The sequence below is a fragment of the Tsuneonella sp. HG222 genome, from assembly GCF_053819185.1.
Genome location: NZ_JBSOQZ010000002.1, coordinates 721,950 through 827,034 on the forward strand (window position 1 = coordinate 721,950; position 105,085 = coordinate 827,034).

Genomic DNA, 105,085 nt, shown 5'->3' on the forward strand with positions numbered 1-105,085 from the left:
AGCAGGGTGAATGGTGGGTGCAGGATCTCGCCGCCACTATCCCCGCCCGCCTGCTGGGCCCGGGGGAAGGGCGCCGCGTGCTCGACCTGTGCGCCGCGCCGGGCGGCAAGACGCTGCAACTGGCGGCGGCCGGCTGGCAGGTCACCGCGCTCGACGCCAGCGACAAGCGGCTCGACCGCCTGCGCCAAAATCTCGCCCGCACCGGCCTTGCCGCCGGGATCGTCGTGGCCGACGTGCTCGCCTGGGAACCGGAGGAGCCGTTCGACGCAATCCTGCTCGACGCGCCGTGCACCGCCACGGGCACCGCGCGCCGCCACCCCGACGTCGTCCACCGCATCGCGCCCGGGCAGATCGCCGAGATGGCCGAATTGCAGGCCGCCATGCTGGCACGCGCGGCGGGCTGGCTGAAGCCGGGCGGCACGCTGGTCTATGCCGTCTGCTCGCTCGAGCGCGAGGAAGGCGAGGGGCAGGTCGGCGAGGTCGCCCTCGAGCCGCTGCCGATCGGTGCGCAGGACCTGCCGGCGGGGCTCCTCCCGACCGCCGAAGGCTGGGTGCGGACCGATCCCGGGATGCTGGCCGATGTCGGCGGGCTCGACGGGTTCTTCATCGCCCGCTGGCGCAGGTAAATGAGCGGCCCCGACTACGACGCGATCGTGCTGGGCGCGGGCGCGGCGGGGATGATGTGCGCCGCCGAGGCGGGCAAGCGCGGCCGCCGGGTGCTGCTGATCGACAAGGCCGAGCGGCCGGGCAAGAAGATCCTCATCTCGGGCGGCGGGCGGTGCAACTTCACCAATATCCACTGCGTGCCCGAGCGTTTCCTGTCGGCCAATCCGCACTTCGCCAAGTCGGCGCTGAGCCGCTACACCCCGCGCGATTTCCTTGATCTGGTGGAGCGCCACGGCATCGCCTGGCACGAGAAAACCCTCGGCCAGCTGTTTTGCGACGGCTCGGCCAGCCAGATCGTCGACCTGCTGCTGGCCGAATGCGCGGCCGGGAATGTGGAGACGCTCTTCGGGGCATCGGTCGAGAGCGTCGAACGGAATGCTGAGCGCCTGGTTCTCACGTTGGGAGACAGCGTCGTGACCGCCTCCGCGCTTGTCGTCGCGACCGGCGGGCCGTCGATCCCCAAGATGGGTGCGACCGGCTATGCCTATGACCTTGCACGGCAATTCGGCCTCAAGGTGGTCGAGCCGCGCCCCGCGCTCGTGCCGTTGACGCTGGGCGGCGAGGACGTGCTCTTCCGCGAGCTCTCCGGCGTTGCCGCCCCCGTCGTAGCCCGCTGCGGTAAGGCGAAATTCGCCGAGGCGGCGCTCTTCACCCACCGCGGCCTTTCGGGTCCGGCAATCCTCCAGGTCTCGTCCTACTGGCGGCGCGGCGAGCCGGTCGAGATCGACTTCCTCCCCGGCACACCCGCAGACTGGCTCCTCGCGGAAAAGCGCGAAGGACCACGCGCGACCTTGCGCGGTCGGCTGCGCGAGAAGCTGCCCCAGCGCCTTGCCGACGCCCTTGCCGACCGCCTTTCGCTCGAGCGCCCGCTGGCCGATTGCAAGGACGCCGATCTGCGCCGTGCCGAGGAAGCGCTCGCCCGCTGGCGCTTTGATCCGAACGGGACCGAGGGGTTCGCCAAGGCCGAAGTCACGGTCGGCGGTGTAAGCACGGCCGAGCTGTCGTCGAAGACGATGGAGGCGAAGCGCGTGCCGGGCCTCTATTTCATCGGCGAGGCCGTGGACGTCACCGGCTGGCTCGGCGGCTACAATTTCCAGTGGGCCTAGGCCAGCGGCTGGGCGGCCGGGCAGGCGATCTGACCGCAAGCGCCTTGCGACCACCCGGAATGCGACGGGCAGAGGGCCAAAAACCGGAACAACTCCGCCGCTGGCCGGTTGAACCTGACCAGTACAAGTTTCGAAGGCCGAAATGTCCAGGATTTTGATCGTTGAAGATGAAATTCTCGTAGCGAGCGAGATGAGCTACATCCTGGAGGATGGCGGCCATCAATGCGTCGGGATCGCGCCCGACCTCGCGAGCGCCGAGACATTCTTCGACGAGAAGCTGGACCTCGCGCTCGTCGACCTCAACTTGCGCGACGGCCTGACCGGGCCGGAAATCGGCCGGCGGCTCTCGTCAGCCGGCGTGCCGGTGATCTTCGTGACCGCTAACCCGGCGCAGCTTCACCAGGGCGTGGCGGGGACGATCGGCGTCCTGACCAAGCCGACCGATGAAGCGACGTTGCTCGCGGCGGTCAATTTCGGGTTGGAACGAGCTTCTGGGCATGCAGCCGTTGCGCCACCGACCATGCGTCTGTTCGGCTGACGCTGCCCATCCGGCCGCAAAAGCGGACGGAAATCCTCCCATTTAGAAGAACCTAGCGCGCCAGATTGCGTATCGGCGCGCGTGCCACGGCGTGAAGTCCGCCGGGCTCCCATTCGCGCTGCAGTGTTCCGCCCAACTGCTGGACGATGCTCATCTGGGCAAGCTTGGTGCCGAACCCTTCTTGCACCGGCGGCCCGGCGATCGGTGGCCCGCCGGCCTCGCGCCAGGTCAGCACCGCCTCGTCATTGTCGCGCGCGATATCGAGCGTCACCGTGCCCACATCCGAAGAAAGCGACCCGTACTTCACCGCATTGGTGGCGAGTTCGTGAACCAGCAGGGCCAGCGGCGTCGCCCCGCGGTCGTCGATCCGCACATCGGTGCCTTCCACCGTGATGCGCCCTTCGGCCATGGCCGGATATGGGCTGAGAACATCGCGGCAGAGCGCGATCAGGCTCTCGGTTTCCACCTGCGGCCGCGACTGATCGGAATGGGGTCGCACCAGTTCGTGCGCTCGACCAAGGGCGGAAATGCGCATCTGGAGTTCGGAAGCGAATTCGCGATGGTCCGGCGCGCGCCGGGCCGAAAGACCGATCAGGCCGCCGATGACCGAGAAGATGTTCTTGATCCGATGGCTCAGTTCGCGCCCGAGGATCTCGTTTTGCTGGGCAATTTCCTTCTGCTTGTGAATGTCGGTACAGGTACCCATCCACCGCACGATGTTGCCGTCGCCGTCATGGACCGGCATCGCGCGGCCCAGCACCCAGCGGTAATCGCCGGACCGATGGCGCAGCCGGTACTCGATCTCGTAGGGCTCACCTGTCTCGAGACTTTTGCGCCAACTGGCCCAGGCACGTTCCTGGTCGTCGGGATGGAACATGCCGTTCCACGCCTCGCCGTCGGTCGAACCCTCGGGCACGCCCGTGTATTCGTACCAGCGCGAGTTGTAATAGTCGTGAAACCCGTCGGGCAAGGTCGACCAGACCATATGCGGGAAGGCGTCGGCCAGCGTGCGAAAGCGAAGATCGCTTTCGCGCAGCGCGTTGCGTGCGGAGGTCAGTTCGGCTTCGGCGCGATCGAGCCTGTCGGCGGGTGTGGGCAATCGAATTCCTTTACGTCGGCGCAACGGCTCAAGCCGCCAACGGTTGCAACGCGTGTCCGCTACAGGAGCGTTTCCTTACATATCATGATCTGGCCGGTCCATGTCGACAACCCGAGTGCCGCCTACGCCTGCTTCACCTTCGCGGCGAAGCTCTTGCGCAGCTTCAGCAGCTTGGGCGGAATGACGGCGAGGCAGTACGGATTGCGCTGTCCTTCCCCCTCCCAGTATTCCTGGTGGTAGTCTTCCGCCGGATACCATTCGCTCACCGGTTCGATGGTGGTGACCGCCTGCTCGCCCGGATGATCCGCGTTCCAACGCTCGATCGCGGCTTCGGCCTCGGCACGCTGATCGTCGGTCGGGAAGATCGCGCTGCGATACTGCGTGCCGATGTCGTTGCCCTGGCGGTTGAGCTGGGTCGGATCGTGAGTGCCCAGAAACACGTCGAAGATTTCGCCGAGGCCGATCGTCGCGGGATCGAAGGTCACGCGGATCGCTTCGGCATGGCCGGTCTGGCCGCCGCACACCTGCTTGTACGTCGGATCCGCCACGGTTCCGCCGATATAGCCGCTCTCGACCTCGCTCACGCCGATCACGTCGCGGAACACAGCCTCGGTGCACCAGAAGCAGCCACCGGCCACGATTGCCTGTTCGCTCATGAAATTCTCCTTCGCAGGGGAGATAGGAAGGCGCCTGCAACTTGTCATCGCCGGCAGCACGCGTAGTCTGGCGCAAAGGGAGAGATACGATGAGCCGACCGATATTTGCCGCCGCCTTGCTGGCGCTCGCCGCGCCATTCGCCACGGCGCCCGCTGCGGCCGACCCAGCGGCGCTGGCGCAATCGCTGGGACACGAGCGGCGGGCCGCCGATCGCGTGCGGGACGAGTGGCGTCACCCCGCCGAAACGCTGACGTTCTTTCAGGTCGATCTGGGCATGACCGTGGTCGACTACATGCCGGCCGACGGCTGGTACTCGCGGGTGCTGATCCCCTACCTTGGAGGGGCGGGCACCTATGTCGGCCTCAATCCCGACCTTCATCCGCGGCTGACCGGCTACTGGGACATGTATCGCAACGCGGCGGAGAAGATCCCCGCCGACGCGAAGGGCTGGGTCGGCTCCGACGGTGCGCGCGTGATTGGCGCCAACACCGATACCGTTCCGGCGGACCTCGAGGGCAAGGCCGACCGGGTTCTCATCTTCCGCGAAATCCACAACATGCGCCGGGCCGGCTGGCTGCACGATTCCATGGTCGCCTTCCGCAAGCTGCTGAAGCCCGACGGGATGGTCGGCGTGGTCCAGCACCGCGCCAGGGCCGACGCCCCGGCGGCGGAGACCCTGGGCGACAAGGGCTATCAGCGTGAAAAGGACGTGATCGCCCTGTTCGATGCCTATGGTTTCGATCTGGTCGCCAAGAGCGAGATCAACGCCAATCCCAAGGATCCGGCCGATTGGGAGGGCGGGGTCTGGTCTCTTCCGCCCGGCATGCGCGGCGCGACGACCGATGCCGAGAAGGCGCGGCGCTCGGCCATCGGGGAAAGCGACCGCATGACCCTGCTGTTCCGCAAGCGGCCCTGAACCGCTTGCGCCCATTTCCAATTGATGTGACAATGTATCATTAGGGTTGGAATGGAGTGAGTCGCATGAATTTGGCCCGATTTTCGCTCGTCACGGGGGCCGCCCTAGCGCTGGCCGCCTGCGGTGATGCGCCTTACGACCCGCGCGGGGTCGATCATGGGGAAACGCTGCTGTCGGTCAGCGCCACCGGTCAGGCCGAGAGCCGTCCCGACGAGGCGTTCTTCCAGGCTGGCGTCAATTCCTTCGCGGCCACCGCCCGCGCGGCGAGCGAGGCCAACACGCGCGACATCGCCAAGGTTGTCGCCGCCCTGCGTGCCGCGGGCATTCCCGAAGCGGACATCCAGACCCGCGCGGTCAGCGTGGGCAAGGTCGACTGGGGCCCGAACAAGGGCCAGTTCCAGGCGAGCAATGTCGTCGCCGTGACCGTCCGCAAGATCGACTCCGCCGGCCAGGCGGTCACGGCCGCCACCGAAGCCGGGGCCAACATCCTCTCCGGCCCGGACCTGCGCATGTCCGATCCAGAAAAGGCCGCCACCGAAGCATACGGCGCAGCTTATCGCGCGGCGAAGGCCCGGGCCGAAGCCTATGCCGGGGCTGCGGGGATGGAGATCTCGCGCGTGCTGACCATTCGCGATGGCGGGGGATCGCAGGGCAACCAGTATCTCCCCGGCGTTCCGGTCGCTCCGCCGCCGCCGCCCCCCATCGCGCAGCAGGCCAGCCCGGAAAGCGGCAGGATTATGCCCGGCCAGACGACCAGCATGGTTTCGGTTCAGGTGGACTTCGCGCTCGTCCCGAAATAATCGCCGGGCATGACCAAGCTCACCGTTGCCGCCCTCCAGCTTGCGCTCGGCTCGACCGACGAGCGTGACAACATTGCCGCCGTTTCTACCCTGGTGGAGGAAGCTGCGGGCAAGGGCGCGCAGGTGATCCTGCCGCCCGAGCTGTTCAGCGGGCCCTATTTCTGCGCGGTGGAGGACGATGCCCTATTCGCTCTCGCGCGGCCGACGGCAGAGCACCCCTCGGTCGTCGCGATGCGCGAACTGGCAGGCAAGCTCGGCGTGGCGATCCCGACCAGCTTCTTCGAGCGTGACGGACACCACTATTACAACACCTTCGCGATGATCGGTCCCGACGGCGAGATCATGGGGACCTATCGCAAGAGCCACATCCCCGACGGGCCGGGGTACGAGGAGAAGTTCTATTTCCGCCCGGGCAACGACGGGTTCAAGGTGTGGGACGTCTTCGGCGCGCGGATCGGCATCGGTATCTGCTGGGACCAGTGGTATCCCGAGACCGCCCGCTGCCTGGCCCTGCTGGGCGCGCAGGTGCTGTTCTATCCCACCGCCATCGGCAGCGAGCCGAAAGACGCGGAGATGGACACCAGCCGAATGTGGCGCCGCGCGATGATCGGCCATGCGGTGTCGAATTGCATGCCGGTGGTCGCCGCCAACCGCATCGGATACGAAAGACCGCGGGGTGCGCAGGGGCAGGCGTTCTACGGCCACAGCTTCATCTGCGACGAATGGGGTGATTACCTCGCGGAGTTCGGCTGCGACGAAAGCGGCGCGCTCGTCTCGACGCTCGACCTGGAGCAGGGCCGCAGGCACCGGGCCAGCTGGGGCTTCTTCCGCGATCGCCGGCCGCAGCTTTACGGGCGCATCGCGGAAGATATCTGACCGCGTGGCCGGCGCATGACCGACGATCCACGCCCGCTGCCCGCACAACCCCCGCGCTATCTGATCGCGCTGGGATCGAACCGGCGCCATGGCCGCTACGGCGCGCCGCGCAAGGTGCTCGATGCGGCCGTGGCGCGGCTCGAACAGGAAGGGGTCGATATTGTCCGGCAGGCGCCGACGCTGGAGAGCGAGCCGGTGGGTCCCTCGCTCCGCCGCTATGCCAACTCCGCCGCGCTGGTCGAAACGGACCTTGCGCCGCCCGACCTGCTCGCCCTGTGCAAGTGGCTCGAGCGCGAGTTCGGCCGGCGGACCGGCGGCCAGCGATGGCAGTCGCGGGTGCTGGATCTCGACCTCGTGCTGTGGAGCGGCGGCGCGTGGTCCTCGCCCGGCCTTACGATACCCCATCCCCTGTACCGCGAACGCGACTTCGTCCTCACACCGGCCGCCGCCATCGCCCCCGGGTGGCGCGATCCGCTGAGCGGGCTGACCGTCCGCCAGTTGCGCGCCCGCTTGACCGGTCCCCGGCCGCTGCCTAGGTGGCGCGGGTGGCGGGGCCCGTAGCTCAGTAGGTAGAGCAGCTGACTTTTAATCAGCGGGTCACAGGTTCGAATCCTGTCGGGCTCACCACGATTCCCTTCATTCGCGACGCGCCAGCGATCAGCCGTTGAAGTCCGCGATGTACAGCGGCCGCGCGTCCGGGGAGCGTGATGCGGCGATTACCAGGTCGACGCCCTCGACCGTGATGGCCAGGGTGCCCTGCTCGGTGATCTCGACCAGGCCCTTCGCCTTCAGGTACCAGGCATGGAAATCCATCTGCTCGTTGGTGCAGCCGACCATCTCCTCGAGCACGTAGGCCGGGATGCCAGGCTCCCCGGGCGACTGCCGGCGTTGCTTGTAAAGTTTCAGCAGGATGGCCGTATGGGCCGCGCCGTCCTCGATCGCGTCCGGATCCTTTATCTGGCCGTTGGCATGGGTTTCCGGAATCGCGGGATCGATGCCCATTTCCTGAAAGTACGACCGATCGTAATCCGAACGCGTCTCGGGATCGCGCAACACCCGGTACGCTTCCACCGTCTCGCTGAACCGGTCGACATCCGCTGTCGCGCTGGAATCCGGGTGATAGAGCTTGGCGAAGCGATGATAGGCGCCTTCCAGCTCGCGAGGGCTGCAGTCGAAGTTCACCTGCAGGCGTGCATAGTAGTCGACGAACGAAGACGCGCTGTTCATCGCGCGTGGCTAGAACGAAACGCGCGCCGAGGCTAGCTGCCGCTTACTTGCCAACTTGCCAGGTCAACTTGCGAAAGCGCCGCCGTTTCGGGCGAGAATGACCCGGGCCATCTTCACCTTGGGACCGATCTTGTCCGGATCGACCGTTACGAAAATCTTCCCCTCGCGTATCTGCATCTCGAAATACGAGACCTCGCGATTGTCCACATCGATATCGGTCAACATCTTGGCGATTGCGCTGCCGGTCGCGCCCAGTGCGCCGCCCACGCCCGCGATGGCCGAAAGCGCCTGGACCGCCACCGCGCCGCCGACCGCGATGGGGCCGATTCCGGGAATGGCCAGGAGCGTCATGCCGAAGATGGCACCGGCCAGTCCGCCGCCGAGCGTGGCCGAGGCGACGCTGAGTTTCGAGTGGCCGGCGGGATACTCGCCCATCGTGTCGACGAAGTGGCTCGCGCGCCACAGGATCGAGATCGCCTCGCGGTCGATGCCCTCGGCCACCAGTTCCTTGAAGGCGTGTTCGGCCAGTTCGGGGCTTGCGAACACCGCCGTCACGTGGCTGCGTTGCCGCTTCGAATGCAGCTCGAACGCATCGGCGAAATAGCGGGCGAACGCGTTCCGCTCGCTCTCCAGCGCGAACGTCACGCGCAGGCCGGCCCGGTCGTGCAGCTTCACGACGCTGGGCGTCGCGCTCGGCCGGTAGAGGGTGCGCAGCAGCATCGCGACGCTTTGCGGAAGCAGCTTCTGGTTGGTGCCGCGGTTGATCCAGGTCAGGGCAACCGGCTTGGGATGATCGCGGCGCAGGTAGTTGAGCGCGGCAAGCTCGCGGGCCTTGATGACGAAGGGGTGGCCGGCTTCGGGCGCGCACTTCTCCTCGCTCGCAAGATGCGCAGTTAACGTCTTCAGCCCCGACATACGTTTTTGTTAGCAACGGTTAAGTTCCACGTCGAATTACAAAAGCAGATGGTACGATTTCGGCACGAAGATTGATCTTCGGCCCATGCGGGTCGAAAGGGCCGGGCATCCCGCGCATCGCCGTGCCGGATTTGCGGCCCCTGTCCGCCCAATCTCCTTGCCTCGCCTCGCTCGCACGCATAGGCGAGGGAAACAAGTTTCAGAAGCAACGGAATTACTCATGCGCCAGATCGACCATTTCATCGCCGGGGACCAGACGGGCGGAACCGGTTCGGCAGGGGCCCGCACGCACAAGGTGTGGAATCCCTCGACCGGCGAGATCCAGGCGGAAGTGGCGCTGGGCGATGCCGCCTTGCTCGATCGCGCCGTGGCCACCGCAAGGGCGGTGCAACCCGCCTGGGCGGCGACCAATCCGCAGCGCCGGGCGCGGGTCATGTTCCGCTTCAAGCAGCTGATCGAGGACAACATGCAGGAGCTGGCCGAACTGCTCAGCTCCGAGCACGGAAAGGTCATCGACGATGCCAAGGGCGACGTGCAGCGCGGGCTGGAGGTGATCGAGTTCGCCTGCGGTATCCCGCAGGTTCTCAAGGGCGATTACACCAACGGCGCCGGGCCGGGCATCGATGTCTATTCGATGCGCCAGCCGCTCGGCATCGGCGCGGGCATCACGCCGTTCAACTTCCCGGCGATGATCCCGATGTGGATGTTCGGCATGGCGATCGCCGCGGGCAATGCCTTCATCCTCAAGCCCAGCGAGCGCGATCCCAGCGTGCCCGTGCGCCTGGCCGAGCTGTTCCTGGAGGCGGGCGCGCCCGAAGGCCTGCTGCAGGTCGTCCACGGCGACAAGGAGATGGTCGACGCCATCCTCGACCACCCTGACATCGCCGCGGTCAGCTTCGTCGGCTCGTCCGACATCGCGCACTACGTCTACAAGCGCGGTGTCGCGGCCGGGAAGCGCGTGCAGGCGATGGGCGGGGCCAAGAACCACGGCGTGGTCATGCCCGATGCCGATCTCGACATGGTCGTCAGCGATCTGGCCGGGGCGGCCTTCGGCTCCGCGGGCGAGCGGTGCATGGCGCTGCCGGTGGTGGTGCCGGTGGGCGAAGACACGGCCGAGCGTCTGCGCGAAAAGCTGATCCCGGCAATCAACGCCCTGCGCGTCGGGGTCTCGAACGATCCCGAGGCGCATTACGGCCCGGTCGTGACGCCCGAACACAAGGCGCGGGTCGAGCAGTGGATCGACACCGCCGAGCGCGAGGGCGGGGAGATCGTGATCGACGGCCGCGGCTTCAGCCTGCAGGGGCACGAGAAGGGCTTCTTCATCGGCCCGACGCTGATTGACCGGGTCACGCCCGACATGTCGAGCTACCAGGAAGAGATCTTCGGACCCGTGCTGCAGATCGTCCGCGCGAAGGATTTCGAGGAGGCGCTGCGCCTGCCCAGCGAGCACCAGTACGGCAACGGCGTCGCCATCTTCACCCGCAACGGCCACGCCGCGCGCGAGTTCGCCCACCGGGTCAACGTCGGCATGGTCGGGATCAACGTGCCGATCCCGGTGCCGGTCAGCTACCACAGCTTCGGCGGCTGGAAGCGCAGCGGGTTCGGCGATGTCGACCAGTACGGCATGGAAGGCCTGCGCTTCTGGACCAAGGCCAAGAAGGTGACCCAGCGCTGGCCCGACGGTGGCGGGGACGGGTCGAACGCCTTCGTCATCCCGACAATGGGGTGAGGGTACTCATCTAGTCGGTCGCGCCGTTCTCAGGCTGAGATCGCCGCCACCTCGGCCAGCACCCGCTCGGCCCATTCGGGGCGGCAGATCAGCAGGTCGGGCATCCAGGTGTCCGGCCGATTGTAGACCAGCGGGCTTCCGTCGATGCGGCTGGCATGCAGGCCATGCGCCAACGCCACGGCTGCGGGGGCGCAAGAATCCCATTCGTACTGGCCGCCGGAGTGGAGATAGATTTCCGCTTCGCCGCGCACGACCGCCATCGCCTTCGCGCCGGCACTGCCCATGGGCAGGAGTTCGCCGCCGATCCGTTCGGCCACCGCCACGGCCTCGGCCGCCGGGCGGGTGCGGCTGACGACGAGGCGGGGCGCCGCGTCGCCGGTCGCTGCCAAGGGCTGGGGCCGATCGGTCCGCAGGACGAGGTCGAGGCCCGGCAGCGCCACGGCGCCCACCAAGGGCGCTCCGTTTACCGCCAGCGCGACATGCACCGCCCAGTCGGTCCGTCCTTCGGAATATTCGCGGGTGCCGTCGACCGGGTCGACGATCCACACTCGCTCGCTGACGAGGCGGGCGGGACTGTCCTTCTCCTCTTCGGAAAGCAGGCCGTCGGCCGGCCGCAGGTCGCGCAGGGCGGAAACGAGGAAGGCGTTGGCTTCGAGGTCGCCGGCCCGGCCCAGGTCCTTGCCGTGATGCTGTCCGCTGGCCCGCACCTCCAGCAGGATGCGCCCCGCTTCGGCAGCAAGATGGGCGGCTAGCTCGGCATCGGTCATTGGGCGGGCGACCGGGCCTTGATGACCCTGCGCACGATATATTCCGCCGCCTCGGCGGGGGTCATCTCGACCGTGTTGACGGTGATGTCGGGCTTGTCGGGCGCCTCGTAGGGACTGTCGATACCCGTGAAGTTCTTCAGCTTGCCCTCGCGTGCCTTCTTGTAGAGGCCCTTCACGTCGCGTGCTTCGGCCACTTCCAGCGGGGTGTCGACGAAGATCTCGACGAACTCGCCCTCGGGCAGCATTTCGCGCACCATCTGCCGCTCGGCGCGGAACGGGCTGATGAACGCGGTGAGCACGATCAGGCCCGCGTCGGCCATCAGCTTGGCGACCTCGCCCACGCGGCGAATGTTCTCGATCCGGTCGGCCTCGGTAAAGCCCAGGTCCTTGTTAAGCCCGTGACGCACGTTGTCGCCGTCGAGCAGGAAGGTGTGGCGGTTCATCAGGTTGAGCCGCTGCTCGACTTCGTTGGCAATGGTCGACTTGCCCGATCCCGACAGGCCGGTGAACCACAGCACGAGCGGCGTCTGGTTCTTCAGCGCGGCGTGATCCTCGCGCCCGATGGTCGTCGCCTGCCAGTGCACGTTCTGCGCGCGGCGCAGGCTGAAATGCAGCATGCCGGCGCCGACCGTGCGGTTGGTGATCTTGTCGATCAGGATGAAGCCGCCCAGCGTGCGGTTGTCGGCATAGGGCTCGAACACGATCGGCCGGTCGGTGGTGATCTCGGCCACGCCGATGGAATTGAGGTGCAGCGTCTTGGCCGCGAGATGCTCCAGCGTGTTGACGTTGATCTCGTACTTCGGCTCGGCGACCGTGGCGGAGACGGTCTGGGTCGCCAGCTTCAACTGGTAGCCGCGCCCGGGCAACAGGGCCTCGTCGTCCATCCACACGATGGTTGCTTCGAACTGGTCGGAAACCTCGGGCGGGGCATCGGCCGCGGCGATGACGTTGCCGCGCGAACAGTCGATCTCGTCGGTCAGGGTCAGAGTGACCGACTGCCCGGCCTGGGCACCGGGCATGTCGCCGTCGAAGCTGGCGATGGTCGCCACCGTGCTGGTCTTGCCCGAGGGCAGGATGCGCACCGGATCGCCCGGCCTGACCGCGCCGGTCGCAATGAGGCCCGAAAAGCCGCGGAAGTCGAGGTTGGGCCGGTTGACCCACTGGACCGGCAGGCGAAACGGTTTCTCGGCGTCGACCGCGGAGCGGACCTCGACCGTCTCGAGATGGTCGACCAGCGAAGGGCCGTCGTACCAGGGGGTATTGTCCGACCGCCCGGTGATGTTGTCGCCCTTGAAGCCGCTGATCGGGATCGCGGTGAAACTCTCTATGCCGATGCTTTCGGCAAAGGCGCGATAGTCGGCCACAATGGCCTCGAACGTCGCCCGGTCGTAGTCGACCAGGTCCATTTTGTTGACCGCCAGCACCAGGTTGCGGATGCCCAGCAGGTGGCACAGGTAGCTGTGCCGCCGGGTCTGCACGAGAACGCCCTTGCGCGCATCGACCAGTATGACCGCCAGGTCCGCCGTGCTCGCGCCGGTCACCATGTTGCGGGTGTACTGCTCGTGCCCCGGGCAATCGGCGACGATGAACTTGCGTTTCTCGGTGTTGAAGAAGCGATAGGCGACATCGATCGTGATGCCCTGCTCGCGTTCGGCGGCCAGGCCGTCGACCAGCAGCGCGAAATCGATCTCCTGGCCCTGCGTGCCGACTTTCCTGGAATCCGCCTCGAGCGCCGAGAGCTGGTCCTCGAAGATCATCTTGGAATCGTAGAGCAAGCGGCCGATCAGGGTTGACTTGCCGTCGTCCACGCTGCCGCAGGTGATGAAACGCAGCAGCGTCTTGTGCTGGTGCCGGTCGAGATAGGCGTCGATGTCCTCGGCGATGAGGGCATCGGTTTCGTAGATCGCGTCGGCGGCGGGGCGGTCGGCCATCAGAAGTACCCCTCCTGCTTCTTCTTCTCCATCCCGGCGCCGCCGGCATCCTTGTCGATCACGCGGCCCTGGCGTTCGGAGGTGGTCGTCAGGAGCGTTTCCTGAACGACGTCGGACAGGGTCGCCGCCTCGCTCTCGACCGCGCCGGTCAGGGGGAAGCAGCCCAGCGTGCGGAAACGGATCGAGCGTTCGGTGATTTCCGGCCGCCGGCCGAGCACGCGTTCGAGCCGCTCGATATCGTCGGCCATCAGCAGTTGCCCGTCATGCACGAAGGTCGGCCGGACCTGTGCGAAGTAGAGCGGCACGATCTCGATCCCCTCGGCCATGATGTATTGCCAGATGTCGAGTTCGGTCCAGTTGCTGATCGGGAAGACGCGGATGCTCTCCCCCTTGTTCTTGCGCGCGTTGTAGAGGTTCCACAGCTCGGGCCGCTGGTTCTTGGGATCCCAGCCGTGGCTCGCGGTGCGGAACGAGAAGATGCGCTCCTTCGCGCGGCTCTTTTCCTCGTCGCGCCGGGCGCCGCCGAAGGCCGCATCGAAGCCGTAGTGGTCGAGCGCCTGCTTCAGCCCTTCGGTCTTCCACATGTCGGTGTGCAGCGGCCCGTGGACGAATGGATTGATCCCGCGCGCCTCGGCCTCCGGGTTGCGGTAGACGAGGAGCTCCATGCCGGCTGCCTGCGCCGCCTTTTCGCGCAGGGCGTACATGTCCTTGAACTTCCAGGTCGTGTCGACGTGAAGCAGCGGGAAGGGCGGCGGCGAGGGGTAGAACGCCTTGCGCGCGAGGTGCAGCATCACCGCGCTGTCCTTGCCGATCGAATAGAGCATGACCGGGCGTTCGGTCTCGGCCACCACCTCGCGCATGATGTGGATAGCCTCGGCCTCGAGGCGCTGGAGATGGGTCAGGGCAGTCATGGTCGGCGACAGGTAGGATCGACCCACCGCAGCGTCCACATGGAGAATGTTGGGCTTTTGAAACCCTAGATGGGCGCGACCAGCGTGGCCCGGCAGCCGACGTGCTCGGTATCGTATTGGATCTTGCTCTTCAGGCTGCCGGCCATCGCGGCGATCAGCTTCGAGCCGAGGCCGGTGCCCTTGGGCGGGCCATCGCCCAGGCCGCAGCCGTCGTCCTCGACCTCCAGCCGGAAGGTATCCTCGCCCTCGCGCATCAGCCGCACCCGGACTTCGCCGGTTTCGCCTTCGCGATAGGCGTACTTGCACGCGTTGGAGACCAGTTCGTTGACGATCACGCCCAGCGAAACCGCCTTGTCGGTCTTCAGCCGCAGGGCTTCGGCTTCCAGCATGATCGAGCGCGGGCTGACCGGGCTCGACCAGGTCTGCTGCAGTTCCTGCACGATGGCGCTGAGGTATTCGTCCATCGCCACGCTCTCGACGTCGTTCGAGGTGTAGAGCTTGCGGTGGACCGCGGCGATCGCCTGGATGCGGCGCTCGGTATCGGCCAGCGCGGTGCGCGCAGCCTCGTCGGGCAGCAGGCGCGACTGCATCGAGACCATCGCGGTGATCAGCTGCAGCGAGTTGGCAACGCGGTGATTGACCTCGCGCAGCAGGGCCTCCAGCCGCTCGTTGGCCGCTTCGGCATCTGCCAGGGCCTGGTCCTTCTCCAGTTCCAGCCGTACGCGCGCCAGGGCCTGCGACAGGCCCTGTTCCAGCAGGTCGACGAAGCCGTCGTCAGCCGATTTGACGACGTATTCGGAGGCGCCGGCCTTCATCGCCTCGACCGCGATGCGTGTCTCGTCGGAACCGGTCACGTAGATCACCGGAGGGCAATCGGGCAGCTTCTTGAGTTCGACGAGCGTCTCCAGGCCGCTCATCTCGGGCATGTAATGGTCGACCGCGATGATGTCGAAACCGCCGCCCCTGGCCTGTTCGATCCCCTCGCGCCCGGACTCCGCCCCGACGACGGTATGCCCCCGCCGCCCGAGCTTCTTCTCGACCAGCCGCCTCAGGCCGGGATCGTCGTCGATGTAGAGGATGCGACGCGGTTGTTTCATCAGGTGTCGGCGATCTCTGGGAGCTGGATGACCGACAAGAACAGCCCAAGCTGGCGGATCGCGTCGGCAAAGCTTTCGTAATTCACCGGCTTGGTGATGTAGACGTTGCAGCCAAGGTCGTAGCAGCGCTCGATCTCGGTCTTGTCGTCGGTCGTCGTCAGGACAACCACGGGCACCTTGTGCAGCCGGGGATCGCCCTTGATCTTCGACAGGATGTCCGTCCCGCTCATGTCGGGCAGGTTCAGGTCGAGCAGCACCAGCGCCGGGCCGTTCTGCGCAGGCCCTTCGGGATGATCGAACAGGTATTCCAGCGCCGAAGTCCCATCCAGGAAATGCTTCAGCTGGTTGGAAATTCCGGCACGCCGGATGTTCTTCTCGATCAGGCGTGCGTGCCCCTCGTCATCTTCGATCATGACGATCCGCACCGTCTGGGTCTCAGCCATCTACAGCCCCCTCGTCCACGTATTCGGTCGGTAATGTAACGGTGAAAACAGAACCTTCGCTGAATTGCGACCTGACTTCGACGGTTCCGCCCAAACGGTATGCCAGCGCCCGGACGTTGGCAAGGCCGATGCCTTCGCCGCGCTGGTCCTGCTCGCCCGACCGGCGGAACAGCTCGAAGATGCGCTCGTGATCGCCTTCCTTGATGCCGCGGCCGTTGTCCTCCACCTCGAAGATCGCCCTGTCGCCGTCCTGCCTGCCGCTGACGACGATCCGCCCGGGCACACCGGGACGAAGGTACTTGAGGGCGTTCTCGATCAGATTGGTGAAGATCTGCTCTACCGCGATCCGGTCGTGGCGGATTGCCGGAAGGGGCTGCAGGACTATTTCGGCGTCGCGGTCTTCGGCCAGTGTCGTCAGCGAGGCTGCAATTTCGTCGAGCAGGACGTTCATGTCGAGCTCGACCGGCGTGAGCACGCGGCGGCCCTGGCGCGAAAGGGCGAGGATTGCGTTGATCAGCCGGTCCATCTTCTGGGTGGAGGAGCGGATGAAACCGATTGCCTCGGGCAGGTCCTCGCGCACGGCGAACGCTGCGTCCTGCGAAACGAGGTCGGGCCGTTCCGCCTCCACCTTGTCGAGGAAAGTGGCCAGTTGCTTGTCCGCACCCTCCAGTTCGGAGGTGAACCCCATCACGTTGACCAGCGGTGCGCGCAGGTCGTGGCTCACGATGTAGGCGAAGCGCTGAATCTCCTCGTTGGCCCGGCGCAGGTCCGCGGTGCGATCCGCGACCAAACCCTCGAGACTGGCGTTCAGGCGGCTCAATTCGGCGCGGCTGACGAAGACCGCCCTCAACTGGCGGCGCAGCAGCCAGATCGTGCCCAGTGCGGTGAACAAAAGCGCAAAGCCGACCAGGCCGAGGAGAAGGCGAACGTAGTTCTGCGACCTGATGTCGGATTCCTGGCGATCGCGCAGCAGATCGTCCTCGGCCCGTTCGATGGCATCGGCGAGGGCGCGGATTTCGCGAATGCGCCGCAGGTCGGTTCCATCGAGCAGTTCCCGCGAGGCGAAGTCGGCGGCGTCGGACGAAACCAGCCGGTTGGAATCCTCGAGACTGGCGATTTCTTCGCGGATGAGCGGGCGCAGTCGTGCCATGCGCTGCTGCTGTTCGGCATTGTCGAGGATGAACTGGTCGATCCGGTCGAGATTGCCGAGCAGTTGCGCCTTCGATTCACGGTACACGCCGAGCCGTTCAGCTTGTCCGCTGATGATGTATCCGCGCGATGCCGCGATCGCCCGTTCCAGCGCGCCGCTCGTGTCCGAAATCAGGTCCTTCACCTCGTAGGTGTGCTGGACCATGGCGCCCGCCCGGTCGGTTGCGCGCAGCCCGTTGATTACGAAGACGAAGGCGATCAGCAGCAGGATGAAGCTGAACGACAGACCGGCAAGGCCGATCTGGTTGATCCGTGCTTCGGTGAAGATTTCGCCGCGCTTGGCTCGCTCTGAGGCGTTTGGCATCGCGCTGGGCTAGACGAAAGTGCGCGCTATGCAAGTGGGGCCCCGCCTGCCGCACGGGCAGGCGGGGCGACCGGCATCAGAAAATGCGCGCGGCCGTCTCGGCCGGGGCGTCGAGCAGGGCCTCGAGCTCGTCGTCGAGCTTGAGGATGGTCAGCGAGGCGCCCGCCATCTCGAGGCTGGTGCAGTATTCGCCGACGTAGTTGCGCACCACGGTGAAGCCGGCCTTCTCGGCCAGCGCATGGGCCTTGGCATACATCACGTAGAGTTCGGTGATTGGCGTGCCGCCGAGGCCGTTGACCATGATGGCCACGCGGTCGCCGCTCTTGAAGGGGACGTCCTCGGCCACGGCGTTGAACAGTTCCTCGGTGATCTCGTCGGCGCTCTTGATCTTCTCGCGGCGGCGGCCCGGCTCGCCGTGGATGCCCACGCCGACTTCCATCTCGTCGTCACCGATGTCGAAGATCGGCGTGCCCTTGGCGGGCGGGATGCAGCTGGTCAGCGCGACGCCCATGGTGCGCACGTTGTTGTTGACCTTGTCGGCGATCGCCTCGACCTCGTCCAGGCTCTTGCCCTGGTCGGCGGCGGCGCCACAGCACTTGATGACGAAGAAGTTGCCGGCCACGCCCCGGCGGCCGACGGTGTAGAGGCTGTCTTCCACGGCAACGTCGTCGTTGATCCAGAACTGGCGGACGTTGATCCCCTCGGCCTGGGCCATCTCGGTCGCCATGTCCCAGGCCATGCGGTCGCCCTGGTAATTGTTGACCAGCACCAGCACGCCGGCATCGGAATTGCAGGCCTTGATCGTCTCGTAGCAGGAATCGACCGCCGGGGCGGCGAACACCGCACCCTGGCAGGCGCCGGTCAGCATGCCGGGGCCGACCGCCATGACGTGCGCCGGTTCGTGGCCCGAGCCCGAACCCTGGACCACCGAGACCTTGGAATTGTCCGGCCCGCCCTTGCGGCAGATCATCTGGAATTCGGGCGTGTAGCTCAGCAGGTCGGGATTGGCATCGACGATGCCCTGCATGAATTCTGGCACGAACTGGGCCGGGTCGTTGACGAACTTCTTCATGGGTCGGGTCCTCTCCGTAAGGGTCTGAATTAGGCTGTTGCCTTGACGACTTCGGGCGCGGTCGGCGCAACGGCGACGCCGTTGGCCTTGGCCCAGTCGGTCAGGATTGTGGCGATGGCGACGATGCCCGGATCGGGCGTATTGGCGCTGCGCTCGCCCACCTGGCTGGCGCGGCCGCGATGGGCCACGAGGGTGCGCGTCTCGTCGACCGCGGCATCGGCCACGCGGGCCGCATCGCCCAGCGCGGCGGTGCTGTCACCGCTGGCGGAATGCTCGACCAGCTTCTCGTGCACCGGGATCAGCGCGTCGAGCAGCGTCTTGTCGCCGCGCTTGGCGCCGCCGCGGGCCTGGATCCCCTCGATCGCCGAGCCGAGCATGCCGGCCAGGTCCTCCACGGTGACCTCGGTCTTGCCGCGGGTCAGCATGGCGGCCTTCATGAAACCGGTGCCCCAGATCGGGCCCGAGCTGCCGCCGACGTGCTTGCTGACGAGCATCGAGATCTTGAGCAGCATCGCGCCGATGTCGGTCTTGGGGATGTCGTCCCATTCCTTCTCGATCTGGCGAAAGCCGGTCGCGAGCGAGGTGCCGAAGTCGCCGTCGCCCGCCAGCCCGTCGAGGTCGGCGAAATAGTGTTCGTTGCGCAGCACGGTGCTGCAGGTGGTGCGGATCGCATCCTCGACCTGGGACTGCGAGATGGCGGGCATTGTCGTTGTCTCCTTCAGGCCGGCGCGTGGGCGGCGGCCAGCTCGCCGAGATCGGCGAGCGTCACGTTGATGTTCGGCGCGTCGCCGAGTTCGGGCACCACGCGGTCCGCTTCGGCGAAGTCCTCGTCGATGGTGTAGGTACTGGTGGTGATCAGGCACGGCAGCCCGGCGCCCTTGGCGGCGAGCAGGCCGTTGCGGCTGTCCTCGACCACCACGATGCGGTTGGCCGGCAGGCCGAGCGATTGCTTGGCCAGCTCGTAGATGTCGGGCGCGGGCTTCTTCTTCGCCACCACGTCGCCGGCATGAACGAACTCGAACGCCGCTTTCCGCTCCGGCCCGAACAGGTCGAGCACGGCGTCGATGAACTTGGGGTTCGACGTGGTGCACACGCCCAGGCGAACGCCCGCGGCGATCGCTTCGTCGACCAGCCGCAGGACACCGGGGCGGACCGGCAGGTCGCCGACGATCTCGGACGTGATGCGGGTCTTTTCCTTGTGCAGCGCGGCGATCAGCTCGTCCCTGCCGCCATGCTCTGCGACCTTGTCCTCGGGCCAGCCGAACTCGTCGAAATAGGCCTTCATCCGCTCCTTGCCGCCGGCGGTGAGCAGCAGGCGGCCGTAAAGCGCGACGTCCCATTCGGCATCGATACCGAAGGCAGCGAACGCCTTGTTGAAGCCGACGCGGTGCGCATCGCGTTCGGTGTCGACAAGGACGCCGTCACAGTCGAAAACGACAGCTCCCGGGGTGACGAAATTCATCCGTGCGCCGCCATGTAGGCCGGGGCCTGGTCCTTGCCGCCGAACTTCTCGATGAAGCCGCCGAACATCGCCTTGCAGGCTTTGTACTGCGCGTCGATCAGCCGCAGCGGCTCGAAGTCCTTGGGATTATTCTTATGATAATCCACGAAACTTTCGACGAAGACGTGCTTCAGGTTGGTCGAGATGTTGACCTTGGCGCTGCCCCGAGCGATCGCCTTGCTGAAGGTCTCGTCGCTCAGCCCCGTCCCCCCGTGCAGCGCCATCGGCGTGCGGGTCAAGGCATTGATTTTCTCGATTCTTTCGAAGTCGACCTTGGGCTCGCCCTTGTAATATCCATGCGCCGTGCCGACCGCGCAGGCAAACGCCGACAGGTCGAGCGCCTCGCAGAAACGCCGCGCGTCCTCGGGATCGGTCAGGACCGAATCCTCTTCCGCCACGACCATGTCGTCCTCGACGCCCATGATCTGGCCGAGCTCGGCTTCCATGCCCACACCGTACTTCTCGGCGATGTCGCGCACGCGCTTCGACATCTCCAGATTCTCTTCGAACGGCAGTTCGGACGCGTCGATCATGATCGACGTCCAGCCTTCGCGGGCGCAGGCCTCGATCATCGCCAGGTCCTTGCAGTGGTCGAGATGGAGCACCACGGGAACCGCCGAATCCTCCGCCACGGTGCGCACCCACGAGACGATCTCGCGGTGGCTGTAGAACTGGATGGTCTTGGCGCTGGTCTGGCAGATCACCGGGGCGTTCAATTCCTCGGCCGCGGCGACCATCGCCTTGGTCGTGCCGTAGTCGACGAGGTTGAACGCGGCCACGGCGTAATGGTTGTCCATCGCGTGGCGCAGCAGCGGCTTCATATTCACGAGCGGCATCGGCCGAATTCTCCCTGTCGTCGCCCTCGGGCAGGCCGGGGCGATTCGCCTCTTCGGGCAGCCTAGAACAGCCGGCCCGAGGTGTCTTGCCCTTCGCATGCGCCGGTCGCGCGGTTCGGCGGGCCAAAAAAATGCCGCGGCCGCAAGGGCCACGGCATGCTGTGGTCCGCTCGCCGGACACCGGGCCCGGCGAGCGGAGTCACGATTACTGTGCGCGCTTCGCGGCGGCGGCGACCGCTTCGGTCGTCGGGTTGCCGAGCGAGAGCTCGCGGCCATCGGGGAAGCTGATTTCCGCGGCGCTGGCGCGGGTATCGCCGTCGCGGGCCTGGAAGGCCTGGACGATGATCTTCGTGCCGGCGGGCAGCGAGTTCCTGTTCCAGCCGCGGCGCAGCAGGGCCGACGGGGCGCCGCCTTCGACGCGCCACACCTTGCCGTTGCTCAGCTTGATGTGAATCCACGAGTGCGGGTTGACCCACTCGAACTTCACCACCGAACCTTCCAGCTTGATCGGCTTGTTACGGTCGAACTCGGCGGCGAACGAGTGGTGGGCAATGGCAGTGCCCGCCGCGCCAACCGCCAGCAGGGCGCCGAGAACGGCGTTCCGCATGGTCATGATACGCATTGCTAACTCCTTGTTTTCAAATTCAGTCCGGTCGTTACCGATCCCTCAGTCTTATTTCTCGATCCCGAGGCGCTTCTTCGCCTCGGCGTCCAGCGTGTCGTAGAGATCGCCGTAGAGGTACATCTCGGCGAAAGGCACGCACTTGAACTCCAGCAACTGGGCGTTCTTTTCCATCCGCCGGTACAGCGGCATCTTGATCGTCCAGGGCTTCGTGTAGATTTCCGGGTCCTCGAAGGTGACCGAGTAGTCCATGTGGTTCGGCCCCATCGGGGTGAACCGCTCGATAACCGTCGTGGTCGGAGCCACGAAGTTGCCCGCGCGGTCGAGCCAGGTCTCCCCGTTCTGCGACAGCGTGGTGACGACCAGGGTGTTGCCTTCCCAGCGACCGTAGGACGTCCCCATCCACGTATCGATTGGCGGAATCCCGATGTCTCCCATCTGAATGACCCGGTTCGCCGAGGCATATTCATAGGCCATCAGGATGTCGCCGCCGCCCTGGATGATCTGGAACGGGTAGCCCATGTAGGTCGCGCGCGGGATGCCCGGAAGGTAGCACGCCTTCTCAGGGTCGCGGCCGCTGGTGCGCTTCTCTTCGCGCATGGCGAGAGCGGCGGCGGTGTAGGGGATCGTGTTGCCTTCGACCACGCCGAGGCTGGCGGGGATCGCCGCCTGGGCGCCTATGGCGCGCTCCGCCTGGTAGCTCGGCTGGGTCTGCGCCGAATGCGGCTCGAGATTCCAGGCCGCCTCGTTAGCGGTCTGCCAGATGCCGTTTATATTCGGGTGGCCCGCGATCGTCGCCGGATTGGGCGCCTGCTGTGCAAGCGCGGGCGCGGCGATAAAACACGCGGCCGCGGCCGCCACTTTCAAGAATTTACCCATCCCAGTCTTTCCTCTCTCAAACCTGAGGGACACTATCAGCGAAGCGCGAAAGCGACAATGTTGCCGCCCGCGTTGATGGCTACGAATTGCTTGCCGCTCTTGCCGCGGTAACTCATCGGATTGGCGTTGGCATTGCCGCTCAGGGTCGCTTCCCACAGCTGCTTGCCGGTATCCTCGTCGAATGCGCGGAAGCGCTTGTCGTTGGTCGCCCCGACGAACACCAGGCCGCCCGCGGTCACGCTGGGCCCGGCGCTGCCGGAATTGCCGGCCAGCTGCTTGCCCTCGGGCAGGCCTTCCTGCAGCCCCAGCGGCACGGCCCACTTGATCTTGCCAGTGTTGGCGTCGACCGCGGTCAGCCGCGCCCACGGTCCCTTGTAGCACGGCACGGCCGGGCCCTGGGGCCGACCCTGTTCGTCGTACTTGCCCGAGATCGGGGCGACGAAGCTGTGAAACGGGCCCTTGCCGTTGATGTAGGCGCGGTCGTACTCGGGCGCGACGGCGGCATCGAAGCTGTAGGGCTTGTCGCCCTCGACCTTCTCGACCCAGCCGACCAGCGACCCGTCCTGCGTGTTGACGAAGACCGTTCCGGTCGTCGGATCGACCGCCGGGCCGCCCCAGTTGACCCCGCCGGTACCGCCGGGGAACTGGATCGTGGAGCGCGCGGGCGCGTCGGCCGCCTTGAACATGAACGGGGTGTAGGGCCCGGCATTGAAGAAGCCGCCGGCCTTCACCCAGATGTCGCGGCAGGCCTTGGCATGCTCCGGCGTCGTATCCTCGGGCGTGACCATGTCCTGATAGGTCATCGCCACCCGGCTCAGCGGCGGCGTGTTCACGGGGAAAGGCTGAGTTGGGTGGTAATACTCGCCGGGAACGTCGCCCGGGGGAACGGGCCGCTCTTCCACCGGCAGCACGGGCTCGCCGTCGTCAGCGTCGACGACGAAGAACAGGCTCGACTTGCCGACATTGGCAAGGACTTTGTGCGTCTTGCCATCCGGTCCGTTGACGCTGAACAGCGGCCCGGCGTGGCTCATGTCGATGTCCCACAGGTCGTGGTGCACCGTCTGGAAGTGCCACTTGTACTTGCCGGTCTTCAGGTCGACCGCGACGATCGAGTTGCCGAACAGGTTGCTGCCGGGGCGATCGCCGCCGTAGTAATTGTGCGCCGGGCCGGCGATCGGCAGGTAGGCCGTGCCGCTCGCTTCGTCGACGGTGGCGGCAAAGCCCCACATGTTGGTTCCGCCGCGATCCTTCCAGCCGTCGCCCCAGGTTTCGTTGTAGGGCTGGCCGGCGTCGGGCGTGGTGTCGAATTCCCACAGCTTCTTGCCGCTCAGCACGTCGAACGCGCGCGGATTGCCGGGATTGCCCTGCGGGCTTTCGAGCGAAGCGGCGCCGATGATCGCCACGTTTCCACTGATGGTCGGCACGCCGCCAAACGCGGTGCCGGTGTCGATCTCGCCGCCCTTGCCGAACCCTGCAACCTTGCGGCCGGTCCTGGCATCGAGCGCGATCATGCGGCTCCCCGCCATGAACAGGATGCGCGGCGCCTGGCCGCGCGCGCCCGGCCAGTAGCTGACCCCGCGCCCGGACACCCCGCCACCGCCGCCGCTGTTCGGCCCGGCGTCCGCGCGGCGCGGCTCTTCGTACGTCCACACTTCCGCACCGGTGTCGGCATTCAGCGCGATGACCCGGCTGCCGGCGGACACGAACATGGTTCCGTCGATCACCAGCGGTACGGCCGAGTTGAAACCCTTGAGCGGATAGGTCCACGCCTGCGCCAGCGTAGCGACGTTCGCCTTGTTGATATCGTCCAGCGGAGAATAGCGTGTCGCGGCAGGATCGCGGTGGATCGACTGCCAGTCGCCATCGGCGACCGGGGACTGTCCTCGTGCGGTCGAGAAGGCGGCAATCGCGGCGATTGCCACCATTCCCAGCCCTGCAGCCAAGCGCATCCTTCAGCCCCCTTAGCGAATCGGTACCTCGCACGCCGCATGGCGCGTCGAATTGACTTTGTCCCGTTTAGAGCGTCGTTTGGACTTTGACAACGCTTTGTGGCCTGCGCTACCGCGAAATCGCAACGGGGGAGGAAGATGCAAGCGCGACTCGCAAAGTTGGCGTTGGCCGCGGCGACATTTTGTTGCGCGCCCGCGTTTGCGCAGGACGATGCTTTCAACCCGCCGCGCACCGAATGGGGCGATCCTGACTTTACCGGGATGTGGCCGCTCGAAGTCGGGCAGACGACGATGCAGCGCAACGCCAAGTTCGGCGACCAGGCTTACCTGACCGATGCGGAATATGCCGCTGCCCTCGAAGCTGCCGCGCAGGCCAACAGCGGCGCCGATCGCGAGGAGCGGGCGGATACGCTGGGAGCCGGAAGCTGGTTCGAACGGGGGCGGGTGCTGCGGCAGACGTCGCTGATCATGGAGCCGGCGAACGGCCGCATCCCGCCGCTGACCGAAGAGGGCCGGCGCCGCGCCGACGCCTCCCGCTCGAGCTGGGACAACGACGTCTTCGAGACGATCCTCGACTTCAACTCGCTCGACCGGTGCATTACGCGCGGCCTGCCGGCCACGATGATCCCGTTTCCCTACAACAACGGCGTCGAGATCTTCCAGGCGCCCGGCTACGTGGTCTTCAACCACGAGATGATCCACGAAACGCGGGTCATCCCGGTGTTCCCGCGCGCGCAACTGCCGGAAACCATGCGCACCTGGCTGGGGGATTCGCGCGGCCATTGGCGGGGCGACACGCTGGTCGTCGAATCGACCAACTTCAACGGCGAGAGCCCGATGGTCATCGTCGGGCCGACCAACCAGAAGCTGATGACCAGCCCGGCGCTCAAAGTGACCGAGCATTTCACGATGACCGGCCCCGACACGATCCGTTACGAAGCGTGGATCGAGGACCCGGTCGTGCTGACCGCGCCCTTCAAGCTGGACTTCCCTTGGCAACGGGATGAAAGCTACGAGGGATTCGAATACGCCTGCCACGAAGGCAACACCCTCGTGCCGGCCTACATCAAGGCGACGAGCCCGCGTTTCGCGGCCGAGCGCGAAGGTGCGGTGGCCCGGCGCGAAGTGGAGCATTCCGACACGCCGAAACCCGTCACAAATTGACAAAGTCAAATAGCAGGTCCACTTCGGACCGGACATTCTAGCAAGGAGCGGTCAGTCCCATGGGCGACATGCTGTACAACTTCACCGAGTGGTTGCGCTCGACGAGCCTGACGGAGTTCTCGCTCTGGATCGCCGACACGTCGCTGAGCAATCTCATCGTCACCAATTTCTGGGCCATTCCGGTGATCCAGGTGTTCCACATCCTCGCGCTCGCCGGGGCGTTCGGCGCGGTGTTCATGATCACCCTCAGGGTGTTCGGCCTGGCCGGTATGAACCGCACGCTGGCCGAGACCGAGGCGCGCTACGTGCGCTGGATCTGGTGGGGCGGGCTCGTCATGCTGCTGTCGGGCATCGGCCTGATCATCGGCGAGCCGATCCGCGAGCTGATCAACCCGATCTTCTGGATCAAGATGGTCCTGGTCATCGTGGCCATCTTCGTCAGCCTGTCCTTCCACGGCCGGGTGATGAAGCGCCTCGCCACGGGCGGTGAAGTTACGGGCGGAATCAAGGCGGCGTCGCTCGCCATCGTCGTCCTGTGGTGTGCCATCATGTTTTGCGGTCGCTGGATCGCCTATGCGCCGGTTTAAGGAGCCTTCCGATGTCGCTGTATCCTGAACCGACCAACATCTGGGAATCGATCGAGTATTCGAGCCTCGGCACGACGATCGCCGAGTCGACCTGGATGTTCCCCACACTCGAGACCCTGCACGTGATCTTCCTGGTCGTCGTGCTCGGCACCATCCTGACCGTCGACCTGCGGATGCTCGGCTGGACGTCGAACAAGTTCGCCGTCACCGTCGCCGCCAAGGACACGCTGCCGTGGACCTGGGGCGCCTTCGCGGGCGCCGCCATTACCGGGCTGCTGCTGTTCAGCAGCAAGGCCACGAGCTACGTCATCAACCCCTACTTCCTGTGGAAGCTGGCGATGATCGCGCTGGCCGGGTTGAACATGATGTACTTCCACTTCTTCACCTGGCGCACGGTCGAGCATTGGGACCGCGATGCGACCATGCCCGCGGCGGTGAGGGTTTCGGCCGCGCTGTCGCTGATCTTCTGGATCGCGGTGGTCTTCTTCGGCCGGGCAATCGGCTTCACGCTGGGCATCTTCTACTAGAGGCGATGCCACCGCGCGAAAGTTGGAAGGGCCGGCAGCGATGCCGGCCCTTTCGCTATTCGGCTTCCGGCAGGGCGAAAACGTAGACCGAGGAACTGGTGACCGGCGGCAGCTGGGATTCGGGGATCAGATCCGGGATGCCGAAGCTGAGCGGATTGCCCACGCCCGTCACCATCGCCACGTACTGCCTGCCGTCGATCGCATAGGTGATGGCCGAGGCGTTGGGCACGCCGGTGACGCCCGTGCGCCACAACACCTTGCCCGTTGTCTGGTCGTAAGCGACGAACTGGCGGTCCATCCATCCGGTGAAGGCCAGCCCGCCGGCCGTGGTCAGCACGCCCATGTCCGGCGTCTGCCGGTGGCGCGTCTCCCACAGGACCTTGCCGCTTTCGAAGTCGATCGCCTGCAGCATGCCGAAATTGCCGTCGCTGTCGGGCGGCGGAGCGTAGACCGCGTTGACCCCGGTCGAAAGGAATCCCGCGCCCAGCGACGGGACGAGATCGGTGCAGGTATCGCGCGCGGCGACGAACAGCACGCGGCTCTCCGGGTTCCACGACGTCGGGTTCCAGTTGCGGCCGCCGCCGCCGTGCGGGCAGGTGTAGACCGGGCCCTTGTCCTTGCCGGGGATTTTCTCCGGCCGGACGTGCTTGTCGCCGGTGACCGGGTCGATCCGGTCGATATAGTCCTGGTACCCCTGATCGACCGTCTTGATGTACTTGCCGGTCTTCGCGTCGACCGCGTCGAACAGCCCGTTCTTGCCGCCGGTGATCACCACCCGGCGATCCTGCCCGCCGACCTTGATCGTCCCGACCGTGCGGTCGAACACCCAGTCGAGGTCGAACTGGTCGTTGCGGTTGTGCTGGTAATACCAGACCAGCTTCCCGGTGCGCGGCTCGAACGCCAGCGTGCTTTCGGTGAACAGCGCGTCGTTGTTCTCGCCCGGCTTGCGGTCGCGCAGCGGGCCGGTGTCGTAGGTATTGCCCACGCCCCACAGCGCCAGCTTGTTGACCGGGTCGTAGGAGCCGGAGGTCCAGACCGATCCGCCCTTGCGGACGTCGCCCGCCAGGCCGTTCCACGTCTCCCCGCCGACCTGGCCGGGCTTGGCGACGGTCTCGAAGGTCCACAGGTGCTTGCCGGTGTCGGCGTCGAAAGCGACGATGACGCCGCCCCCGGCGGCCTGCGTCGTCATGCCCTGCATGATCACCCCGTCGGCCACCATCGGGCCGCCGGGATTGCGCATTCCTTCCGCGGCGGGGATCGGGCTGTCCCACTCGACCTCACCGGTCCGCGCATCGAGCGCGAGCATGTGGTTGTCCGAAGTGGCGGTGATCAGTTTGTCATCCCACAGGGCGATGGTCTTCTTGGAATTGGCGACCGTCCCGGCAGGCAGCTTGCGCTCGTGCCGCCACAGCAGGCGCCCGTCCGCAGCGTCGAACGCGAAGACCACGTCGCCGAAGCCCAGCACGTAGAGGACGCCGTTGTGCACCAGCGGTTCGTTCATGTTGACGCCTGCCGGCAAGGCCTGCGCCCAGGCGATCGTCAGCCGCCCGACATTGCTGGTGTCGATCTGCTTGAGCGGCGAATATCCCAGGCCCAGGTGGCTGCGACGCCACGCCGGCCATTCCTCTGCCGGAGGGTCGGCCAGCAGCGCGGCCGTGACCGGCCGATAGGTCGCCAGCGGGTCGCGGATCGGCGGGCCGGGGGGCAGGGGATGGACCCGGGTCGACAGCCCGCCTACGCCGACCTCGCCGGGCGGCAGGCTGAGCGCGGCCAGCTTGGTGTCGTCGGCCTCCAGCGCCGCGCTCGGTCGCACACGGTTTTCCCGCATGATGAAGGCCAGGATCGCCGTGTACTCGGCATCCGACAGCGATCCGCCGTTGCCCGGCGGCATCTGCTCGTGGATGTATTTGTACAGATCGGCCGCGGTGGCGCTGCCCGCGCCCCATTTACCGAGGAACGCCGGACCGGCGAGGGCCCCGGCGATCGTTCCCTGTAACTGCTCGCCGTGGCAGGCGGCGCAATTCGACTGGTAAAGCGTGCGTCCGGTCTCGGCCTGCTGGGCGAAGGGCGTCAGGCCCTGGGCCAGGACCCCGCCGCCAAGCGCGGCAGGCCCGGCAACCGAGAGGAGGAGCGGCAGACGCCGCCCCCGATTAGACAGCGCCATTCCCGTTCCTCCCCTTCAAAGCGGTTTATTCGCCCTCGATACCCAGCGGTTTGGCCACGCGGGCGTTGTAGAGCGCCCGGTAGAGTTCGACCTGCGCGGGGGTCAGGAACGCGCCCTTGCCCGTGCCGTCGGCATTGAGGACCATCGTCTCGTTCGGCCCGAGTTCGCCCATCGCGGGCCATTTCGGCAGGCCGGGTCCGTTCGGATTTCCGGTGCGCGCGAAATTGACCCAGTACTGCGAAACGAGATCGGCGAACGCCTCCTCGCGCGCATTGCCCGCCATCTTGGCGACCGAGCTGCCGGCCGGATAGGTGCGCGGCGCGGCCAGGTTGTCGAACACATAGGGGATTTCCGCCGTGTGCCCGTCCTTCAGGTCCGGCCGGCCTTCGTCGTACGGTGGCTCGTGGGTGAACCAGTAGGTCCACGACTGCTTGCCGATGGCCGCCTGCTTGTCGGCGAACAGGCGCATGTGAAAGGCCAGCGTGTCGGAAAACGGCATCGATGACATGGCCTTGGCCTCGGCATCGGTCGTCGCCGGATAGGCCGCCTTGCCCAGGTCCGCCGCATCGCCCCAGCGCTGGGCCGCCCCGGCATTCCACGCCTCGAGCGTCACCGGCGGCCCGAAGCCCCCGGTGAACGAACCCTCGTCGCCGTTGGAGCCGGAAATGACGTCGACCTTGTTCTGCCGCCCGGCGGCGAAGGTCTTCGACAGGTCTTCGGTGATGATCCTGCCGTCCACGATCATGCCCTGGCCGCGCAGCTTGGCGTGGACTTCGGTTGCCGGAAGCTTGCGCAGTTCGGCGATGGAGGTGGTGTTGAATTCCTTCTGCGCCGCTTCGAGCGTGCGCTTTTCCATGGCCTCGCGGGTCGGCATCAGCCCGATGCCGAGGCCCATCCACGCGCCGGATTCGGCGATGGCCCGCTCGAACGTGCCGGCAGCGCCCGCCGCGCCCACCAGGCCGCCGTTCATCGCCGCTCCGGCGCTTTCGCCGAACAGCGTGATGTTGTTCGGATCGCCGCCGAATGCCGCGACGTTGGCCTTGAGCCAGCGGAATGCCTGGATCGCGTCGCTCAGGGCCTGGTTGCCCGATGCGCCGCCGTTCTCGGCGGTCAGTTCGGGGTGGCTCATGAAGCCGAGCGCGCCGACGCGGTAGTTGAGCGTGACCATGACCACGCCCTTGGCGGCCAGGTTGTCGCCTTCGCTGAATGGCGCGTTGCCGCCGCCTTCGTTGTAGGCGCCGCCATAGAGCCAGACCATGACCGGCAGCTTCTCGCCCGCCGCCCTGGCCGGGGTCCAGATGTTGAGGTTGAGGCAGTCCTCGCTCATCCCGGTGAAGTTTTCCGGAATGTCGGTCGCGCTATTGGGCGGGAACCGCTGCGGCGCAGGGTTCTGCACGCAAACTTGGCCGTAACGGGTGGCATCGCGCACGCCCGTCCACGTCGCGCTGGCCGGCTGGGCCGGCTTCCAGCGCAGGTCGCCCACGGGCGGCGCGGCAAAGGGAATGCCCTTGAACGCCACGACGCCCGGCTGCTTGCCCGGCGCGCCCTGCACGAGGCCCTGCTGGGTGCGAACCGGCGCGAGCATGGCCGTGCCCGCGACCGCGCTCGACACCGCCGCCCCGGCCTGGTCGACCTGGGCGGTGGTGCAAGCCGCGAGCGAGAGAAACAAAGGGGCGGCGAGGGCCAGAGCCCGCAGACGTCCGGCCCCCATCGTCAGCCCCCGGCTCCGTCTTCGGCGGCCGTCTCGCCCGCGCCTTCGCCGCCACGCTCGGTCGGATCGTGGGCGCCGATCAGGCTGGTGGTCAGCCCGCGCTGCGAGCGCGAGGAGTTGATGTAGTTGCGGACCTGCACGTTGCCTTCGTGGCAGGCGTATTCGAAGAAGCCGTATTCCTCGTCGCGGCTCCACGGCAGGCGCGCGGTCCACGGCTTGGTGAAGACCTCGGGATCGTTGTAGGTCACTTCGTAGACGATCGAATCCGGGCCGATCATCGTGATCCGCTCGGTCACCTTGGCCTTGTCGCTGGTGGGGATGGTGTTCCACGGCGGAACGCCCAGCGTCGCCATGTTGAGCGGGCTGGGACCGCGGCTGTAACCGTCGCCCGCCACACTGTCGCCGGCGATGATGTTGGTCGTCTCGACCACCAGCGTGTTCTTGTCTTCCCAGTAGCCGAGCGACTGGCCCATCCAGCTGCGGACGTTGGCCGGCCAGCGGGTCTTCTGCAGTTCGGCGAAGGCGGCCTTGTTGGCGACCACCGGGATGATCCGCGAATCGTGGATCATCTCGAGATCGAGCACCACGAAGCCCGGGCTCTGGTGAACGCGGATGCCGTTGTTGTAGCGGAAGGGGAACATCGACGCCGGGAAGCCGCGGGTGACGCAGCGGTCCCAAGTGTCGAAATCGGCCACCCAATCGTAATTGGTTTCAGGCGTCCAGCTCGACCGGCCGGTCTTGTACCTGGCCTCGGCGGCGGGGGTCAGGGCCGGGAGCTTGCCGTCCGGCGGATCGACCAGGAACGCGGTCTGGCTGCCCGAGACGTCGGATTCGACCCAGTGGCCCATGCCGATCTTGCCCTGGCGGTCTTCTTCCTCGTAGCGCTCCCTGGAGCCTTCGGCCTGCTTGGCGCGCTCGGCCAGTTCCTCGGCGGTCAGGTAGAAACGGTTACCATAGCGATCATTGCGCGCCATCGGGATCGAGGCGATGTTGTCGATCGGCCAGGTGCCGCTGATGTCCGGATCGCCCCACGCGGTCTTCTTGGGCGTGAAATCGTCGGGCACGGGCTGCAGCTTGGTCGGGTCGGCGATCGCCGTCTGCTGCGCGATCGCAGCGGTGCCGAGCGCGGTCGCGCCCAGCAGGGCCGCCGCGGCCATGATGCGGATGGAGGTCTTGCGGGTCATTGGGAACTCTCCCCTTGTTGCGCCCGGTCGTGGCGCGTCGTGTTGATGTAGTTGCGGATCTGTTCGTTGCCTTCGTGGCAGGCATACTCGAAAATGTCGAAATCGTCGTCGCGCACCCAGTCCAGGCGGCCCGACCACGGCGCGGTGAACACCACCGGGTCTTCCCAGGTGAAATCGTAGACGATCGAATCCGGCCCGGTCATCGTGAAACGCTCGACCATCTTCGCGCTGGGCGACAGCGGCGTGTCGTTCTGCGGCGGGGAGCCGGTCGTGCCGATGTTGGTGATGCTGGGGCCGGGCTTGAAGTTCGTGGTCTCGACGACCAGCGTGTTGCCGTCTTCCCAGCGCCCGCGGCTCTCGCCCATCCACATGTCGATCTGGCGCGGGATCGGGGCGCGTCCGTCGGTCGGGATGATGCGCGTCTCGTGGACCATCTCGAACTGGATGGCGACGATCCCGGGCGACTGGAAGACGCGGATGCCGTTGTTGTACATCACCGGAAACATCGAGGCCGGCAGGCCGCGGGTGATGCAGCGGTCCCAGCTGTCGAAGTCGGTCGTCCAATCCCACGCCTGGCCCTGCCGCCAGGTCGAGCGCATCGCGTCTGACATGCGCTTGCCCTCCGGCGTGAAGGCGGGGAGGCGGCCGTCGGCCGGGCTGGTGATCCAGCTGGTCCGGCGGTTGGCGGCCGCGACTTCGGCCCAGTGGCCGATGCCCATGGTGCCCGACTGGTCCTCGTTCTCGTAGCGCTTGGCGAGCTCGGCCACCTGGTCGGCGCGCTCGGCGAATTCCTCGTCGGTCAGGAACAGCCGGTCGCCGTACTTGGGATCGCGCATCAGCGGCGTGCGGCCGTTGAGATGGTCGATCGGCCAGCCGCCGCGAAAGTCCGGCTCGCCCCACTCGGTGCTCTTGGCCTTGTAGCCGTTCTGCGCCGAGGGAAGCTTCGTCAGGTCGGCCTGCGCCGCGGCGGGCGCCGCGAGCGAGAAGGCCAGCGCGGCCAGGAGGGCGGTGCGCACGCTCATTTCCCCGGCAGCGCGAACGCGACGTAGCGATTGGCGCCCGGCTTGGGCTGGCCCAGCCGCGGCGCGAACAGGCCGTCGCCGCCGATGGCGAAGACCACGTACTGACGCCCATCCTGTTCGTAGACGATGGGCACGCCCTCGCTCGCGGCGTCCATCTGGGCTTCCCACAGGACCTTGCCGGTCGCGGCGTCGCGCGCGCGGACCTTGCGGTCGGAGCTTGTGCCGATGAACACCAGGCCGCCGGCCGTCGCCACCGGGCCCCCGCGCGGCGCGGTGCTGCCGGTGTCGCGGATGCCCTTTTCGGCCAGCGCGGTGACCTCGCCGTTGGGCACCTGCCACATGATGTTGCCGCTGCTCATGTCGTAGGCGGTGATCGTCGACCAGGGCGGGTTGATCGCCGGCAGCCCGTTGGACTGCAGCATGAAGTCGACACCTTCCTTGTAGGGCATCACGTCGCCGCCGCTGTTGGGCATGGCTTCGAGCGCCTCGGGCCGGGTGTCGAGCGTCAGCTTGTTGAATACCGGCAGATGCTTGCTGGTGACGAAGAAGCGCTTCTTCACCGGGTCGACCGCCGAGCCGCCCCAGTTGGTCCCGCCGTTGTGCCCCGGCATGCCGATCGATCCGCGCAGGCTGGGCGGGGTGAACTCGCCTTCGTTGCGCGCGGTCTTCAGCAGCTCGCGCAGCTTGGCCTGGTCCTCGGCCGGGATGTGCGGATTGATCTCGCTCGCGTCGAACGTCAACCGCGCGAACGGCTTGGGCCAGGTTGGGATCGGCTGGGTCGGCCAGGCTTCCTCGCCCGGAACGTCGGACGCCGGCATCGGCTTTTCCTCGATCGGCCAGATCGGGGTGCCGTCGCGCCGGTCGAACACGAATACGTAGCCGTGCTTCACCGCCTGGATCAGGATCGGCACGTCCTTGCCGTCCTTGCGGATGGTCATCATCTTGGGCGCCTGCGGCAGGTCCAGGTCCCACAGGTCGTGATGGATCGTCTGGTAGTGCCACACCCGCTTGCCGGTCTCGGCATCGAGCGCGACTACCGAGTTGCCGAACAGGTTCTGGCCCTTGCGGTTGCCACCGTAGAAATCGTAGCGCGCGGTGCCGGTCGGGATGAAGACCAGGCCGAGCTCGGTGTCCACGGTCGATTCCGACCAGTTGTGCACGCCGCCCATCTGGTCCTGCTCGTGCTCGGGCCAGGTGTCGTAGCCGAACTGGCCCTTGCGCGGGACCATGTCGAACGTCCACTTCAGCGCCCCCGTGCGCACGTCATAGGCATGGGTGTTGGCGGGTGCACTGGCGAAGTCGTAGGCCCCGGCGGGCAACGACATGATGATCGTGTCCTTGTAGATCCGCCCGGGGTTGCTGGTCTGCAGCGGCCGCGGCGGCGTCTGGTCCGGATCGAGCCCGGTGCGGATGTCGACCTTGCCGTCGGTCCCGAAGCTGGCGATCGGTTCGCCGTTGTCGGCATTGACCGCGCGCAGCATCCCGTCGTTGAGGAACAGGAAGCGGCGGTCGCTGCCGTCGGCGCTTTCCCAGTAGTTCATGCCGCGGTCGCCGATGCGGCCTTCGTAGGTCTTGCTCCAGACCTCGCGCCCGGTCGCGGCGTCGAGCGCCACCAGCTTGTTGGCGCCCGAAATCAGGTACAGCCGGTCGCGGATTTTGATCGGGTTGAAATGGGGCGCGGCGTTGTTGCCGGTCTCGTAGGTCCAGGCGATCTCGAGCTGGGCGACGTTGCCGGTGTCGACCTGGGCGAGCGAGGAATACTGCGACGAGTCCGCACCGCCGAGATAGCTGTCCCACCCGGCGTAATCGAAGTTCGTGGCGGTGGCGCCCCTGGCCGAAGCGGCCGGCCCGGTGCCGGTGGTCGTGCAGGCCGAAGCCAGCAGCGCGGCAAGGCACACGGCGGCGAATCCGGCCCTGCGGCGCGGTACGTTGGTCTGAAAGGTCAAATTGGTCCCATCGGCAAGTGTCACAGGCATGTCTCCCGGCCGGGAGCCTAGCCGAATTCCGCCGCTTGCAACAAGGGCGGAATCATGCCGAAATTGACAATATCCGAAATTTTCGCGGCGTTGGCGGAAAGTTCAGCTTTCGTCCGCCGGGGCCGCGGGAGGGGCCAGTTCGCGTGGGAATTCGCCGGCCTGGGCGAAGACGGTCGAGGCCGTCATCGGACCGGCCGCGTCGAGCGTCACCGTGACATTGTCCATCGTGCGGTTCTGCCAGTACCAGCCGTGGATGCCGGTGAACTGGGCGGTGTAGATGCCGTTCTGCTCGGGGCCCTTGGTGACCGCGTAGCTCTCGGTCAGTTCGGTCCCGCCTTCGAACGGATGGGAATGCATGTCGTAGTCGACCGGGCCGGTGGCGGTCCAGGAGAAGCGCATCTTGTCGCCTTCCTTGAGCGTGTACTTGAACTCGCCGGACTCGAACGGCCCGAGCTCCAGCACGTAGCGATCGTCGGGCGCGGCGATCGGGCCGTCCAGCGCGGCCAGCACGCCCACGCGCTTCTCGCCGCGCAGCTGCTCCTCGTTCTTGCCCGGTTCGCTCAGCTTGGTCAGCCCCAGCGCCGTGCCCAGGCCGGTAGGATCCTTGCCGTATTCCGCCGGCATGACGAAGACGAGCACGACGGCCGCCGCGACGGCGAGGGCCGCCACGCCGCCGACGAGCAGCTTGCGGCTGGAGGTGCGCTTGGTTTCGAATTCGGTCATGACGATGCCCATTCTGACAATTGGTATGCGGTCAGGGCAATCCCGACCGCCAGCAAGGCGAGGTTGGCGATGCGTGCTCCGCGATCGAAGCCCGGAGACGTGCGCCAGATGTTGAGCAGGAACACGACTACCGTCAACACCAGCACCTGTCCGAACTCGACTCCGAGGTTGAAACCGATGAGATTCGTCAGCAATCCGTTGTCGGAAATCGACAGGTCCTGCAGCTTGGTCGCCAGCCCCAGGCCGTGGAACAGGCCGAAGATCAGCACCGCGATGCGCGCGTCGAAGCGCCACCCCGTCCGCCCGAACCAGCCGAGATTCTCGGCCGCCTTGTAGACCACCGACAGCCCGATGATCGCGTCGATCAGGTAAGGGTTGCCGCCGGTCCTGAGCAGCACGCCGCCCATCAGCGTCAGCGAGTGGCCGATTGTGAACATCGAGACGTAGACCACCACGTCGCGCAGGCGCCGCAGGTAGAAGACCACGCCGATCAGGAAGGCCACGTGATCGTAGCCGGTGACCATGTGCTTGGCGCCGAGGTAGAAGAACGGGAAGAACGCCGGCCCTTCCAGCCCCGCCACCTTGTTGCGGTCCGCTTCCGAAACGTCGTGCGCCAGCGCCGGGGCGGCGAGCACGACGAGCGCCGCCAGCCCGATCAGCGCCAGCGGCAGCAGGCGGCGAAGATCAGGCCGGGCTTGCTGCACCGGGTTCGCCATCGGCCGGGGGATAGGCCTGGTGGCAGGCCGAACAGACCGAATAGACCGTGCCGCCGACTTCGAAGACGGCGTCGGGATCCTTCGACACGGCAGCTTCGCGCGCTTTGCCCGCGACCTCGATCAGGCCGTCGGAAAATTCGATCCAGCCCTGGCCGCGGCCTTCGGCATAGCCCGGTTCCTTCAGAGTCTGCCCGTGCGCGGCCAGCTTGTCGGCGGCGGCGACGACCTTCTGCCACTCCTCGTCCGTCTCGGGGCGGATGTCGTGCTCCCCGGTTTCGTCGCTGATGAACTGGACGGCATTCCAGTAGGTTTCGGCGGTCTTCTGGACTTCGTTCGCCATGAAGGCCTTTACCGAAGGCTTGTCCGCCTCGCCGCCGCCGCAACCGGCCAGAAGCCCGGCCATTGCAAACAAAGTCAAAGTCGATCGGTTCATCCGCCCCACTCCCAATTCCCGTGCATGCATGCTGCACGCACCGTTCAACTGCGCTTCATGGCGGTCCGACTACACCGAGATTGACTTTCGCGGCAAGTCCAAGCATTGGGCCGCCCGAAACGGACAGAATCAACAAGTGAGGTTTCAGGTGAGCAAGATCCACTCCAAGGGCAAGGTCGTTTTCGCTGCTGTCGCGCTGGTCGGCGGGCTGGTTGCCGGAAGCGGCGTGATCGCCGCCGCGGCCAATGCGCAGGATGCCGCCAAGGTCGACCGTGCGGCCGCGCGCGAGCTGTTCGACAGTTATTCGTGCAGCGCCTGCCACGCGCTGTCCGATGCCGGTGCCGCCGGTGTCGTCGGCCCGAATCTCGACAATCCCGAACTGACCGTGGCCTTCGTCAAGGACCGGGTGACCAACGGGCAGGGCGCCATGCCGGGCTTCGGCGGGCAGATGTCCGAGGACGAGATCGGCCTGGTCGCAGCCTATATCGTCGAAGTGAACCACGACGCGGCGAAGTAACCCCGCGCTCCAACTCGAAATTTCCGAAGGGGTGGCCGCGAGGCCGCCCCTTTTTCGTGGGGCTCAGTTCGCGCCGCGGGCCGTGCGGCTGTTGGGGCCGACCTGCGCGTAGTAGTTGGTCACCCCGTCAGGATCGTTGAGCCAGACGGTGACGAGGTCGAACCCGGCCAGCCGGTTCAGAGGCGTTTCCACCGCGATGCCGCGCGCCTTGGCCTTGGCATCGGCCAGCGGGCTATCGCTCACCACGTACTGCATTCCCGCGCTGCCGTTGTCCGGGTGCGCGTTGTCGCCCAACTGGTAGAGGAAGACGCGCGTCTCCTTGTGGCGATAGGGGTGGAGCGTAGTGCCAAGGACCTTGTCCTCGACCGGCGGCAGTTCATCGAGCCCGACAAACTCGCGGTAGAATTCCTTGCTCTTGGCGAGGTCGGACACGTTGATGCCCACGCCCACGCCGTCGTCGGAATGGTCCTTCAGACCCGGGCGCGCCTGGATCACGATCTGGAAGCCGCCGGGATCGGCGACCAGCGCCTGCAGGGTCCCGTCTTCGCGCCGGACGAACTGCGGCTCGGCGAATCCCGCGTCGCGGAAGCGCTGGCGCACGACCCGCGCATCGGGATAGCCCAACATGAAAAAGCGGATGCCGGTCCCGCCGTAATAGCCGCCCTCCATGTCGTAGGTCCGATCGCCCTGCTGGCCGGGGCTGAGCTTGATCTGCCCGCTGCCGACCCCGGTCAGGATCATCTGCTGCGTGCTGGTCAGCTGAATCGGGCTCAGCGAGCGAAGCGCCAGCGCCTCGGTGTAGAACTTGACCATCTCGGCCGTCTTCTCGCGCGGGTAGCGGCGGAAGACATTCATCGAATCCTGCCGGAACGTGGCGCGGGTGGATTCGGCCAGCTGGGCGGCGGTCAGTTCGCCGGGCTTGTAGGCCAGGTCGCTCGCAACCTTCATCTCGGCGCCCTCCGGCGTGCGAATGGTGTTCTGCGCGAAGGCGGCGGGCGCGAACAGCACGCCCGCGAGGCCGAACAGCGAAATCATGCGCTTCATTGACAGGTCTCCCGACACCGATCCTACCGCGGAAGGGCGAAGGCGACCAGCGCCTCCGCGTTCTTCGGCTTGCCCGCCTCGGTCCGCGAAGCCGGGGCTAGGCTCGATCCCGAAGCCATGATGGCCACGTACTGGCGGCCGTCTTTCCCCATGTAAGTCATCGGGATGGTCAGCGCCCCGTAGTCGAGCTGCTGCTCCCACAGGATCTTGCCGCTGGCGGAATCGAAGGCGCGGAAGTAGCGGTCGCCGGTCGCGCCGATGAACACCAGTCCACCCGCCGTAGCGGTCGGCCCGCCGAAGCCGTTGTTGGCGCCGGTGTTCTGTTTTTCCTTGGGAAGTTCCTCGGTGATGCCCAGCCGCGTGGCCCACAGGATGTCGCCGCTGTTGGCGTCCACCGCCACCAGCCGCCCCCACGGCGGCTTGAAGCACGGCAGCGTGACCTTGCGCCCGTCGGGACCAGTAAAAGCGGCGTTGAAGCCTGAATAGGCGCCCGGCCCGATCAGGCTGCCGCGGTCGTACTTCTGGGTCGAGCCGGTGGTGCCGCGCCCGTAATCGCCCTTGGGATCGCGTTCCTCGATCCAGCCGATCGAGCCGCCTTCGCTGACGTTGATGTAGACGATGCCCTTCTTCGGGTCCGCCGCGCTCCCGCCCCAGACCGAGCCGCCGTTGTGCGGCATGTTGATCGAGGCGAACGGCTTGCCGTTGACCTCCTTCTTCATGAAGAACGGGGTGAAGCTTCCCGCGTTGTAGAAGTCCCCGCCGTAGCTATCGAGCAGGGCGCGGCAGGCGGCGACGTGTTCGGCGTTCGTGTCCTTCGCGGTGACGATGTCGGACTTGTCCCACGAGCCGCGGTTGAGCTGCTCCGGCTTCAACGGGTAGGGCTGGGTGGGCGAATACCATTCGCCCGGCACATCGGCGGCGGCGACCGGCTTCTCGACCACGCCGTGGATCGGCTCGCCGGTGCGGCGGTCGAGGATGTACATCAGGCCGGGCTTGCCCGTCTCGGCCAGGGCGGGGATGGTCTGGCCGTCCTTGACGACATCGAACAGCACCGGCGGGGCGGGCAGGTCCCAGTCCCACAGGTCGTGATGGATCGTCTGGAAGTGCCACTTGAGCCTGCCCGAATTGGCATCGAGCGCGACGAGCGAATTGCCGAACAGGTTGTCGCCGGGCCGCTCGCCGCCGTAGTAGTTGGGGCTCGGCCCGCCGATGGTCATGTAGATCGTGTCGGTGGCCGGGTCGGCCGTCGTGTACCAGACCCACATGTTGTTGCCCGAGCGGCCCTCGGTCCGCCCGTCGAGCCAGGTTTCGTGGCCGACCTCGCCTTCCTGCGGGACGGTGTGGAACTGCCACAGCTTCTTGCCGGTGCGCGCATCGTAGGCCCGGCTGTCACCCGACGGGCCGAACGAATCCTCCTGCACCGTCGCGCCCACGACCATCACGTTGCCGTAGATCGAGGGGGGGTACCCATAAGGCGCGCCGTCGATCGCGGACTGCCCGTTTTCGCCGTAGCTGGTGTCGATCTCGCCGGTGGCCGGCTTGAGCGCGACGAGCGCCGTGCCTGTCGAGTAGAACAGCCGCGGGCCGATCGACCCATCGCCGGGCCAGTAGCTGACGGCCCGGCGCACCAGACCGCCGACAACCTTGTGCCGCCAGATTTCCGCGCCGGTCGATCCGTCCAGCGCGACCACGGCGTTGCCGAGCGGCAGGTAGAGCACGCCGTCGATGGCGATCGGCACCGTCCCGCCCAGCAGGCCGGCCCCGCCGTCAGGCCGCAGCGTGAAGCTCCATGCCTGGTCCAGATCGTCGACGTTCTTCGTATTGATCTGGTCGAGCGGGGAAAACCGGGTCCCCTCCAGATCGCGCGCGTAGCGCGGCCAGTCGCCGGGCGAGGCAACGTTGTAGGGAGATTGGGCGAGCGCAGCTACCGGCAGGGCAACCGTCATGGCCAGCGTCAGACCCAAACGCCTCGTCATCGAACTCTCCCGTTTCCCGCTACAGCGCTAACCGCTCGCCCGACCCGGCGCAACATGCTTGCCTTGCTAAGGATTGCAATCGGGAGCGGATAGGCGCGATGCGCATTGATGGTCGTGAAGGAGAACGGGTTGCGGTGGAGCGCGGCGAGACTTTCACTGCCAGCAAACGGCGGCCGAAATGGGGAACTCTGACATTGATCGGGCTGGCGCATGTCGTTGCGCTGGTTGCCCTTGCGCGCGCTTTCGCGCCCGACTTCACCGCCGAACTTATCGACGATGCGACCTCGCTGGTGACCGTTACCGTCTACACTCCGCCGCCTCCCGAGGCGACGCCGCCCCCTCCGGAAGAGCCGGTGCCGGACGAAGGACGCTCGGGCGAGGAAGCCAGGCAGGCCACCCCCAAGGAGGTGTCCGCTCCGCCCGCTCCACCCGTCAATCCCAGTCCGGTCCCCAAGGCGGCCTCGACGGGCGACGCCAGCGCTTCGGGCGCCGCCGCGGCCGGCCAGGGCACCGGTGGGGGCGGGCCGGGAGACGGAACCGGTAGCGGCCGGGGCGGGCAGGGCGCGGGCAATGCGATCGTCACGCGCCCATCGGTGCGCTCGGGCAGCATCAACGTGACGCGCGACTTTCCCACGCCGGACGGCGGCTTCCAGGCGATCCGCGGCACCTCGGTCATCGTCCAGTTCATCGTCGGGGTGGACGGCAGGGCTTCGAACTGCTCGGTCTCGAGTCCCGGACCCGATCCCGAGATCAATGCGCGGGTCTGTCCGCTCGTGGTCGATAAGATCCGTTTCAATCCGGCTACCGATGCCAATGGCAATCCGGTCGCCGCACGCTATGGCTGGCGCCAGGATTTCTTTGCCGGTCGTTAGGAGCCCCATGACACTAATCCACCCCGTCATCCTGTGCGGCGGAAGCGGCACCCGCCTGTGGCCGCGCAGTCGAAAGACCAAGCCCAAGCCCTTCCTGCCGCTGGTGGGGGACGAAACCATGTTCGAAGGCACGCTGGACCGGTGCGGCGACCGCAACCAGTTTGCCCCGCCGATCATTGTCACCGGTGTCGCGCATCTCGACCACGTCGAGGAGCAGGCCCGCAAGTCGCCCGGGGCGACGGTCATCGTGGAGCCGATGGCCAAGAACACCGCCCCGGCAATCGCCCTTGCGGCAGCCCGCCTGCCCGAAGATGCGATCATGCTCGTCTGCCCTAGCGACCACCATATCGCCGACCCGGCGGCGTTCTGCGCCAGCGCCGGCGCCGCCGCCAAGCTGGCGGAGCAGGACTGGCTGGTCGCCTTCGGCATCGTTCCGACCGCGCCCGAGACGGGCTACGGCTACATCAAGCAGGGGGAGCCGCTCGAAGGCGGCTTCGCGGTGGAGCGCTTCGTCGAGAAACCCGACTTTGACCGGGCGCTGCAGTTCCTGGCCGACGGCGGGTACAACTGGAACGGGGGCATCTTTGCCTTCCGGGCCGGGCATTTCCTGGACGAGCTGGCGAAGTATCGGCCGGAGATGGCCGCTGCCGTGATGGATTCCGTACGCAACGGACGGCAGGACCACGGCCGGTTCCATCCCGAGCCGGAAGCGTTCGGCAGGATCGAAGGGGATTCGGTCGACTACGCGGTGATGGAAGCCACCGACCGGGCGGCCATGGTGCCCGCTTCGATGGGCTGGTCCGACATCGGCAGCTGGGCGGCGCTCCATTCGGCTGCTGAGATGGACGAGAACGGCAACTCCGTGCGGGGGCCGGCGGAGCTCGTCGACTGCACCGGGGTCTTCGTCGACAGCGACGGGCCCAGGGTGTCTGTGATCGGGCTGTCCGATGTCGCCATCGTAGTCGACGGCAACGAGGTGCTCGTCACGACGAAGGAAGGATCGCAGAAGGTCGGCAAGCTCGCCGGGGCGGCCAACCAGTAGCCGGTCAGGTGCCGGCCGCTGCGACCACCTTGTCGAGCACGGCGACGATGTCCTCGCGCGAGTAAGGCTTCTTGAGCACGCCATAGGGCGGGGTGATCGCCATCTGGCCCAGGGCATCGCCGTAGCCGGTGGCAAAGCAGAAGGGCACGCCGCGCTCGGTCAGCGCCTCTGCCACCCGTTCGCTCGTCTCCTCGCCCAGGTTGAAGTCCAGCAGCGCGAAATCGGGCAGGCCCTTGTCCAGTTCGGCCAGTGCGGCATCGGCACTTCCGGCGACCATGACCTTCCGCACGCCCGCCTGGGTGAGCGCTTCTTCGGTATCGAGCGCGATGATCATGCTGTCCTCGACAAGGAGGACTTTCTCGATCGCCGAGGGTGCATGCCGCCGCCCGGCAGTGGCTGTCTTTTCCATCGTTCCAGTCTCGTTTTCGGTGTCCACGACACGCTCCACAAATCGGCCGGGCAAGCAGAAATCCGCTTCGACCCCGCTCAGGCGATAGCGGACTTCCGCCTCGCCCCTCAGGTCGTGCGGGATCGATCGTTCGATGATCGTCGTCCCGAATCCGCGCCGGGTGGGCGCCTGGACCGGCGGCCCGCCGATCTCGCGCCATTCGAGCTTGTAATCGTTGTTGCTGTCGACCGAGGTCGTGATCTTCAACCGCCCGCGGCTGTCGCACAGCGACCCGTACTTGGCGGAATTGGTGATCATCTCGTGCAGCACGAGCGCCATGACGGTGTAGGCTTCGGGCACGATCATCGCGTCCGGACCCACGATTTCCACGCGGGTTTCCTTGCCGTTGAGATAGGCTTCCGCCTCCGCGCGGATCAGTTCGTGCAGCGAAGCGGCATTCCAGTGCTCGCGCGTGATGTTGTCGTGCGCCAGCGCCAGCGCGCGCACCCGGCCGCCAATGACCTCGGCGAAATCCTCGATATTCTTCGCATCCCGCTTGGACTGCCCGACCAGGCTGCGGATCAGCGTCAGGATGTTGCGCACCCGGTGATTCAGTTCGGCGATCAGCAGTTCCTGCTGCTGCTGTGCGCGGTTGCGCTCCTGCATCGCCTCGTCGGTCACGCGCAGGATGACTTCCAGCAGCGTGACCCGCAGGCCCTCGGCAATCGAGAGCTGCTCCTCGGTCCATTGCGCGCTCTGCCCCTGGACCGATTGCTGCCACGCCTCGAAGCTCTTGCGCGGAGTCAGACGGGCGCCATGGGGGCCGTATTCGACCGGCTTCTCGGGATTGCCGGCCCAGGTCACCACCTGCGGCAATTCCTTGCGCCATAGGACGACATAGTCGCGCGGGCGGCGCGAGACGGGGATGGCAAGCGCGCCGACCACCCTGTCGGCAAAGGCGGACGCCCTGGGAATGAGGGTGGCCAGCGCATCGCTTTGAATTACCTTGCTCGTCGAGGCGGTGTTCAACGCTGGGACGATTGCGCGGAACTCTTCCTCGTTGGGGGCGGCGCCGCGCTTCTGATAGACCCCTTCGATGAAGGCGCTCGACCCGTCGTGCGGGATCACGCCGGCGACGATCTCGTCGATTGTGCCCAGGTTCTCGATCAGCGAGCTGCCGCCGGCGAGGCGCGCCATCAGCCGGTTGTGCAGTTCGCGGCCCTTTTCGGCCAGCGAGCTACCGGCGTTGGCAATGGCGATTTCGAGCTGAAGGGAAAACAGCTGGCTGAAGAGCTCGGCGGCAGTGCGCAGCGAATAAGGCAGCACGCGCGGGCCGTAGTGATGGCAGGCGAACAGCCCCCACAGCTTGCCGCGAATGACGATGGAGATGGACAGTGATGCGCCCACACCCATGTTGCGAAGATATTCGATGTGGATCGGGCTGACCGCGCGAAGCACACTCATCGACAGGTCGAGGGGGGTGCCCTCGAGGTCGAATTCCGGCTCAATCGGCACCGGATCGGCATTGATGTCGCTAATGATGCGGAACAGGTTGCGCAGATAGAGCGCGCGGGCCTGTTGCGGAATGTCGCTTTGCGGATAGCGCAGGCCGAGGAACGCCTCGAGCTCGGACTCGCGCGCTTCGGCAACGACCTCGCCGGACTGGTCGGGGTGGAAGCGATAGACCATGACCCGGTCGAAGCCGAGCAGGCGCTTCATCTGCCGCGCCGCTTCGTGGCACAGGTCCTCGACCGTCAGGCATTCGCCCAGCTTGGCCATGATCGGCCGCAGAGTGCCGGTATGCTGCGGAATGGCGTCGCGATCGTGCCGCTCGATCTCCAGCACCGCCATGCGGCCCGACAGGTGCACCGCAAGATCGAACAGGCGATGGTCGCCGAACAGGTCCAGCCCGAAGACCCGCTCGACTTCGCCGGTTGTGCTGGCTGCGTCGAGCCGCTCGCGAATGATCTCGAAGGCTTCCGGGGCGAAGCGCGGGCCCAGCGGGCTGCCGATTTCGACCGGCTCCGCAATGCCGAGCATGTCCTCGACATTGACCGAGCGGTGCGCGACCATCCAGTCGGACGTTGCCGCGATCAGGCAGCCGAAGGGCTGGATCATGCCGAGCCGGTGGATGGGCTCGCGATCGCAATTCGACAGGTCGACGTCCTGGCCGCGCGACCAATTCATGCGGCAAGCTGCCGGTCGGCGTCCGAGACGGTGTCGATGAAGCGCTTGAAGACGGCGTTCGCGGCGTCGATCGCCGCTTGGGATTGCTGCTCGGTCACGTCTGCCTGTAGTCGCGGGAGGAATTGGTGCCAGTATTCGATCATCGTCCGGTCGGCGAGGAACGCGGTCGGGATGTGCACGTCCCTCCGGTTGAGACCAGCCAGCATCGCGCGGTTCCCGAGATGCGAGCCGGCAAGCGCCCAGGCCGCACCGATCGGGTCGGTACCGGGCGGCATCTCGAAACTTCCGGCGGCAACCGGCGTGGGCCAGCCAAGTGAAGAAAGATCTTCGGCGATGAGCGGCGTCATGGGCGGTGGGCTGTCGGCAGGATCGGCATGGCATGCGAGCCACGCCTCGATCGGCGCGCGGGCGAGGTACTGGATATTGAGGAACCGGGCGTAGGCCACGGGATCGGCGAAGTCGGCACCCGTGGCGGCGTCCAACTGGTCATGCAAACCAGATGTGGCGCCACGCAGAACACTTCGCAATGTGCGCGATTTCATCGACCCAACCAAACTGCCCCCGTACGCAAACCGGGCAGTCGCATCTGCGAAGGTCCAGTCGACGTAAAACCCGCGAGGGGATAAGGCGTTCCAATCGACGTCCACAATTTCTGCAATCCACGGGGAAGACGGCTTTTGATCGCCCAGACAATCCAGCTCGCACTCGCACCGGTGTTCATGCTGGTGGCGATCGGCAACATCATGAACATCCTTGCCCAGCGCCTCAGCCGAGTGGTCGACAGGTCGCGCCTGCTGCAGGAACGGCACGCGGGCACGCAAGGCGATGAGCACGACACGCTGGTCCGCGAAATCAGGCTGATCGACCGGCGCATCGCAATGATCAGCCAGGCGATCCTGCTGCTGGTGCTGGCCGGCATCGCCATCGGGGTGACGGTGGCGATCCTGTTCCTCGAGGAATTCGCGCCGGTCGACCTGCAGGGCATCGCCGCCGGATCGTTCATCGTCGCCGTCGCGCTGCTGATGGCGGCCCTGGTGCTGTTCCTGCGCGAGACGCGCACGGCCACCGCCGCGCTCAGGATCCCGAGCGATTACCTGGAGCTGGAGCGCAAGCTCTAGCTCTTCGGCGGGGCGAGCATCTTCTGCCCGCCCTGCTTGATCGCCCCTTCGACGATCGGTTCCAGGAACCCCAGGGCAGGAGGCAGCGCCATGGTGAAGACCACCTGGCCGTCCTCGATCGCGATGTCGCCGCGCAGTTCCTGGCCCATCACGCCGATCGTCAGGTCCAGCGTGTCCTCGTCGCGCCACGACGAATGCACGTCGGCCATGCCGCCCGGGACCTGATCGGCGATCTTGTGGCTGTTGTCGCGCAGGCGCTGGCGGACGGTTTCCTTGTCGAGCGAATGGGGGATTGCGACGCGCATTTTAGTTCTTCTCCGAAATGGGTTCGCCGTCGCCAAGGCCTTCCGACCCGTAGCGATAGCCGAGATAGCGGGTGCGGATGGCCAGATCGTCGAGCGCCCCATCGGCCAGTTGCCGGGTCACGCTGTCGATCTCCGTGCTGATCTTGCCGAGACTTTCGACGAGCTGATCGTCGGGCGTGGCGCCGGCGCGCTTTTCGCGCCGCAGGTTGGCGGGAATCCGGCGGTAGGCATCGACCATCTCGGGCAGATGCTCGCCCACCAGCTTGCGGGTCTGCTCGGCGGCGGGATGCGACTGATCGATGGTTTCGAGCTGCAGCCCCAGCGCGTCGAGCTGCGTGCCGATCTGGTCGACCAGCGTCACCGCCGGCGGGGGCAGGGCGGGGCGCTGATGTTCGAGCCACAGCTCGGTGCGCGCGACCATCTGCCGCACATCGCCCTTGTTGAGGTCGGCCCGCTGCGGGACCTTCATCCGCGGGAACTTGCCGAGGATGAAGCCGGCGGCGAGGAGCGCGGCGAAGGTCAGGACGATCCCGGTGAAGCCGATCCCGTCGATGATGATCCCGGCCGTCACGGCGAAGGCGAAGATCGCGGCCGCCGCGAAGGCGATGTTGCGCAGCTTGGTCTTGAGATGCCGCTTGCGCAGCCCGCGGCTGCCTTCGCCGATCGGCTGCAGCCGCCGGCCGCCCGCGCGCTGATGCGCCAGGCTGCGGCTGGCCGCGGCGACGATCTCGCGCGATTGGGCGGTGCTGTCGCCCATCAGCCCTCGAGGCTCAGGAGCTGCGACTGGCCGGCCAGCTGCGCCGCTTGCGCCTGGCCTTCGGCACGCGCGATGTAGCCCTTCGACTTCTCGACCTCCTGGCCCAGCGTCTCGACCGTTTGCTTCATGCTTTCGAGCGCACGGACCTTGAAACTGTCCACCTCGTCCATCGTGTCGTAGATGTTCTGGAAGGCGCGCTGCAGCGTCTCGATCGGGATGGTGCTGCTGGCCGCCTGTTCGTGAATGCGCCCGGTCTGGTCGCGCAGCAGGGTGCTGGTGCTGTCGATGATGTTCGCGGTCGTCTCGTTGAGCGAGGTGATCTGCTGCAGCACCAGCCGCTGGTTGGTCATCGCTTCGGCCACGGTCACCGCGGTGCGCAGCGCGCCCACGGTGGTGGTGCTGGCACGGTCGACGCCCTTCACCAGCTCCACGTTGTTCTTCTTCACCAGGTCGAGCGCAAGGTAACCCTGCACGCTGACGGCCATCTGGGTGTAGAGGTCCTGCGTCCGCTGGCGAACGTAGAACAGCGCGCTTTCGCGCAGCGCCTTCGCCTTGGCCGGATCGGTCGAATCGAGGTCGGCCGCCTTCTCTTCCAGCTTCTGGTCCAGCGTCTTGGCGATGTGGATCATCTGTTCTAGGTTGCCCATCGCCTCCCACAGCTTCTGCCGCTCGACGTCGATCGCGGCATTGTCCATCAGCAGTTCGTCCTTGCCGCTCGAAAGGTGGCCGAGGATCGACTGGATGTGGGTCTGCGCGCTCTGGTACTTGCGGAAATAGCCGGTCAGCTTGTTGCCCATCGGGATGATGCCGAGGAACTTCTTCGACTTGCTCTGGGCGCCGTTCTTGCCCGGGTCGAGGTCTTCCACCACCCGGCGCAACTGGCTCAGGTTCGCGCCCACGCCCGAATCCTTGTCCATCGCCCGGATGGGGCGGTCGAGGAACCGGTTCGACATCTGCGAGGCGGCCGCGATCTCCTTGCGGCCCATGTTGGTGATCTGGTCGACCTTCTTGCCGAAGTCGGGCGAATTGGCGTCGAGCGCGACGAGCTCGGACACGAAGGTGTCGGCCTTTTCCTCCAGCTTGCTCTTCTTCTCGGTTTCGACCGGGACGAGGCCAGCGGCCTTCTCCGGTGAGACGACCGGCACCGGATCGGGCGGCGTCAGGCTCAGTTCGGTCGCGGTTGCGGTCTGGGTACTCGTCGCCATTCAAAACTCCCGTCGCCCGGTCGATCGCGCGTCACCACTGTATTAGGTGGGCAAGACACGCGTTTCAAGTCCGCGCAGTATGGGGCCCGGCGCCCCCCGGTCAAAGCTCTTTTGATGGCTGGGGCGCTGCGGGCTGGACCCGATGCGCACAACCGTGGAAACTCCAGCCCCGCAGCGCAACACATGGCAGGAACATCGAACATGCAGCCGGAAATCCTCATTCTCGCCCTCGCCGCCGTCCTGCTGGTCGTCCACGTCCAGGTGGCCATTCGGGCGAAGACGAAGCAGTACGGGGTGGAATGGAACATGGGCGCGCGCGACGCGGACATGCCGCCGCCCGATCCGGTGGTCGGCCGGCTGGAACGGGCGCGGGACAACTTTCTCGAAACGCTGCCGCTGGCGATCATCGCCTTGTTCGGGGTGGTGCTGGCCGGCAAGACGAGCACGGCCACGGCGGCGGCGGGATGGATCTGGCTGGGGGCGCGGGTGATCTACCTGCCGCTGTACTGGACCGGGGTGCCCAAGGTGCGCACGTTCGTCTGGCTTGCCGGGACCGTGGCGATCCTGCTGGTGCTGGGGATTCTTCTCTGGCCCTGAGCTAGTCGGGCAATTCGACGCCGCTGCCGGTCAGGATCGCCGCCGGATCGTCGAACGAGAGCAGGGTGCGGATGGCCGCGTGCGGATCGTCGGCCCGCGCGACGTAGCTTTCGGCGATGCGCATCCCGACCCAATAGCCGAGTTCCGACGGCCAGCCTACCGGCGAACGACCCGCGTTGGCGAACCAGCGCCGGAACGCCGTGTCGCGCTCGGCCTGACTGCGGGCGGGGTCCATGACGATGGCCCGGTCGGCGGCGAATTGCGCCAGCACCCAATCCGCTCGCGCCGCGGCCCACTGTGCCCGTTCGGCGTCGGGAATGCTGCCGGTGACGAGCGAGGCAACGTAGTCGGCGGTCCCTTCCTGCAGCGCGCTTGCCAGCATGATGTCGCCCTCCACCGCGGATGACGGGCTCGATTGCAGCGTGTGCACGGTCTCGTGGACGAAGAATTTGCGCAGCAGAGCGCGAAACGCGGCTTCGTCGGGGCTGACCCGGCACAGCACCTCCAGCCCGAGAACCTGAATGCCGGGGCCGGCAGTCCCGCCGCTGTTGCCCGCGCCCATCAGGATGGCGATCTGCGGCAGCGGTTTTTCCGGCAGCAGACCGTGCAGGCCGAGATAGGCGGCGCGCAGTTCGTCGTCCGTCCCCTCCAGCCAGGGCAGGCACCGCTCGATGGCCTGGCGATAGCCGTCGTTGTTCGCGGCGATGGCGGCCGCCAAGTGATCGGCATCGACGATCCGGCGCGGCGTGAACACCTCGATCGCGCGGCTTCCTGGCTTGATATAGCCTTCGTCCAGTTGCGCAGCCGTGGGATGTCCGCCGCTCGCTTTCCAGACGGCGATGAAGCGGTCGAGATCGTCCCGCAGGACGGTGGCCTGCAGCGGGTCGACGCCTTGCGCGGCCAGCGGCGCGGCCACCGCGAGAAGCGCGCCCGCCGCCAGCAGGCGCCCGATCACGCGGCCAGCTTGAACGGCTCGATCTCGCCCGAAAGGTAGAGCTTCTTGGCCTTGGCCCGGCTCAGCTTGCCAGAGCTCGTGCGCGGCAGCGTGCGCGGGGGAACCAGTTCGACCACGCAGTTCATGCCGGTAATCGAGCGGACCTTCTCGCGGATCTCGTCATGCAGTCGGACTCGGTCCTGCGGATCGGAAACGCGGCAGTGGACGAGGACGGCGGGCACTTCCTCGCCGTTCTCGGTCTCCACGCTGAAGGCGGCGATGTCGCCCTGGTGGAAGCCGGGCAGCTGCTCCACCGCCCACTCGATGTCCTGCGGCCAGTGGTTCTTGCCGTTGATGATGATCATGTCCTTCGCCCGGCCGACGATGAACAGGTATCCGCCGGCCATGTAGCCCATGTCGCCGGTGTCGAGCCAGCCGTCGACCAGGCAGGCGTCGGTCGCCTCCGGATCGCGGTAGTACGAATGCATGACGCTGGGGCCCTTGCACCAGACCTTGCCGATCTGGTGATCGCCGCGCGCAGTGCCGTCCTCGCCGCGGATTTCGACAGCCATGTCAAGCACCGGCTTGCCGCAGTTGACGATGGCGCGATAGCGGGCCGGGCGGCTGAGGTCGCGCGGCGAGCCGCTGAGGCGCTCTTCCTCCACCAGCTCCACCTTGATGCCTTCGCCCGGCGGCATCAGCGTGACCGCAAGGGTCGCCTCGGCCAGGCCGTAACTGGGGCAGAAGGCGTTCGCCTTGAACCCGGCATCGGTGAAGGCGTTGACGAACTGCTGCATCACGTCGGGCCGGATCATGTCGGCGCCGTTGCCCGCGAGCCGCCAGCGCGACAGGTCGAAGCGGTGTTCGACATGGCTCTGGCTCGAGATGCGCCGGGCGCAGATGTCGTAGCCGAAGGTCGGCGAATAGGAGAGCGTCGTCCCCTCGTTGCGGCTGATCATGTCGAGCCAGGCCAGCGGGCGGCGGGCGAAATCCTCGGTCCGCAGGTAGTCGGTCGAGACCTGGTTGGCGATCGGCGAGAGCAGGCAGCCGACCAGGCCCATGTCGTGGTACCACGGCAGCCACGAGACGCAGCGGTCTTCCATGGTCAGGCCCATACCGATGCCGTGGCCGCGCAGGTTGTTGAGCAGCGCCCGGTGCGTCACCGCCACGCCGTGCGGGAAGCGGGTGGAGCCGCTCGAATACTGGAGATAGCAGATGTCGTCCGGGTCCGGCGTCGGCAGCGCGGGCGCGCCCTCGGGCAGGGCGGCGAATTCCTCGAAGCTCTGCCCGCCGCAGCCCTGCCGGGCCGCCGCCGCGGATGCCATCTCGGCGATTTCCGCCGGATAGAGCAGCAGCGCGGGGTCGGAACTCTGCAACTGCACCGCCAACTGGTCGATGTAGCTTTCCTTGCCGCCGAAGCTGGTCGGCAGCGGCAGCGGAACCGGCCAGGCGCCGGCATAGATCGCGCCGCAGAAGATCGCGGCGAATTCGGGCCCGGTCTGGGCGACCAGGGCGATGCGGTCCCCCGGGCGTGTGCCCATCGTGACCAGCCGGCGAGCCATGGCCAGCGCATCGCTGCGCAGCTCGGAATAGGGATAAGCCTGGATCAGGTTACCGCGCGGATCGTGGAAGTTGAGCCCGCGGCTTCCCTGCGCGGCATAGTCGATCGCATCGCCGAAGGTGGCGAAGTCGGAAAACCGGCGCGTCAGCGCGCAACGGTTCGGCGTCGGCTGCAAGGCGGCGTCCTCTGTCATGTTGTGTGCGATTACCCGTTCGTTGTTCTATCTCGGTCGCGCTTCACGCGACAACTGGTGAATAGGGCATGAGCGTCGATCCTTCCCTGTTATCGACACGGCCTTTTCCCTTTGGGCCGGACTGTGGCACGAATAAGGCCGATGGTCGAACATAGTTCCAGTAGAAACAAGCCCCGCAAGGTGCCCAAACCGATCGATCCGCAGCGATTCGAGGAACTTGCGCTCGCCTATGTGGCCAGATTCTCCTCCAGCGCGGCCAAGTTCGAGCGCTACCTCAGGCGCAAGCTGCACGAGCGCGGCTGGGACGGGGAGGGCGAGCCGCCGGTCGAGGCGACGGTCGCCCGCTATGTCGAGCTCGGCTACATCGACGACGAGAGCTATGCCCGCATGAAGAGCACGAGCCTGCTGCGGCGCGGCTACGGCGGGCGGCGGGTGAGCCAGGCGCTGGGCGAGGCGGGCATCGCGGAGGACCTGCGGGCGGCGGTGGCGCCGGGCGAGCATGCCGCCCGCACAGCGGCGCTGACCTATGCCCGCAAGCGCCGGTTCGGCCCTTTCGGCCTCGAGGCCCCCGAGCGCGACGTGGCGGAAAAGCAGATCGGCGCGATGGTGCGCGCCGGGCATGGCTTTGCCGCCGCGCGCACGCTAGTGGAGGCGGCGGACGAGGCCGAGGCAATGGATTGGGTCGCCGAGGCGTCCGACGAGATGGAGCCGTGATGCGTCCCGTTGCCAAGATCCTGCTGGCCGCCGCGGCCTGCGTGCTGACCTGTACGTCGGCTGCCTGCTCGACCCAGGCCGCCGCCCCGGTCCCGGCGGCCGAAACGCCGTCGGTCCACCCTTTTTCCGGCCTCGAGGTCGTGCCGCTGACGATCGCGCAGGGCGACCGGGTGCATCGCTTCCGCGTCGAGGTCGCGCAGACCGAACAGCAGCAGAACCAGGGCCTGATGTTCCGCCGCTCGATGGCGCCCGACGAGGGGATGATCTTTCCGTCCGAGCGGCCCTATCAGCGCAGCTTCTGGATGAAGAACACCGTCATCCCGCTCGACCTGCTGTTCATCGGGGCGGATCGCAAGGTGGTGAACATCATCGCCAATGCCGAGCCCTATTCGCTCGATTCGCTGCTGTCCGAAGGCCCGGTGATCGCCGTGCTCGAACTGAACGGGGGCAGGGCGGCCGAACTGGGCATCGCGCCCGGCGCGAAGGTCGAGTGGTGAGGGCCCTCGCGCCTAGGCGCTTGCGTGTCCGGGCTGCGAGGGGCTAACGGCGCTCCATGGGCATTCTCGGCAAGATATTCACCTGGTGGGACGGTGCCACCATCGGCACTTCGATCTGGTCCTCGCTCAACGGCGAGCACGTCGGCACCGACGCGCAGGGCAACAAGTATTTCCGCGGAAAGAAGCTTGTAAAGGCCGGCCAGCCCTTCGCCGGGCGCGAGCGGCGCTGGGTTATCTACGCCGGCGCCAACGATGCCAGCAACGTGCCCAGCGAATGGCATGGCTGGCTGCACAACTCCTACGACGAGCTGCCCGAAAGCCATCTCGCGCCGTCGAAGATCTGGGAAGTCGACTACGAACCCAACGTCACCGGCACGGGCGCCGCCTATCGCCCGGCGGGTGCGCTCGAACGCGGGGGGCGCCGCGCCGCCGCAACGGGCGACTACGAAGCCTGGACGCCGGACGCCTGACCATGCGCGTGGCCGCGCCCGTTGCATTCGCGCTGGCGCTTGCCGCCTGCACGCAGGATGCGCCCGCACCCGAAGCGGTCGAGACCGAGTTGCCCGAAGAGCTCGCCTCTTCCGCGCCCGCACGGCCCGCCGCGTCCGCCGCCGAGCAGGACGGCGCCACGCCGATGAGCGAGCGGGTCGCGACGCTCGGCCTGCTCAACAAGCGCAACAACCTGTCGCAGGACATCGAGATGAAGCCCGGCGAATCGCGCCGGATCGGAAACGTCGTCCTCCGCCTGTCGGCCTGCGAAAAGGCCGCGCCGTGGGAAGACCCGGAAGAAGGCGCCTTCGTGCAGGTTCTGGTGCGCGAACGGGCCGATGCCAGTTCGGACCTCGAATGGCGCAGGGTCTTTTCCGGCTGGCTGTTCAAGAACGCGCCCGCCGTCAACGTGGTCGAGCACCCGATCTACGACGTCTGGGTCAAGAGCTGCGCGATGAGCTTCCCGGGCGAAGAAAGTCCCGCACCGGCGGCCTCCGGCACCAGCCGGGCGAACCCCTCGGGCAACGCGGCCGCACCGGCGCCCGCGCCTTCGCCCACGCCCGAGTCGCCGCCCTCGCCGGCTCCGACGCCCGACGCTCCCACGGCCTGATCCCACCTGATCCGCGGCGCCTGCGCCGCGCCCAGCAGCGTCAGGTAGCGGGCCTGGCTAATCTCGACCGCGCCCATGGAGGCGAGGTGCCCGGTCATGAACTGGCAGTCGAGCAAGCTCATCCCGGCCAGCTTCATTGCCGCCACCAGCCAGGCGAGCGCGACCTTGCTGGCGTTGGGCGCGCGGCTGAACATCGATTCGCCGCAGAATACTCCGCCGAACCCCACGCCGTAGAGGCCGCCGACCAGCTCGCTGCCGAGCCAGACCTCGATCGAATGGGCGTGCCCTTCGGCGTGGAGGGCGCGGTAGCTGGCTTCGATCCGGCGGCTGATCCAGGTCTCCGGGTGGTCCGGCCGCGGCTCCGCACAGGCGGCGATGACCTCGCCGAAATCTGCGTTGCAGGTCACGCGAAAACGCTCCTGCCGCAGGACCTTGGCCAGCGACCGGGAGCAGCGAAACCCCTCGAGCGGGAGAATCGCGCGGTGGCGCGGCTCGACGTAGAAGACTTCGGGATCGTCACGCCCGTCGGCCATCGGAAAGATGCCGCTGCGATAGGCCAGCAGCAGCGTTTCCGGGGGAATTATCGGCAGGGCGGGGGCGTGCATTGCGGCAATCTATCATAGCGGCGCCTTAACCGCCTTGCCAATTTGCCGGACGCGCCCTAGACGCGCGCACCGGCTGCAGGGGTGTAGCTCAGCTGGTAGAGCATCGGTCTCCAAAACCGAGGGCCACGGGTTCGAATCCTGTCACCCCTGCCATTCCCTCTCGTAAATCTGGCTAACTTTCGCGGTCTGTTCCGGGAGGGTTAGCCAAATCGAACTTCGCGGTGACCTTGTCGAGCGCCTCGTCGGCGAGCTGCTGGCGGTTGGCGGCGGCGCGGTAATGGGTGAAAGTCTCGGACTTTTTCTGCCCTGTCACGCTCATGCCCTCGGCGTCGGTGCCGCCGGATTCGGCGACCCGTCTGCTGGTCGCCTTCCTGAGGCCGTGGAGCGTGCAGTGGGGCAGCCCGGCGCTGTCGCACCATTCTCGCATCTTGTTGCCCAGGCCCGGCACCGAGAAGGGCCTGCCGAAGCTCGTCACCACCAGCGCCAGCGTCGACTTGACCGGCAGCGCCTCGTAGGCCGCGCGGGTCGCCGGCAGCATTCGCACACTCGCCTCGTTGCCGTTCTTCGCGTGGTCGACCACGATGCGGCCGTTTCTGATATCCGCCGGCGCGAGCCTGGCGATGTTGCAGCGCCGGCCGCTGGTGTTGAGCGCGAGCTCGAGCACGAAGCGTGCCATGGTGCCCAGCTGATGCGCCGCGCGGAACTGCGCGATCTCCTCTTCGGACCAGGTGTGGAAGCCCTTACTCTTCGGCGGAGTCGCGATGTCCGCCAGGGCGACGGGGTTCGTTTCGACCAGGCCCAGCTTAATCGCGTAGCGGAACATGGGCAGCAGCTCGTCGCGCAGGTTCTTCGCCGCGTGCGGGCCGCCGCGCTTGCGGCCGCTCTCGACCCGCGGCACGGCGACCTCGGCCAGATAGCGCTCGATGTGGTCGAAGCGGAAGTCGGCGACGAGGCCCTTCCGGAACTTCGCCACGAACGGCGCGAGGATCCGCTGCGCATCGAGCAGCCGGGCCGGGCCCTTGTTGCCGGCGAAGGCTGGGCTGGCGATCCACTTGGCGGCGAGCTCGCCCACCGTGCCGGGGGCCTCGCGCTCGGCGGGATTGCGGCGGCCGGCGAGCGCGGCGGCCAGTTCGGCCTTACCCTCGGCGCTGTTGGGATGGGCGCGGAAGCTGTGGCTCTGGCCCTTCGAGCGGTAGCGGTAGCGGCGCTTGCCGTGCCGGTCGACGAAGCTGGTGACGTTCTTCGGCAGACGCTCTTTACGTGTCATCCTCGAGGATTCCATCGATCGTGTTGGCGCGCGGCGGCGTGGCCGCTTCGGGGGAATATACCTCGATCGTGCCATCTGGCGAGACCCGCACCGTTCCCACGCTCATTCCGCCCGCGAGGCACCCCTTGATGGCGCGGGCGACGTCGGCCTGGTTGAAGCGGGCGCGGGCTGTCATGCCGTCTTCCGGGCCGCCTTCTCGATCTGCAGCTCGGCGGCGTTGGCGACGACGAGGGCGCGGGCGAGGGGCGGGCAGACGCTGTTGCCGCACTTGGCGACCTGGGCTGTCTTGGTGATCGGGCGGCCTTCGGCATCGCGGTCGATGATGTAGTCGGGCGGGAAGCCCTGCGCGGCGAAGAGCTCGCGCGGGGTGAGCATGCGCATGCCGATGTCGACGATGACGTATTCCTCGCCTTCGATCGTGACGGCGACGAGGCCGAAACGGTCCTGCACGGTGACGGTGCCGATCGGGCCGTCGAGGCCATGGCCGTCCTGCTCGTTTCCGTAATACTTGATCAGGAAGGCGCGGACCTCGGCCATGTGGGTGCCGCCCGCGCTGACGGTGTGGAGCGGCTCCTCGACCGGCTGACCGTGCGCGCAAGTGCCGCGCAGCTTGACCAGGTTGCTGGTGACCAGGCGCTGGGTGCAGCCCTTGCCGACGATCGTCGACAGCGGCGCATCGGAGGCGCGGCCTGCGAGCGGCTTCTCGCCTGCGGGGCTGCCGTTGGCCTGCTCGATGTGGGCCACGACGACGCTGTGCTTGGCGTTGCCCTCGACTGTCTGGATCGGCTCGCCGGCACCGGTCGGCGCATTGCCGCTGGCGAATTTCTGCATGAAGGCTGTGACGGCGGCATGCTTCGTGCCCCCTGCGACAACTGTGCCGAGCGGCTTCTCCGCGTCCATCGCGCGGGGCGCCTGGCCCTGCCGCTCGCCGTTGCCGATGTGGACCAGGTGCGCGGCGGCGATGGTGTTGTGGTCGCCGTCGCTGCTGGTGACCGTGTGCAGCGGATCCTCGGCCGAGCGGTTGCGGCCGCCCTGCTGGGCGTAGCTGGCGAAAGGCGCGAGCAGCGCGTCGACACGGCCGAGGGGCGCACTACCGCCGGGGCGCTTGACGAAGCTGTTGGCGGTGACCGTGTGGAGCGGCTCGTCGACAGCATGCCCGGTCGCGCCGCTGCGGAACTTGGTGACGTGGGGGACGACGAGGTTGAAGGCGTTGCCCTGCGTCGTCGCGGTTTGCACCGGCTCGTCGGTCCCTGTCGGCCGGTTGTTGAAGCGCATCGGCACGATGAACGGCTGCGGGTTGTTGACCAGGAACTTCATGATGCCGTGGGCGATGCGGCGCAGGGTCTTCTCGGCGAGCGGCTTCTTGCGCTCGAAAATGCTGGGGCAGGGAATCGACCAGTCGATGATCTCGGCCGCGGTGCGCCAGGGCAGGCGCTTGCCGGACAGGACCTCGGGGCTGCCGGGCTTGCCGTGGGTCGGCTCGGGCCAGACGATCGGGTTGCCGTCGCACCGGGCGATCATGAAGAAGCGCTTGCGGATCGTGGGCGCGCCGTAATCGCAGGCGCGTAGCTCGCGGAACTGCAGCTTGTAGCCGGTCTTGCGCAGCTCGCGGCACCACTTGTCGAAAGTCTCGCCGGCACGTTCCTTGATTGGCTTGCCCTCCGCGCAGAGCGGGCCCCAGGTGCGGAATTCCTCGACGTTCTCGAGGAGGATCAGCGCGGGGCGGACCCGCTGCGCCCACAGGACGACGACCCAGGCGAGATCGCGGATCGACTTCTCGCGCGGCTTGCCGCCCTTGGCCTTGCTGAAGTGCTTGCAGTCGGGACTGAACCAGGCGAGCTCGACCGGTTGTCCGCCGGTGACGACGCGCGGGTCGACCTGCCAGATGTTGTTGCGGATGTGCCGGGTGCCGGGGTGGTTCACCTCGTGCATCCGGATCGCCTGCTCGTCGTGGTTGATGGCGATGTCGACGGCGCGGCCGAGCGCCTGCTCGATCCCGGTCGAGGCACCGCCGCCACCGGCGAAGTTGTCGACGATCAGGCCCGTCACCGCAGGATCCCACAGGAGACCAGCGCCCAGGCGGCAATGGTAATGCAGGCGCCGGTCAGGCCGAGGATTGCAAAGCGCCAGATGCGCACGCGGGAGCGCTGGCGGTCCCAGAACTCGTCGGGCTCACGCTGCAGCCATTCGGGGAAGTAGCGGCCGTCGTCGTCGTGCGGGGTCATAGGAAGGGATTCCAACCGAGGTGGTGGATCGCCTCGCACAGGGCGAAGGTCATCGCGGGGCCGCCGAGCGCGAGGATCAGCGCGCGGATCATGCCGCGCGTTCCAGCTTGCGCGGGGCATAGCCGGGGCAGCCGAAGTGGATGGCCAGCACCACCAGATCGGAGGTCGAAGCGGGCGCCGCGCTCGCGGCGAGGGGAAGGGCGTCGAGCGCGGCGTCCCGCGCCGTGGCCAGCGCGGCCACGACCTGGGGAAGGGGGCAGAGATCGTCGGCGACGAGCGCGCGGGCCTCGGCGTCGCTGCAGCCTGCCTGGCGGTAGTCTTCGTAGCAGGCCGGCGCGTCGGGGCTGACGGCCGCGAGATCGGCGCCGGCACGGATCGCCAGCGCTGCCCACGGGCGCAGGCGCGCCTCGTGCTCGGCCTTGGTGGCGCAGCCTTGTGGGCGGCGCTGCCGGCGCAGGTCGAGCTGGCGCAGGGCAATGGTCGCCACGGGAATCTTCGGTAGCGCGCTACCGCCTGCGGCTACTTGAGCGCAGGGGAGGGTCATGCCCGGCCTGCCGTGCCGGGTGTACGGCGGCGGGGGGCGCGGCGGCGCGCCTTGCGGCCGGCGTGGGCGGCGAGGTCGGGGGTGGCGTAGAGGTCGCGTTCCTCGACTTCGGTGTTGCCACTGGCGTCGCGCACCGGGTCGAAGCGGATGCCGCGGCGCTCGAACAGCTTGACCATGCAGGTTGGCGGGTTGGTGTCGCGGTTGCGGCGCAGGACCTGGGCGCGCTGCGCGGTGCCGCGCAAAAAGCCGAAGCTGCCCACCTGCGGCAGCTCCACGGGCAGTTCGGGATTGGACTTGAGCATGCGGGAATCTCCGTCACGTGTCCGCCACCGTGTAGGTGGAGGAAATATCCGCTGTCAAGCGGCAATGACGGAAATATCCGTTAGAATCGTCTGCGGGCGCGCACGGTCGCTTCACTGCGGACGAAGGCCTGTGGGATGCACTGGCCTACGACGAAAAGGTCAACATCCTTCGCGGCATCAGCAGCGCGACGTGGAAGACCGATCTGCCAGCGGGAGACGAGGTCGCTAGCGTGTTCGGCCACCGCAACAACGGGCGGCTGCTCTCGCTCTGCGCGTCAGGCGCCTTCTAAAAGAGGAAGTCGGTCTGCCGCATGATACGGTGGATCCGCGCGACGCGGGACTTCGGCACCGTGAAGGCGAGCCGGGGATTGAACTGCTCGAGGTGATAGACGTCGCCGGTAGTGCGCAGGAGGCGCTTGACCAGGACGCTGGTGACCTCCTTGCCGCCGTTCTCACGCAGCTGCACGACAACGTAATCGCCTGAGCGAACCGGGCGGCCGGGATCGACGATGCCGATCTCGCCGGCTTCGAAGCGTGGTTCCATGCTCTCGCCGTGGAAGTAGATCGCATATATGTCGCGCGCGCCGGCGAGGGCCGGAGGGCGGGCGATCAGGCGGACATGATAGTCGGGGTCGAAGGTCGAGCGTTCGATCGCGACCATCTCGCCGCCTTCGGCGCTCAGCTCGATGTCCGCGCAGTCGCCTGTCCCGACGAGCGGGATCCCCGGAAGGTCGGGCGAAGATCCGCGCCAGTCGAGCCGGGCGTCGCCCAGGCTCACCTCGCTCCGGACCTGGTCGGGACTGTCGGTCGCGCCCGTCAGATATTCGGTCGTCGTGCCCAGTTCGGCGGCGAGACGTGCGAGCCGCGCGGCGCTGGGTGAGCCGCCGCGACCGTTCAGCAGTTGCGAGACGTAGGAGTGGTTCGCGTCGATCGCCAGGCTGAGCGCGCGCGGTGACAGGCCGCGCCGATCGAGCAGCGCCTGCAGGCGTTCGCGCATGATTTCGTCGGTGGATTGTTCGGTGTCGGACACTGGCGGATATTTCCACAATTCGGCGGTTTGTGGAATGAAGGACATTTCCGCTTGACAGGTAGCGGATATATCCTCCATTTCCGCCGCCGATGTCACCGCAACCATCCCTGACCGAACGCCTCAAGTCCTGCGCGGACCTGTGGGCGGCGGCGCACGAATCGACCACCGCCCGCCTCGGCCGCGTCGTGGTCAACGACACCAGCTTTTTCAGCGGGCTCGATGCCCGGGTGAAGGGGCCGAGCATCGATACGCTCGAAAAGTTCGCGCGGTATCTGGCTGAGCCAGCCAACTGGCCCGACGGGCAGGTCCCGGACGATGCAGTGCAGTTTGCTCATGTGTGCGGTGTTAGCGCCGGGGCCGGTGTGGCGTCTGCGGGAAAGGCGGGCGACAGTTCCCCCGATGCGGTGGCCGCGTGATGTTCGCGTTTGGCGACGATGTCTGGCCCGGTGTCGCGAAGCTCGTCGAAGAGTGCGGCGAAGTTCAGCAGGTCGCCGGTAAGCTCATGATGCGGCACGGCGATCGGTGTCACTGGTCCGGCGACCTGCGGCAGATGATGCTCGAGGAGGTGGCTGACCTACGCGCGGCTGCACTGTTCGTGACTGCGGCGTGCTTCACACCCGACGAACAGCGAGAGATCGAGCGGCGAATAGTCCTCAAATCCCAGCTCTTCCACGGGTGGCACCGCAACCCGGACGACGATCCGCCTCTCCCGGTCAACCATCGAACCGTTCTGGAAGGCGTATCGAAATGATCGCTGGCCGCATCAAGCAGGCGGTGCGCAAGGCGATCGGCCTGTGCGGCGGGATCGAGGGCGCGGCGGCGACGGTCGAGAAGTCGAACAGCCACGTCGGGCGCTGGAACGCTTTGAATGAGCCGGACCTGCCGACGCTGGGCGATGCGCTGGCGCTCGACGAGATCGCCGTGGCGCAGGGCAAGGTGCCGGCGATCTTGTCCAAGTACGCGGCCGAGCTGGGCCACGTCGCGCTGCTGCTGCCGCGCCCGGGCCATGGCAGCGACGCGGTGACGCTGGCGCTGATCGAGGCGAGCGCCGAGTTCGGCGACGTGGCCGCCGAAGTGCGCGACGCGCTGGCCGACGGCGAGATCGGCGGTCGGGAGCCCGAGGCGATCGTCGAGCAGATCGACGAGGCGGTCGCCAAGCTGATGCGGCTGCGGGGCATCCTCTCTCCCGCGGTGAAAGCGGCCTGATGCCTGCCGCGATCGCCCAGGCCGAAACGTTCTTCCTCGAGCTGGCAGCCGCCAGCCCCGAAGCCGAGGTGCGCGCGTGGTTCGAGAGCGCGGCGGCGGGCGGCAGCGCGGTCTATGCGACCGGATTGACCCTGCCGCGCGAGGAGGCGGGTGTGCGCTATGTCGCCGGCCTAGTCGCCGCGGGCAAGGCGCGCACGCACCAGCGAAGGCATCCGCAGGACGGACGCAGGCTGCAGTTCCTCGTCGTCAAGCGCGGGGCGGACGACGACGGACCGCTCCCGGCGAGCGATCCGGTCGGTGGCTGCGACCCGCAGACCCGCGCCGAAGCCGACGCGCTGCTGGACATGCTGCGCGAGTGTGCCGAGCATGGCCTGCCGTGTCCGAGCCTGTCGGCGATCGCCGACGCGCTCCACCTTCGGAAAGGTGAAGGAGGGCGCCAGCGCTCGCGCCACCTGCTGGCCGTGCTGGAGGCGCAAGGCGCCATCGCCAGCGAGAGCCGCGGCCGGAACGCGCCGCGCGTGGTGACGATCCTGGCCGAGGGCCGGGCGTCCGGACAATCAACCTTGGGAGAAAAGCAATGAGCGGGACCGGAGTGACGGTCGCGGCGAAGGCGCTGGCCGACGCGATGAAGCATGCGGCCGCGGTGGTCGAAGGGCGCAACACGATCCCGATCCTGGCGAACGTGCGTCTCGTGGCCGACGGCGCCACGCTTTCGTTGACGACGTCTAATCTGGACGTCGAGTTTACGCGGGACCTGGCGCTGACCGCGCCGGCAGTCCTCGAGACGACGGTCGACGCGCGCAAACTGGCGCTGCTCGCAGGAGCGGCGGAAAAGGGCGCGCAGATTTCGCTGAGGGACGAAGAGGGAAAGCGCCTGATCGTCACCACCGGGCGAAGCCGCTGGGTCCTGCCCTCGCTTCCGATCACCGACTTCCCGATGATTTCGCCCGGCGATCTCCCGGCGCAGGTCTCGGTCGGCGGGTCGGTGCTGGCAGCCGGCTTGCGGCGCGTCCTGCCCTTCGTCGGCGTCGAAGAACATCGTCCGTATCTGCACGGGCCTTTGCTGAACCCCGAAGGCGGGCAGGTTCGCCTCGCTTCGACCAACGGCAATTGCCTGATGGCCGCGCCGGTCGCCGTGGCATGGCCGGACGGAGCGCCGGAGGTCATCCTTGGGCCCAAGTGGTGCCGTATCGCGGAGGCCCTGGCCGGGGAGGCCGACGGCGAGGTCACACTGGAGTGGGGCGAACGAATTGCGCGGCTGACCAGCGGCGGCGTCGTCCTGACGGGCAAGGTGCTGAGCGGCCAGTTCCCCGATTACCGCCGGGTCATTCCGCCGGAGGGTGACCGCGTGGTTTGCGAGCCCGCGCTGCTGTCTGCCGCGGCGAAGCGCGTGTCGCTGGTAGCCAACGAGAAGACGCGGGCGGTGAAGGTCGACCGCGCCCAGGGAAAGCTGACCCTCTCGGTCACGAGCCCCGAGGGAGGCACCGCCAGCGAGGAGCTGCCCGCGGACTGCGGCGCGGGCCATGCGGCCGGATTTAACGCCGCCTTTCTCGACACGATGCTGGCCGCGATCGGCGGCGACACGATCGAGATCCACCACGCCGATCCCGGAGCACCCGCCCTGTTCCGCCGCGCGGTGAGCGACGGTGCCGTCGGCGTCGTCATGCCGATGCGGGTTTGAGGAGGCACCGATGGCAAAGATGCTCACGACCACTTGTCCGCATTGCGAGAAAGCAACTTCGCACCAGCAGAGCGACGTCGAGGGTCTCGACGAGCTGATCGAAGACGAACGGGCCGATGCGAAGTCCGAGGCGCTCGAGGAGCAGGACGACGATTATGTCGACGTCTCGCAGCTTCGCAGCACGTATTCCGGCCGCCGATACCTGCGCGAGCTGGCGGCTGCCATTCGCTCCGGCCGGACGGACGAAGCGGAATACCTTCTTGATCGCGTGGCCGAGGAAATTGGCGGCAATGCGGCCGACGAGGTGCAGCTGGGGCGGTTCAGCCCTCAGGCGCGGGCGGCCTGACCGATGGCACGCGCGGCAACTTCCCGCCTCAAGGTCAATCCGCCGCTGGGGCGAATGCCGGTGCTGCAGTTCATGCAGCCGAGCGAACTGTCGGTCGACGCCAGCTACCAGCGCAGCACCGAGGGGCGCGCGAGCGAGGCGCTGATCCGGCGCATCGCGCAGTACTGGAACTGGGACCTGTGCCTGCCGCTGGTCGTATCGCGGCGGCCGGACGGCGCCTTGATGGTGATCGACGGGCAGCACCGCCTGCAGGCCGCGAGGCTGCGCAGCGACATTTCGCAGCTGCCGTGCATGGTCAAGGAATACGCCAGCGCGGCCGACGAGGCGGCGAGCTTCGTCCACCTCAACCAGGAGCGCAAGCCGCTGTCGGGGCTCGACCTGTTCAAGGCGGCGCTGGCGAGCGAGGACCCGACGGCCAGCGCGGTGATGGCCGCGATCGCCGCGGCCGGCCTGTCGCTCGCGCCGCACGAGAACTACGCCAGCTGGAAGCCCGGCATGGTGAGCAACATCGGCGGGATCCAGAACGCCTGGCGCAAGCAGGGCGAACGGGTGACGCGCGAGGCGCTGCAGGCGTTGGGCACTGCGTTCGCGGGCGAAGTGCTGCGCTATGCCGGGACGATATTCCCCGGCCTGGTCGCGGTCTGCACCGAAGAGTGCCGGTCGGGCGAGTTCGACGCCGGGCGCTTCGCCAGGTTCACCGCGAAGCTGGGTGCGCGGGGGCAGGACCGGCTGCGGCGCGATATCGTGGCGCTGTGCGCCGCCCGGCCCGATCTCGGCCGCACGGCGGCGGCGATCAAGGTCGTCACCGTCCTGCACTGGCCCGAACGGGCCGCTGCGCGGGCGCCCGTCCCCAACCCGATCACGCCAGCCACGACCCGTGCGCCGGTGGCCCGGACATCGCTGGACAAAAGCCGCTTCACTCGAAAGGCGAGCGAAGACGCCTCCGCACCGGTCACGGCCTGGTGCGATCAGTGCGAGATGCGAGTGACGCTGGGCCAGGCCGAGGGCTGCAAGAGCCGGTTCTGCAGCCTGCGGCCGAGCAAAGGTCGCGTGGCGGAGCCGGCGTGATGGCGAGCCGCGTTTCCAGCGCCACCTCCATGCTGCGCCGGCATGGTTCCATCGCGCCAAGCGGGCGCGGGGTCGTGCTGCCGGTGTTCCACCCCGCCGCTCGCGGTGGCCGGTCGCTGTTCCCTTCGCGCGTGTTCGCGCCTGACGAGGTCGGCCGCGTGCTCAAGAGCGGGCACCAGAGCCGCAAGATCGGCGCCTTCGTGACGAAGGGGCCGCGCAAGGGTTGGCCGATCTACACGCTGACGCTGGAGGAGCGCGCCACCTGCCCGCGCAGCTGCACCGAGTGGCTGCATTGCTACGGGAACAACATGCAGGCGGCCGAGCGGATCGAAGCCACCGGCCAAATGGAGGGAGTGACGGGCACCGCGCTGATCGGCGAGGTTCGGGCGCTCGCCGAGCGCCATCCGGGCGGGTTCGTAGTGCGGTTACACGTGCTGGGCGATTTCCCGTCCGAGAGATACGTGGCTTTGTGGCGCATGCTGCTGGACGAAGTCCCGGCCCTGCACCTGTTCGGTTTCACGGCGCATCCGCCGACGAGCCCGATCGGGCGTGCGGTGGCGCTGCTGGCGGCCGACTTCGGATGGAGCCGGGCGGCGTTCCGCTTCTCGGGCCAACCGCATGAGGCGCGAGCCGCGCGTGTCGTCGCCGCAGGCGATCCGGTGCAGGACGGGGTGCTCTGTCCGGCGCAGACCGGAGCGACCGACTGCTGCGGGACATGCGGGCTGTGCTGGCAATCCGAACGCTCGATCGTGTTCCGGAGGCATTGATGGCGGCCCCGGCCTATCTCCACGACGGCAGCTGGGAACCGACGCCCGAGCAGCGCGAGCTGGTCGAGCGGGCTTTCGAGGCGTTCGGCTTCTTTCATGCCGTCAAGGCCTCGAAGGGGCGGCGGAAGGAGGTCTCGTGCGCGCGGCATGCTGCCTGCTGGGTTCTTCGCGCCCGGTATGGCGACGCGGTTACGCTGCCGATGATCGCGGCCATGGTCGGCCGCCGGGACCATTCGACGGCGCACAACTCGTTGCTCCGCGCAGACCTGCTGAGGAAGCAGAATCCCCATTTCCGCGCGGTGACCGATGCTCTTCTGGCCGGATTGCCGGTGTCCCCCGCGGCGCAGCGGAGGGTGCGGTTTCTGATGCCGCCGCGCCGGGTGCGAGCGAGGAACGACTTCGGCCAGGAGGACCATGACGGGGCGCGGCGAGCCGCCTGCAGCGATCTGTTCCTGACCGCGCTGCGCAAGGCCCATCCGGAGAGGTTTGCGGCGTGAGCGACGAGCGGGAGACCCTCGCCGAGGAATTCGCGCGGTTGACCTGCGCGCTGCCGTTCGCGGCGGTGCGCAGCCTGATCGACATGGGCGTGCCTGCGGCGACCGTGGGGGCGCTGACCGGCGCGGGAATGCTGGCGCTGGCCGACGTCGACCTGAGCCGGGACGGCAGCCGGTTCGCCCTGGGCGGGCCGGTGCGGCGCCTGCTGCTGGGCATCCCCGGGAGTAACGGCGAGCTGATCGACGTGGCGGCGCTGTCCTCGAGCGACGAGAACGTCTGGGCGCTGGCGACGGGGCTGGCCTGCCTGCTGGGCGAGGAGCAGCTCGAGCACGCGGTCGCGGCCGATCGGCGCGAGCTGCGGCTGCACCCGACGCCGTTCGCCTGGCTGCGCGCCGGGATGGAAGGCGTGGCGGTGCTGGAATGGGGTCCGACGGCCGTGAGCGCGCTGCGCTGCCTGCGGCCGTTCCAGACGATCGTCTGCGATCCCGGCGCGGGCCCGGTGCTGGAAAAGATGCTGGCGCGCGGCGGCATGCCGCTGGTGGCCGAGGATCGGCGCGGGCCGATCAGGAGGGCGGCGTGACGGCAATTGCAGCAGTGGTGGCAGGAGGGCTCGTCTACATGGGCGGCGATAGCGCTGCCGTGGAGCAGTCCCACTACCTGGACCTGACAGCTACCCCGAAGGTGTTCGCGGTGGGACCCATGGTCATCGGCTACACTTCCAGCTTCAGAATGGGCCATGCGCTGCAACACAGGCTGACCCTGCCGGCCGGTTTGCCCGAAGTAGGCGACCTGACCGCCTTGGACAGGTGGATGGCCGTCGATTTCGTCGACGCGGTGCGCCAGGTCATGCGCGACGTCGGCTACATGAAAAAAGAGAGCGAACGTGAGCAGGGCGGCATATTCCTGTGCGGCGTTCAGGGCCAACTCTATCAGTTCGACGACGATTTCCACGCGCGGCGGCAAACGGTCCCTTACGCAGCGGCGGGGTCGGGACTTTCGGCTTGTCTTGGGGCGCTCTGGCTCGCCCATCGTCGCGGGTTGTTCGAAAACCCGGCGGAAATCGTGAAGGACGCGCTCGCCGCGGCGGAGGCCTGCATTGCCACTGTGCGGGGGCCGTTTCACGTCGTCGTCGGCGGCAATTCGAGTTAGACCATGACCACCCGCAATCCCTTCTCGGCCGGCGCGCCCGGCAGCGGCAGCCCGCGCCCGGCGTCGGGAAATGGCGATTTATCCGCCTCGGATGGCTCCGGCCCACAAGATGTGGGGGGCGGGAGCGCTGCGGGGCATCAGGGCAGCGGCCGGTTGAAAGTCGCGCCGGATCCCGAGCGGGACCTGACGTGCGCCCGCCTGCCGCTGACCGACATGGGCAATGCCGAGCGCTGGCGGGTGCGGTTCGGCGGCGATTTCCGCTTCTGCCCCGAGTTGGGCTGGTTCGCCTGGGACCAGCGCCGCTGGAAGCTGCTGAGCGAGGAAAAGGACCAGGTGCCCGCCGCGGTGACCTGGTCGATCGCGCGCACGGTGCGGGCGATCCGCAACGAGGCATCTTTGGTCGCCGCCAGCGGGTTCGAGCCGATGCTGGGCCTGTCCGACCGCGAGGCGGCCGAGGTGGAGCGCTGGAGCGAGGCGCACGGCACGGCCAACCGGCAGGCCTACCTGCAGGGGCTGGCGCGCGACCTGCCCGAGCTGGAGGACGAGGTCGCCGCGTGGATCGCCGCGCTCGACCCGCTGGACCAGCTGCTCGACCTCAAGAAGGGCAAGCTGTGGAGCGGCTACATCGAGGCGCACGCGAAGAAGAGCGAGAGCGCCGGATCGGTCGCGGCGATCGTGAAGTGGATCAAGGGCTTTCCCGACATCGTGGTGCGGCCCGATCAGTTCGACGCCGACCGCATGGCGATCAACGTGCTGAACGGGACGCTGCGGATCGAGCGGAACAAGGTCAAACGCTCCAGCGAGGAAGTCGCGGCGGGCAAGTCCGTCTGGAAGGTCGACGGGTGGCGGATCAGGCGGCACCCGCACGACCGGGCCGACCTGATCACAAAGCTGGCGCCGGTGAAGTTCACGCCGGCGGCGCAGTGCCCGGCCTATGACGCGTTCATCGCCCGGGTGCAGCCCGACGAGACGATGCGCCGCTTCATCCATCAGTGGGGCGGGCTCAGCCTGACCGGAGACATCGGTGAGCAGAAGCTGGCGTTCTTCTATGGCGGCGGGTCGAACGGCAAAGGCACTTGGGTGGAGGCGGTGGCTCACCTGGCGGGCGACTATGCCGGGTCGATCCCGATCGAGAGCTTCCTCGAGAACGGGACCAAGCGGCGCGGCGACCAGGCGACGCCCGACATCGCGCGCCTGCCGGGCGTGCGCTTCCTGCGGGTGTCCGAGCCGGAAAAGGGCGCGGCGCTGAACGAAGGCCTGATCAAGATGGTCACCGGCGGCGACCCGGTGGACGCGCGGCACCTGAACAAGGGCTTCTTCACCTTCCTGCCCAGCTTCAAGATGACGATCAGCGGCAACCACAAGCCCAAGGTGAAGGACACCAGCGACGGCATCTGGCGGCGCATGCAGCTGGTGCCCTGGGCGGTAAACATCCCGGCCGAGGAACGCGACCGCACGCTGGGCGACAAGCTGCAGGCCGAGGCCAGCGGGATCCTGAACCGGCTGATCGAGGGGCTGCTCGACTGGCGCGAACACGGGCTGATCGAGCCCGACGAGGTGCGCATGGCGACCCGCGCCTATCGCGATGCTTCCGACGAGCTGGGCCGCTTCCTGAGCGCGCTGTGCGAGGTGGGCGAGGACCCGCTGGCGTGCCGGGTGAGGTCGAGCGAGCTGTTTGATTACTACACCGCCTGGTGCGAGGCCGCCGGCGGGAGCTTCTGGAAGGCCAAGGGCTTCGTCGCGGCGATGGAGGACAAGGGTTTCGAACGGAAGACGAGCAACGGCGTGTGGTGGCTGCGGGTGCAGCTGCGACCGGAGCTATCCATCGAGGATGTGAAGCGCGGCGTGTGGCCCGAGGGTGGGAGCGGCGCGGCCGAATGGCCGGACGACGGGACCGATCCGGCGCCCGACGACGAGGTGCCGGGGTGGTGAGCGCCGCGGTCCTGTCGCCCTGTGGGCGTTATCGGCTGCGGCTCGATCGCTCGATCGGCGGCTTGTTCGGCAGCGGCCCGACGGTCGCACTTATTGGTGTGAACCCCTCAACCGCCGACGCGACGGAGAATGACGCGACGATCAGAAAAAACATGGGCTTTGCCTCTCGCCTTGGCTGGTCGAGGATCATCAAAGCGAACAAGTTCGCCTGGCGCGCCACAGACGTTCGCGAGCTGGCTACGGTCTTCGACCCGATCGGACCGATGAACGACCAGCATCTCTTCGAGATATTCGCCGAGGCGGACATCCTCGTGCCCTGCTGGGGCCCGCTGGCCAAGCTCCCGCCGCACCTGCGCGGCCGCTGGCTGGAGGTTGCGCAGATCATGCTGGAGTCCGGCAAGCCAATAATGTGCTTCGGCACCGCCAACGATGGCCAGCCCCGCCACACGTTGATGCTGCCCTACACTACTCCACTGTCGCCGTGGAGGATCCCTTGAAGCGCGGACTTCCGCCATTTCCGCCGCCGTTACAGGGGCGTTACTCCCTTCCACCCTCCATGAGGCGGAAGCGGTGATTCTCGAACGATGGAAGGGACGAAAGGCTCGGGTTTCCGGGCACTTGGCGTGTTTTTGGAAGGGTGGAAGGCAAATCCGGGGTCCTGCCATGCGCGAGGCGAAGCGGGAATTGTCATGCGGGACTTACCCCGTTTTGCCTTCCACCCTTCCATCTGTCTCTTCCAGAGGGTTGGAGAATGAGAGGTATCTCTATGAGTAATCAGGATAAAGAGGGTGAAACGGGTAGCTGGCCCGTCCCTTCCATCGGTGCGCAAGCGGGGGTTCCGCGCAAAATGGCCGTGGAAGGGAGTGCCCCGCGCAGGATCGACCAGGCCGAGGAAGCGCTGATCGCGTGCCATGGGCTGTGGCGGCGCTCGCCGGGGCAGGGGAAGTGGCCGTTCGCGGGCGATGGTCCGTGGCACCTGATCCAGGGCGAGGTCGGCGACTTCGCCGGCGACTTCTCCGAGACGCTGATCGAGACCGAGGCGGGCAAGCAGCTGCAGGTGCGCAAGCTCGACACGCCGGCGCCGCGCGTGCCGCTCGATCGGGGCGAGGTGGCGGAGCGCGACCGGGTGACGGCGTGGCTGGGGCTGGTGGGCGAGGCCGAGCGGCGGCTCGTGTGGACCGCGACGGGTCGGCTCGCGGCGGGCGAGGGGCGCGTGCCGTGGGGCAAGCTGGTGCGGTGGCACAAGCTGGGCGTGGGGCCCGATGCGGCCGCCCGGCGCTATCGCCTGGCGCTGGCGCGGATCGTTTGTGCGCTGAATGGCTGGCCGGAGCGACGGGCCAAGGCCATGCTGGCGCGCGAGGGGCTGGCTGAAGGTGCCGCTGCGGGGACGCGCGAGGTGCTGTTCGGCGGGGAGATGCGGCGGATCGGCGGATAAGTTGTCGTGGCTCGCCGCGAAACTCCAGCGTTTCCGCGCTGTGGGCGTGTCAACCTGTGGAATGGATTCCACAGCAAATATTCCGTTCGGTTTCCACAGCAGTCCGGGCCTATCCCAGCGATAGCCTTGGCGCTGGCGTGCGGCTCCACCGCGACCCGGAGACGCCACGCACTCTCCTTCGGAGCAGCGCCATCGGCTCCCGGCCTTCGGGCCTCCTCTCCCAAGAGGGCAGCGTCTCGCTCCGGTTTCGATCGGGGCGGGCGCTGCTACGGAGACTGACGTGGGACGGTTGACCGCGCTGCCCGGGCGGCTCTCGCGCCTGCCCTCGCGGGTGGCGGCGATGCCCAAGGTGGCCGAGCCGTTCTACACCTCGCGGACGTGGCGGGCGCTGCGGGCCGAGCGGATGCTCGACGCGGACTACTTCGCGGCGCTCAGGCGGGCGAAGGCGGATGGGTCGAACGGGCGGGTGATCCTCGACCACAAGGTCGAGCGCAAGGACGGGGGCGCGGACCTCGACCCGGCGAACACGCAGTGGCTCACACATGCCGAGCACCAGGCGAAGACGGCGAAGGCCAAGGCCGCGCGGGCTCGCGGGGGCTGAGGGCGGGGGGGAGGTCGAAAGTTCACAGGGCTGCGGCGCGGGAAACCACCGCCCCCCTCATTCGGAGATTTTTTCTTGTCGGACGGGATTTCGGAGGACGCGCCGGGCCTGTTCGGGTGGGTGCCCAAACCGCCGCGCGGGCAGGGCCGGCCGGGGTTCGAATGGACCCGCGAAAAGTCCAATCGCCTCATGGTGTTATTCGCCTGCGGCTATACGCAGAAGACGGCCGCGCCGGTGATCGGCTGCGACGTGAAGACGCTGCGCAAGGTTTATTCCCGCGAATGCGCCGAGCAGTCGAGGGCGGCCCTCGTCGTCCGGTCGGGCATGATGGCCAAGCTGGTGGCCGAGGCCGAGGACGGCAGCGTGGCCGCGATCAAGCAGCTCGAGCAGATGATGGAGCGCGAGCAGGCGCGGGTCTTCGGCGAGCGGGTCAAGCAACGTCACACCGAGCCGGCCAGGTCGGCGACCAAGGGCAAGAAGGAAGAGCAGCAGGAAGCGGCGACGAAGGTCGAGGGCCGGTACGGCACCCGGCCTCCGCCGCCCGGCCTCCAGCTCAACTAGGAGATGAAGAAGCCTACCTGGTCGACGGCGTGCCTCGACTGGCGCGAGCGGATCGTCGCGGGCGATAGCTTGGTGCCGATCGCGCCGCTGTTCCCGGCCAAGGCCGACGAAGCGCTGGCGGTGTTCTGCAGCCTGCAGGTCACCGACCTGCCTCAGAAGACCGACGGCTCATGGCCGACGCTGGGCGACATCGTCGACCAGGACATCCTCGACCTGGTCGCGGCGATCTTCGGCGCAGAGGACCCGGACTCGGGACGACGGCTGATCCGGGAGTTCATGCTCCTGATCAGCAAGAAGAACGGCAAGTCGACGATCGCCGCCGGCATCATGCTGACGGCGCTGATCATCAACTGGCGACACAACGCCGAGCTGCTGATCCTCGCCCCGACCCTGGAAGTGGCGAACAACAGCTTCGGCCCCGCGGTCGGCATGGTCCGCGCGGATCCCGAGCTGGCCGCGCTGCTGCATGTGGTCGAGCACCACCGGCTGATCCGGCACCGGGTGACCAAGGCCGAGCTCAAGGTGGTGGCCGCCGACAGCGACACCTCGGCCGGCAAGAAAGCCGGCATGGTGCTGGTCGAGGAGCTCTGGCTGTTCGGCAAGAAGCCGAAGAGCGCGGCGATGCTGCGCGAGGCGACGGGCGGCACCTCGACGCGCGAAGAGGCGTTCGTGCTTTACGTCTCGACGCACAGCGACGAACCGCCCGCTGGCGTGTTCAAGTCGAAGCTCGCCTACTTCCGCGACGTGCGGGACGGGGTGATCGACGATCCGACCAGCCTGGGGGTGCTCTACGAGTGGCCCGAGGATCTGCTCGAGGCCGAGGCGTATCTCGACCCGGAGATGTTCCACGTCACCAACCCGCACATCGGGAAGGCGGTGACGCGCGAATGGCTCCAGAGCGAGCTGCGCAAGGAGCAGTCGGGCGATGGCGGCGAAGGCCTGCAGGTCTTCCTCGCCAAGCACCTGAACGTCGAGATCGGCCTGCGGCTGCGGCGCGACCGCTGGGCCGCGGCGGACTTCTGGCTGGACGCGGCCGAACCCGGGCTGACGCTCGACCAGCTGCTGATGCGCTGCGAGGTCGCGGTGGTCGGCATCGACGGCGGCGGGAGGGACGACCTGTACGGCCTGGCCGTGGCGGGGCGCGAGCGCGGCACCAGCGTCTGGCTGACCTGGGCGCATGCCTGGGCGCTCGACCTGGTGAAGGAACGGCGCAAGGATGTCGCGACGCAGCTGATCGGCTTCGAAGCCGACGGCGATCTGACGTTCGTCGAGACCGGCAGCGAGCTGGTCCGCGACGTGGCGAGCATCGCGGTGAAGGTGAAGGATTCAGGCCTGTTCCCCGACATCGGCGCGATCGGCGTCGACAGCTGGGGAATGGGCACATTGCTCGACGCGCTCGTCGAGGCGGGGCTGTTCCCGTACGACGACAAGACCGGCAAGGGGCACATCGCCCCGGTGCGGCAGGGCGTGGGCCTGACCGGCACGATCAAGACAGTCGAATTCAAGCTGGGCGACGGCATGCTGCGGCATGACGGCTCGAACCTGATGGCCTGGTGCGTCTCGAACGCACGGGCCGAGCTAAGGGGCAGCAACTTGTACATCAGCAAGCAGCTGGCCGGCGCCGGCAAGATCGATCCTCTGATCGCGTTGCTCAACGCGGTGCAGCTGCTGGAGGGTGGGCCCGTGGCCGCCGGCAGCGTCTCGACCGATGAATGGATCGCGGGGCTGCGAGCGGCATGAAGTGGTGGAAGGGGCTTCTTGGCCTCGAACGGGACGGCGCGAAGGCGACGTCGCTCGAAGCGCTTACCCGCTGGGGCGGGGCGAGCGTTAGCGACCGCGACAACTTCACGACCAACCGGGTCACCCTGGCCGAGTACAACGATGCCTACGCCGGCGCGGGCAACGCGGTCGGGCTGTCGGCGACCTACGCTTGCACGAACCTGATCGCCGGCAGCGCGGCGAGCCTCTCGTGCGCGGTGATGCGTCCTGACGGAAACGGGGTGCGGCAGGAAGCGCGGGACCATCCGCTGCACCAGATCGTGTCGATGGATCCGAACTTCGACCAGACCGACTTTGATTTCTGGGAGTTCGTGTTCGCCTGCGTCGAGCTGCAGGGGAACGCCTACGCCGAGATTGTCCGCAACGGCGCGGGCAGCGTCGCTGCGCTGCTCCCGGTGCGGCCCGATACCATGCGCACCGCGCGGGTGGCGGGGGGTGAGATCGAGTACCGATGGGTCGACGATGGTGTGCGCAAGGTGCGGCGCCAGTCGGAAATGTTTCATGTCCGCGGCTTCGGCGGAGGGCCGCTAAGCGGCTTGTCGACGCTGTCGGTGTGCCGCCTTGCCTTTGGCGGCGCGCTGGCGGCGGAGCGCGCGGCGGCCAATATGTTCGCCAACGGGGCGCGGCCGAGCGGCGTGCTGTCGATGCCCGGCGGCGAGAAGCTGACCGCTGAGCAGCGCGCCGAAGTCGAGACGCTGCTGCAGGAAAAGTTCGTCGGGTCGATCAACGCGGGGCGGCCGATGCTGCTCGACAATGGGCTGACCTGGCAGGCGCTGTCGATCAACCCCGAGGACGCGCAGATGCTCGAAAGCCGCAAGTTCAGCGGCGAGGAGATCTGCCGCATCTTCGGGGTGCCGCCGGCAATGGTCGGCTACGGCGACAAGTCGTCGAACTGGGGCACGGGCAAAGAGGTCGACGTGCTCGGCTTCCTGAAGTTCACGCTGCGCAAGCGGCTCAAGAGGGTCGAGAAGTCGGCGACGAAGCAACTGCTCACGCGGCAGGAGCGCCAGTCTGGCCTGGCCGTGAAGTTCAACCTGGAGGACCTGCTGCGCGGCGACAGCGCGGGGCGGGCCGCCTTCTATCAGATCATGGTGCGCCTGGGCGTGATGACCCGCAACGAGGCGCGCCGGCTCGAAAACCTGCCGCCGATCCCGGGTGGGGACGAGGCATTCGTGCAGATGCAAGACGTGCCGCTGAGCACGGCGCTGGCTGAGGAAAAACCGGCATGAAGACGAAGCAAGGTGTCGCGGTGCTCGAGCTCAAGGCGCTCGAGCAGACCGGCGAGTTCAGCGGCTACGGCAGCGTGTTCGGCAACGTCGACAGCTACAAGGAAGTGGTCATGCCGGGCGCGTTCAAGCGCAGCCTGGCGGAACACCGCCGCAACAAGACCCGCCCGAAGATGTTCTGGCAGCACGATCCCTATTCGCCGATCGGCAGCTGGACCGAGTGTGCCGAGGACGATCACGGCCTGCTGGTCACCGGCAAGCTGAACATGGACGTGCAGAAGGGCGCCGAAGCCTACGCCCTGCTGAAGGCCGGCGACATCGACGGGCTGAGCATCGGCTACCGCGTGGTCAAGTCGGCGGACGACGAGGAAGCCGGCATCGTCCAGCTCAAGGAATTGAACCTGATCGAGGTCTCGGTCGTGTCGCTCGCGGCGAACGACCAGGCCACCGTGGGTGCCGTGAAGGCGGCCGAACTTGAGGATTCGCTTGCGCGCCTCGCCGCCGGGGACCGGCTGCAGCCGCGCGAGATGGAAGAGCTGTTCAAGGAATACCTCGGCTTTTCCAACAGCGAGGCGGAGCGCGCGGTGCGCTGCTGCCTGGCTGACGCGCAGGGGGGCCCTGCCGAAAGCGACCCGGAGATCGACTTCTGGACCGCGCTTGCCACCGCTGACGTCGTGGATTTGACCGGCGAGCCCGACTGAGCCGCCGCCAACGAAGGAACCCTGACCATGAATATTTCACGCTTTGCGGCGGCCTGCGCGGTCGCCTGCCTCGCCGCGCTCGCTCCCAGCGTCGCAATGGCCGCCGACCTTATGGGTCATGTCGCGGCACCCGCCAGCGGGCTGACCGGCCTTGCCGGCCTGGCTCTGGCCGGAACTCTCGGGCCGATGTCGGCACGGGAATTCAAGCTCGGCCGTTATCTGCGTGGGCCCGACCGCCACGGCAACGGTACGAAGACCGCCGCCGAGCTCGCCGCCGAGACCAAGGCGGCGTTCGACCGCAGCCTCGACGCGGTCAAGGCGATCGCCGAAAACGCGCTCGGCAAGGCCGAGGCGGGCGAGGCGTTGACCAACACCGCCAAGGAAAAGGCCGACGAGGCGCTGACCGCGTTGGGCGAAGCCAAGGCTCGCATGGACGACATCGAGCAGAAGCTGGCGCGCGACAACGGTCGTGGCGAAGACGGCCAGACGGCCGGTGAACGCTTCATCAACGACGAGCGCTTCAAGGCGTTCGCCGGCGAGGCGCGCCCGCGGGGCCGCATCGTCGTAGACGTGAAGGACATCTCGTCGCTCACGACCAACGCCGATGGGTCGGTCGGCACGCTGGTGCAGCCGCAGCGGGTCTCCGCGGTCGAGCTGCCGCAGCGGCGCATGACGATCCGGGCATTGCTGGCGCCGGGCCGGACGAACTCGAACACCATCGAGTACGATCAGGAAACCGGCTTCACCAACGCTGCCGCGCCGGTCGCGGAAGGCAGTGCGAAGCCGCAGTCGTCGATCCAGTGGGAAGAGGCGACCGCCTCGGTCCGCACGATCGCCCACTGGATGCGGGCCAACGTGCAAATCCTGCAGGATGCGCCGGCGCTCCAGTCGATCATCGACCAGCGGCTGCGCTACGGCCTGGCCTACGTCGAGGAAACCGAGCTGCTCACCGGCGACGGAACCGGCCAGCACCTGTCCGGCCTGATCACCAACGCCACGTCCTACGCGGCGCCTGGCAGCCTCGTCGCCGACAGCATGATCGACGACATCCGCTACGGCATCCTGCAGGTGGCGCTCGCCGAGTACCCGGCGAACGGCATCGTCCTGAACCCGATCGACTGGGCCTTCATCGAGACGATGAAGGACGATCAGGGGCGTTACCTGATCGGCAATCCGCAGGGCACCACGCAGCCGCGGCTGTGGGGTCTGCCGGTCGTGGCCACCCAGGCGATGACGGTCGACAAGTTCCTGGTCGGAGCGTTCGACCTGGCGGCGCAGATCTTCGACCGACAGGACGCGACGGTCGAGGTCAGCACCGAGGACCAGGACAACTTCATCAAGAACAAGGTGACGATCCGCGCCGAAGAGCGGCTCGCCCTCGCGGTCTACCGGCCCGAGGCGCTGGTCTACGGCGATCTCGGCCGCGTCGGCTGACAGGTCTGATCGAAGTCTCGGGGGCGGGCGCAAGCTCGCCCCCGTTTTCGCGAGCCCCGGGCTGCGGGGCTCCCGAAAGCGAAGGAGACACACAATGGCCAAAGTTCGCGTCGTGGTGCTGCGCACCCTCAATGGGGGCGAGTTCAATCCCGGCGACAAGCGCGAGATGGATTCCGCCGACGCTGCCCGCCTCGAGAGGCGCGGCGCGGTGAAGGTCATCGGCGCAAAGAAGGCTCCCAAACCGCGCAACAAGATGGCGCAGCCGCCGGAGAACAAGGGCGAGCAGTAAACCCGCTCGTCCGCCCCAGGGCCCGCAAGGGCGGGTCCGCCAACCAGGAGAACCGAAATGCGTCGTTACACGGTCAGCGTGACCACCGCAGCGGACGGCACCGCCACCGCCTACAGCCCGAGCCGCATCAGCGGCAAAATCCACCAGATCGGCTACGTGAAGGGGGATTTCGCCAACGGCGTCGACTTCACCATCACTGCCGAAGCGACGGGTGCCAACATCTGGACCGAGGCCGACGTCAACGCTTCGAAGGTCTGTGCGCCGCGCCTGGCGACCCACACGACCGCCGGCGTCGCCGCGACCCTCGACGGGACCGTCCCGGCGCTGGAGCCGGTGGCGATCGGCCACGACCGGGTGAAGATCGTGATCGCGCAGGGCGGCAACGCCAAGAGCGGCACCTTCCACATCCTCGTCGATTGAGGCCGGGCGGGCGAGCGGGCTGACGCGCGATGATGTTCGAGCTCTCTCCGTTCGCCCGCTCCGCCGATTACGGCGAGGGCGTGGTTCCGCTCGCCGACATGAAGGCGCACCTGGCGATCGATGCCGAGGAGACCGAGTTCGACGATCTCGTCTCGGTCTTCCGCGACGCGGCGGTCGACATGGTGGAACGTTATTGCGAAGTCCGCCTGGCGGAGTGCGCAGGGATCGAGTGGAGCGCCGAAGCGCTGCCCCGTCGATTGCGCCTGCCGGTTTGGCCCGTGACGCAGATCGCCGCGGTCCGGTATCGCGACGGGGATGGCACAGCACGCGAGATCGACGTCAACGGGCTGCGCGTCGGAGCTCGTGGCGAGATCAAGCCGGCTGCCGGCCAAGAGTGGCCGACCGATGTCGACAGCGAACTGTTCGTGGAATTCAACGCGGGGTTCGACGAGACCAACCGTCCGCCCGCGCTGGTGCAGGCGGTCAAGATGTTCACCGCGCACCTGTTCGCCAACCGCGAGGCGGTGATCACCGGGACGATCTCGGGCGAGATACCGCTTGGGTTCAGGGCGCTCTGCGCGTCGTTTGTGCCGGTGCGGGTCTGATGCTGGGCGCGGGGAAGCGGGATCGGAAGATCGCGTTCGAGCGCGCGAGCGTGACGAAGGACAGCCACAACGAAGAGGTTTCGACCTGGTCGGTGTGGTGCGCGGCGTGGGCCGCGGTGCGGTTCGGGTCGAGTGCCGAGCGGCGGCAGTCCGCTGCGGAGCAGGCGAGCCAGGCGGCGACGTTCCGAGTGCTCACCACGGCCAAGACCCGGGCCGTCACCGAGCGCGACCGGATCGTGATGGCCGGGGCCGCGTGGGACATCGAGGGCCCGCCCGCGCTGATCGGCCGGACCGAACTGGAATTCACCGCGACGAGGGCAGGCTGATGGGCTTTCAGGAGATGACTCTGGACGGCTTCGGCGATCTCGAGGCGAAGCTCGCGGCGCTGCCGAACAACATCGCCAAGAACGCAACCGTGCGGGCGATGCGGCGCGCGGGCGACCTGATGGCCGACGAGATGCGGCGGCTCGCGCCGCGCGGGCCGACGGGCAACTTGGCGGAGTCGATCCGGGTGAGCGCGAAGAGCCGCAACCTGACCGGTCTCGCCGAGTACTCGCAGACGCTGAGCGCCGGCGGGTCGCACCGCGACGCGCAGAGCGCGATGCGGTCGGCGCGGCGAGGGGGCGAAAGCGACGGCACGCGGGTGTTCATGCTGATCGGTTCGAACGCGCCGCATGCCCACCTGGTCGAGTTCGGCACGGGCGAGCGGTTCTGGAAGAGCAGCGGCAAGTCGACCGGCGTCATGCCGGCCGAGCCGTTCGTGCTGCCGGCGTTCCTGGCCCGGAAGGACCAGGTGCTGACGGCGATGAAGGACGAGATCCTCGTCGAGATCGGCAAGGCCAAGACGCGCATCGCCAACAAGGCGGCGAAGGCGCAGCGCCACGCCGCGGTGTTCGGCACCTGACATGGCCGACTTCGCCGCCGCGCTGGCCGCGCGGTTGATTGCCGACGCGGGTGTGTCCGCGCTGGCCGGCGACCGGGTGCACTGGTCGGCGGTGCCGCAGGGCAAGGCCTGGCCTTACCTGCGGCTGCAGGCGCTGGGGGGGAGCGAGACGCAGGTGCTGGCGGGCGGGACGGGGCTGAAGCGCGCCTTCGTCCGGCTCGATGCTTTCGGCGCCACGCATGCTTCCGCATGGTCGCTGGCGCAGGCGGCGCGTGCCGCGCTGGCGGGCAGGGCGGAGGTCGACGGGATCACCTTCGTCCGCACCGAGCCCGAACTGGCCCGCGATGCGGGCGACGACATTCCCGGGGTGGGGTTCGTCCACCTCGTGAGCTTTGCAACCCAGATCGATTACCGAGGAGACTGACATCATGGCCGAGACTCAGGAAGCCACCGTCGGCTACATGGGCGAGTTCCACCTGCACAACGGAACCACGCTCTACGAGCTGGTCGAGGTGGTCCAATTCAAGATCCCCGACCCCGGCGGACGGGAACAGGTGGACAAGACCCACCTGAAGTCGCCGGATTGGCGGCGCGAGCACATCTCGACCTTCTACGAGGACAGCGACTTCGACGTGGTGATGCACACCCGGCTGCTCTCCACCACCGCGACGCTGCTCGACGCGGCGCAGGCGGCCGACGACGTGCGGGCGTTCATGGCGGTGATCCCCGAGGACGGCGAGCCGGCGGTGGACATCGAAGGCACCTGCCGCTGCATCAACGTCAACCGCGGCGAAGTCGTGGCCGACGGCGTGATCCAGACCACGGCGACTTTCCGCATCGTCACGCTCGACCCGCCCGTCGCGCACAGCTGAGCCTGATCGATGGGACATCCTCTCGACGGCGCGACCACGCTGACGATCGGCGAAGGGGAGAGCGCGCAGGAATTCATCCTGGTGCTCGACCACGAGGCGCTGATTGCGGCTGAGGCCGCCTATCGCAAGCCCCTGGCGCTGACGATGGCCGAGGCGACGCTGGGCTTCAAGGGGGCGGAAGGCGCCATGCTGTTCGGCGCGCTGCGGGCGCATCATCCCAAGGTCACGCTGCGCGAGGCCAACCGGATGATGCTCGAGCATGGCGATGCAATCGCCCCCGTGCTCGCGGAGGCGGCCGAGGCGGCCTTTCCAAAGAAGGAGGATGGGGACGAACCCCGCCCTCGCGCAAAGCCCCGAGCTGGGAAGAGCTCTGGGGGCAATGGTGCGAAGCGGGCCTCGACCCGGAAGCGTTCTTCCGGGCAACGCCGAAAGTCTTCGCCATCGTCGTTGCCGCCCGGCTGAAGGCGGCGCGCGACGGGGCGATCGCAGCAGGCTGGCACGCGGAGAACTTCCGCCGTGTCGGCAAGGAAATGAAGAACCTGGCGCACTACCTCGCGCTGCCGAGTCGGCAGGCCGCGGCGGAGAAGGGCGGCGCCGACGTACTGGCTCGCATGCGCCGGTTCCTCCACAGACAGCAGGAAGGTTAGGGGCGTGGCATTCACCGACGTTATCGCCCGCCTGGCGATCAGCCTCAACCTCGACACCGCCGCGTTCCAGACCGGCACGCGCAAGGCGCAGAAGGACGCGACCAACTTTCAGGGCCACATGACGCGCGTCGCCAAGGCGGTCGGCGGGGCGCTGGCGGGGATGGTCAGCTGGGAGGTCGTCAGCCAGCTGCGCGACATGACGCAGGCGGCAGTCGACGCCGCTGGCGGCCTCGGCGAGGAAGCGGCCGCGCTCGGCGTGTCCACGCGGGCACTGCAGGAATACCGCTACGCCGCAACGCAGGTCGGCCTCTCACAGGGTGAGATGGATCAGGGGCTGGCGCAGCTGACGCGGCGCCTGGGCGATGCCGCGCTGGGCGCGAAGGAGCCTGCGAAAGCTCTCGAGCAGCTCGGCATCTCGCTCGACCAGGTGCGCGGCAAGGATGCCGGCGACGTGATTCCGCTGATCGCCGAAGGCATGTCGAAGATCCCCGATCCGGCGCAGCGCGCGGCGATCGCGGTCGACCTGTTCGGCAAGTCCGGCCAGAAGCTGATGGCGCTGCTGGAGGGCGGTGCGGCGGGCGTCGATACCCTGCGGCAGGCGGCGCAGGACCTCGGCGTGGTGCTGAGCGAGAGCGACATCGCCAAGGCCGACGAGGTGGCCGACAAGGTCGCCGCGCTGCGCTACGTGCTCGAGGCACAGCAGAACAAGAAGCTGCTCGAGAACGCCGAGGCGCTGCTCAAGTACGAGCAGGGCGTGAGCGACCTGAAGATGGGGTTGATCGGCTTCGTCAACGATTCCCAGTCCTTCCTCGACGCGGGCGATGCGTGGGCGACGAACCTGCGCAACATGATGCGCGACATCTACGGCGGCACGCTGGCGGACGCGGTCGAGCGGATGAAGTGGCGGGTGCTCGGAAGCATCCAGGCGATGATCAACGGCATCGGCCAGTACATGGGCAACGCGCTTGGGCGCATCTGGGCGAAGGTCAAAGGCGACCTCGGCCAAGTGGGTGACTTCTTCCACCGACTGTACATGCGCGTCGTCGGCAATTCCGACATCCCCGACATGGTGGACGAGATCGGCCAGCACATGGCCCGGCTCGATTCCACGCTGGTCGACCCGGCCGAGCGCGCGACGAAGAAGGCGGGCGATGCGTTCCGCGAGCTACGCGGCCTGCTCGACCGCCTGTTCCCTGAGAAACGCGCGGCGCTCGACTTCGCGGCCGACGCCGAGGTTCTGAAGAAGAGCCTGCAGGGCGGCGAGCTGGAGGCGGCGATGAAGCGCCTGAGCCGCGAGCGGTTCGGCCTGAACCCGGCCGGGGGGACGATCCTTGCGGGCACGGATGTGAGCGCCGCACCGCTCGGCAGCGAGGAAATGGACAAGGCGCAGAAGCGCTACGAGGAATGGCTCGGCCGGTTCGAAGAGAAGAGCAAGACCGCGCGCGTCGAGATCGCCAAGTCGTTCGGCGACCTGGCGCAGGACACGGTCGCCTCTCTCGGCCGCATGACCGATGCCATCAAGCGCGGCGGCTTTCTCAACATCCTCGAAAGCGTGCTGTCGTTCGGGCTGCAACTGGGCAGCATCGGCGTCTTCGGTTCGAAGATCGCGGGCAACATCAACCGGACGGTCCCGGCCTATGCCAACGGAACGGATTTCCACCCCGGCGGGCTCGCCCTCGTGGGTGAAAAGCGGCCCGAACTGATCGAGCTCCCGCGCGGCAGCCGCGTGCATCCGGACGTGAGCGCTCTTGCGGGCAGGGGCGGCCGACTGGAGATCCTCCCGTCGAAGCTGTTCGACGTCTATCTCGACGGCAAGCTGGTGCAGGCCGCGGGCCCGATCGTCGCGCGGGCGAAGGGCGAGACGCTGCGCGCGTTGAGCCGGCCGAGCCTGGGCTGATCCGATGGCGGTCAAGACCCTGCCCGACCAGATGCACTTCCGCGGCATCGCCTGGCGGCTGATCCAACCCGCGCAGGTCAACCGCTCGGGCTACACCGGCGGGCGCAAGGTGATGGGCTATCTCGGCGGCCGCTGGGCCGCCGCGGTCGAGTTCGTGCCTTACCGCGACGATGCCGAGGTGCAGGCATGGCGCGGCTTCCTCGCCAGCCTCGAGGGCCAGGTGCACACGTTCTTCCTGCCCGCGGCATGGGACCAGCACGGCGGGGCCAACCCGACCGTGACGGCCAGCGCGGGGGCGCAGACGGTCGACCTGTCGGCGGCGATCGGCCTCAAGTCCGGGCAGTACATGACCTTCGGCCTGCCGAGCGGAGCGCGCCAGATGGTGGTGCTGACGGCCGACATGGCAGGAACGACGGCGCAGTTCCGCCCGGCGCTGCGCGAGGCGCAGGCGGGCAACACGGTCGAGACGGTCAACCCCTACGCCCAGGTCGCGCTGAGCGCCGAGACAGTGGGCTGGCTGGCGCAGCCCGGCGGCATGTTCGCGCTCGACGGGATCGAAGTCGAGGAGGCGTACTGATGCCCGCCTTCGATGCCGCCGCCATCACGCTGCTCGACGACGAGCAGGTCATCGTGCCGGTGTTCTACGCCTGGCTCGACATTCTGGGCGATCCGATCCGCGCCTGCACCGCCGGCATGAACATCGCGATCGAGGAAAGCGGCGACGCCGAGCTCGACGGGGACTACATCGCCGTGGATCCGCAGGCGGTCAGCGTGTCGGAAGTGAGCCACCGCGAAGGCGGGTCGGACACGGTCACGGTCGCCCTGTCCGGGCTGCTCCTCCCCGATGCCGAGCTGCTGGCGACGATCGCCGATCGGGCCAACTGGCAGGGCCGCACCTGCCGCCTGTGGGTGCAGGTGCGCGACGAGACCGGCACCGCCGCCGGGGCCATCGCCCCCTACTACACCGGGTACATGGCGGCGCTCGACATCGTGCCGGCGCCTGAACTGCAGGTGATTCAGATCACGATCGAGAACTACCTCGCCGCGCTCGGCGAGCCGACCAATCGCACTTACCTGTCGCAGACGCTGTTCGATCCGGCCGACACCAGCGCGGCGGCCACGCTGGCGGCAGCGAACAATGCGCGCAGCGGGCAGGGGGGAGGGGCCGGCTACGCGGCGACCTCGACCCAGTATGCGCGGCGGCTGACCGAAGACTTCGTGCTGTGACGGCGGGCGTTCCCCTGATGCGTCTGAGCGACTGGGAGCCGCGGCTCTCGGCCTATCTGGCCGGGGTGGCCTCGCGCCCGCATGCGTATGGCCGGCACGATTGCCTGCAGTTCATCGCCGCGGCGATCGAAGCGCAGACCGGCGTGAACCTGGCGATGGGCTACCGGGGCAAGTATCGCAGCGCGGCCGGAGCGAGCCGGTATCTGCGCGAGCTCGGCTTTGCCGATCCGGCGGAGCTGGTGGGAGCGCACCTGACGGACAAGCCGGTGCTGATGGCCCTGCGCGGCGATATCGTCGCCGATGTCGACGGGATTCCCGGCGTGTGCGTGGGCGGCGATGCGCTGTTCGTCGGCATGGAGGACGGGCTGGACGGGCTGATCCGGCAACCCCGGCGGCGCTGGTCGCGGGCCTGGAAGGTCTGAGCCGTGTCGAAGGTCCTGAAAACCGCCGCCATCGTCGTCGGCGCGGCGGCGCTTGTCCTGACGGGCGTGGGCGCGGTCATCGGTGCAACCGCACTGGCGGGCCTGACCGCGACGCTGGGCGGGATCACCGCCGGTGCGCTCACCGCCGCGAGCATGGGCCTCAGCCTCGGCGCGCAGCTGCTCGCCAAGAAGCCGAAGTCGCTGCCGGCCGAAACGACGAACCGACTGTTTGCCAACCTCGACCCGCAGGCCCCGCGCAAGATCGTGTTCGGCCGCACGGCGATGGCGACCGACATCCGCTACCAGGCGTACACCGGGGCGAACCAGAACTACCTCAACTGGATCGTCGCGGCCGCGAGCCACGCGGCCGACGCAGTCGAGGAGGTCTGGCTCGACGACCGCATGGCCTGGTCGGCCTCGGGCGGAATCAACGCGGGCGCCTATGATCCGTGGTTCCTGCAGATCTACGCCAAGGAAGAGGGCGTCACTGGCAACGGCTTCGCGGTCGACGGGACGTGGACGGCTGCCAGTTCGCTGACGGGATGCGCGCACCTGTGGCTGCGCTTCCTGCTGACCGAAAAGAACAAGACCACGCCGAGCCCCTTCGCGCAGAGCGTGCCGACCCGCGTGACCATCGTGGGCCGGGGCATGCCGGTGCCCGACGTGCGGATCCCGGGCGTCGATCCCGAGGACCAGGCGACCTGGGTGTTCGGCGACAGCGGCCGCAACCCGGCGCTGCAGATGCTGGCCTACCTCGTGGGCTGGCGGATCGACGGGCAACTGGCGGTCGGGCGCGGGGTGCCGATCGGGCGCATCGATCTCGACAGCTTCATCACGGCGGCCAACCTGTGCGACGAGCCGGTGACGCTGGCCGTGGGCGGGACCGAGCCGCGCTATCGCTGCGACGGCGTGTTCACCGAGGCCGAGGGCCCGAGCGAGGTGCTCGGCGCGCTCAACGCCAGCATGAACGCGGTGCTGCGCGACGCCGGCGGCAAGCTGGCGCTGACCGTGCTGCACAACGACCTTGCCGTGCCGGTGGCCGCCTTTACCGAGAACGACATCCTCGGCGAGGAACTGTGGAAGCAGACGGCCGCGCTGCACGAGACGCCGAACGTGGTGCGGGGCCGCTATGTCGAGCCTGGCGCGCTCTACCAGCTGAGCGACTACCCGGAGGTCGCGCTGGACAGCGTGGACGGGCAGGACCGCTTCGATGCGTTCGACCTGCCGCTGGTGCAATCGCCGGGGCAGGCGCAGCGGCTCGCCAAGCAGCGGCTGCAGCGCCTGCAATACCCGGGGACCTACTCGGTCACGATGAATGCCCGCGCGTGGCAGGTCAGCCTGGGACAGGTGGTGACCGTGAGCCATGCGTTCCTGGGCTGGGATGCCAAGCCGTTCCGGGTGGCGGCGATGGGCATCGCGATCGACGGCAGGGTGCCGATGGTGCTCGCCGAGGAGCATCCCGACATCTACGCCTGGGATGCCGACGAGACCCCCGCCGTGGTCCCCGGGCAGCCGACCGGCTACGATCCGACGCTGCACCCGTGGTACACCAGCTTCGGCGCGCCGCCGAACGGCCAGCTGCTGTGGGACGACACGTTCGACCCGGCGTACTGGATCCTGCCCGACGAGGCGGACCGGGTGGTCTGGGCGGACAGCCGGTCGAACTGGGCGGCGCGGATCGGGTTCACCGCCGACACCGACGTGCGGATCGTCTACTCGACCTCGACCGACCGGATGCCGCGGACGTTTCCGGGCAAGCGGCTCTACCTGCGCATCACCGCGCAGCCTTCGTGGAGCGGGCTGGTTCCGGTCGAGATCGACGTCGAGACCGTCGAGCTCGAGGATGGCGGCTCGACGGTGCCGGTGGAGCTGTTCGTCGAGGGCGAGGCGGCCTTTCCGCTGACGGTGGCGATCGACTGGCTCGATACCGCGGGCGACTTCCTCAGCCGCTCGGTGATCGGCACGCTCGACCCGGCCGACGGCGAGGTCACCCTGAACGGCAGCGCGCAGGCACCGGGCTGGGGGCTGGCGACCGTCAGCATCGGCTATCCGGATACCGGCAGCGGCAGCGGGTGGTGGACCGTGTTCGAGCCCTGGCTGGCCGAATACGAGCCGACCGCCGACGTCACGGTCAACGTGCCCAACGTGCCCGAGACGGTGATCCTGTGCGATGTGGCCGGGGTGCCCAAGGCCGGGCAGGTCGATCCGCGGTACGTGGCCTTCCGCCTGCTCAAGGGCGAGCTGGACGTGACGGCCGCGGCCGAGTGGGCGCGGACGCTGACCTACGGGGCGCTGAATTCGACGATCGAGACGCTGGGCGATGCGAACCCCGGGCGGCTCAACATCTACTATTTCGAGGCGAGCTCGATCCTGGAGATCGCCGCCACCTTCGAAGGCAGGGTCTACACTGTCGAGCACAAGGTCACGATGCAGAAGGACGGCGCACCGTCGAGCGGCGGGGGCGGCTCGGGCACCGCGGGCTCGGCCTACGGCGCGGTCAACGGCATCGTCTACGGCACCACGAAATTCGCGATCGGCGACGAGCTCGAGGTGACGGTCGGCAGCGGCGGCACCGTCAGCCTGTCGGCCAGCTACGAATTCAGTTCCGACCAGTACACCGGCACCCAGACCTGCTCGGTGCAATGGTACAAGTGGAACGGCTCGGCCTACGTCGCCTTCGGCAGCCCGGCGGGCCCGTCGTCGAATTACGTCGCGATCGGCGGCGTGCCCGGGCAGGGCAGCAAGACCGATGGCGATACCGGCCTGACGCCAGGGGCGGTCGAGAAATACCGGCTCTATGGTGCCGCCGGCGGCTTCTACACGGTATATTTCGCGGGCGATCTCGCGGCGGTGAGTAGCTGACGATGGCGATCTACTTTCACGCCGGAGCCTTTCACGAGGGCGAGGACCTGCCGGAGGGCGCGGTCGAGGTCGACCGCTGGCCGGGCCCGTTCGAGACGCTGGTGAACGGCCGCTGGCAGGTCGACAGCCGCGGGCTGGCGGACTGGAAGGCCGGCGTCGCCCACATCGCCGAGGCACGCGCGCTCAAGTTCCTCGAGGCGCAGCTGGTGCTGGCCGGAATCGCGCTGCCGCAGGGCCTGCTCGCGGCCGAGGCGGCCGCAATCGGCGTGAAGCCGAAGGACCTGGCGAAGGACGTGATCGCGAAGCGCGCGGCCTTCGTCGCCAAGGAACGAACCCGCCAGCGCGGGCAAGCAGGACATGAGGAGCCGCACGAATGACACAGGTGAGCGCCTTCCCGGCGGCCGATCCGCTCGACGGGACGGAGAAGATCCCGATCGACCAGGGCGGGTTCGGGCGGCATCTGGATATTGCCGAGCTGGCCACGTACTTTGGCGCCAACCGCCGCATCTTCACCTCGCAGATCGTGGGCACCGCTCTCACCGAGAGCGAGGTGCTGCTCACGCTCACGCCGCCCGATGGCGAAACCTGGACCTTTCCGGGCAATCTCGTTGGCTCGGTCGGTCTCAAGACGCCCGACGGGACGAACCCGGCCGACACCTACCCGATCGACCTGGTTCTCGATGGTGACAGCACGGGATCGATCACGATCTCAGATACTGGCGTCGTGACCTTCGCCACCACGGACGGCGACCCGATCGTCCTCGTGGGCGGCACCAACATCCTACAGGCGGTCGGCCCTGCCACCGTCGACCCGCTGGCGGTCGGCTACGTGCTGACGCTGGTGGCCACCTTCTCGATCGGAGACTGACGATGCCGACCAAGTACTTCGCCGGCAACTCGCTGGCTGCGTTAACCCGCACGAACGTCGCGATGGTGGAGACTACCCTCGCGAACAGGTTCAATTCCAGCTTTGTTTCGTCAGGACTGACCACCGGGGGCACGACTGGAGCGTTCGCCACGGCGACGTTCGCCGCGACGGGGACGGTTTGGCTCAAGTTCGATATATGGTTCGACGACTCTCGGTGTGGGCGGAACTTCTTCACGCTTTATAATGGCTCGACAGGTGTTTTTAGGCTCAATGGGCCGACCAGCACCGGCGGCATCACGAATATTGTGCCCGAGTATTGGAACGGCACGGCGTGGACAGCCACGGGTTCGGCCTTTTCTCTTGCCGAGGACTCTCTCCTCACCTTGGCAATCCGCGTCGATCTCAATTCCGGTTTCGAGGTGTTCCTGGCAGGCACTTCCGTGTCGACCGGCTCAGGATGGTCGGGCGGTCAGACAAGCGCGACCCATGCCGCATTCCAGTCGCCCAACTCCACCAGCTACTCTTACATCGTTATCTCTCAGATCATGGTCGCAGACTATGACATCCGCGACTGCCGTTTCCTCGCTGCCGCACTAAACGGCAACAGCGCCAGCAACACGGGCGCGGCGACCGGGACCTACACCGACATCAACGAGACGGTCCTGGACGACAGCACTTCGCTGACGGTTACGGCTGCGGGCAACAAGGCTGGCCAAGTGTTCGCCGATATCACACTCCCGCCGGGCTACATCATCGGCGCAATGGTCATCAACGGGCGCGGCCGGGTGAACGGGACGATCGCGGACGGCAAGCTGGGCGTGCGAGGATCGAGCGGCACCAACTCGTCGGGCTCGGGTATGGGCTACAACGGTGGCTACGAGCCGCGGTGCCGCATCATCACCGCCGACCCGGACACCGGCACGAACTTCACGCAGTCGGGCTTCAACGCCAGCGAGATCTACGAAGAGGCCGTGTAAATGGCCGGGCCGGTATTCAACTCGGTCGGCACCCGGGCGCAGTCGGCCGGGGCCACAACGCTCTCGCCCACCAAGCCGAGCGCGGCCTCGACCAATGGCTTCATGCTGGCGGTGGTCACCAGCAAGAACAACGCCACGCACTCGACGGCGACTAGTGGATGGTCGCTGATCGCACAGGTCAACAGCGGGGCCAGCTTCACGGCCTCGCTGTGGCAGGCCAAGGGCAATGCCGGGGCACCGACCTTCACCTGGTCGGGCTCGGTCGCCTGCTCGGCGCAGATTGCCTGCTATGACGATGCCGCGAACGTCGTCGACACGGCGATCGGCGCGAGCGGCAGCAACAGCGGCGCGACCTCGACGCACTCAACGAGCGCGATCACGACGACGCGGGCGAACAGCCTGGCGGTGTATGTCGACGTCTCGGCGGCCAACACCGCGATGGCCGCGCCCTCGGGCTGGACCGAGCAGAACGATGCGGGCAGCGCCACCGATGCGGGGCGGACCGTCTGGGGAGACAAGGCGGTCGCCTCGTTAGGCGGTTCGTCGGGCGCGATCAGCGTCACCGGCGCGAACGCGGCCTGGGTGCAGTTTCAGGTCGAGATCATGGGCGAGGCCCCGGCTGCGAATGCGCTACAGGTATCGAAAGCAGGGGGGGGCGCGTGGGTCGAGCCGCGAACCGATGCCGCCAGCTTCGCCACGGTGAGTATGGGCGCGTGGCTCGATGCGCCGAACCAGGTCGACTTCTCGAAGGTGGAGATGGGAGCGTGGGCCGAGCCGCCAGAGGGTTTTGCGCTGGCGACGGTCGAGGTAGGCGTCTGGCTCGATGTCGGCGCCGCGTCACTGCCGGTGCGCAGGCGCCAGGTGATGGTCAATTAACGAGAGAGAAGAGGGTGCGGGCGGCCCCTTTTGGGTATTGGACAAGCCGCCCGCCATCACGTCCAGCACCGCCGAAGCGGGTAGAAGTAGCTGGCTCGTGATGTTTAGGATGGGGTGAGCGCCTGCATCGGGGCAGGCATGGCCCTCGCGTCGAGGCTGTTGCCATAGAGTCCGAACAGGACACCAGTAAAGAAAACGCCCGCAAAGAAACCCAGGGCGAAGACAACGCCGGTCTTGCCTGCCTTGGCGTAGAAGGTGCCGATCTTCTTGAGAGTTGCGATCATCGGACAATCATACAGGAAGACCCCGCCACACGCTAGGCATGGCGGGGCTTCCAGGGAACGTAGAATTAGCAGCCAGCAACGCTCGAGGACGTGGCAGTCTGACAGGCGGCCAGCTCGTCGCCGGTTGCCCGAAGCGAGTCGTTAACCTTGTCGCCCAAGTAGAGCGCGCCACCAGCAATGCCGGCACCGACGATGGCGAGGATCAGAGCGTATTCGGCAGCAGCAGCGCCGGACTCATCACGGACGAACGAACGAAGAAAATTGGTCATGGTATTTCCCCTTTTTGGCCGCACTTAACGGCACCTTGTCCAAAGGCTCCGGCATCTATTTCCGGTTAGCCAGTGCAGGGGGCTTGGACTTCCCGAGCTTCAGCCCTCTGACGCCTAAAAGCATCAACATAACGCCCGAGTCGGTCAACAAGCTGTTAACGCGGTTTGCACTCTCTCCGGTTTACAATGACTTAGACCGTCAATTTCCTGCCAACTGTAGTTAACTCACATGACGGAGCCCGCCATGCCGCTGACCTGTGCCTGTATTCTGGCCGCGTGGGCAACCGCGCTTGCGCCTACGCTGTTCGTGCTGGCGGTGCGCCCGGGAGGTCTGCGCCTTGAACCTTGAGCACCCGCCGCAGCCGCACAGCGGCGACATGGCGCAGATCCGGCTGCTCGGTGAGCAGATCGCCGACGCGGCGATCGTGCGGTTCAACGCGCAGAATCCGCCAGGTCCCGCAAAAAGCGACCTGCACCCACTGGTGAAATGGCTGGTCGGGGCGATCGCCGGGTTCGGCTCGGCGGCGCTGATTGGTCTCGGCTTCTGGCTCGTCACGTCGGTCAGCCAGATGCAGGTGACGCTGGCGCGAATGGACGAACGCCAGGTTGCGCAGGGCCCGCAGCAGGCCGCGCGGTTCACCGAGATCGAGCGGCGGGTGACGCAACTCGAGGGTTATCACAGGAGCGGGGGACGATGACGCGCAAGACCATCTTCGACGCCGTGCGGCGGATGCTGGGCCGCGGCTTCCGGAACGACGAGATCGCCGCGCTCGATGCGGCGATCGAGGCTGCCGAGGGCCGCGCGGTGCCCGACGTGCCGAGCGAGCCCGAGCAGGCCTTCACGCCGCGAGCGGTGGGGCCCGAGGGGCTGGCGCTGATCAAGCGGTTCGAGGGGTGCCACAAGGTCCTGCCGAACGGCGCGATCGAGGCCTATCCCGATCCGGGGCCGAGCGGGCTGCCGATGACTGTGGGTTGGGGCAGCACGAAGGGGCTCGACGGCAAGCCGATCCCGCTGGGCACGCTGTTCACCCGCGCGCAGGTCGACCAGCTGTTCGAGCGCGACACGGCCAAGTACGCCGGCGAGGTCGCGCTGGCACTCGGCTCGTCGCTGGCGGGCACGAGCCAGGCGCAGTTCGATGCGCTGGTCAGCTTCCACTACAACACCGGGGCGATCGGCCGCGCGACGCTGACCAAGCTGCACCGCGCCGGGCGCTTCGCCGAGGCGGCGGCTGAGTTCGCCCGCTGGAACAAGGCCGGCGGCAAGGTGCTGCGCGGCCTGGTTCGGCGCCGCGCCGCCGAGGAAGCGCTGTACCGGAGCGGGTCATGAACAGCTGGCCGCCGAAGGACTGGCGCGCGATGGTCGCGCTGCTCTTCTCGGTACTCGGTGCGGCGGTGCTGACGCTGGTCGCGGTCTGGCTCTGCTGGATTCTGGCGAGCGGCAACTGGTCGGGCGCGACCGAGGCCGGCCGGGCGCGCACGATCGGCGCGGTGGCGGTGGTCTCGATCGTCTCGGTGGGGCTGGTTCTGATCGGGCTCGGCTTCGCCATCAACCGCCGCAGCCTGTCCGCCCGCTGGGGCAACCGCTCGCTCGACTGGGCGGGCGGGGACGAGGCGCCGCCGTCGACCCCCGCCCAAGCGGCGCAGGCCACCGCCGCAGCGGCCGAACAGCGCGCCGACGAGATCGCCTCGCAGGTGCCCGACGATCCCGAGGCGAGCCGCTGAGCAATCCTATAGCGAAAGGACCGACGATGACGTTCGAGATCTACCGCGCCCGGCGCGGCCTGTTGCTGCGCCCGCAATGGTGCTGGCGCCTGCGAGCACGGAACGGCCGCATCGTCGCCACCAGCGGCGAAGGGTACAACAACCGCGGGGACGCCGTGGCCATGATCAACGCGATCCGGGCCGAGGCGCCGTCGGCTTCGACGAAGGGGCCGCGGTGATGCCCGACTGGATCAACCCCGCGCTCTGGCCGCTGAAGGCCAAGCTGATCGCCGGCGGCCTGGCGCTCCTCGCCGCCGCGGCGATCGTCGTGATCAAGGTGGCCGACAACCGCGACCGGCGGATGATCGAAACCGCGCAGGACAGCGGCGCGGCCGAAGCGGTCGCGGCCGGCCACGAAACCACCCTCGACCAGTTAGGAGAAGCAAGTCATGCGGAAGCAGCTCTCAATCGCGGCGGCGAGCGCAATGCTGTGCGTTATCGCCAGTGCCTGCTCGACAGCGACCGTCCCGGCGCCTGCGAACGTCTTAAGCCGCTCTAGCTGGTGCCAGGGCGACGAGCTCGTCCGCTACGCCCCGGCCGACACAGCGGGGCAGGACGACCCGGGCAACCGGTTCGACACCGATCGGACCGTCGCGTGGCTGCAGGCGCACAACGCGCGGCTGCGCGCGGCCTGTCCCAATGCAGGTTAGGCCGAGTCCAGCGCCTCGACCTTCTCGAGCTCGGAAGCCTTTTCGACGCGGGTCTTGGCCAGGTCGTAGGTCTGCTGCAGCGCGAGCCACTTTTCGGCGGACGTGCCGAGCAGGCGACCCAGCTTGAGAGCCATCATGGTCGACACGCCAGCCTTGCCGGAAAGTACTTTGTGAAGCCCCACGCGCGACATGCCGAGCCTGTTGGCAAACGCAGTCTTCGAAAGGCCGGTTTCGGGTATCACCTCTTCCCGCAGAATTTTACCGGGATGATCGGGAATGTCGCGAGTCTCAAGGGATGTCGGACTGTGGTTCATGGGCCCAAGGTCCGGCACAGCTTTGATTCGGTCAACAATTTTGCCCGGAAAGGATGTCGGGACGCCGCCGCTATCGGTCGAGCCTCGGCGGGGTGAACCAGCCCTGTGCGTCGGCTGCTTCCGTGCGCAAGACCTGGCCGATCCGGTGGCACAGGTGCTCGGGCACGATGCGCGCCGGCGGTTCGCCTACCGTCGGGCAGCAATCGAGATCGTCGGCCAGGCCCGAGGCGCCGGGCTCGGGCGTTTCGTCCTGCCAGGCCGTCCAGCGGCAGCGCGTGCAGCTGACCGCCTTGCGGCCGAGCGTGTCGGCGACGACTTCGAGCGCACCGGTCTTTTCCTCGAGCCAGCACAGCGGGCATGCCGGTGCTTGCGCTTTGTTCCGTGTCTGTTCCATCTGGGTCATGGTCCGCCACAGCCTCGATTCGGTCAACGACTTTGCCCGGCAAGGCTATTACCTGCGCATCCGCTGCCTGCGCCCTGAGTGCGGCCGCGACGTCGACGCGCACCCGGTGGCGATGATGACCGAGCACCGGTTGCGCGGCCGGATGCTACAGATCGAGGTGCTGGAGGAGCGGCTCAAGTGCCAGCAGTGCGGCCACCGCGGCGCGCACATTACGCCGAGCGTGGGTACGTGATCGAGAGGGGGAAGCGCACCGGCCGGGTTCGCTTCCGCCCGGTGCGCCATTCATCGTAAAAGATTTCCGCGTTCGACCGTTCCCGCGTTCGGCCGACAAACTGTAAAACCGTTGTTAAACGGCAATTCCGCTTGGCGATCCGCCCACGGAAATGCACAAGCGGCAGCGGCAGACCGGCCTCTTCGCAATCAACCCGGTCCGGCCTGCTAACGCAACTTGGTAATGTCGCGTTCTCGATCTGGCACGCTGGGCAAGTTCGTTCCCTGCCCAGCGTGCCACTTCGCGCTGGCTGTCATCGGGCCAAATCGGAGCAGTCGCGCGCGACCGCCTGCTTTGTGTCCCAGCGGCGGACGTAGATTGCCGAGCCGCCGGCAAGCTGCCGGCATGAGAGGTTCACCCCGCCCGCACGGACGATCGCCAGCGTGCGCCCATACCGGTCCTTGCCGATGCGCTGGATCGTCAAGTCCTGCCCGGCGATCGCTGCGCGCAGCGAGTTCGTGGCCGCCGTCGGGTCACCCGGCGCGCACTGTCGCCCCGGCCGGCAGTGGCCGGCCGTTTCGGGCGCATCGATCCCCAGCAGTCGGACCCGCTCCTCCCCGCATCGCAGCGTATCGCCGTCGGTGACCGAGCATGCTGCAGTCAGCGGCTCTGCCGCGGGAAGGGGCGAGCAGGCGGCGCAGAGAAGAGCGAGGATCATGACGGGCAGAACTGGCATGGCGGGCGCTTAGCAGCCGCGTGGAAACCCGTCGAATTGCGGGCCAAAAGGCTGGGCGATTGTGTAGCTCACAAACCCACGGTAGGTCGGCCCGATGGACCGGCGGACTATTGCAGGAACGATCTTCGGGACGCTGTTCGCTGTGGGAGCGCCAGCGGTGATTAGCGCCCTCACTCTTGCAGCCGAGTCCCCCTACAGGGATATAATCCTCGTAGCGGGCATGATTGCGTCCGTTGTTGGAATCGCGGGTCTCGTGGGGATGCTGTTTATCCCCGCCAAGATCGGAAAAAACGAGCGGCCGGCCGGCACCTCCTATACCGTTAGTAACACTGGCTCGGGGTTCGCACTCGGCCACGGTACGGTCAATGTGGGGCAGCAGCGCTTCGAGTTAACCGACGAGGTTCTCGCAGAGATTGCGGGCGACCTTGATCAGGCCCGTCCTGTCTCCCTATTCTGGAGAGATACAGGGCGAACCCCAAAGGTGGTTGCTCGTCTCAAGGAGTATCTAAAGGCGAGCGGCTTTCAACTTGGCGCGGAAACGAGCTTTGTTGAGATGACCGGCGTGAGCTTCGAAAAGCCCATACTGGTTAGTTCGAACGGCTTCCAATTTGGCGGACTTACCATTTTAGGCGGCTGCCAGGCCATCGGGATTGACGCCTCTGCGGCCTAGTTGGGCCGTGCTTCCTCGGATTTTGATTCCCCAGCTTTCCTAGCCGCTCATTGAAGTGCTTCTCGTCATCGTCGCACTCAATCTCGCGCGGGGCGTCTGGAAATTGTCGAGCTGGGGCTTTTTCTGGGTCACGACCAAGGTTCGCCAAGTCGCACAGGATACGGATGGACGTTCGCGGCGGAGCCGGACTGGTTAGCCACGACAAAGCGCAGACTTCCGCGATTGTGCCATTCCTGTCACCCCTGCCATTTTCCCGGCTTTTCATGCGGCAGCGCCGGCGCTGCGGTGATCCGACCCCCGCCTCGACCGTGAAGTCGCCGAAACTTGCCGGCAATCTGCCTAGGCCGGCCAGGTCAGGGCGATCATGGGCACGCCCACGACGATCACCAGGATGGAAAGCGGCAACCCCAGGCGCCAGTAATCGCCGAAGCGGTAGCCCCCCGGCCCCATGACCAGGGTGTTGCACTGGTGGCCGATCGGGGTGAGGAAATCGCAGGCCGCGCCCACCGCCACCGCCATCAGAAACCCGTCGGGCCGGTAATCGAGTCCCTGGGCGAAGCCGGCGGCGATCGGGGCCATCACCAGGACCGTCGCGGCGTTGTTGAGAAACGGCGTCAGGGCCATCGCGGCGACCATGATCAGGGCCAGCGCCCCGATCGGCGACATTCCCTGCGCGAGTGAAGCCAGTCCGTCCGCGATCAGGGTGGTGCCGCCTGTGTCCTGGATGGACTGGCTGACGGGGATCAGCGCGGCGAGCATGATCAGGATCGGCCATTCGACCGCGCTGTAGGCCTCGCGCAGGGGGAGGGCCCCGATCATTACCGTGGCGGCAGCCGCCCCGAAGAAGGCAATCTGCACCGAGATCGCCCCCACAGCCGTCAGCGCCATGGCAACGCCAAGGATGAGCAGTGGCAGGATGCTGCGCGACAGCCCGCCCAGGCGGACCTCGCGTTCGGCCAGGGGCAGGCAGTCCAGTTCGCGCAGGCGCCGTGGCAATTCGCTCTCGACCCCCTGCAGCACGATCAGGTCGCCGGCGCGCAGGTTGATCGCGCCCAGCCGTTCGGTGAAGCGCACGCCGCTGCGGCCGACGGCGAGCAGGTTGATGCCGTACCTCTTGTGCAATTCTATCCGGCCGGCCGCTTCTCCCACCAGGATGGAATTCGATCCGATCACCGCCTCGATGATCCGCAACTCCTCGCCCGAAGTCTCCGGGTCCAGGTCCCGGTGCCGCCCTTCCAGGGCGAGGCCCATGTCCGCGACCTTGCGTTCCAGCGCCTGCGCTTCGCCGTGCATCACCACGATGTCGCCCGGCTCCAGAACAAGCGCGGCATCGGCATCCAGCCGCGACCCGGCGCGAAGAACGGTCGTGACGGCGGTCCCGCCATCGTCGTCCACGAGGTCGCCCAGCGTAAGCCCTTCGGCCCGCGAACCTTCCTCCACCATGGCTTCGGTGACGTAGGACTTTTCGGCCAGCGCCTCGCCCATCCCGATCGCGGGAACCTGGCCGCCCGGCAGCAGACGATGGCCGACGGCCAGGAACGCCACGCCCACCAGCGCGAGGGTCGCGCCGACCGGGAAGAAATCGAACATCGCGAAGGGCTGGCCGGTCATCTCCTCGCGCAGGCTGGCGACGATGATGTTGGGTGACGTCCCGACCAGCGTCATCAGCCCGCCCAGGAGGGCGCCGAACGCCATGGGCATGAGATAGCGGGAGATCGGCACGTCGAGCTTGCGTGCCATCTGGAAGGCGATCGGCATCATGATCGCCAGTGCACCGATGTTCTTTACGAATGCGCTCATCAGGGCGACCGCCGCGACGAGCATGATCAACTGCGCGGTGAACGATTTCAGCAGCGGCGAAAAGCGCGCAACGATCTGCTCGATCACGCCGGATCGGGCGACGGCGGCACTGACGACGAGTGCGCTGCCTACGATGATGACGATATCGTCGGAGAAGCCGGCGAAGGCCTTGTCCGCCGGAACGACGCCGGTCAGCAGACCCCCGATCAGCCCGGCGACTGCCACCAGGTCGTAACGCCACCGACCCCAGATGAACAACGCTATCGTACCCGCAAGAACTGCGAAGCTCATACCCTGCTGAAATGTCATCTGGCCCCCGGTTGGTCGCGGTGCAGGGAACGTGGCGCTGCGGCAAAGGCTCCCCGATACATCAAAGGCTCGTCAGTTTGTGCCGGTGCCCTCCGTCCAGCAGGGGAAGGCGCGCGCGTTCACTCCTCCGCATTCATGCGCAAACAGTCTTCGCGGCACGGCGCGATCAGCCGCGCGGCGCGGTCCCATCCGGCGTGTAGCCACCCCTCGATGGCAGCCCGGTCGGCCAGGACGACCGGCATTGTTTCGCGCCCGATCCCGCGCAGCAGGGCGTTGGCGCGGCACGTGACAAGCGCGAAGCTCGGCACCTCGCTGTCCTTCCACACGCCTGCCAGGGCCAGGAACGATCCCCCGGCGCCGGTAAACCAGTGCCGGATGCGGCGGCCCTCCACGTCGATCGCGTCGCTCCATTCCATGAAGGCGGTGGCCGGGATCACGCAGCGAAATTCGCTGTTGCGCAGGTTGCCGACCCAGAACGGGCTGTCGGGATTGCGCACGCTGGCAATCGCGCCGCGCCCTTCGGCCGCCGCGCGCGGCGGCGGCGGCACACCCCACAGGCGCGGAACCAGGCGGCGCGGCTGCCCGGGCTGCCGTGGCCCGGCGACGAACTCGCGCCCCGCGGTGATCACCGGCGCGAAACAGCCGGGCGCGACGTATCCCCCGCTCCACGGGTCGGGTCCTGCCTCGGCCCCGAACGCGCCCGCCACGTCTGCCGCCGCGGCATCGAGCCGATAGAGCATCGTCATGGCTGGACTGTCTGCCCGCGCGCCCCTAGTGTCCACGGCATCCCCGGGGAGCCAGCGAGTCCGTAAGGACGCCGGCTGAGAGGGAGGGCTCGCATCCTCCGACCCGTCGAACCTGAACCCGTTAGCACGGGCGGAGGGAGTGGGCGGTTTCGCATCCGGCACTCTCTCCCGCGTGAGGAGAGCATTGCAATGGCCGACATCAACAGTCCCCTCGAAATCGGCGTGACCACCGGCCCCATTCGCGGCAGCCGCAAGATCCACGTCGGGCCGCTCGGCGTGGCGATGCGCGAGATCGACCTCGAGCCTTCGTGCGGCGAGCCGCCGGTGCGGGTCTACGACACGTCCGGCCCCTACACCGACACCGCCGCCAGCATCGATATCATGGCCGGACTGCCGCAACTGCGGCGCCCCTGGCAGCTCGCCCGCGGCGACGTGGAGGAATACACCCCGCGCGAGGTCAAGCCGGAAGACAACGGCCAGCTCGGGCCCGACCGGTCGGGCGGCGTCCCGGCCTTTCCCAACGTCGCGCGGACCGTGCTGCGGGCCAAGCCCGGCGCCAACCTCAGCCAGATGCACTACGCGCGCCGCGGCATCGTCACGCCCGAGATGGAATACGTCGCCACGCGCGAGAACATCGGCCGCGAGTTCGTCCGCCGCGAGCGCGACGGGAATTCCTGGGGCGCCGAGATCCCCGAGTACGTGACTCCAGAATTCGTCCGCGACGAAGTGGCGCGCGGGCGGGCGATCATCCCCTCCAACGTCAACCACCCGGAAGCCGAGCCGATGGCCATCGGCCGCAACTTCCTGGTCAAGATCAACGCCAACATCGGCAACTCCGCGGTCGCTTCCAACGTCGCCTCCGAAGTCGACAAGATGGTCTGGTCGATCCGCTGGGGCGCCGACACCGTGATGGACCTCAGCACGGGCCGCAACATCCACGACACGCGCGAATGGATCATCCGCAACAGCCCCGTCCCCATCGGCACCGTGCCGATCTACCAGGCGCTGGAAAAGGTCGGCGGCATCGCCGAGGACCTGACGTGGGAGATTTTCCGCGACACGCTGATCGAGCAGGCCGAACAGGGCGTCGACTACTTCACGATCCACGCCGGTGTGCGCCTGCCCTACATCCCGATGACCGCCAAGCGCGTCACCGGCATCGTCAGCCGCGGCGGCAGCATCATGGCGAAATGGTGCCTGGCGCACCACAAGGAGAGCTTCCTCTACGAGCGCTTCGACGAGATCACCGAGATCATGAAGGCCTACGACATCGCCTACTCGCTGGGTGACGGCCTGCGACCCGGCTCCATCGCCGACGCCAACGACGAGGCGCAGTTCGCCGAGCTCTACACCCTGGGCGAGCTGACGAAGCGCGCCTGGGCGCAGGACGTGCAGGTGATGATCGAAGGGCCCGGCCACGTGCCGATGCACAAGATCAAGGAGAACATGGACAAGCAGCTTGCCGCCTGCGGCGAGGCGCCGTTCTACACCCTCGGGCCGCTCGTCACCGACATCGCGCCCGGCTACGACCACATCACCAGCGGCATCGGCGCGGCGATGATCGGGTGGTTCGGCACCGCGATGCTCTGCTACGTCACGCCCAAGGAACACCTCGGCCTGCCCGACCGCGACGACGTGAAAGTCGGCGTGGTAACCTACAAGCTCGCCGCCCACGCCGCCGACCTCGCCAAGGGCCACCCGGCCGCCAAGGTCCGCGACGACGCCCTGAGCCGCGCCCGCTTCGAATTCCGCTGGCGCGACCAGTTCAACCTCAGCCTCGACCCCGACACCGCCGAGCAATACCACGACCAGACCCTGCCGGCCGAAGGCGCCAAGACCGCGCACTTCTGCAGCATGTGCGGGCCCAAGTTCTGCTCGATGAAGATCACCCAGGAGGTGCGGGAATTCGCGGCAAAGCAGAACTCCGACAGCTACCTCGCCGCCACGGTCCCGGTCGAGAATGCCGAGGCCGGCATGGACGAGATGAGCCGCGTCTACGAGGAAACCGGGCGCGAGCTGTACATCGGCCAGGGCGACCGGGAGCATGACTGACGGGCCCAAGAGCGAAAAGGTAAAGGGGCCCGCCTCCTACTTCCCCTCGATCGAGGCGAAGTACGGCCAGCCCATCGCCCACTGGCAAGGCCTAATCCGCGCGCGGCTGCCGGCCAGGCACATGGAACTGGTGACGTTCCTCAAGGACGAATATGGCATGGGCCACGGCCACGCGAATGCGTTGGTGGCTGCGACGCTGGCGGAAGGTTAGGACGGGGGCGCGCCCGAGGTGAATTCCGCTGGCGCGACCAGTTCAACGTCAGCCTCGATCCCGCACCGCCGAGCAATGCCACGACCAGACCCTGCCGGCCGAAGGCGCCAAGACCGCGCACTTCTGCTTGATGTGCGGGCCCAAGTTCTGCTCGATGAAGATCACACAGGAAGTGCGGGATTTTGCGGCGAAGCAGAACTCGGAGAGCTATCTCGCCGCCACGGTGCCAGTCGAGAATGCGGAGGCCGGCATGGACGAGATGAGCCGCGTCTACAACGAAACCGGGCGCGAGCTATACATCAGGCAGGGCGACCGGGAGCACGACTGATTTAGACTGACCCCAAAGCCGTTCAGGGAGGAAGGACTAGAGAAAGCGCAGACGTCAGTTGACGAATTGGCTAGGCTGTAACATCCCTTCTTTGATTTAGGATGGGGCCGGAGGATTCAGTGTCTCGGAAATGCGATGTATATACGGTGTTTATCGCCTCACCCTCCGACTTAACAGACGAACGGGTTGTTATTCCTGAGGTGATCAATGACTGGAACGCTGCGCATGGCCTTCCCAACAATATCGTGTTCCTTCCGATCAAATGGGAAACTCACGCAACGCCGCAATTGGGAGAGCGACCACAAGAGCTGATAAATCAGCAGATCCTTAGAGATTGTGACTTACTCGTCGCACTTTTCTGGACCCGCATTGGTCAAAGCACAGGAAAGGAAGAAAGCGGGACTGTCGAGGAAATCAAAGAGTTTGTTAACAAGGGAAAACCAGCGTTGCTGTATTTCTCTGAGCGCCCAGTACCCCCCAACAAGATTGATGCCGAACAGCTCGGTAGATTGAATGCGTTTAAAGACGAAATAAAGTCGCAGGGCTTGATTGATACATTCTCCGATCTTTATGATTTTCGTGCTAAACTTTCACGTCAGCTAGGCATGACAATCGGGCGTATCGTATCGGAGAAAGCAAAAATACCGAAGACAAAAGCAGCGGCGATCAAAACCGCTTACACTCCAAACTTGACCGACGATGAAATTCGGAATTGGCTGTTCAAAGCGTTTGCGATCACCGCGAAAGAAGATGGATCATCAAATTTGTCCACTTTTGCCGGCTATTTAGCTCGGTACACTCCTGTAGACTATAAAGCTTTGGGCTTTGCGAAATTGAAGCCATTTCTAGAATCCCACGAAATGTTCGATTTTGAAGTGATCAGTCCGACGCATCAGTTGGTACGTCTAAGGCGATAGGCCGCGAAGTTGCGCGTGGCGACCGTCTGTGGGCGCTAGCGAAAGATGCGACCGTCCGATACATCAACGTAAACGCGGTTGCTCGTCGTCATGCCTCCGCAATAAGTGAAATAGATTGGTTCGTTCCGATGATTTGATGATTTTACCCAGCCGCCCATTTCCTCAAACTCGGCTGCTGTACAGGTGCCATCCGCAATGAGTTGATTGGCGGCGGTCAAAAAAGCTTCCCGATGCAAATTAAAATCGTCCGATTGAGCAATCATGGCTTCGTCGACACTTGCGGTATCCGCCGGATCGGCGGGTCGCACTTCTGAAAGCTTTGTGCGTTCAATCCATTCCGCGAATTGACCGTTGGTAATCCCATTGGTCTCCGCGCATTCAGCTGATCCTTCGTCGACATACTCACTACGACCATCCGCACAGCTCGCGTCGTAATATCGCGATACCCGGACCCATCCGTCCTTTTCTTCTTCCGGTGTCACACCCTCTCGGAAAAACAAACGACCAACGACCCCACATTCCCTGGACGCACATGTGTGGCGTTCGGCGTATTGCTCGGTCACCCACAGTTTCTTTGTGTCGTCTTCGCTGCGTTGTTCGACATCGTCCGTACTTGACGAACCACAGGCCGTCAGTCCAAGCGCTATACAAGTAAAAAGTCGTTTCATCATTCTCCCCTCTCTCCCCAAGTCTTAGCTAAATGAGATTGCGAAACAAGCACGCGGAGCGGCGCGTGTGGGCATAGACTAATGGGCATTTGGCAAGTGCTGAGCGGAATCATTTCCCCACTCGCCCAACTCCCGGTCCAGCGCCTGCAGGAAGCGCGAGCGTGCAGGTGACCTTTTGGCCGTCTCCGCCTGCGGCTCCGACTCCCTCCTTGCGGGGTGGAGCCGGCCCTCCCCCGCTCCCCCCTAAAGGTCCGTCAATCCCGGCGCGCAGGTCGGTCATGATGGCGCGGGTGGCGCCGACGTCTCGGCGCGCCGCCGATGCTGGCGGCGTCGAGGAGCTTGCCTGTGTTGCGCCAGCACGGTCGCGTCCGCCTTCAGCGCGCGGTCCGCGAGGAGGAGCACGCGATAACGCTCGCATCCTCCCCATTCATCCCCATCTCGGACCCACACGACAACAACCCGAGAGAGGAGACCCGCAATGCAGGTCCAGTTCAATTCAGACAGCAGCGTCATGGGCACCGAGAACGTCGCCGAGCGGATCGAGGCGGCCGTGCGTACCAAGCTGGCGCGGTTCGAGGATCGGCTGACGCGGCTCGAAATCCATGTGCGCGACGAGAACGGGGCCAAGGGTGGGGCCGACGACAAGGCCTGCACGATCGAAGCGCGGCCGGCGGGTGGCCGGGCGATCGGCGTTACCGAGCACGCCGCCACCGTCGACGACGCGGCGCGCAAGGCGGCCGGCACGCTCGCCCAGCGGCTCGAACGGCACTTCGGCAAGGCCGACCGTCACGACCATGACCCGCGCCCCGAAAAGGCGCTCTGACGCGCGGGCAGGCCCGGGCGTCTAGCGCTCCACCCCCGCCGCCCTCAACTCCGCCCCCAGCCGCCCGGTCAGCCACAGCCACCACATGCGAAAGTCGGCGGCGAGGCTCCACAGCGGATAGGTGAAGGTCGCGGGTCGGTTCTTCTCGACCGTGAAGTGGGCGAGCCAGGCGAAGACGTAGCCCGCCAGCGGCATCGCCAGCAGCCACCAGTACCGGCCCGTCACCAGCGCGAACGCGGCCAGCGCGACCACCAGTGTCGTCCCGACGTAATGCAGCGCGCGGGTGACGGGGCGCGAGTGCTCGCGCAGGTAGAATGGCCAGAACTCGGCGAAAGTGGCGTAGCGGGTTCCGCCGGTTTCGGGCGTGGGCGGGGCGGCGGGGTCGGTCATGGGCCAAGCCTGAGCCGATTAGAAGCCCGGCGCAACCGGAGCCCTGCGTGCAGAGCGATTACGGGTCCTTGCTGACCGCGTTGACGTTCTCCTGCCCCTCGACCGCATCCTCGCCCAGCTGGCCGTGTCCGTGGTACGCCGCGTTCGACTGGCCCCCGTGGAAGCCATGCTTGCCCGCGTCCTTCGGCCCCACCGGTCCGCCGCCGCCCGCGCCGCGCTCATCCTTCGGGATCAGGCCCTGGTTGGCGCCGTCGCCGCGGCGGGGGGCGGCACCGCCGGCGTCATCGGAGCGGGGACCGGGCATCGCGGCTTGGGGGGTCTTCGCCTTGCCCATGGTCAGTCGCCCTTGTCGCCCTGGTTGCGTGGCTTCTTCGTCTCGGAATGACGCTTCACGTCCTGGCGCAGTGATTTGGTCTGGTCGTCGCTCTCGCCGAAGGTGCCGTCTTCGTTGCGCCGCTGATAGCGCTTGTCGCCCTCGTGGGGCTCGATCAATTCGCGTTCGCCTGCGGACATCGCTGCTCTCCTCGTTGGTGCGGTTCCTGTCCCGATCAATTCGCCAGCGAGTCCCCAGGTTCCTGAATCGATGCGAAAATCGTCGCGCACAGGAAGGGCACGGAGCGAAACAACTTTCCTACACCTCGGCGCCTGTGGCTTATGCTCGCCGATGGACGCCCCCGAAACCTCGCCGCCGCCTGGCCGCGCGCCGTCTCGCACGCCGCGCCGGCTCAATGCCGACTATCGCTGGACCATGCCCAAGGTGCTCGCCTTTCTCGAGGCGCTCGCCACCTGCGGCAGCGTGGCGCAGGCGGCGCGGGCGGTGGGGATGAGCCGGCAATCCGCCTATCGCATGCGCGCCCGGCTGGCGGGCACGCCGGTCGCCGCCGCGATCGAGGGCGCGCGGCGGCAGGGCATCCGCGCCCGGGCCGCCGCCAGCGCGGCGCGCAACCGCTCCCGCTGGGACGGGGAAGGGCTGGGCGAGTACCTGGCCAGGCAAGGCGCCGCGCGGGCCCTGCAAGGCGACACTGTGCGGCCGCAAGGCGACGCCCCGAAGCCTCAAGGCGACACCCCGGAGCGGCAAGATCACGCTTTGGAGCGCAAGGCGACAGAATATCCCCCGGACCGTGTAACACCCGGTCCATGTCGGCCCCGGCCTCAGGGGTCAGCTACGGCGCAGCGGGCAGGCGCGCCTTTGGGACTCGCTAGCGGGGCCGCGAAGGCGTATCGTTCGCGCCGGGTCGGCCCTACGCTGGGGGAACGACCATGATGCTCGGCCTGTCGCTTGCGCAATTCACCGTGTTTCACACCGCCATCAGCCTGGTCGCCATCGCGGCCGGGGTGATCTTCTTTGTCGGGGTCATGCGGGGGCGCTGGAGCCGCACCGTCAACGGCGCGTTCCTGCTGTTCACCGTGCTGACCAGCGTGACCGGGTTCATGTTCCCGCCCAAGCCGATCGGGCCGCCGTTCGTCTTCGGGGTCATCTCGCTGGTGCTGCTGGCGATCTCGCTCTACGCGCTTTACGGCCGCTCCCTCGCCGGGCGCTGGCGGGGCACGTTCCTGGCAACCGCCCTGGTGGCCCAGTGGCTCAACATGGTGGTCCTGGTGGTGCAGAGTTTCCAGAAAATCCCCGTGCTCAACGCGCTGGCCCCCGCCGGCAACGAGCCGCCGGTGCTGATCGTGCAGACGATGCTGCTGGCGGCGGTGGCCTATACCGGGTGGCGGACGATCTGGCGGGGCCAGAGGCCCGCGCCGGTGTCCCTGGCCTGACGGACGTGCGGCACGCCGGTTTCGAACCCCGCGTGCCGCACTCCGGCCGGCGTCAGGCGCCGCCGCTCACGCCGAGGACCTCGCCGGTGATCCAGCGCGCCTCGTCGGAGGCGAGGAAGACCGCGGCGAGGGCGATGTCGTCGGGATGGCCGACGCGGCCCAGCGGGGTCTGCGCGACGATCTGGTCGGCGAAGTCCGAGCCTTCAACGATGCCCGCGGCATCGGTCCCCTCGGTCATGGTCATGCCCGGCGAGATCGCGTTCACGCGGATGCGGCGCGGGCCCAGCTCGCTCGAAAGGACGCGCGTGATCGCGTCGACCGCCGCCTTGCTGGCCGTATAGAGCGAGGCGCCGGGCATCTTCATCCGCGTGATGTTGGACGATATGTTGATGACGCTCGCCCCTTCCGCCAGATGCGGCACGGCGGCCTTGGTGACATTCAGCAGGCCGAGGACGTTGATGCCGAACATGCGATGATATTCGAGCGGGTCGAACTCCTCGATCGGGGCGAAGGCATAGACCCCGCTGTTGTTCACGACGATGTCGATGCGGCCGAATTCGCGCCTGGCGGCGTCGATCAGCTGCTGCGCCTGGTCGGCATCGGAAACGTCGGCTTTTACCGCCAGCGCCTTGCCCCCCGCGCCCTGGATTGCGGCGACGGTCGCATCGGCACCGTCGCGGCTGCTGGCGTAGTTGACGATGACCGCCGCCCCCTGGGCGGCAAACGACCTGGCGATCGCTGCGCCGATGCCCTTGGATGCTCCGGTGACGACTGTGACCTTACCCTCGAGACGAGACATGATGTTTCCTTTCCTAGGCACCGGGCGGCCATGCGGCGTCCCATCAGTGCGATAGTTCAGGAATATGGAACTATTGAACCTTGCGGCAAGGGGGCCTATGTAAATTTTTGTCATGCGCCCGTTCGTTCATCCCGCTGCCGACGCGATTTCTCCGCAGGCGATCCTGCATGCGCTTTCCGATCCGGAGCGGGCGAAGATCTATGCCGAGATCGCGGGCCTTGGCTGCGTCCAGGGATGCGCGAAGCTCGCCGATACCGGGGAACGGGTCATCCCGAAGTCTTCGCTGTCACAGCATTTCCGCGTCCTGCGCGATGCGGGCCTCATCCGATCGGAGAGACAAGGCGTCGAGATGCGCAACTACGCACGGTGCGAGGAAATCGATGCGCGGTTTCCCGGGCTGCTCAAGGCCATCATGGGAGCCTACGCGGCAAGTCCGCCCTGCTGAGCGCAGCGCCCCAGCCCTGCCCACGAGGTCCCCCGGCAAAAGCCACTGCCTCTCGGGAACCGGCGGCAAGATA

General features: G+C 67.1%; 124 protein-coding genes, 2 tRNA genes and 2 pseudogenes (1 of these 128 running past the window's edge). 74 read left to right on the plus strand and 54 right to left on the minus strand.

Going from position 1 to position 105,085, the window contains the following annotated elements; translation table 11 throughout:
* From ACWPMZ_RS15095 to ACWPMZ_RS15105, 3 genes are all read left to right on the plus strand, one after another.
* Nucleotides 1-626, plus strand: the 3' portion of a protein-coding gene (locus ACWPMZ_RS15095; protein ID WP_455704881.1) for an RsmB/NOP family class I SAM-dependent RNA methyltransferase. 604 nt of this gene lie to the left of the window's left edge; only the last 626 of its 1,230 coding nucleotides appear in the window; its start codon lies off the left edge, out of view; it ends in the stop codon at nucleotides 624-626.
* Complete coding sequence (locus ACWPMZ_RS15100; protein WP_455704882.1) at nucleotides 627-1,772, plus strand: NAD(P)/FAD-dependent oxidoreductase; 1,146 nt, start codon at nucleotides 627-629, stop codon at nucleotides 1,770-1,772.
* A 142-nt stretch (nucleotides 1,773-1,914) separates the two neighbouring features.
* Nucleotides 1,915-2,310, plus strand: a complete 396-nt coding sequence (locus ACWPMZ_RS15105; RefSeq protein WP_455704883.1) for a response regulator — start codon at nucleotides 1,915-1,917, stop codon at nucleotides 2,308-2,310.
* Between the two features lie 52 nt (nucleotides 2,311-2,362).
* On the opposite strand, the gene ACWPMZ_RS15110 is transcribed toward ACWPMZ_RS15105, so the two are convergent.
* On the minus strand, nucleotides 2,363-3,409 hold the full coding sequence (locus tag ACWPMZ_RS15110) for a PAS domain-containing protein (protein WP_455704884.1): 1,047 nt from the start codon (nucleotides 3,407-3,409) through the stop codon (nucleotides 2,363-2,365).
* 122 nt (nucleotides 3,410-3,531) lie between these two features.
* Nucleotides 3,532-4,065, minus strand: a complete 534-nt coding sequence (gene msrA / locus ACWPMZ_RS15115) for a peptide-methionine (S)-S-oxide reductase MsrA (protein ID WP_455704885.1) — start codon at nucleotides 4,063-4,065, stop codon at nucleotides 3,532-3,534.
* A gap of 89 nt (nucleotides 4,066-4,154) precedes the next feature.
* Between msrA and ACWPMZ_RS15120 the strand changes: the two genes are divergently transcribed.
* The 5 genes from ACWPMZ_RS15120 (at nucleotide 4,155) to ACWPMZ_RS15140 (ending at nucleotide 7,285) form a co-directional block, all read left to right on the plus strand.
* On the plus strand, nucleotides 4,155-4,982 hold the full coding sequence (locus tag ACWPMZ_RS15120) for a class I SAM-dependent methyltransferase (RefSeq protein WP_455704886.1): 828 nt from the start codon (nucleotides 4,155-4,157) through the stop codon (nucleotides 4,980-4,982).
* Between the two features lie 65 nt (nucleotides 4,983-5,047).
* Nucleotides 5,048-5,782 (plus strand): SIMPL domain-containing protein, encoded by a 735-nt coding sequence (locus ACWPMZ_RS15125; protein ID WP_455704887.1) that lies wholly within the window; start codon nucleotides 5,048-5,050, stop codon nucleotides 5,780-5,782.
* A gap of 9 nt (nucleotides 5,783-5,791) precedes the next feature.
* Nucleotides 5,792-6,658: an N-carbamoylputrescine amidase gene (gene aguB / locus ACWPMZ_RS15130; RefSeq protein ID WP_455704888.1), complete on the plus strand. Its 867-nt coding sequence runs from the start codon at nucleotides 5,792-5,794 to the stop codon at nucleotides 6,656-6,658.
* Between the two features lie 15 nt (nucleotides 6,659-6,673).
* Complete coding sequence (folK, locus tag ACWPMZ_RS15135) at nucleotides 6,674-7,219, plus strand: 2-amino-4-hydroxy-6-hydroxymethyldihydropteridine diphosphokinase (protein ID WP_455704889.1); 546 nt, start codon at nucleotides 6,674-6,676, stop codon at nucleotides 7,217-7,219.
* Nucleotides 7,210-7,285 (plus strand) — tRNA-Lys (locus tag ACWPMZ_RS15140). The genes folK and ACWPMZ_RS15140 overlap by 10 nt, the downstream gene beginning before the upstream one ends.
* Before the next feature lie 30 nt (nucleotides 7,286-7,315).
* Here the strand turns inward: ACWPMZ_RS15140 and ACWPMZ_RS15145 are convergent.
* Together ACWPMZ_RS15145 and ACWPMZ_RS15150 are read right to left on the minus strand one after the other, a co-directional pair.
* A complete protein-coding gene (locus ACWPMZ_RS15145; protein ID WP_455704890.1) occupies nucleotides 7,316-7,885 on the minus strand; it encodes a DnaJ domain-containing protein in 570 nt (189 codons plus the stop codon).
* 63 nt (nucleotides 7,886-7,948) lie between these two features.
* Nucleotides 7,949-8,800: a hypothetical protein gene (locus ACWPMZ_RS15150; RefSeq protein WP_455704891.1), complete on the minus strand. Its 852-nt coding sequence runs from the start codon at nucleotides 8,798-8,800 to the stop codon at nucleotides 7,949-7,951.
* A 220-nt stretch (nucleotides 8,801-9,020) separates the two neighbouring features.
* Here ACWPMZ_RS15150 and ACWPMZ_RS15155 point away from each other — a divergent pair, with 220 nt between their 5' ends.
* Nucleotides 9,021-10,529, plus strand: coding sequence for a CoA-acylating methylmalonate-semialdehyde dehydrogenase (locus tag ACWPMZ_RS15155; RefSeq protein WP_455704892.1), 1,509 nt, complete (start codon nucleotides 9,021-9,023; stop codon nucleotides 10,527-10,529).
* Between the two features lie 29 nt (nucleotides 10,530-10,558).
* Here the strand turns inward: ACWPMZ_RS15155 and ACWPMZ_RS15160 are convergent, their stop codons facing one another.
* The 13 genes from ACWPMZ_RS15160 to ACWPMZ_RS15220 form a co-directional block, all read right to left on the minus strand.
* Nucleotides 10,559-11,296, minus strand: coding sequence for a 3'(2'),5'-bisphosphate nucleotidase CysQ (locus tag ACWPMZ_RS15160; protein WP_455704893.1), 738 nt, complete (start codon nucleotides 11,294-11,296; stop codon nucleotides 10,559-10,561).
* Complete coding sequence (cysN, locus tag ACWPMZ_RS15165) at nucleotides 11,293-13,227, minus strand: sulfate adenylyltransferase subunit CysN (protein WP_455704894.1); 1,935 nt, start codon at nucleotides 13,225-13,227, stop codon at nucleotides 11,293-11,295. The genes ACWPMZ_RS15160 and cysN overlap by 4 nt, the downstream gene beginning before the upstream one ends.
* Nucleotides 13,227-14,138 (minus strand): sulfate adenylyltransferase subunit CysD, encoded by a 912-nt coding sequence (gene cysD / locus ACWPMZ_RS15170; protein ID WP_455705168.1) that lies wholly within the window; start codon nucleotides 14,136-14,138, stop codon nucleotides 13,227-13,229. Before cysD ends, cysN begins: the two co-directional genes overlap by 1 nt.
* Before the next feature lie 65 nt (nucleotides 14,139-14,203).
* Nucleotides 14,204-15,235: a histidine kinase dimerization/phosphoacceptor domain -containing protein gene (locus tag ACWPMZ_RS15175; protein ID WP_455704895.1), complete on the minus strand. Its 1,032-nt coding sequence runs from the start codon at nucleotides 15,233-15,235 to the stop codon at nucleotides 14,204-14,206.
* On the minus strand, nucleotides 15,235-15,678 hold the full coding sequence (locus tag ACWPMZ_RS15180; protein WP_455704896.1) for a response regulator: 444 nt from the start codon (nucleotides 15,676-15,678) through the stop codon (nucleotides 15,235-15,237). Before ACWPMZ_RS15180 ends, ACWPMZ_RS15175 begins: the two co-directional genes overlap by 1 nt.
* Nucleotides 15,671-17,191 (minus strand): sensor histidine kinase, encoded by a 1,521-nt coding sequence (locus ACWPMZ_RS15185; protein WP_455704897.1) that lies wholly within the window; start codon nucleotides 17,189-17,191, stop codon nucleotides 15,671-15,673. The genes ACWPMZ_RS15180 and ACWPMZ_RS15185 overlap by 8 nt, the downstream gene beginning before the upstream one ends.
* Before the next feature lie 76 nt (nucleotides 17,192-17,267).
* On the minus strand, nucleotides 17,268-18,263 hold the full coding sequence (gene dhaK, locus ACWPMZ_RS15190) for a dihydroxyacetone kinase subunit DhaK (RefSeq protein ID WP_455704898.1): 996 nt from the start codon (nucleotides 18,261-18,263) through the stop codon (nucleotides 17,268-17,270).
* 29 nt (nucleotides 18,264-18,292) lie between these two features.
* Nucleotides 18,293-18,967, minus strand: coding sequence for a dihydroxyacetone kinase subunit DhaL (gene dhaL / locus ACWPMZ_RS15195; protein ID WP_455704899.1), 675 nt, complete (start codon nucleotides 18,965-18,967; stop codon nucleotides 18,293-18,295).
* Between the two features lie 14 nt (nucleotides 18,968-18,981).
* Nucleotides 18,982-19,725 carry an HAD-IA family hydrolase gene (locus tag ACWPMZ_RS15200; RefSeq protein WP_455704900.1) on the minus strand — a complete coding sequence of 248 codons (744 nt, stop codon included), beginning with the start codon at nucleotides 19,723-19,725 and terminating at the stop codon, nucleotides 18,982-18,984.
* Entirely contained in the window at nucleotides 19,722-20,600 is an 879-nt protein-coding gene (locus ACWPMZ_RS15205) for a class II fructose-bisphosphate aldolase (RefSeq protein WP_455704901.1), read from the minus strand. The genes ACWPMZ_RS15200 and ACWPMZ_RS15205 overlap by 4 nt, the downstream gene beginning before the upstream one ends.
* Before the next feature lie 205 nt (nucleotides 20,601-20,805).
* Complete coding sequence (locus tag ACWPMZ_RS15210) at nucleotides 20,806-21,222, minus strand: DUF6152 family protein (protein ID WP_455704902.1); 417 nt, start codon at nucleotides 21,220-21,222, stop codon at nucleotides 20,806-20,808.
* 51 nt (nucleotides 21,223-21,273) lie between these two features.
* Nucleotides 21,274-22,101, minus strand: coding sequence for a hypothetical protein (locus ACWPMZ_RS15215; protein WP_455704903.1), 828 nt, complete (start codon nucleotides 22,099-22,101; stop codon nucleotides 21,274-21,276).
* A gap of 35 nt (nucleotides 22,102-22,136) precedes the next feature.
* Nucleotides 22,137-24,050 (minus strand): outer membrane protein assembly factor BamB family protein, encoded by a 1,914-nt coding sequence (locus ACWPMZ_RS15220; protein WP_455704904.1) that lies wholly within the window; start codon nucleotides 24,048-24,050, stop codon nucleotides 22,137-22,139.
* A gap of 261 nt (nucleotides 24,051-24,311) precedes the next feature.
* Here ACWPMZ_RS15220 and ACWPMZ_RS15225 point away from each other — a divergent pair, with 261 nt between their 5' ends.
* Genes ACWPMZ_RS15225 through ACWPMZ_RS15235 form a run of 3 tightly spaced genes read left to right on the plus strand, consistent with a single transcriptional unit; the run spans nucleotide 24,312 to nucleotide 26,328 of the window.
* Nucleotides 24,312-25,214 carry a hypothetical protein gene (locus ACWPMZ_RS15225; RefSeq protein ID WP_455704905.1) on the plus strand — a complete coding sequence of 301 codons (903 nt, stop codon included), beginning with the start codon at nucleotides 24,312-24,314 and terminating at the stop codon, nucleotides 25,212-25,214.
* A 59-nt stretch (nucleotides 25,215-25,273) separates the two neighbouring features.
* On the plus strand, nucleotides 25,274-25,801 hold the full coding sequence (locus ACWPMZ_RS15230; RefSeq protein ID WP_455704906.1) for a hypothetical protein: 528 nt from the start codon (nucleotides 25,274-25,276) through the stop codon (nucleotides 25,799-25,801).
* 11 nt (nucleotides 25,802-25,812) lie between these two features.
* The gene (locus ACWPMZ_RS15235; RefSeq protein WP_455704907.1) at nucleotides 25,813-26,328 is read left to right on the plus strand and encodes a DUF6644 family protein; all 516 of its coding nucleotides are present in this window, start codon (nucleotides 25,813-25,815) and stop codon (nucleotides 26,326-26,328) included.
* Between the two features lie 55 nt (nucleotides 26,329-26,383).
* Here ACWPMZ_RS15235 and ACWPMZ_RS15240 read toward each other — a convergent pair whose 3' ends face one another.
* The 8 genes from ACWPMZ_RS15240 to ACWPMZ_RS15275 all read right to left on the minus strand — a co-directional run bounded on the left by ACWPMZ_RS15240 (nucleotide 26,384) and on the right by ACWPMZ_RS15275 (nucleotide 36,257).
* Complete coding sequence (locus ACWPMZ_RS15240) at nucleotides 26,384-28,492, minus strand: outer membrane protein assembly factor BamB family protein (RefSeq protein ID WP_455704908.1); 2,109 nt, start codon at nucleotides 28,490-28,492, stop codon at nucleotides 26,384-26,386.
* A 25-nt stretch (nucleotides 28,493-28,517) separates the two neighbouring features.
* Nucleotides 28,518-30,203 (minus strand): carboxylesterase/lipase family protein, encoded by a 1,686-nt coding sequence (locus ACWPMZ_RS15245; protein WP_455704909.1) that lies wholly within the window; start codon nucleotides 30,201-30,203, stop codon nucleotides 28,518-28,520.
* A gap of 2 nt (nucleotides 30,204-30,205) precedes the next feature.
* Nucleotides 30,206-31,387, minus strand: coding sequence for a hypothetical protein (locus ACWPMZ_RS15250; RefSeq protein WP_455704910.1), 1,182 nt, complete (start codon nucleotides 31,385-31,387; stop codon nucleotides 30,206-30,208).
* A complete protein-coding gene (locus tag ACWPMZ_RS15255; RefSeq protein WP_455704911.1) occupies nucleotides 31,384-32,403 on the minus strand; it encodes a hypothetical protein in 1,020 nt (339 codons plus the stop codon). The genes ACWPMZ_RS15250 and ACWPMZ_RS15255 overlap by 4 nt, the downstream gene beginning before the upstream one ends.
* A 2-nt stretch (nucleotides 32,404-32,405) precedes the next feature.
* Nucleotides 32,406-34,355: a pyrroloquinoline quinone-dependent dehydrogenase gene (locus ACWPMZ_RS15260; protein WP_455704912.1), complete on the minus strand. Its 1,950-nt coding sequence runs from the start codon at nucleotides 34,353-34,355 to the stop codon at nucleotides 32,406-32,408.
* Nucleotides 34,356-34,487: 132 nt separating this feature from the next.
* Entirely contained in the window at nucleotides 34,488-35,108 is a 621-nt protein-coding gene (locus ACWPMZ_RS15265) for a hypothetical protein (RefSeq protein WP_455704913.1), read from the minus strand.
* Nucleotides 35,105-35,812, minus strand: a complete 708-nt coding sequence (locus ACWPMZ_RS15270) for a HupE/UreJ family protein (protein WP_455704914.1) — start codon at nucleotides 35,810-35,812, stop codon at nucleotides 35,105-35,107. The genes ACWPMZ_RS15265 and ACWPMZ_RS15270 overlap by 4 nt, the downstream gene beginning before the upstream one ends.
* Nucleotides 35,793-36,257 (minus strand): hypothetical protein, encoded by a 465-nt coding sequence (locus tag ACWPMZ_RS15275; protein ID WP_455704915.1) that lies wholly within the window; start codon nucleotides 36,255-36,257, stop codon nucleotides 35,793-35,795. Before ACWPMZ_RS15275 ends, ACWPMZ_RS15270 begins: the two co-directional genes overlap by 20 nt.
* A 148-nt stretch (nucleotides 36,258-36,405) precedes the next feature.
* Between ACWPMZ_RS15275 and ACWPMZ_RS15280 the strand changes: the two genes are divergently transcribed.
* A complete protein-coding gene (locus ACWPMZ_RS15280) occupies nucleotides 36,406-36,774 on the plus strand; it encodes a c-type cytochrome (protein WP_455704916.1) in 369 nt (122 codons plus the stop codon).
* A 63-nt stretch (nucleotides 36,775-36,837) separates the two neighbouring features.
* On the opposite strand, the gene ACWPMZ_RS15285 is transcribed toward ACWPMZ_RS15280, so the two are convergent.
* Both ACWPMZ_RS15285 and ACWPMZ_RS15290 read right to left on the minus strand, forming a co-directional pair.
* The gene (locus ACWPMZ_RS15285; protein ID WP_455704917.1) at nucleotides 36,838-37,818 is read right to left on the minus strand and encodes a VOC family protein; all 981 of its coding nucleotides are present in this window, start codon (nucleotides 37,816-37,818) and stop codon (nucleotides 36,838-36,840) included.
* A gap of 23 nt (nucleotides 37,819-37,841) precedes the next feature.
* Nucleotides 37,842-39,794 carry an outer membrane protein assembly factor BamB family protein gene (locus ACWPMZ_RS15290; protein WP_455704918.1) on the minus strand — a complete coding sequence of 651 codons (1,953 nt, stop codon included), beginning with the start codon at nucleotides 39,792-39,794 and terminating at the stop codon, nucleotides 37,842-37,844.
* Between the two features lie 194 nt (nucleotides 39,795-39,988).
* Between ACWPMZ_RS15290 and ACWPMZ_RS15295 the strand changes: the two genes are divergently transcribed.
* A complete protein-coding gene (locus ACWPMZ_RS15295) occupies nucleotides 39,989-40,666 on the plus strand; it encodes a hypothetical protein (protein WP_455704919.1) in 678 nt (225 codons plus the stop codon).
* 7 nt (nucleotides 40,667-40,673) lie between these two features.
* The gene (locus ACWPMZ_RS15300) at nucleotides 40,674-41,708 is read left to right on the plus strand and encodes a mannose-1-phosphate guanylyltransferase (protein ID WP_455704920.1); all 1,035 of its coding nucleotides are present in this window, start codon (nucleotides 40,674-40,676) and stop codon (nucleotides 41,706-41,708) included.
* Between the two features lie 4 nt (nucleotides 41,709-41,712).
* Here ACWPMZ_RS15300 and ACWPMZ_RS15305 read toward each other — a convergent pair whose 3' ends face one another.
* On the minus strand, nucleotides 41,713-44,283 hold the full coding sequence (locus tag ACWPMZ_RS15305) for an HWE histidine kinase domain-containing protein (RefSeq protein ID WP_455704921.1): 2,571 nt from the start codon (nucleotides 44,281-44,283) through the stop codon (nucleotides 41,713-41,715).
* Nucleotides 44,280-44,777, minus strand: coding sequence for a biliverdin-producing heme oxygenase (locus tag ACWPMZ_RS15310; protein WP_455704922.1), 498 nt, complete (start codon nucleotides 44,775-44,777; stop codon nucleotides 44,280-44,282). The genes ACWPMZ_RS15305 and ACWPMZ_RS15310 overlap by 4 nt, the downstream gene beginning before the upstream one ends.
* A 183-nt stretch (nucleotides 44,778-44,960) precedes the next feature.
* On the opposite strand from ACWPMZ_RS15310, the gene ACWPMZ_RS15315 reads away from it, so the two are divergent.
* Nucleotides 44,961-45,401, plus strand: a complete 441-nt coding sequence (locus tag ACWPMZ_RS15315) for a DUF2721 domain-containing protein (protein WP_455704923.1) — start codon at nucleotides 44,961-44,963, stop codon at nucleotides 45,399-45,401.
* Here the strand turns inward: ACWPMZ_RS15315 and ACWPMZ_RS15320 are convergent.
* The 3 genes from ACWPMZ_RS15320 to ACWPMZ_RS15330 are packed head-to-tail and all read right to left on the minus strand — an operon-like array spanning nucleotide 45,398 to nucleotide 47,668.
* Nucleotides 45,398-45,706, minus strand: a complete 309-nt coding sequence (locus tag ACWPMZ_RS15320; protein WP_455704924.1) for a polyhydroxyalkanoic acid system family protein — start codon at nucleotides 45,704-45,706, stop codon at nucleotides 45,398-45,400. The two genes, ACWPMZ_RS15315 and ACWPMZ_RS15320, sit on opposite strands and share 4 nt — an antisense overlap.
* A 1-nt stretch (nucleotide 45,707) precedes the next feature.
* The gene (locus ACWPMZ_RS15325) at nucleotides 45,708-46,463 is read right to left on the minus strand and encodes a hypothetical protein (protein ID WP_455704925.1); all 756 of its coding nucleotides are present in this window, start codon (nucleotides 46,461-46,463) and stop codon (nucleotides 45,708-45,710) included.
* Nucleotides 46,463-47,668: a toxic anion resistance protein gene (locus tag ACWPMZ_RS15330; protein WP_455704926.1), complete on the minus strand. Its 1,206-nt coding sequence runs from the start codon at nucleotides 47,666-47,668 to the stop codon at nucleotides 46,463-46,465. The genes ACWPMZ_RS15325 and ACWPMZ_RS15330 overlap by 1 nt, the downstream gene beginning before the upstream one ends.
* Nucleotides 47,669-47,869: 201 nt before the next feature.
* On the opposite strand from ACWPMZ_RS15330, the gene ACWPMZ_RS15335 reads away from it, so the two are divergent.
* Nucleotides 47,870-48,265 (plus strand): MAPEG family protein, encoded by a 396-nt coding sequence (locus ACWPMZ_RS15335; RefSeq protein WP_455704927.1) that lies wholly within the window; start codon nucleotides 47,870-47,872, stop codon nucleotides 48,263-48,265.
* A gap of 1 nt (nucleotide 48,266) precedes the next feature.
* Here the strand turns inward: ACWPMZ_RS15335 and ACWPMZ_RS15340 are convergent, their stop codons facing one another.
* Both ACWPMZ_RS15340 and ACWPMZ_RS15345 read right to left on the minus strand, forming a co-directional pair.
* Nucleotides 48,267-49,220, minus strand: coding sequence for a hypothetical protein (locus ACWPMZ_RS15340; RefSeq protein ID WP_455704928.1), 954 nt, complete (start codon nucleotides 49,218-49,220; stop codon nucleotides 48,267-48,269).
* Entirely contained in the window at nucleotides 49,217-50,953 is a 1,737-nt protein-coding gene (locus ACWPMZ_RS15345; RefSeq protein ID WP_455704929.1) for a fatty acyl-AMP ligase, read from the minus strand. The genes ACWPMZ_RS15340 and ACWPMZ_RS15345 overlap by 4 nt, the downstream gene beginning before the upstream one ends.
* A 180-nt stretch (nucleotides 50,954-51,133) precedes the next feature.
* On the opposite strand from ACWPMZ_RS15345, the gene ACWPMZ_RS15350 reads away from it, so the two are divergent.
* The 4 genes and pseudogenes from ACWPMZ_RS15350 to ACWPMZ_RS15365 form a co-directional block, all read left to right on the plus strand.
* Nucleotides 51,134-51,667 (plus strand): regulatory protein RecX, encoded by a 534-nt coding sequence (locus tag ACWPMZ_RS15350; protein ID WP_455704930.1) that lies wholly within the window; start codon nucleotides 51,134-51,136, stop codon nucleotides 51,665-51,667.
* Complete coding sequence (locus tag ACWPMZ_RS15355) at nucleotides 51,667-52,164, plus strand: DUF192 domain-containing protein (RefSeq protein ID WP_455704931.1); 498 nt, start codon at nucleotides 51,667-51,669, stop codon at nucleotides 52,162-52,164. The genes ACWPMZ_RS15350 and ACWPMZ_RS15355 overlap by 1 nt, the downstream gene beginning before the upstream one ends.
* 56 nt (nucleotides 52,165-52,220) lie before the next feature.
* Nucleotides 52,221-52,634, plus strand: coding sequence for an NADH:ubiquinone oxidoreductase subunit NDUFA12 (locus ACWPMZ_RS15360; protein WP_455704932.1), 414 nt, complete (start codon nucleotides 52,221-52,223; stop codon nucleotides 52,632-52,634).
* Nucleotides 52,635-52,864: 230 nt separating this feature from the next.
* Nucleotides 52,865-53,044: pseudogene (locus tag ACWPMZ_RS15365) on the plus strand (DUF2155 domain-containing protein); the annotation flags it as partial.
* A gap of 35 nt (nucleotides 53,045-53,079) precedes the next feature.
* Here ACWPMZ_RS15365 and aat read toward each other — a convergent pair.
* Nucleotides 53,080-53,868, minus strand: a complete 789-nt coding sequence (gene aat, locus ACWPMZ_RS15370; protein ID WP_455704933.1) for a leucyl/phenylalanyl-tRNA--protein transferase — start codon at nucleotides 53,866-53,868, stop codon at nucleotides 53,080-53,082.
* A gap of 77 nt (nucleotides 53,869-53,945) precedes the next feature.
* Here aat and ACWPMZ_RS15375 point away from each other — a divergent pair.
* Nucleotides 53,946-54,021: transfer RNA gene (locus ACWPMZ_RS15375), tRNA-Trp, on the plus strand.
* A gap of 19 nt (nucleotides 54,022-54,040) precedes the next feature.
* Here the strand turns inward: ACWPMZ_RS15375 and ACWPMZ_RS15380 are convergent.
* From ACWPMZ_RS15380 to ACWPMZ_RS15410, 7 genes are all read right to left on the minus strand, one after another.
* Nucleotides 54,041-55,135: a site-specific integrase gene (locus ACWPMZ_RS15380; protein WP_455704934.1), complete on the minus strand. Its 1,095-nt coding sequence runs from the start codon at nucleotides 55,133-55,135 to the stop codon at nucleotides 54,041-54,043.
* Nucleotides 55,125-55,310 carry a hypothetical protein gene (locus ACWPMZ_RS15385; protein ID WP_455704935.1) on the minus strand — a complete coding sequence of 62 codons (186 nt, stop codon included), beginning with the start codon at nucleotides 55,308-55,310 and terminating at the stop codon, nucleotides 55,125-55,127. The genes ACWPMZ_RS15380 and ACWPMZ_RS15385 overlap by 11 nt, the downstream gene beginning before the upstream one ends.
* On the minus strand, nucleotides 55,307-57,184 hold the full coding sequence (locus ACWPMZ_RS15390; protein ID WP_455704936.1) for a DNA cytosine methyltransferase: 1,878 nt from the start codon (nucleotides 57,182-57,184) through the stop codon (nucleotides 55,307-55,309). The genes ACWPMZ_RS15385 and ACWPMZ_RS15390 overlap by 4 nt, the downstream gene beginning before the upstream one ends.
* The gene (locus ACWPMZ_RS15395) at nucleotides 57,181-57,375 is read right to left on the minus strand and encodes a hypothetical protein (RefSeq protein WP_455704937.1); all 195 of its coding nucleotides are present in this window, start codon (nucleotides 57,373-57,375) and stop codon (nucleotides 57,181-57,183) included. Before ACWPMZ_RS15395 ends, ACWPMZ_RS15390 begins: the two co-directional genes overlap by 4 nt.
* A gap of 73 nt (nucleotides 57,376-57,448) precedes the next feature.
* Complete coding sequence (locus ACWPMZ_RS15400; protein WP_455704938.1) at nucleotides 57,449-57,847, minus strand: hypothetical protein; 399 nt, start codon at nucleotides 57,845-57,847, stop codon at nucleotides 57,449-57,451.
* Nucleotides 57,848-57,900: 53 nt separating this feature from the next.
* Entirely contained in the window at nucleotides 57,901-58,206 is a 306-nt protein-coding gene (locus ACWPMZ_RS15405) for a hypothetical protein (protein WP_455704939.1), read from the minus strand.
* Between the two features lie 286 nt (nucleotides 58,207-58,492).
* On the minus strand, nucleotides 58,493-59,236 hold the full coding sequence (locus ACWPMZ_RS15410; protein ID WP_455704940.1) for a S24 family peptidase: 744 nt from the start codon (nucleotides 59,234-59,236) through the stop codon (nucleotides 58,493-58,495).
* Nucleotides 59,237-59,325: 89 nt separating this feature from the next.
* Between ACWPMZ_RS15410 and ACWPMZ_RS15415 the strand changes: the two genes are divergently transcribed.
* From ACWPMZ_RS15415 to ACWPMZ_RS15595, 37 genes are all read left to right on the plus strand, one after another.
* Nucleotides 59,326-59,652, plus strand: coding sequence for a hypothetical protein (locus ACWPMZ_RS15415; RefSeq protein ID WP_455704941.1), 327 nt, complete (start codon nucleotides 59,326-59,328; stop codon nucleotides 59,650-59,652).
* Complete coding sequence (locus ACWPMZ_RS15420) at nucleotides 59,649-59,987, plus strand: hypothetical protein (RefSeq protein WP_455704942.1); 339 nt, start codon at nucleotides 59,649-59,651, stop codon at nucleotides 59,985-59,987. Before ACWPMZ_RS15415 ends, ACWPMZ_RS15420 begins: the two co-directional genes overlap by 4 nt.
* Nucleotides 59,984-60,442 carry a phage regulatory CII family protein gene (locus ACWPMZ_RS15425; RefSeq protein WP_455704943.1) on the plus strand — a complete coding sequence of 153 codons (459 nt, stop codon included), beginning with the start codon at nucleotides 59,984-59,986 and terminating at the stop codon, nucleotides 60,440-60,442. Before ACWPMZ_RS15420 ends, ACWPMZ_RS15425 begins: the two co-directional genes overlap by 4 nt.
* Nucleotides 60,442-61,023, plus strand: a complete 582-nt coding sequence (locus ACWPMZ_RS15430; RefSeq protein WP_455704944.1) for a hypothetical protein — start codon at nucleotides 60,442-60,444, stop codon at nucleotides 61,021-61,023. Before ACWPMZ_RS15425 ends, ACWPMZ_RS15430 begins: the two co-directional genes overlap by 1 nt.
* Nucleotides 61,020-62,123 (plus strand): DNA polymerase III subunit beta, encoded by a 1,104-nt coding sequence (gene dnaN, locus ACWPMZ_RS15435; RefSeq protein WP_455704945.1) that lies wholly within the window; start codon nucleotides 61,020-61,022, stop codon nucleotides 62,121-62,123. The genes ACWPMZ_RS15430 and dnaN overlap by 4 nt, the downstream gene beginning before the upstream one ends.
* A gap of 10 nt (nucleotides 62,124-62,133) precedes the next feature.
* Nucleotides 62,134-62,469, plus strand: coding sequence for a hypothetical protein (locus ACWPMZ_RS15440; RefSeq protein WP_455704946.1), 336 nt, complete (start codon nucleotides 62,134-62,136; stop codon nucleotides 62,467-62,469).
* Nucleotides 62,470-62,472: 3 nt separating this feature from the next.
* Nucleotides 62,473-63,537 (plus strand): DUF6551 family protein, encoded by a 1,065-nt coding sequence (locus tag ACWPMZ_RS15445; RefSeq protein ID WP_455704947.1) that lies wholly within the window; start codon nucleotides 62,473-62,475, stop codon nucleotides 63,535-63,537.
* Complete coding sequence (locus ACWPMZ_RS15450; protein WP_455704948.1) at nucleotides 63,537-64,304, plus strand: GP88 family protein; 768 nt, start codon at nucleotides 63,537-63,539, stop codon at nucleotides 64,302-64,304. The genes ACWPMZ_RS15445 and ACWPMZ_RS15450 overlap by 1 nt, the downstream gene beginning before the upstream one ends.
* Nucleotides 64,304-64,801 carry a hypothetical protein gene (locus tag ACWPMZ_RS15455; protein WP_455704949.1) on the plus strand — a complete coding sequence of 166 codons (498 nt, stop codon included), beginning with the start codon at nucleotides 64,304-64,306 and terminating at the stop codon, nucleotides 64,799-64,801. The genes ACWPMZ_RS15450 and ACWPMZ_RS15455 overlap by 1 nt, the downstream gene beginning before the upstream one ends.
* Entirely contained in the window at nucleotides 64,798-65,379 is a 582-nt protein-coding gene (locus ACWPMZ_RS15460) for a hypothetical protein (protein WP_455704950.1), read from the plus strand. Before ACWPMZ_RS15455 ends, ACWPMZ_RS15460 begins: the two co-directional genes overlap by 4 nt.
* On the plus strand, nucleotides 65,376-65,948 hold the full coding sequence (locus ACWPMZ_RS15465; protein WP_455704951.1) for a hypothetical protein: 573 nt from the start codon (nucleotides 65,376-65,378) through the stop codon (nucleotides 65,946-65,948). Before ACWPMZ_RS15460 ends, ACWPMZ_RS15465 begins: the two co-directional genes overlap by 4 nt.
* Nucleotides 65,949-66,101: 153 nt before the next feature.
* Nucleotides 66,102-67,880 carry a DNA primase family protein gene (locus ACWPMZ_RS15470; protein ID WP_455704952.1) on the plus strand — a complete coding sequence of 593 codons (1,779 nt, stop codon included), beginning with the start codon at nucleotides 66,102-66,104 and terminating at the stop codon, nucleotides 67,878-67,880.
* Nucleotides 67,877-68,377, plus strand: coding sequence for a DUF1643 domain-containing protein (locus ACWPMZ_RS15475; RefSeq protein WP_455704953.1), 501 nt, complete (start codon nucleotides 67,877-67,879; stop codon nucleotides 68,375-68,377). The genes ACWPMZ_RS15470 and ACWPMZ_RS15475 overlap by 4 nt, the downstream gene beginning before the upstream one ends.
* A 350-nt stretch (nucleotides 68,378-68,727) precedes the next feature.
* Nucleotides 68,728-69,315, plus strand: a complete 588-nt coding sequence (locus tag ACWPMZ_RS15480; RefSeq protein WP_455704954.1) for a hypothetical protein — start codon at nucleotides 68,728-68,730, stop codon at nucleotides 69,313-69,315.
* Nucleotides 69,316-69,595: 280 nt separating this feature from the next.
* Nucleotides 69,596-69,916, plus strand: a complete 321-nt coding sequence (locus ACWPMZ_RS15485) for a hypothetical protein (RefSeq protein WP_455704955.1) — start codon at nucleotides 69,596-69,598, stop codon at nucleotides 69,914-69,916.
* A gap of 75 nt (nucleotides 69,917-69,991) precedes the next feature.
* A complete protein-coding gene (locus ACWPMZ_RS15490; RefSeq protein ID WP_455704956.1) occupies nucleotides 69,992-70,477 on the plus strand; it encodes a hypothetical protein in 486 nt (161 codons plus the stop codon).
* Between the two features lie 3 nt (nucleotides 70,478-70,480).
* On the plus strand, nucleotides 70,481-72,217 hold the full coding sequence (locus tag ACWPMZ_RS15495) for a terminase large subunit (protein WP_455704957.1): 1,737 nt from the start codon (nucleotides 70,481-70,483) through the stop codon (nucleotides 72,215-72,217).
* Nucleotides 72,190-73,485 carry a phage portal protein gene (locus tag ACWPMZ_RS15500; RefSeq protein WP_455704958.1) on the plus strand — a complete coding sequence of 432 codons (1,296 nt, stop codon included), beginning with the start codon at nucleotides 72,190-72,192 and terminating at the stop codon, nucleotides 73,483-73,485. The genes ACWPMZ_RS15495 and ACWPMZ_RS15500 overlap by 28 nt, the downstream gene beginning before the upstream one ends.
* Complete coding sequence (locus tag ACWPMZ_RS15505; RefSeq protein WP_455704959.1) at nucleotides 73,482-74,183, plus strand: HK97 family phage prohead protease; 702 nt, start codon at nucleotides 73,482-73,484, stop codon at nucleotides 74,181-74,183. Before ACWPMZ_RS15500 ends, ACWPMZ_RS15505 begins: the two co-directional genes overlap by 4 nt.
* Before the next feature lie 27 nt (nucleotides 74,184-74,210).
* Nucleotides 74,211-75,617, plus strand: a complete 1,407-nt coding sequence (locus ACWPMZ_RS15510; protein WP_455704960.1) for a phage major capsid protein — start codon at nucleotides 74,211-74,213, stop codon at nucleotides 75,615-75,617.
* Between the two features lie 94 nt (nucleotides 75,618-75,711).
* Nucleotides 75,712-75,906: a hypothetical protein gene (locus tag ACWPMZ_RS15515; protein WP_455704961.1), complete on the plus strand. Its 195-nt coding sequence runs from the start codon at nucleotides 75,712-75,714 to the stop codon at nucleotides 75,904-75,906.
* Nucleotides 75,907-75,963: 57 nt separating this feature from the next.
* Complete coding sequence (locus tag ACWPMZ_RS15520; RefSeq protein WP_455704962.1) at nucleotides 75,964-76,326, plus strand: hypothetical protein; 363 nt, start codon at nucleotides 75,964-75,966, stop codon at nucleotides 76,324-76,326.
* Between the two features lie 29 nt (nucleotides 76,327-76,355).
* On the plus strand, nucleotides 76,356-76,931 hold the full coding sequence (locus tag ACWPMZ_RS15525; RefSeq protein WP_455704963.1) for a head-tail connector protein: 576 nt from the start codon (nucleotides 76,356-76,358) through the stop codon (nucleotides 76,929-76,931).
* On the plus strand, nucleotides 76,931-77,257 hold the full coding sequence (locus tag ACWPMZ_RS15530; protein WP_455704964.1) for a phage head completion protein: 327 nt from the start codon (nucleotides 76,931-76,933) through the stop codon (nucleotides 77,255-77,257). The genes ACWPMZ_RS15525 and ACWPMZ_RS15530 overlap by 1 nt, the downstream gene beginning before the upstream one ends.
* Nucleotides 77,257-77,835, plus strand: coding sequence for an HK97-gp10 family putative phage morphogenesis protein (locus ACWPMZ_RS15535; RefSeq protein WP_455704965.1), 579 nt, complete (start codon nucleotides 77,257-77,259; stop codon nucleotides 77,833-77,835). The genes ACWPMZ_RS15530 and ACWPMZ_RS15535 overlap by 1 nt, the downstream gene beginning before the upstream one ends.
* Before the next feature lies 1 nt (nucleotide 77,836).
* A complete protein-coding gene (gene gp17, locus ACWPMZ_RS15540; protein ID WP_455704966.1) occupies nucleotides 77,837-78,238 on the plus strand; it encodes a tail completion protein gp17 in 402 nt (133 codons plus the stop codon).
* Between the two features lie 4 nt (nucleotides 78,239-78,242).
* On the plus strand, nucleotides 78,243-78,686 hold the full coding sequence (locus tag ACWPMZ_RS15545; RefSeq protein ID WP_455704967.1) for a hypothetical protein: 444 nt from the start codon (nucleotides 78,243-78,245) through the stop codon (nucleotides 78,684-78,686).
* Nucleotides 78,687-78,695: 9 nt separating this feature from the next.
* Nucleotides 78,696-79,148, plus strand: coding sequence for a hypothetical protein (locus ACWPMZ_RS15550; RefSeq protein ID WP_455704968.1), 453 nt, complete (start codon nucleotides 78,696-78,698; stop codon nucleotides 79,146-79,148).
* A gap of 189 nt (nucleotides 79,149-79,337) precedes the next feature.
* Complete coding sequence (locus ACWPMZ_RS15555) at nucleotides 79,338-81,230, plus strand: hypothetical protein (protein ID WP_455704969.1); 1,893 nt, start codon at nucleotides 79,338-79,340, stop codon at nucleotides 81,228-81,230.
* Nucleotides 81,231-81,234: 4 nt separating this feature from the next.
* Nucleotides 81,235-81,807 (plus strand): hypothetical protein, encoded by a 573-nt coding sequence (locus tag ACWPMZ_RS15560; protein ID WP_455704970.1) that lies wholly within the window; start codon nucleotides 81,235-81,237, stop codon nucleotides 81,805-81,807.
* The gene (locus tag ACWPMZ_RS15565) at nucleotides 81,807-82,457 is read left to right on the plus strand and encodes a hypothetical protein (protein ID WP_455704971.1); all 651 of its coding nucleotides are present in this window, start codon (nucleotides 81,807-81,809) and stop codon (nucleotides 82,455-82,457) included. The genes ACWPMZ_RS15560 and ACWPMZ_RS15565 overlap by 1 nt, the downstream gene beginning before the upstream one ends.
* Nucleotides 82,458-82,474: 17 nt before the next feature.
* The gene (locus tag ACWPMZ_RS15570; RefSeq protein ID WP_455704972.1) at nucleotides 82,475-82,879 is read left to right on the plus strand and encodes a DUF6950 family protein; all 405 of its coding nucleotides are present in this window, start codon (nucleotides 82,475-82,477) and stop codon (nucleotides 82,877-82,879) included.
* Between the two features lie 3 nt (nucleotides 82,880-82,882).
* Complete coding sequence (locus ACWPMZ_RS15575) at nucleotides 82,883-85,741, plus strand: phage tail protein (RefSeq protein ID WP_455704973.1); 2,859 nt, start codon at nucleotides 82,883-82,885, stop codon at nucleotides 85,739-85,741.
* A 2-nt stretch (nucleotides 85,742-85,743) separates the two neighbouring features.
* Nucleotides 85,744-86,118 carry a hypothetical protein gene (locus ACWPMZ_RS15580; protein WP_455704974.1) on the plus strand — a complete coding sequence of 125 codons (375 nt, stop codon included), beginning with the start codon at nucleotides 85,744-85,746 and terminating at the stop codon, nucleotides 86,116-86,118.
* Nucleotides 86,115-86,609 (plus strand): hypothetical protein, encoded by a 495-nt coding sequence (locus ACWPMZ_RS15585; RefSeq protein WP_455704975.1) that lies wholly within the window; start codon nucleotides 86,115-86,117, stop codon nucleotides 86,607-86,609. Before ACWPMZ_RS15580 ends, ACWPMZ_RS15585 begins: the two co-directional genes overlap by 4 nt.
* Nucleotides 86,610-86,611: 2 nt before the next feature.
* Complete coding sequence (locus tag ACWPMZ_RS15590) at nucleotides 86,612-87,586, plus strand: hypothetical protein (RefSeq protein ID WP_455704976.1); 975 nt, start codon at nucleotides 86,612-86,614, stop codon at nucleotides 87,584-87,586.
* Complete coding sequence (locus tag ACWPMZ_RS15595; RefSeq protein WP_455704977.1) at nucleotides 87,587-88,462, plus strand: hypothetical protein; 876 nt, start codon at nucleotides 87,587-87,589, stop codon at nucleotides 88,460-88,462. It abuts the gene before it with no gap.
* Between the two features lie 104 nt (nucleotides 88,463-88,566).
* On the opposite strand, the gene ACWPMZ_RS15600 is transcribed toward ACWPMZ_RS15595, so the two are convergent.
* Both ACWPMZ_RS15600 and ACWPMZ_RS15605 read right to left on the minus strand, forming a co-directional pair.
* On the minus strand, nucleotides 88,567-88,746 hold the full coding sequence (locus tag ACWPMZ_RS15600) for a hypothetical protein (protein WP_455704978.1): 180 nt from the start codon (nucleotides 88,744-88,746) through the stop codon (nucleotides 88,567-88,569).
* A gap of 65 nt (nucleotides 88,747-88,811) precedes the next feature.
* Nucleotides 88,812-89,015 (minus strand): Flp family type IVb pilin, encoded by a 204-nt coding sequence (locus ACWPMZ_RS15605; protein WP_455704979.1) that lies wholly within the window; start codon nucleotides 89,013-89,015, stop codon nucleotides 88,812-88,814.
* A gap of 338 nt (nucleotides 89,016-89,353) precedes the next feature.
* Between ACWPMZ_RS15605 and ACWPMZ_RS15610 the strand changes: the two genes are divergently transcribed.
* Genes ACWPMZ_RS15610 through ACWPMZ_RS15630 form a run of 5 tightly spaced genes read left to right on the plus strand, consistent with a single transcriptional unit; the run spans nucleotide 89,354 to nucleotide 91,275 of the window.
* Nucleotides 89,354-89,713 (plus strand): hypothetical protein, encoded by a 360-nt coding sequence (locus ACWPMZ_RS15610; protein ID WP_455704980.1) that lies wholly within the window; start codon nucleotides 89,354-89,356, stop codon nucleotides 89,711-89,713.
* Nucleotides 89,710-90,342: a lysozyme gene (locus ACWPMZ_RS15615; RefSeq protein WP_455704981.1), complete on the plus strand. Its 633-nt coding sequence runs from the start codon at nucleotides 89,710-89,712 to the stop codon at nucleotides 90,340-90,342. Before ACWPMZ_RS15610 ends, ACWPMZ_RS15615 begins: the two co-directional genes overlap by 4 nt.
* On the plus strand, nucleotides 90,339-90,737 hold the full coding sequence (locus ACWPMZ_RS15620; RefSeq protein ID WP_455704982.1) for a hypothetical protein: 399 nt from the start codon (nucleotides 90,339-90,341) through the stop codon (nucleotides 90,735-90,737). Before ACWPMZ_RS15615 ends, ACWPMZ_RS15620 begins: the two co-directional genes overlap by 4 nt.
* 26 nt (nucleotides 90,738-90,763) lie before the next feature.
* Nucleotides 90,764-90,955, plus strand: a complete 192-nt coding sequence (locus ACWPMZ_RS15625) for a YegP family protein (RefSeq protein WP_455704983.1) — start codon at nucleotides 90,764-90,766, stop codon at nucleotides 90,953-90,955.
* Entirely contained in the window at nucleotides 90,955-91,275 is a 321-nt protein-coding gene (locus ACWPMZ_RS15630) for a hypothetical protein (RefSeq protein WP_455704984.1), read from the plus strand. The genes ACWPMZ_RS15625 and ACWPMZ_RS15630 overlap by 1 nt, the downstream gene beginning before the upstream one ends.
* A 147-nt stretch (nucleotides 91,276-91,422) precedes the next feature.
* On the opposite strand, the gene ACWPMZ_RS15635 is transcribed toward ACWPMZ_RS15630, so the two are convergent.
* Together ACWPMZ_RS15635 and ACWPMZ_RS15640 are read right to left on the minus strand one after the other, a co-directional pair.
* Nucleotides 91,423-91,740: a HigA family addiction module antitoxin gene (locus tag ACWPMZ_RS15635; RefSeq protein ID WP_455704985.1), complete on the minus strand. Its 318-nt coding sequence runs from the start codon at nucleotides 91,738-91,740 to the stop codon at nucleotides 91,423-91,425.
* Nucleotides 91,741-91,810: 70 nt separating this feature from the next.
* Nucleotides 91,811-92,134: a hypothetical protein gene (locus tag ACWPMZ_RS15640; RefSeq protein ID WP_455704986.1), complete on the minus strand. Its 324-nt coding sequence runs from the start codon at nucleotides 92,132-92,134 to the stop codon at nucleotides 91,811-91,813.
* A 7-nt stretch (nucleotides 92,135-92,141) separates the two neighbouring features.
* On the opposite strand from ACWPMZ_RS15640, the gene ACWPMZ_RS15645 reads away from it, so the two are divergent.
* On the plus strand, nucleotides 92,142-92,375 hold the full coding sequence (locus tag ACWPMZ_RS15645) for a hypothetical protein (protein ID WP_455704987.1): 234 nt from the start codon (nucleotides 92,142-92,144) through the stop codon (nucleotides 92,373-92,375).
* A 292-nt stretch (nucleotides 92,376-92,667) separates the two neighbouring features.
* On the opposite strand, the gene ACWPMZ_RS15650 is transcribed toward ACWPMZ_RS15645, so the two are convergent.
* On the minus strand, nucleotides 92,668-93,090 hold the full coding sequence (locus ACWPMZ_RS15650) for a thermonuclease family protein (protein WP_455704988.1): 423 nt from the start codon (nucleotides 93,088-93,090) through the stop codon (nucleotides 92,668-92,670).
* A gap of 94 nt (nucleotides 93,091-93,184) precedes the next feature.
* Between ACWPMZ_RS15650 and ACWPMZ_RS15655 the strand changes: the two genes are divergently transcribed.
* The gene (locus ACWPMZ_RS15655; RefSeq protein WP_455704989.1) at nucleotides 93,185-93,760 is read left to right on the plus strand and encodes a hypothetical protein; all 576 of its coding nucleotides are present in this window, start codon (nucleotides 93,185-93,187) and stop codon (nucleotides 93,758-93,760) included.
* A gap of 339 nt (nucleotides 93,761-94,099) precedes the next feature.
* Here ACWPMZ_RS15655 and ACWPMZ_RS15660 read toward each other — a convergent pair whose 3' ends face one another.
* Both ACWPMZ_RS15660 and ACWPMZ_RS15665 read right to left on the minus strand, forming a co-directional pair.
* Nucleotides 94,100-95,869, minus strand: coding sequence for an SLC13 family permease (locus ACWPMZ_RS15660; RefSeq protein WP_455704990.1), 1,770 nt, complete (start codon nucleotides 95,867-95,869; stop codon nucleotides 94,100-94,102).
* A 119-nt stretch (nucleotides 95,870-95,988) separates the two neighbouring features.
* On the minus strand, nucleotides 95,989-96,615 hold the full coding sequence (locus tag ACWPMZ_RS15665; protein WP_455704991.1) for an SOS response-associated peptidase family protein: 627 nt from the start codon (nucleotides 96,613-96,615) through the stop codon (nucleotides 95,989-95,991).
* A gap of 189 nt (nucleotides 96,616-96,804) precedes the next feature.
* On the opposite strand from ACWPMZ_RS15665, the gene thiC reads away from it, so the two are divergent.
* The 4 genes and pseudogenes from thiC to ACWPMZ_RS15685 all read left to right on the plus strand — a co-directional run bounded on the left by thiC (nucleotide 96,805) and on the right by ACWPMZ_RS15685 (nucleotide 100,123).
* Nucleotides 96,805-98,667: a phosphomethylpyrimidine synthase ThiC gene (gene thiC, locus ACWPMZ_RS15670; protein ID WP_455704992.1), complete on the plus strand. Its 1,863-nt coding sequence runs from the start codon at nucleotides 96,805-96,807 to the stop codon at nucleotides 98,665-98,667.
* Nucleotides 98,660-98,878 (plus strand): DUF4287 domain-containing protein, encoded by a 219-nt coding sequence (locus ACWPMZ_RS15675; protein WP_455704993.1) that lies wholly within the window; start codon nucleotides 98,660-98,662, stop codon nucleotides 98,876-98,878. The genes thiC and ACWPMZ_RS15675 overlap by 8 nt, the downstream gene beginning before the upstream one ends.
* Nucleotides 98,879-98,886: 8 nt before the next feature.
* A pseudogene (locus ACWPMZ_RS15680) lies at nucleotides 98,887-99,206 on the plus strand (phosphomethylpyrimidine synthase ThiC); the annotation flags it as partial.
* 146 nt (nucleotides 99,207-99,352) lie between these two features.
* A complete protein-coding gene (locus ACWPMZ_RS15685; RefSeq protein WP_455704994.1) occupies nucleotides 99,353-100,123 on the plus strand; it encodes a hypothetical protein in 771 nt (256 codons plus the stop codon).
* Nucleotides 100,124-100,158: 35 nt separating this feature from the next.
* Here ACWPMZ_RS15685 and ACWPMZ_RS15690 read toward each other — a convergent pair whose 3' ends face one another.
* Entirely contained in the window at nucleotides 100,159-100,794 is a 636-nt protein-coding gene (locus ACWPMZ_RS15690) for a hypothetical protein (RefSeq protein WP_455704995.1), read from the minus strand.
* A gap of 475 nt (nucleotides 100,795-101,269) precedes the next feature.
* On the opposite strand from ACWPMZ_RS15690, the gene ACWPMZ_RS15695 reads away from it, so the two are divergent.
* Nucleotides 101,270-101,614, plus strand: coding sequence for an HPF/RaiA family ribosome-associated protein (locus tag ACWPMZ_RS15695; protein WP_455704996.1), 345 nt, complete (start codon nucleotides 101,270-101,272; stop codon nucleotides 101,612-101,614).
* Between the two features lie 21 nt (nucleotides 101,615-101,635).
* Here ACWPMZ_RS15695 and ACWPMZ_RS15700 read toward each other — a convergent pair whose 3' ends face one another.
* The 3 genes from ACWPMZ_RS15700 to ACWPMZ_RS15710 are packed head-to-tail and all read right to left on the minus strand — an operon-like array spanning nucleotide 101,636 to nucleotide 102,517.
* The gene (locus tag ACWPMZ_RS15700; protein WP_455704997.1) at nucleotides 101,636-102,004 is read right to left on the minus strand and encodes an Mpo1-like protein; all 369 of its coding nucleotides are present in this window, start codon (nucleotides 102,002-102,004) and stop codon (nucleotides 101,636-101,638) included.
* A 58-nt stretch (nucleotides 102,005-102,062) separates the two neighbouring features.
* The gene (locus ACWPMZ_RS15705; RefSeq protein WP_455704998.1) at nucleotides 102,063-102,308 is read right to left on the minus strand and encodes a hypothetical protein; all 246 of its coding nucleotides are present in this window, start codon (nucleotides 102,306-102,308) and stop codon (nucleotides 102,063-102,065) included.
* A 32-nt stretch (nucleotides 102,309-102,340) separates the two neighbouring features.
* Entirely contained in the window at nucleotides 102,341-102,517 is a 177-nt protein-coding gene (locus ACWPMZ_RS15710; RefSeq protein ID WP_455704999.1) for a hypothetical protein, read from the minus strand.
* Between the two features lie 151 nt (nucleotides 102,518-102,668).
* Between ACWPMZ_RS15710 and ACWPMZ_RS15715 the strand changes: the two genes are divergently transcribed.
* Together ACWPMZ_RS15715 and ACWPMZ_RS15720 are read left to right on the plus strand one after the other, a co-directional pair.
* A complete protein-coding gene (locus ACWPMZ_RS15715) occupies nucleotides 102,669-103,268 on the plus strand; it encodes a hypothetical protein (protein ID WP_455705000.1) in 600 nt (199 codons plus the stop codon).
* Nucleotides 103,265-103,768, plus strand: coding sequence for a hypothetical protein (locus tag ACWPMZ_RS15720; protein WP_455705001.1), 504 nt, complete (start codon nucleotides 103,265-103,267; stop codon nucleotides 103,766-103,768). The genes ACWPMZ_RS15715 and ACWPMZ_RS15720 overlap by 4 nt, the downstream gene beginning before the upstream one ends.
* Before the next feature lie 52 nt (nucleotides 103,769-103,820).
* Here ACWPMZ_RS15720 and ACWPMZ_RS15725 read toward each other — a convergent pair whose 3' ends face one another.
* Nucleotides 103,821-104,567: an SDR family NAD(P)-dependent oxidoreductase gene (locus tag ACWPMZ_RS15725; RefSeq protein WP_455705002.1), complete on the minus strand. Its 747-nt coding sequence runs from the start codon at nucleotides 104,565-104,567 to the stop codon at nucleotides 103,821-103,823.
* 112 nt (nucleotides 104,568-104,679) lie between these two features.
* On the opposite strand from ACWPMZ_RS15725, the gene ACWPMZ_RS15730 reads away from it, so the two are divergent.
* On the plus strand, nucleotides 104,680-105,012 hold the full coding sequence (locus ACWPMZ_RS15730) for an ArsR/SmtB family transcription factor (protein WP_455705003.1): 333 nt from the start codon (nucleotides 104,680-104,682) through the stop codon (nucleotides 105,010-105,012).
* Nucleotides 105,013-105,085: the final 73 nt, after the last annotated feature.

Bases quoted from the DNA above. Each gene is read 5' to 3' on its own strand.
- ACWPMZ_RS15100 (WP_455704882.1), top strand. From the start codon at position 627: ATGAGCGGCCCCGACTACGACGCGATCGTGCTGGGCGCGGGCGCGGCG.
- ACWPMZ_RS15105 (WP_455704883.1), top strand. From the start codon at position 1,915: ATGTCCAGGATTTTGATCGTTGAAGATGAAATTCTCGTAGCGAGCGAG.
- msrA (WP_455704885.1), bottom strand. From the start codon at position 4,065: ATGAGCGAACAGGCAATCGTGGCCGGTGGCTGCTTCTGGTGCACCGAG.
- ACWPMZ_RS15120 (WP_455704886.1), top strand. From the start codon at position 4,155: ATGAGCCGACCGATATTTGCCGCCGCCTTGCTGGCGCTCGCCGCGCCA.
- ACWPMZ_RS15125 (WP_455704887.1), top strand. From the start codon at position 5,048: ATGAATTTGGCCCGATTTTCGCTCGTCACGGGGGCCGCCCTAGCGCTG.
- aguB (WP_455704888.1), top strand. From the start codon at position 5,792: ATGACCAAGCTCACCGTTGCCGCCCTCCAGCTTGCGCTCGGCTCGACC.
- folK (WP_455704889.1), top strand. From the start codon at position 6,674: ATGACCGACGATCCACGCCCGCTGCCCGCACAACCCCCGCGCTATCTG.
- ACWPMZ_RS15145 (WP_455704890.1), bottom strand. From the start codon at position 7,885: ATGAACAGCGCGTCTTCGTTCGTCGACTACTATGCACGCCTGCAGGTG.
- ACWPMZ_RS15150 (WP_455704891.1), bottom strand. From the start codon at position 8,800: ATGTCGGGGCTGAAGACGTTAACTGCGCATCTTGCGAGCGAGGAGAAG.
- ACWPMZ_RS15155 (WP_455704892.1), top strand. From the start codon at position 9,021: ATGCGCCAGATCGACCATTTCATCGCCGGGGACCAGACGGGCGGAACC.
- ACWPMZ_RS15160 (WP_455704893.1), bottom strand. From the start codon at position 11,296: ATGACCGATGCCGAGCTAGCCGCCCATCTTGCTGCCGAAGCGGGGCGC.
- cysN (WP_455704894.1), bottom strand. From the start codon at position 13,227: ATGGCCGACCGCCCCGCCGCCGACGCGATCTACGAAACCGATGCCCTC.
- cysD (WP_455705168.1), bottom strand. From the start codon at position 14,138: ATGACTGCCCTGACCCATCTCCAGCGCCTCGAGGCCGAGGCTATCCAC.
- ACWPMZ_RS15175 (WP_455704895.1), bottom strand. From the start codon at position 15,235: ATGAAACAACCGCGTCGCATCCTCTACATCGACGACGATCCCGGCCTG.
- ACWPMZ_RS15180 (WP_455704896.1), bottom strand. From the start codon at position 15,678: ATGGCTGAGACCCAGACGGTGCGGATCGTCATGATCGAAGATGACGAG.
- ACWPMZ_RS15185 (WP_455704897.1), bottom strand. From the start codon at position 17,191: ATGCCAAACGCCTCAGAGCGAGCCAAGCGCGGCGAAATCTTCACCGAA.
- dhaK (WP_455704898.1), bottom strand. From the start codon at position 18,263: ATGAAGAAGTTCGTCAACGACCCGGCCCAGTTCGTGCCAGAATTCATG.
- dhaL (WP_455704899.1), bottom strand. From the start codon at position 18,967: ATGCCCGCCATCTCGCAGTCCCAGGTCGAGGATGCGATCCGCACCACC.
- ACWPMZ_RS15200 (WP_455704900.1), bottom strand. From the start codon at position 19,725: ATGAATTTCGTCACCCCGGGAGCTGTCGTTTTCGACTGTGACGGCGTC.
- ACWPMZ_RS15205 (WP_455704901.1), bottom strand. From the start codon at position 20,600: ATGCCGCTCGTGAATATGAAGCCGCTGCTGCGCCACGCGATGGACAAC.
- ACWPMZ_RS15210 (WP_455704902.1), bottom strand. From the start codon at position 21,222: ATGCGTATCATGACCATGCGGAACGCCGTTCTCGGCGCCCTGCTGGCG.
- ACWPMZ_RS15215 (WP_455704903.1), bottom strand. From the start codon at position 22,101: ATGGGTAAATTCTTGAAAGTGGCGGCCGCGGCCGCGTGTTTTATCGCC.
- ACWPMZ_RS15220 (WP_455704904.1), bottom strand. From the start codon at position 24,050: ATGCGCTTGGCTGCAGGGCTGGGAATGGTGGCAATCGCCGCGATTGCC.
- ACWPMZ_RS15225 (WP_455704905.1), top strand. From the start codon at position 24,312: ATGTGGCCGCTCGAAGTCGGGCAGACGACGATGCAGCGCAACGCCAAG.
- ACWPMZ_RS15230 (WP_455704906.1), top strand. From the start codon at position 25,274: ATGGGCGACATGCTGTACAACTTCACCGAGTGGTTGCGCTCGACGAGC.
- ACWPMZ_RS15235 (WP_455704907.1), top strand. From the start codon at position 25,813: ATGTCGCTGTATCCTGAACCGACCAACATCTGGGAATCGATCGAGTAT.
- ACWPMZ_RS15240 (WP_455704908.1), bottom strand. From the start codon at position 28,492: ATGGCGCTGTCTAATCGGGGGCGGCGTCTGCCGCTCCTCCTCTCGGTT.
- ACWPMZ_RS15245 (WP_455704909.1), bottom strand. From the start codon at position 30,203: ATGGGGGCCGGACGTCTGCGGGCTCTGGCCCTCGCCGCCCCTTTGTTT.
- ACWPMZ_RS15250 (WP_455704910.1), bottom strand. From the start codon at position 31,387: ATGACCCGCAAGACCTCCATCCGCATCATGGCCGCGGCGGCCCTGCTG.
- ACWPMZ_RS15265 (WP_455704913.1), bottom strand. From the start codon at position 35,108: ATGACCGAATTCGAAACCAAGCGCACCTCCAGCCGCAAGCTGCTCGTC.
- ACWPMZ_RS15275 (WP_455704915.1), bottom strand. From the start codon at position 36,257: ATGAACCGATCGACTTTGACTTTGTTTGCAATGGCCGGGCTTCTGGCC.
- ACWPMZ_RS15285 (WP_455704917.1), bottom strand. From the start codon at position 37,818: ATGAAGCGCATGATTTCGCTGTTCGGCCTCGCGGGCGTGCTGTTCGCG.
- ACWPMZ_RS15290 (WP_455704918.1), bottom strand. From the start codon at position 39,794: ATGACGAGGCGTTTGGGTCTGACGCTGGCCATGACGGTTGCCCTGCCG.
- ACWPMZ_RS15300 (WP_455704920.1), top strand. From the start codon at position 40,674: ATGACACTAATCCACCCCGTCATCCTGTGCGGCGGAAGCGGCACCCGC.
- ACWPMZ_RS15305 (WP_455704921.1), bottom strand. From the start codon at position 44,283: ATGAATTGGTCGCGCGGCCAGGACGTCGACCTGTCGAATTGCGATCGC.
- ACWPMZ_RS15320 (WP_455704924.1), bottom strand. From the start codon at position 45,706: ATGCGCGTCGCAATCCCCCATTCGCTCGACAAGGAAACCGTCCGCCAG.
- ACWPMZ_RS15325 (WP_455704925.1), bottom strand. From the start codon at position 46,463: ATGGGCGACAGCACCGCCCAATCGCGCGAGATCGTCGCCGCGGCCAGC.
- ACWPMZ_RS15330 (WP_455704926.1), bottom strand. From the start codon at position 47,668: ATGGCGACGAGTACCCAGACCGCAACCGCGACCGAACTGAGCCTGACG.
- ACWPMZ_RS15335 (WP_455704927.1), top strand. From the start codon at position 47,870: ATGCAGCCGGAAATCCTCATTCTCGCCCTCGCCGCCGTCCTGCTGGTC.
- ACWPMZ_RS15345 (WP_455704929.1), bottom strand. From the start codon at position 50,953: ATGACAGAGGACGCCGCCTTGCAGCCGACGCCGAACCGTTGCGCGCTG.
- ACWPMZ_RS15355 (WP_455704931.1), top strand. From the start codon at position 51,667: ATGCGTCCCGTTGCCAAGATCCTGCTGGCCGCCGCGGCCTGCGTGCTG.
- ACWPMZ_RS15360 (WP_455704932.1), top strand. From the start codon at position 52,221: ATGGGCATTCTCGGCAAGATATTCACCTGGTGGGACGGTGCCACCATC.
- aat (WP_455704933.1), bottom strand. From the start codon at position 53,868: ATGCACGCCCCCGCCCTGCCGATAATTCCCCCGGAAACGCTGCTGCTG.
- ACWPMZ_RS15380 (WP_455704934.1), bottom strand. From the start codon at position 55,135: ATGACACGTAAAGAGCGTCTGCCGAAGAACGTCACCAGCTTCGTCGAC.
- ACWPMZ_RS15385 (WP_455704935.1), bottom strand. From the start codon at position 55,310: ATGACAGCCCGCGCCCGCTTCAACCAGGCCGACGTCGCCCGCGCCATC.
- ACWPMZ_RS15405 (WP_455704939.1), bottom strand. From the start codon at position 58,206: ATGCTCAAGTCCAATCCCGAACTGCCCGTGGAGCTGCCGCAGGTGGGC.
- ACWPMZ_RS15415 (WP_455704941.1), top strand. From the start codon at position 59,326: ATGTCACCGCAACCATCCCTGACCGAACGCCTCAAGTCCTGCGCGGAC.
- ACWPMZ_RS15425 (WP_455704943.1), top strand. From the start codon at position 59,984: ATGATCGCTGGCCGCATCAAGCAGGCGGTGCGCAAGGCGATCGGCCTG.
- ACWPMZ_RS15430 (WP_455704944.1), top strand. From the start codon at position 60,442: ATGCCTGCCGCGATCGCCCAGGCCGAAACGTTCTTCCTCGAGCTGGCA.
- dnaN (WP_455704945.1), top strand. From the start codon at position 61,020: ATGAGCGGGACCGGAGTGACGGTCGCGGCGAAGGCGCTGGCCGACGCG.
- ACWPMZ_RS15440 (WP_455704946.1), top strand. From the start codon at position 62,134: ATGGCAAAGATGCTCACGACCACTTGTCCGCATTGCGAGAAAGCAACT.
- ACWPMZ_RS15445 (WP_455704947.1), top strand. From the start codon at position 62,473: ATGGCACGCGCGGCAACTTCCCGCCTCAAGGTCAATCCGCCGCTGGGG.
- ACWPMZ_RS15450 (WP_455704948.1), top strand. From the start codon at position 63,537: ATGGCGAGCCGCGTTTCCAGCGCCACCTCCATGCTGCGCCGGCATGGT.
- ACWPMZ_RS15455 (WP_455704949.1), top strand. From the start codon at position 64,304: ATGGCGGCCCCGGCCTATCTCCACGACGGCAGCTGGGAACCGACGCCC.
- ACWPMZ_RS15480 (WP_455704954.1), top strand. From the start codon at position 68,728: ATGGCCGTGGAAGGGAGTGCCCCGCGCAGGATCGACCAGGCCGAGGAA.
- ACWPMZ_RS15495 (WP_455704957.1), top strand. From the start codon at position 70,481: ATGAAGAAGCCTACCTGGTCGACGGCGTGCCTCGACTGGCGCGAGCGG.
- ACWPMZ_RS15500 (WP_455704958.1), top strand. From the start codon at position 72,190: ATGGATCGCGGGGCTGCGAGCGGCATGAAGTGGTGGAAGGGGCTTCTT.
- ACWPMZ_RS15505 (WP_455704959.1), top strand. From the start codon at position 73,482: ATGAAGACGAAGCAAGGTGTCGCGGTGCTCGAGCTCAAGGCGCTCGAG.
- ACWPMZ_RS15510 (WP_455704960.1), top strand. From the start codon at position 74,211: ATGAATATTTCACGCTTTGCGGCGGCCTGCGCGGTCGCCTGCCTCGCC.
- ACWPMZ_RS15515 (WP_455704961.1), top strand. From the start codon at position 75,712: ATGGCCAAAGTTCGCGTCGTGGTGCTGCGCACCCTCAATGGGGGCGAG.
- ACWPMZ_RS15520 (WP_455704962.1), top strand. From the start codon at position 75,964: ATGCGTCGTTACACGGTCAGCGTGACCACCGCAGCGGACGGCACCGCC.
- ACWPMZ_RS15525 (WP_455704963.1), top strand. From the start codon at position 76,356: ATGATGTTCGAGCTCTCTCCGTTCGCCCGCTCCGCCGATTACGGCGAG.
- ACWPMZ_RS15530 (WP_455704964.1), top strand. From the start codon at position 76,931: ATGCTGGGCGCGGGGAAGCGGGATCGGAAGATCGCGTTCGAGCGCGCG.
- ACWPMZ_RS15535 (WP_455704965.1), top strand. From the start codon at position 77,257: ATGGGCTTTCAGGAGATGACTCTGGACGGCTTCGGCGATCTCGAGGCG.
- gp17 (WP_455704966.1), top strand. From the start codon at position 77,837: ATGGCCGACTTCGCCGCCGCGCTGGCCGCGCGGTTGATTGCCGACGCG.
- ACWPMZ_RS15545 (WP_455704967.1), top strand. From the start codon at position 78,243: ATGGCCGAGACTCAGGAAGCCACCGTCGGCTACATGGGCGAGTTCCAC.
- ACWPMZ_RS15550 (WP_455704968.1), top strand. From the start codon at position 78,696: ATGGGACATCCTCTCGACGGCGCGACCACGCTGACGATCGGCGAAGGG.
- ACWPMZ_RS15560 (WP_455704970.1), top strand. From the start codon at position 81,235: ATGGCGGTCAAGACCCTGCCCGACCAGATGCACTTCCGCGGCATCGCC.
- ACWPMZ_RS15565 (WP_455704971.1), top strand. From the start codon at position 81,807: ATGCCCGCCTTCGATGCCGCCGCCATCACGCTGCTCGACGACGAGCAG.
- ACWPMZ_RS15570 (WP_455704972.1), top strand. From the start codon at position 82,475: ATGCGTCTGAGCGACTGGGAGCCGCGGCTCTCGGCCTATCTGGCCGGG.
- ACWPMZ_RS15580 (WP_455704974.1), top strand. From the start codon at position 85,744: ATGGCGATCTACTTTCACGCCGGAGCCTTTCACGAGGGCGAGGACCTG.
- ACWPMZ_RS15585 (WP_455704975.1), top strand. From the start codon at position 86,115: ATGACACAGGTGAGCGCCTTCCCGGCGGCCGATCCGCTCGACGGGACG.
- ACWPMZ_RS15590 (WP_455704976.1), top strand. From the start codon at position 86,612: ATGCCGACCAAGTACTTCGCCGGCAACTCGCTGGCTGCGTTAACCCGC.
- ACWPMZ_RS15595 (WP_455704977.1), top strand. From the start codon at position 87,587: ATGGCCGGGCCGGTATTCAACTCGGTCGGCACCCGGGCGCAGTCGGCC.
- ACWPMZ_RS15600 (WP_455704978.1), bottom strand. From the start codon at position 88,746: ATGATCGCAACTCTCAAGAAGATCGGCACCTTCTACGCCAAGGCAGGC.
- ACWPMZ_RS15605 (WP_455704979.1), bottom strand. From the start codon at position 89,015: ATGACCAATTTTCTTCGTTCGTTCGTCCGTGATGAGTCCGGCGCTGCT.
- ACWPMZ_RS15615 (WP_455704981.1), top strand. From the start codon at position 89,710: ATGACGCGCAAGACCATCTTCGACGCCGTGCGGCGGATGCTGGGCCGC.
- ACWPMZ_RS15620 (WP_455704982.1), top strand. From the start codon at position 90,339: ATGAACAGCTGGCCGCCGAAGGACTGGCGCGCGATGGTCGCGCTGCTC.
- ACWPMZ_RS15625 (WP_455704983.1), top strand. From the start codon at position 90,764: ATGACGTTCGAGATCTACCGCGCCCGGCGCGGCCTGTTGCTGCGCCCG.
- ACWPMZ_RS15630 (WP_455704984.1), top strand. From the start codon at position 90,955: ATGCCCGACTGGATCAACCCCGCGCTCTGGCCGCTGAAGGCCAAGCTG.
- ACWPMZ_RS15635 (WP_455704985.1), bottom strand. From the start codon at position 91,740: ATGAACCACAGTCCGACATCCCTTGAGACTCGCGACATTCCCGATCAT.
- ACWPMZ_RS15640 (WP_455704986.1), bottom strand. From the start codon at position 92,134: ATGGAACAGACACGGAACAAAGCGCAAGCACCGGCATGCCCGCTGTGC.
- ACWPMZ_RS15645 (WP_455704987.1), top strand. From the start codon at position 92,142: ATGGTCCGCCACAGCCTCGATTCGGTCAACGACTTTGCCCGGCAAGGC.
- ACWPMZ_RS15650 (WP_455704988.1), bottom strand. From the start codon at position 93,090: ATGCCAGTTCTGCCCGTCATGATCCTCGCTCTTCTCTGCGCCGCCTGC.
- ACWPMZ_RS15655 (WP_455704989.1), top strand. From the start codon at position 93,185: ATGGACCGGCGGACTATTGCAGGAACGATCTTCGGGACGCTGTTCGCT.
- ACWPMZ_RS15660 (WP_455704990.1), bottom strand. From the start codon at position 95,869: ATGACATTTCAGCAGGGTATGAGCTTCGCAGTTCTTGCGGGTACGATA.
- ACWPMZ_RS15665 (WP_455704991.1), bottom strand. From the start codon at position 96,615: ATGACGATGCTCTATCGGCTCGATGCCGCGGCGGCAGACGTGGCGGGC.
- thiC (WP_455704992.1), top strand. From the start codon at position 96,805: ATGGCCGACATCAACAGTCCCCTCGAAATCGGCGTGACCACCGGCCCC.
- ACWPMZ_RS15675 (WP_455704993.1), top strand. From the start codon at position 98,660: ATGACTGACGGGCCCAAGAGCGAAAAGGTAAAGGGGCCCGCCTCCTAC.
- ACWPMZ_RS15690 (WP_455704995.1), bottom strand. From the start codon at position 100,794: ATGATGAAACGACTTTTTACTTGTATAGCGCTTGGACTGACGGCCTGT.
- ACWPMZ_RS15695 (WP_455704996.1), top strand. From the start codon at position 101,270: ATGCAGGTCCAGTTCAATTCAGACAGCAGCGTCATGGGCACCGAGAAC.
- ACWPMZ_RS15700 (WP_455704997.1), bottom strand. From the start codon at position 102,004: ATGACCGACCCCGCCGCCCCGCCCACGCCCGAAACCGGCGGAACCCGC.
- ACWPMZ_RS15705 (WP_455704998.1), bottom strand. From the start codon at position 102,308: ATGCCCGGTCCCCGCTCCGATGACGCCGGCGGTGCCGCCCCCCGCCGC.
- ACWPMZ_RS15710 (WP_455704999.1), bottom strand. From the start codon at position 102,517: ATGTCCGCAGGCGAACGCGAATTGATCGAGCCCCACGAGGGCGACAAG.
- ACWPMZ_RS15715 (WP_455705000.1), top strand. From the start codon at position 102,669: ATGGACGCCCCCGAAACCTCGCCGCCGCCTGGCCGCGCGCCGTCTCGC.
- ACWPMZ_RS15720 (WP_455705001.1), top strand. From the start codon at position 103,265: ATGATGCTCGGCCTGTCGCTTGCGCAATTCACCGTGTTTCACACCGCC.
- ACWPMZ_RS15725 (WP_455705002.1), bottom strand. From the start codon at position 104,567: ATGTCTCGTCTCGAGGGTAAGGTCACAGTCGTCACCGGAGCATCCAAG.
- ACWPMZ_RS15730 (WP_455705003.1), top strand. From the start codon at position 104,680: ATGCGCCCGTTCGTTCATCCCGCTGCCGACGCGATTTCTCCGCAGGCG.